103 protein-coding genes (1 of these 103 only partly in view) are annotated in these 115343 nt (G+C 58.7%); 72 read left to right on the forward strand and 31 right to left on the reverse strand.

Annotated features, from left to right (window positions below):
* Positions 1 to 449 precede the first annotated feature (449 nt).
* From ssnA to EDC14_RS05820, 7 genes are all read left to right on the forward strand, one after another.
* Positions 450 to 1778, forward strand: a complete 1329-nt coding sequence (ssnA, locus tag EDC14_RS05790; RefSeq protein ID WP_132013317.1) for a putative aminohydrolase SsnA — start codon at positions 450 to 452, stop codon at positions 1776 to 1778.
* A 74-nt stretch (positions 1779 to 1852) separates the two neighbouring features.
* A complete protein-coding gene (gene ygfK, locus EDC14_RS05795; protein ID WP_132013318.1) occupies positions 1853 to 4909 on the forward strand; it encodes a putative selenate reductase subunit YgfK in 3057 nt (1018 codons plus the stop codon).
* Positions 4910 to 4944: 35 nt separating this feature from the next.
* Positions 4945 to 5145 carry a sulfur carrier protein ThiS gene (thiS, locus tag EDC14_RS05800; RefSeq protein ID WP_132013319.1) on the forward strand — a complete coding sequence of 67 codons (201 nt, stop codon included), beginning with the start codon at positions 4945 to 4947 and terminating at the stop codon, positions 5143 to 5145.
* Between the two features lie 2 nt (positions 5146 to 5147).
* Positions 5148 to 5963 carry a HesA/MoeB/ThiF family protein gene (locus EDC14_RS05805; RefSeq protein ID WP_243662824.1) on the forward strand — a complete coding sequence of 272 codons (816 nt, stop codon included), beginning with the start codon at positions 5148 to 5150 and terminating at the stop codon, positions 5961 to 5963.
* Between the two features lie 231 nt (positions 5964 to 6194).
* On the forward strand, positions 6195 to 6989 hold the full coding sequence (locus EDC14_RS05810) for an FAD binding domain-containing protein (protein WP_132013320.1): 795 nt from the start codon (positions 6195 to 6197) through the stop codon (positions 6987 to 6989).
* Positions 6986 to 7438 carry a (2Fe-2S)-binding protein gene (locus EDC14_RS05815; protein WP_132013321.1) on the forward strand — a complete coding sequence of 151 codons (453 nt, stop codon included), beginning with the start codon at positions 6986 to 6988 and terminating at the stop codon, positions 7436 to 7438. The genes EDC14_RS05810 and EDC14_RS05815 overlap by 4 nt, the downstream gene beginning before the upstream one ends.
* Positions 7435 to 9747, forward strand: coding sequence for a xanthine dehydrogenase family protein molybdopterin-binding subunit (locus EDC14_RS05820; RefSeq protein WP_132013322.1), 2313 nt, complete (start codon positions 7435 to 7437; stop codon positions 9745 to 9747). The genes EDC14_RS05815 and EDC14_RS05820 overlap by 4 nt, the downstream gene beginning before the upstream one ends.
* Before the next feature lie 13 nt (positions 9748 to 9760).
* On the opposite strand, the gene EDC14_RS05825 is transcribed toward EDC14_RS05820, so the two are convergent.
* Positions 9761 to 10246, reverse strand: a complete 486-nt coding sequence (locus EDC14_RS05825; RefSeq protein WP_132013323.1) for a MogA/MoaB family molybdenum cofactor biosynthesis protein — start codon at positions 10244 to 10246, stop codon at positions 9761 to 9763.
* Between the two features lie 146 nt (positions 10247 to 10392).
* On the opposite strand from EDC14_RS05825, the gene moaA reads away from it, so the two are divergent.
* Genes moaA through EDC14_RS05840 form a run of 3 tightly spaced genes read left to right on the forward strand, consistent with a single transcriptional unit; the run spans position 10393 to position 12378 of the window.
* Entirely contained in the window at positions 10393 to 11364 is a 972-nt protein-coding gene (gene moaA / locus EDC14_RS05830) for a GTP 3',8-cyclase MoaA (RefSeq protein WP_132013324.1), read from the forward strand.
* A 2-nt stretch (positions 11365 to 11366) separates the two neighbouring features.
* Positions 11367 to 11885: a cyclic pyranopterin monophosphate synthase MoaC gene (moaC, locus tag EDC14_RS05835; protein ID WP_165907818.1), complete on the forward strand. Its 519-nt coding sequence runs from the start codon at positions 11367 to 11369 to the stop codon at positions 11883 to 11885.
* Positions 11878 to 12378: an MOSC domain-containing protein gene (locus EDC14_RS05840; RefSeq protein WP_132013326.1), complete on the forward strand. Its 501-nt coding sequence runs from the start codon at positions 11878 to 11880 to the stop codon at positions 12376 to 12378. The genes moaC and EDC14_RS05840 overlap by 8 nt, the downstream gene beginning before the upstream one ends.
* Here the strand turns inward: EDC14_RS05840 and EDC14_RS05845 are convergent.
* From EDC14_RS05845 to EDC14_RS05880, 8 genes are all read right to left on the reverse strand, one after another.
* Positions 12369 to 12758, reverse strand: coding sequence for a SoxR reducing system RseC family protein (locus tag EDC14_RS05845; RefSeq protein ID WP_132013327.1), 390 nt, complete (start codon positions 12756 to 12758; stop codon positions 12369 to 12371). The two genes, EDC14_RS05840 and EDC14_RS05845, sit on opposite strands and share 10 nt — an antisense overlap.
* Positions 12737 to 13540, reverse strand: coding sequence for an RnfABCDGE type electron transport complex subunit B (locus tag EDC14_RS05850; RefSeq protein WP_132013328.1), 804 nt, complete (start codon positions 13538 to 13540; stop codon positions 12737 to 12739). The genes EDC14_RS05845 and EDC14_RS05850 overlap by 22 nt, the downstream gene beginning before the upstream one ends.
* An 88-nt stretch (positions 13541 to 13628) precedes the next feature.
* Positions 13629 to 14204 carry an electron transport complex subunit RsxA gene (gene rsxA, locus EDC14_RS05855; RefSeq protein ID WP_132013329.1) on the reverse strand — a complete coding sequence of 192 codons (576 nt, stop codon included), beginning with the start codon at positions 14202 to 14204 and terminating at the stop codon, positions 13629 to 13631.
* A complete protein-coding gene (gene rsxE, locus EDC14_RS05860; protein WP_132013330.1) occupies positions 14201 to 14797 on the reverse strand; it encodes an electron transport complex subunit RsxE in 597 nt (198 codons plus the stop codon). The genes rsxA and rsxE overlap by 4 nt, the downstream gene beginning before the upstream one ends.
* The gene (locus EDC14_RS05865; RefSeq protein WP_132013331.1) at positions 14772 to 15290 is read right to left on the reverse strand and encodes an RnfABCDGE type electron transport complex subunit G; all 519 of its coding nucleotides are present in this window, start codon (positions 15288 to 15290) and stop codon (positions 14772 to 14774) included. The genes rsxE and EDC14_RS05865 overlap by 26 nt, the downstream gene beginning before the upstream one ends.
* Positions 15287 to 16198 carry an RnfABCDGE type electron transport complex subunit D gene (locus tag EDC14_RS05870; RefSeq protein WP_132013332.1) on the reverse strand — a complete coding sequence of 304 codons (912 nt, stop codon included), beginning with the start codon at positions 16196 to 16198 and terminating at the stop codon, positions 15287 to 15289. The genes EDC14_RS05865 and EDC14_RS05870 overlap by 4 nt, the downstream gene beginning before the upstream one ends.
* A 12-nt stretch (positions 16199 to 16210) precedes the next feature.
* Complete coding sequence (gene rsxC / locus EDC14_RS05875) at positions 16211 to 17518, reverse strand: electron transport complex subunit RsxC (protein WP_132013333.1); 1308 nt, start codon at positions 17516 to 17518, stop codon at positions 16211 to 16213.
* Complete coding sequence (locus EDC14_RS05880) at positions 17511 to 18488, reverse strand: FAD:protein FMN transferase (protein ID WP_132013334.1); 978 nt, start codon at positions 18486 to 18488, stop codon at positions 17511 to 17513. The genes rsxC and EDC14_RS05880 overlap by 8 nt, the downstream gene beginning before the upstream one ends.
* A gap of 844 nt (positions 18489 to 19332) precedes the next feature.
* Here EDC14_RS05880 and EDC14_RS05885 point away from each other — a divergent pair.
* Together EDC14_RS05885 and EDC14_RS05890 are read left to right on the forward strand one after the other, a co-directional pair.
* Complete coding sequence (locus tag EDC14_RS05885) at positions 19333 to 20904, forward strand: plasmid pRiA4b ORF-3 family protein (protein ID WP_132013335.1); 1572 nt, start codon at positions 19333 to 19335, stop codon at positions 20902 to 20904.
* A 1948-nt stretch (positions 20905 to 22852) separates the two neighbouring features.
* Complete coding sequence (locus tag EDC14_RS05890; protein WP_132013336.1) at positions 22853 to 23731, forward strand: hypothetical protein; 879 nt, start codon at positions 22853 to 22855, stop codon at positions 23729 to 23731.
* Positions 23732 to 23855: 124 nt separating this feature from the next.
* Here EDC14_RS05890 and EDC14_RS05895 read toward each other — a convergent pair whose 3' ends face one another.
* Positions 23856 to 24083: a hypothetical protein gene (locus EDC14_RS05895; RefSeq protein ID WP_132013337.1), complete on the reverse strand. Its 228-nt coding sequence runs from the start codon at positions 24081 to 24083 to the stop codon at positions 23856 to 23858.
* A 296-nt stretch (positions 24084 to 24379) separates the two neighbouring features.
* Here EDC14_RS05895 and EDC14_RS05900 point away from each other — a divergent pair, with 296 nt between their 5' ends.
* The 7 genes from EDC14_RS05900 to EDC14_RS05930 all read left to right on the forward strand — a co-directional run bounded on the left by EDC14_RS05900 (position 24380) and on the right by EDC14_RS05930 (position 34353).
* Complete coding sequence (locus EDC14_RS05900; RefSeq protein WP_165907819.1) at positions 24380 to 25237, forward strand: AraC family transcriptional regulator; 858 nt, start codon at positions 24380 to 24382, stop codon at positions 25235 to 25237.
* Positions 25238 to 25591: 354 nt separating this feature from the next.
* Entirely contained in the window at positions 25592 to 27499 is a 1908-nt protein-coding gene (locus EDC14_RS05905) for a GH39 family glycosyl hydrolase (RefSeq protein ID WP_165907820.1), read from the forward strand.
* Between the two features lie 63 nt (positions 27500 to 27562).
* Positions 27563 to 28507 (forward strand): ABC transporter permease, encoded by a 945-nt coding sequence (locus EDC14_RS05910; protein ID WP_132013340.1) that lies wholly within the window; start codon positions 27563 to 27565, stop codon positions 28505 to 28507.
* 1 nt (position 28508) lies between these two features.
* Positions 28509 to 29384, forward strand: coding sequence for a carbohydrate ABC transporter permease (locus tag EDC14_RS05915; protein ID WP_132013341.1), 876 nt, complete (start codon positions 28509 to 28511; stop codon positions 29382 to 29384).
* 162 nt (positions 29385 to 29546) lie between these two features.
* Complete coding sequence (locus EDC14_RS05920; RefSeq protein ID WP_132013342.1) at positions 29547 to 31052, forward strand: extracellular solute-binding protein; 1506 nt, start codon at positions 29547 to 29549, stop codon at positions 31050 to 31052.
* 78 nt (positions 31053 to 31130) lie between these two features.
* Positions 31131 to 32399 carry a nickel-dependent lactate racemase family protein gene (locus tag EDC14_RS05925; protein ID WP_165907821.1) on the forward strand — a complete coding sequence of 423 codons (1269 nt, stop codon included), beginning with the start codon at positions 31131 to 31133 and terminating at the stop codon, positions 32397 to 32399.
* A 232-nt stretch (positions 32400 to 32631) separates the two neighbouring features.
* Complete coding sequence (locus EDC14_RS05930) at positions 32632 to 34353, forward strand: methyl-accepting chemotaxis protein (protein ID WP_165907822.1); 1722 nt, start codon at positions 32632 to 32634, stop codon at positions 34351 to 34353.
* A gap of 94 nt (positions 34354 to 34447) precedes the next feature.
* Here EDC14_RS05930 and EDC14_RS05935 read toward each other — a convergent pair whose 3' ends face one another.
* On the reverse strand, positions 34448 to 35383 hold the full coding sequence (locus tag EDC14_RS05935; RefSeq protein ID WP_132013345.1) for a helix-turn-helix transcriptional regulator: 936 nt from the start codon (positions 35381 to 35383) through the stop codon (positions 34448 to 34450).
* 181 nt (positions 35384 to 35564) lie between these two features.
* On the opposite strand from EDC14_RS05935, the gene modA reads away from it, so the two are divergent.
* From modA to EDC14_RS05950, 3 genes are read left to right on the forward strand one after another with little or no spacing between them, the layout of a single operon-like run.
* Positions 35565 to 36332, forward strand: a complete 768-nt coding sequence (gene modA / locus EDC14_RS05940; protein WP_132013346.1) for a molybdate ABC transporter substrate-binding protein — start codon at positions 35565 to 35567, stop codon at positions 36330 to 36332.
* Positions 36333 to 36377: 45 nt separating this feature from the next.
* Entirely contained in the window at positions 36378 to 37130 is a 753-nt protein-coding gene (modB, locus tag EDC14_RS05945) for a molybdate ABC transporter permease subunit (protein ID WP_132013347.1), read from the forward strand.
* Entirely contained in the window at positions 37060 to 37710 is a 651-nt protein-coding gene (locus EDC14_RS05950; RefSeq protein WP_132013348.1) for an ATP-binding cassette domain-containing protein, read from the forward strand. Before modB ends, EDC14_RS05950 begins: the two co-directional genes overlap by 71 nt.
* 147 nt (positions 37711 to 37857) lie before the next feature.
* On the opposite strand, the gene EDC14_RS05955 is transcribed toward EDC14_RS05950, so the two are convergent.
* The 3 genes from EDC14_RS05955 to EDC14_RS05965 form a co-directional block, all read right to left on the reverse strand.
* Complete coding sequence (locus EDC14_RS05955) at positions 37858 to 38622, reverse strand: energy-coupling factor transporter transmembrane component T family protein (RefSeq protein WP_132013349.1); 765 nt, start codon at positions 38620 to 38622, stop codon at positions 37858 to 37860.
* On the reverse strand, positions 38610 to 39359 hold the full coding sequence (locus EDC14_RS05960) for an energy-coupling factor ABC transporter ATP-binding protein (protein WP_132013350.1): 750 nt from the start codon (positions 39357 to 39359) through the stop codon (positions 38610 to 38612). Before EDC14_RS05960 ends, EDC14_RS05955 begins: the two co-directional genes overlap by 13 nt.
* A 75-nt stretch (positions 39360 to 39434) precedes the next feature.
* Positions 39435 to 39983 carry a biotin transporter BioY gene (locus tag EDC14_RS05965; protein WP_132013351.1) on the reverse strand — a complete coding sequence of 183 codons (549 nt, stop codon included), beginning with the start codon at positions 39981 to 39983 and terminating at the stop codon, positions 39435 to 39437.
* Positions 39984 to 40253: 270 nt separating this feature from the next.
* Here EDC14_RS05965 and EDC14_RS05970 point away from each other — a divergent pair, with 270 nt between their 5' ends.
* Together EDC14_RS05970 and EDC14_RS05975 are read left to right on the forward strand one after the other, a co-directional pair.
* Positions 40254 to 40760, forward strand: coding sequence for a chemotaxis protein CheW (locus EDC14_RS05970; protein ID WP_165907823.1), 507 nt, complete (start codon positions 40254 to 40256; stop codon positions 40758 to 40760).
* 114 nt (positions 40761 to 40874) lie between these two features.
* Entirely contained in the window at positions 40875 to 44141 is a 3267-nt protein-coding gene (locus EDC14_RS05975; protein WP_165907824.1) for a methyl-accepting chemotaxis protein, read from the forward strand.
* A gap of 219 nt (positions 44142 to 44360) precedes the next feature.
* Here the strand turns inward: EDC14_RS05975 and gdhA are convergent, their stop codons facing one another.
* The 5 genes from gdhA to EDC14_RS06000 form a co-directional block, all read right to left on the reverse strand.
* Complete coding sequence (gdhA, locus tag EDC14_RS05980) at positions 44361 to 45665, reverse strand: NADP-specific glutamate dehydrogenase (protein WP_243662825.1); 1305 nt, start codon at positions 45663 to 45665, stop codon at positions 44361 to 44363.
* A 422-nt stretch (positions 45666 to 46087) separates the two neighbouring features.
* Positions 46088 to 46543 (reverse strand): GreA/GreB family elongation factor, encoded by a 456-nt coding sequence (locus tag EDC14_RS05985; RefSeq protein ID WP_165907825.1) that lies wholly within the window; start codon positions 46541 to 46543, stop codon positions 46088 to 46090.
* A gap of 501 nt (positions 46544 to 47044) precedes the next feature.
* A complete protein-coding gene (locus tag EDC14_RS05990; RefSeq protein WP_132013355.1) occupies positions 47045 to 48010 on the reverse strand; it encodes an acyl-CoA dehydratase activase in 966 nt (321 codons plus the stop codon).
* Positions 47985 to 49079 carry a hypothetical protein gene (locus tag EDC14_RS05995; protein WP_132013356.1) on the reverse strand — a complete coding sequence of 365 codons (1095 nt, stop codon included), beginning with the start codon at positions 49077 to 49079 and terminating at the stop codon, positions 47985 to 47987. The genes EDC14_RS05990 and EDC14_RS05995 overlap by 26 nt, the downstream gene beginning before the upstream one ends.
* Positions 49076 to 50032: an acyl-CoA dehydratase activase-related protein gene (locus tag EDC14_RS06000; RefSeq protein WP_132013357.1), complete on the reverse strand. Its 957-nt coding sequence runs from the start codon at positions 50030 to 50032 to the stop codon at positions 49076 to 49078. The genes EDC14_RS05995 and EDC14_RS06000 overlap by 4 nt, the downstream gene beginning before the upstream one ends.
* A 441-nt stretch (positions 50033 to 50473) precedes the next feature.
* Between EDC14_RS06000 and EDC14_RS06005 the strand changes: the two genes are divergently transcribed.
* The 3 genes from EDC14_RS06005 to EDC14_RS06015 all read left to right on the forward strand — a co-directional run bounded on the left by EDC14_RS06005 (position 50474) and on the right by EDC14_RS06015 (position 57318).
* Positions 50474 to 53752 (forward strand): methyl-accepting chemotaxis protein, encoded by a 3279-nt coding sequence (locus EDC14_RS06005; RefSeq protein WP_132013358.1) that lies wholly within the window; start codon positions 50474 to 50476, stop codon positions 53750 to 53752.
* Between the two features lie 1023 nt (positions 53753 to 54775).
* A complete protein-coding gene (locus EDC14_RS06010) occupies positions 54776 to 56653 on the forward strand; it encodes an ATP-binding protein (protein ID WP_132013359.1) in 1878 nt (625 codons plus the stop codon).
* Positions 56650 to 57318, forward strand: coding sequence for a response regulator (locus EDC14_RS06015; RefSeq protein ID WP_132013360.1), 669 nt, complete (start codon positions 56650 to 56652; stop codon positions 57316 to 57318). The genes EDC14_RS06010 and EDC14_RS06015 overlap by 4 nt, the downstream gene beginning before the upstream one ends.
* Here the strand turns inward: EDC14_RS06015 and EDC14_RS06020 are convergent.
* Positions 57297 to 58283 (reverse strand): TRAP transporter substrate-binding protein, encoded by a 987-nt coding sequence (locus tag EDC14_RS06020; RefSeq protein ID WP_165907826.1) that lies wholly within the window; start codon positions 58281 to 58283, stop codon positions 57297 to 57299. The two genes, EDC14_RS06015 and EDC14_RS06020, sit on opposite strands and share 22 nt — an antisense overlap.
* Positions 58284 to 58853: 570 nt before the next feature.
* Here EDC14_RS06020 and EDC14_RS06025 point away from each other — a divergent pair.
* From EDC14_RS06025 to EDC14_RS06120, 20 genes are all read left to right on the forward strand, one after another.
* Complete coding sequence (locus tag EDC14_RS06025; protein ID WP_165907827.1) at positions 58854 to 59414, forward strand: TRAP transporter small permease; 561 nt, start codon at positions 58854 to 58856, stop codon at positions 59412 to 59414.
* On the forward strand, positions 59404 to 60699 hold the full coding sequence (locus tag EDC14_RS06030; protein WP_132013363.1) for a TRAP transporter large permease: 1296 nt from the start codon (positions 59404 to 59406) through the stop codon (positions 60697 to 60699). The genes EDC14_RS06025 and EDC14_RS06030 overlap by 11 nt, the downstream gene beginning before the upstream one ends.
* A gap of 72 nt (positions 60700 to 60771) precedes the next feature.
* Entirely contained in the window at positions 60772 to 61758 is a 987-nt protein-coding gene (locus tag EDC14_RS06035) for a TRAP transporter substrate-binding protein (RefSeq protein WP_132013364.1), read from the forward strand.
* Between the two features lie 294 nt (positions 61759 to 62052).
* Positions 62053 to 63405: a putative glycoside hydrolase gene (locus EDC14_RS06040; RefSeq protein WP_132013365.1), complete on the forward strand. Its 1353-nt coding sequence runs from the start codon at positions 62053 to 62055 to the stop codon at positions 63403 to 63405.
* A 165-nt stretch (positions 63406 to 63570) separates the two neighbouring features.
* Positions 63571 to 64005 carry a 50S ribosomal protein L13 gene (gene rplM, locus EDC14_RS06045; protein ID WP_132013366.1) on the forward strand — a complete coding sequence of 145 codons (435 nt, stop codon included), beginning with the start codon at positions 63571 to 63573 and terminating at the stop codon, positions 64003 to 64005.
* A gap of 19 nt (positions 64006 to 64024) precedes the next feature.
* Positions 64025 to 64435 carry a 30S ribosomal protein S9 gene (rpsI, locus tag EDC14_RS06050; RefSeq protein WP_132013367.1) on the forward strand — a complete coding sequence of 137 codons (411 nt, stop codon included), beginning with the start codon at positions 64025 to 64027 and terminating at the stop codon, positions 64433 to 64435.
* Between the two features lie 167 nt (positions 64436 to 64602).
* The gene (locus EDC14_RS06055) at positions 64603 to 65256 is read left to right on the forward strand and encodes a thiamine diphosphokinase (RefSeq protein WP_132013368.1); all 654 of its coding nucleotides are present in this window, start codon (positions 64603 to 64605) and stop codon (positions 65254 to 65256) included.
* A 229-nt stretch (positions 65257 to 65485) separates the two neighbouring features.
* Complete coding sequence (locus EDC14_RS06060; protein WP_132013369.1) at positions 65486 to 65758, forward strand: CopG family ribbon-helix-helix protein; 273 nt, start codon at positions 65486 to 65488, stop codon at positions 65756 to 65758.
* 6 nt (positions 65759 to 65764) lie between these two features.
* On the forward strand, positions 65765 to 66115 hold the full coding sequence (locus EDC14_RS06065; RefSeq protein WP_132013370.1) for a type II toxin-antitoxin system PemK/MazF family toxin: 351 nt from the start codon (positions 65765 to 65767) through the stop codon (positions 66113 to 66115).
* 479 nt (positions 66116 to 66594) lie between these two features.
* A complete protein-coding gene (gene tsaE, locus EDC14_RS06070; protein WP_132013371.1) occupies positions 66595 to 67044 on the forward strand; it encodes a tRNA (adenosine(37)-N6)-threonylcarbamoyltransferase complex ATPase subunit type 1 TsaE in 450 nt (149 codons plus the stop codon).
* A complete protein-coding gene (gene tsaB, locus EDC14_RS06075; RefSeq protein ID WP_132013372.1) occupies positions 67045 to 67749 on the forward strand; it encodes a tRNA (adenosine(37)-N6)-threonylcarbamoyltransferase complex dimerization subunit type 1 TsaB in 705 nt (234 codons plus the stop codon). It begins immediately after the preceding gene.
* Positions 67733 to 68182, forward strand: a complete 450-nt coding sequence (gene rimI / locus EDC14_RS06080; protein ID WP_132013373.1) for a ribosomal protein S18-alanine N-acetyltransferase — start codon at positions 67733 to 67735, stop codon at positions 68180 to 68182. The genes tsaB and rimI overlap by 17 nt, the downstream gene beginning before the upstream one ends.
* A 222-nt stretch (positions 68183 to 68404) precedes the next feature.
* Positions 68405 to 69304, forward strand: a complete 900-nt coding sequence (locus EDC14_RS06085) for a DMT family transporter (RefSeq protein WP_165907828.1) — start codon at positions 68405 to 68407, stop codon at positions 69302 to 69304.
* A 79-nt stretch (positions 69305 to 69383) separates the two neighbouring features.
* The gene (gene phoU / locus EDC14_RS06090) at positions 69384 to 70034 is read left to right on the forward strand and encodes a phosphate signaling complex protein PhoU (protein WP_132013375.1); all 651 of its coding nucleotides are present in this window, start codon (positions 69384 to 69386) and stop codon (positions 70032 to 70034) included.
* Between the two features lie 436 nt (positions 70035 to 70470).
* Entirely contained in the window at positions 70471 to 71202 is a 732-nt protein-coding gene (locus EDC14_RS06095; RefSeq protein WP_132013376.1) for a L,D-transpeptidase family protein, read from the forward strand.
* 84 nt (positions 71203 to 71286) lie between these two features.
* Complete coding sequence (locus EDC14_RS06100; protein ID WP_165907829.1) at positions 71287 to 72585, forward strand: ABC transporter substrate-binding protein; 1299 nt, start codon at positions 71287 to 71289, stop codon at positions 72583 to 72585.
* A 252-nt stretch (positions 72586 to 72837) separates the two neighbouring features.
* Entirely contained in the window at positions 72838 to 73770 is a 933-nt protein-coding gene (locus EDC14_RS06105) for a diguanylate cyclase (protein ID WP_165907830.1), read from the forward strand.
* A 77-nt stretch (positions 73771 to 73847) separates the two neighbouring features.
* Positions 73848 to 74726 carry a 16S rRNA (adenine(1518)-N(6)/adenine(1519)-N(6))-dimethyltransferase RsmA gene (gene rsmA, locus EDC14_RS06110; protein WP_341540150.1) on the forward strand — a complete coding sequence of 293 codons (879 nt, stop codon included), beginning with the start codon at positions 73848 to 73850 and terminating at the stop codon, positions 74724 to 74726.
* A 197-nt stretch (positions 74727 to 74923) separates the two neighbouring features.
* Positions 74924 to 75394, forward strand: coding sequence for a ribonuclease H-like YkuK family protein (locus tag EDC14_RS06115; protein ID WP_132013379.1), 471 nt, complete (start codon positions 74924 to 74926; stop codon positions 75392 to 75394).
* A gap of 195 nt (positions 75395 to 75589) precedes the next feature.
* A complete protein-coding gene (locus EDC14_RS06120; RefSeq protein ID WP_341540151.1) occupies positions 75590 to 75865 on the forward strand; it encodes a Veg family protein in 276 nt (91 codons plus the stop codon).
* 704 nt (positions 75866 to 76569) lie between these two features.
* Here EDC14_RS06120 and splB read toward each other — a convergent pair.
* On the reverse strand, positions 76570 to 77592 hold the full coding sequence (gene splB, locus EDC14_RS06125) for a spore photoproduct lyase (RefSeq protein ID WP_132013380.1): 1023 nt from the start codon (positions 77590 to 77592) through the stop codon (positions 76570 to 76572).
* A gap of 241 nt (positions 77593 to 77833) precedes the next feature.
* On the opposite strand from splB, the gene murB reads away from it, so the two are divergent.
* From murB to EDC14_RS06140, 3 genes are all read left to right on the forward strand, one after another.
* Complete coding sequence (murB, locus tag EDC14_RS06130) at positions 77834 to 78742, forward strand: UDP-N-acetylmuramate dehydrogenase (RefSeq protein ID WP_132013381.1); 909 nt, start codon at positions 77834 to 77836, stop codon at positions 78740 to 78742.
* Positions 78743 to 78830: 88 nt separating this feature from the next.
* Complete coding sequence (locus EDC14_RS06135) at positions 78831 to 79895, forward strand: DPP IV N-terminal domain-containing protein (RefSeq protein WP_132013382.1); 1065 nt, start codon at positions 78831 to 78833, stop codon at positions 79893 to 79895.
* A 185-nt stretch (positions 79896 to 80080) separates the two neighbouring features.
* Positions 80081 to 80761 (forward strand): FadR/GntR family transcriptional regulator, encoded by a 681-nt coding sequence (locus tag EDC14_RS06140; RefSeq protein WP_132013383.1) that lies wholly within the window; start codon positions 80081 to 80083, stop codon positions 80759 to 80761.
* A gap of 57 nt (positions 80762 to 80818) precedes the next feature.
* On the opposite strand, the gene EDC14_RS06145 is transcribed toward EDC14_RS06140, so the two are convergent.
* On the reverse strand, positions 80819 to 82060 hold the full coding sequence (locus EDC14_RS06145; RefSeq protein ID WP_165907831.1) for a putative glycoside hydrolase: 1242 nt from the start codon (positions 82058 to 82060) through the stop codon (positions 80819 to 80821).
* A gap of 220 nt (positions 82061 to 82280) precedes the next feature.
* Here EDC14_RS06145 and EDC14_RS06150 point away from each other — a divergent pair, with 220 nt between their 5' ends.
* Together EDC14_RS06150 and EDC14_RS06155 are read left to right on the forward strand one after the other, a co-directional pair.
* Positions 82281 to 83426, forward strand: coding sequence for an MGDG synthase family glycosyltransferase (locus EDC14_RS06150; RefSeq protein ID WP_132013385.1), 1146 nt, complete (start codon positions 82281 to 82283; stop codon positions 83424 to 83426).
* A 32-nt stretch (positions 83427 to 83458) separates the two neighbouring features.
* Positions 83459 to 83701 (forward strand): DUF896 domain-containing protein, encoded by a 243-nt coding sequence (locus EDC14_RS06155; protein WP_132013386.1) that lies wholly within the window; start codon positions 83459 to 83461, stop codon positions 83699 to 83701.
* Between the two features lie 55 nt (positions 83702 to 83756).
* Here the strand turns inward: EDC14_RS06155 and EDC14_RS06160 are convergent, their stop codons facing one another.
* Together EDC14_RS06160 and EDC14_RS06165 are read right to left on the reverse strand one after the other, a co-directional pair.
* Positions 83757 to 84137 carry a DUF4363 family protein gene (locus tag EDC14_RS06160; protein WP_132013387.1) on the reverse strand — a complete coding sequence of 127 codons (381 nt, stop codon included), beginning with the start codon at positions 84135 to 84137 and terminating at the stop codon, positions 83757 to 83759.
* Positions 84134 to 84823 (reverse strand): YetF domain-containing protein, encoded by a 690-nt coding sequence (locus tag EDC14_RS06165; protein ID WP_132013388.1) that lies wholly within the window; start codon positions 84821 to 84823, stop codon positions 84134 to 84136. The genes EDC14_RS06160 and EDC14_RS06165 overlap by 4 nt, the downstream gene beginning before the upstream one ends.
* 311 nt (positions 84824 to 85134) lie before the next feature.
* Between EDC14_RS06165 and EDC14_RS06170 the strand changes: the two genes are divergently transcribed.
* The 17 genes from EDC14_RS06170 (at position 85135) to EDC14_RS06250 (ending at position 106970) form a co-directional block, all read left to right on the forward strand.
* Positions 85135 to 85503: a YlbF/YmcA family competence regulator gene (locus EDC14_RS06170; protein WP_132013389.1), complete on the forward strand. Its 369-nt coding sequence runs from the start codon at positions 85135 to 85137 to the stop codon at positions 85501 to 85503.
* Positions 85504 to 85848: 345 nt separating this feature from the next.
* Entirely contained in the window at positions 85849 to 86655 is an 807-nt protein-coding gene (locus EDC14_RS06175) for a hypothetical protein (protein ID WP_132013390.1), read from the forward strand.
* Positions 86652 to 87932: a M16 family metallopeptidase gene (locus EDC14_RS06180; RefSeq protein WP_132013391.1), complete on the forward strand. Its 1281-nt coding sequence runs from the start codon at positions 86652 to 86654 to the stop codon at positions 87930 to 87932. The genes EDC14_RS06175 and EDC14_RS06180 overlap by 4 nt, the downstream gene beginning before the upstream one ends.
* 21 nt (positions 87933 to 87953) lie before the next feature.
* Entirely contained in the window at positions 87954 to 89237 is a 1284-nt protein-coding gene (locus EDC14_RS06185; RefSeq protein ID WP_207930715.1) for a M16 family metallopeptidase, read from the forward strand.
* A gap of 199 nt (positions 89238 to 89436) precedes the next feature.
* A complete protein-coding gene (locus tag EDC14_RS06190) occupies positions 89437 to 89979 on the forward strand; it encodes a MarR family winged helix-turn-helix transcriptional regulator (protein WP_165907832.1) in 543 nt (180 codons plus the stop codon).
* A 189-nt stretch (positions 89980 to 90168) separates the two neighbouring features.
* Positions 90169 to 90543, forward strand: a complete 375-nt coding sequence (locus tag EDC14_RS06195) for a desulfoferrodoxin (protein ID WP_132013394.1) — start codon at positions 90169 to 90171, stop codon at positions 90541 to 90543.
* Positions 90544 to 90588: 45 nt separating this feature from the next.
* Positions 90589 to 91077: a ferritin gene (locus EDC14_RS06200; protein WP_132013395.1), complete on the forward strand. Its 489-nt coding sequence runs from the start codon at positions 90589 to 90591 to the stop codon at positions 91075 to 91077.
* A 219-nt stretch (positions 91078 to 91296) separates the two neighbouring features.
* Positions 91297 to 92163: a type I methionyl aminopeptidase gene (gene map, locus EDC14_RS06205; protein ID WP_132013396.1), complete on the forward strand. Its 867-nt coding sequence runs from the start codon at positions 91297 to 91299 to the stop codon at positions 92161 to 92163.
* A gap of 69 nt (positions 92164 to 92232) precedes the next feature.
* The gene (locus EDC14_RS06210; protein WP_132013397.1) at positions 92233 to 92730 is read left to right on the forward strand and encodes a hypothetical protein; all 498 of its coding nucleotides are present in this window, start codon (positions 92233 to 92235) and stop codon (positions 92728 to 92730) included.
* A 727-nt stretch (positions 92731 to 93457) separates the two neighbouring features.
* Positions 93458 to 94576 (forward strand): M20 family metallopeptidase, encoded by a 1119-nt coding sequence (locus EDC14_RS06215; RefSeq protein WP_132013398.1) that lies wholly within the window; start codon positions 93458 to 93460, stop codon positions 94574 to 94576.
* A gap of 39 nt (positions 94577 to 94615) precedes the next feature.
* Complete coding sequence (locus EDC14_RS06220; protein ID WP_132013399.1) at positions 94616 to 95287, forward strand: DUF554 domain-containing protein; 672 nt, start codon at positions 94616 to 94618, stop codon at positions 95285 to 95287.
* Positions 95288 to 96973: 1686 nt separating this feature from the next.
* Positions 96974 to 99127, forward strand: a complete 2154-nt coding sequence (locus EDC14_RS06225) for a sodium-translocating pyrophosphatase (RefSeq protein ID WP_132013400.1) — start codon at positions 96974 to 96976, stop codon at positions 99125 to 99127.
* A 341-nt stretch (positions 99128 to 99468) separates the two neighbouring features.
* Positions 99469 to 101043: a putative polysaccharide biosynthesis protein gene (locus EDC14_RS06230; RefSeq protein WP_132013401.1), complete on the forward strand. Its 1575-nt coding sequence runs from the start codon at positions 99469 to 99471 to the stop codon at positions 101041 to 101043.
* Positions 101044 to 101130: 87 nt separating this feature from the next.
* A complete protein-coding gene (gene mazG, locus EDC14_RS06235) occupies positions 101131 to 101949 on the forward strand; it encodes a nucleoside triphosphate pyrophosphohydrolase (protein WP_132013402.1) in 819 nt (272 codons plus the stop codon).
* Positions 101950 to 102219: 270 nt separating this feature from the next.
* Positions 102220 to 105528, forward strand: coding sequence for a PAS domain S-box protein (locus EDC14_RS06240; RefSeq protein ID WP_132013403.1), 3309 nt, complete (start codon positions 102220 to 102222; stop codon positions 105526 to 105528).
* Positions 105529 to 105659: 131 nt separating this feature from the next.
* On the forward strand, positions 105660 to 106130 hold the full coding sequence (locus EDC14_RS06245; protein ID WP_132013404.1) for a heme-degrading domain-containing protein: 471 nt from the start codon (positions 105660 to 105662) through the stop codon (positions 106128 to 106130).
* Positions 106131 to 106460: 330 nt separating this feature from the next.
* Entirely contained in the window at positions 106461 to 106970 is a 510-nt protein-coding gene (locus tag EDC14_RS06250; RefSeq protein WP_132013405.1) for a hypothetical protein, read from the forward strand.
* 149 nt (positions 106971 to 107119) lie between these two features.
* Here the strand turns inward: EDC14_RS06250 and nikR are convergent, their stop codons facing one another.
* Positions 107120 to 107536, reverse strand: a complete 417-nt coding sequence (nikR, locus tag EDC14_RS06255; RefSeq protein ID WP_132013406.1) for a nickel-responsive transcriptional regulator NikR — start codon at positions 107534 to 107536, stop codon at positions 107120 to 107122.
* 470 nt (positions 107537 to 108006) lie between these two features.
* Between nikR and EDC14_RS06260 the strand changes: the two genes are divergently transcribed.
* The gene (locus tag EDC14_RS06260; protein WP_243662826.1) at positions 108007 to 108687 is read left to right on the forward strand and encodes a CAP domain-containing protein; all 681 of its coding nucleotides are present in this window, start codon (positions 108007 to 108009) and stop codon (positions 108685 to 108687) included.
* A gap of 235 nt (positions 108688 to 108922) precedes the next feature.
* Here EDC14_RS06260 and EDC14_RS06265 read toward each other — a convergent pair whose 3' ends face one another.
* On the reverse strand, positions 108923 to 109576 hold the full coding sequence (locus EDC14_RS06265; RefSeq protein ID WP_132013408.1) for a Crp/Fnr family transcriptional regulator: 654 nt from the start codon (positions 109574 to 109576) through the stop codon (positions 108923 to 108925).
* A gap of 219 nt (positions 109577 to 109795) precedes the next feature.
* On the opposite strand from EDC14_RS06265, the gene EDC14_RS06270 reads away from it, so the two are divergent.
* The gene (locus EDC14_RS06270; RefSeq protein WP_132013409.1) at positions 109796 to 110575 is read left to right on the forward strand and encodes an MBL fold metallo-hydrolase; all 780 of its coding nucleotides are present in this window, start codon (positions 109796 to 109798) and stop codon (positions 110573 to 110575) included.
* A gap of 62 nt (positions 110576 to 110637) precedes the next feature.
* Here the strand turns inward: EDC14_RS06270 and yabQ are convergent, their stop codons facing one another.
* The 5 genes from yabQ to EDC14_RS06295 all read right to left on the reverse strand — a co-directional run bounded on the left by yabQ (position 110638) and on the right by EDC14_RS06295 (position 114337).
* On the reverse strand, positions 110638 to 111090 hold the full coding sequence (yabQ, locus tag EDC14_RS06275; RefSeq protein ID WP_132013410.1) for a spore cortex biosynthesis protein YabQ: 453 nt from the start codon (positions 111088 to 111090) through the stop codon (positions 110638 to 110640).
* Between the two features lie 218 nt (positions 111091 to 111308).
* Positions 111309 to 112160, reverse strand: a complete 852-nt coding sequence (locus EDC14_RS06280) for a lytic transglycosylase domain-containing protein (protein WP_132013411.1) — start codon at positions 112158 to 112160, stop codon at positions 111309 to 111311.
* A gap of 113 nt (positions 112161 to 112273) precedes the next feature.
* On the reverse strand, positions 112274 to 112561 hold the full coding sequence (gene yabP / locus EDC14_RS06285) for a sporulation protein YabP (RefSeq protein ID WP_243662827.1): 288 nt from the start codon (positions 112559 to 112561) through the stop codon (positions 112274 to 112276).
* Between the two features lie 135 nt (positions 112562 to 112696).
* Positions 112697 to 113653 carry a SpoIID/LytB domain-containing protein gene (locus tag EDC14_RS06290; RefSeq protein WP_165907833.1) on the reverse strand — a complete coding sequence of 319 codons (957 nt, stop codon included), beginning with the start codon at positions 113651 to 113653 and terminating at the stop codon, positions 112697 to 112699.
* 225 nt (positions 113654 to 113878) lie between these two features.
* Positions 113879 to 114337, reverse strand: a complete 459-nt coding sequence (locus EDC14_RS06295) for a hypothetical protein (protein WP_132013413.1) — start codon at positions 114335 to 114337, stop codon at positions 113879 to 113881.
* Between the two features lie 180 nt (positions 114338 to 114517).
* On the opposite strand from EDC14_RS06295, the gene EDC14_RS06300 reads away from it, so the two are divergent.
* A protein-coding gene (locus EDC14_RS06300) for an ABC1 kinase family protein (protein WP_165907834.1) crosses the window boundary here: on the forward strand, positions 114518 to 115343 show its start. The gene runs 848 nt beyond the window's last position; 826 of the gene's 1674 nt are visible here — the first part of the coding sequence; it begins with the start codon at positions 114518 to 114520; its stop codon lies beyond the right edge, outside the window.

Genomic DNA, 115343 nt, shown 5'->3' on the forward strand with positions numbered 1-115343 from the left:
GCCATCCGTGGCTGCTTGCCCTTAAGCCGTCCTGGCTTTGGGGCTGCGCTTTAGGCCATCCGTGGCTGCTTGCCCTTAAGCCGTCCTGGCTTTGGGGCTGCGCTTTAGGCCATCCGTGGCTGCTTGCCCTTAAGCCGTCCTGGCTTTGGGACTGCGCTTTAGGCCATCCGTGGCTGCTTGCCCTTAAGCCGTCCTGGCTTTGGGACTGCGGTAGGATGATAAGGGATAGACCCCTTGCCCCTTAAAGGGGTATCCACCATCCTTCGCTACCGAATGCTTTTAAAGGCAAGTGCAGCATGCCCAATGCTGCCGGGGGCGCGGGGGTGTCCCCCGCCAATCGCTTATCTCCCCTTCCTTGAGGAAGGGGGGCAGGGGGATGGTTGGCCCAAGGCAATGACGCCAATGCGATGATTCGGGCGTAATTTTAAATAGGATAGAGGAATGACGACATGCTACTTTTGGGGAACGGACTGTTAATTACCAGGGACCCCGCCAATCCGCTGATCGAGGATGGCTGCGTGGCGATCCGGGATCAGCTTATCGCCGAGGTGGGAACCACTGCGGCGCTGCGGCGCAAGTATCCGGAAGCCCGCTTCATGGATGCCCGGCGGAAATTGATCATGCCGGGGTTGATCAATACCCATATGCATTTTTACAGCACCTTTGCCCGGGGCATGTTCCTAGAGAGCGCTCCGCCGGCCAACTTCCGCGAGATTCTGGAGCGGCTCTGGTGGCGGCTGGATAAAGTCTTGACGCTGGAAGACGTTTATTACAGCGCCCTGATTCCGATCATCGACTGCATTAAAAACGGGGTCACCACCGTCTTTGACCATCACGCCAGCCCCAACTGCGCTCGCGGCAGCCTCTTCCGGATCGCCGAGGCCACGCAGGCGGCGGGACTCCGCGCCTGTCTCTGCTACGAGGTGTCGGACCGGGACGGCGCAACGATTGCCGAAGCCGGCATCCAGGAGAATCTCGAGTTTATCAAGCACTGCCACGAAGCGGCCGACCCGCTGCTGAAGGCGATGTTCGGCCTGCACGCTTCATTCACCTTATCCGATGCCACGTTGGAACGGTGCGTCGCTCAAAATGCCGGAACCGGAGCAGGATTTCACATTCATGCCGCCGAAGGAGTCGAGGATCGCGATGATGCCCGGGCCAAGTACGGCGTGGGCGTGATCGAACGGCTTCATTCCCGGGGGGTGTTGGGCCCCAAGAGCATCGCGGTGCATTGCGTGCATATCGCGGAACCGGAGATCGCGCTGCTCAAGGAGACCGGGACCAACGTGGTGCACAACCCCGAGTCCAACATGGGCAACGCGGTCGGCGTCGCGCCGGTGCTGGCGATGGTTAAGCAAGGGGTCCGGCTGGGCCTCGGCACCGACGGCTATACCAGCGATATGCTGGAATCCTTCAAGGCGGCCAACTGCCTGCACAAGCACGCCAGCCATCATCCCAGCGTCGCCTGGACGGAGATCCCGCAGCTGTTGTTCGAGAACAACCGGCAGATCGCCGCGGGCTACTTTGAGAAGCCGCTGGGCCGGCTGACGGCCGGGGCCTACGCCGACCTGATCGTGGTCGACTATCAGCCGCCGACCCCCTTGACGGCCGAGAACGTGAACAGCCACCTGCTGTTCGGAGTGAGCGGCCGGGCGGTGGATGCCACCATCATCAACGGCCGGGTGGTGATGGAGGACCGCCGGCTGACCACCTTGGACGAGGAAGCGATCTGCGCCAAGAGCCGGGAACTTGCTGAAAAGGTGTGGCGGCGGATTTAAACTGGGGTCGCCGTTTTATGAAATGTTTGTCGCGCAACGCCAAACGGCCTGCGCTCGAAATAGGGAGGCCAACGATGAGTGATCGCATGACAGGAATACCCTTTGCCCAACTGATGCGCTGGGCGTTCAAAGAGCGGGCCGCGGAGGATTCGATCTTCGGCGTTGCGAGCGCGAAGTTTTTCCGGAAATCCAACCAAAATACGCTGGCGCTGTTCGGCGCGGAGCTTGAGAATCCGCTGGGGCCGGCGGCCGGTCCCCACACCCAGCTGGCGCAGAATATCATCGCGGCTTATCTGGCCGGCGGCCGGTTCTTCGAGTTAAAGACGGTGCAGATTCTGGACGGCGCGGACCTGCCGGTCGCCAAGCCCTGCATCCTGGCCCAGGATGAGGGTTACAACGTGGAATGGTCGACGGAGCTGACGGTGCCCGACGCCTTTAATGAGTACGTCAAGGCCTGGTTCGTCCTGCATATTCTGGCCGAGGAACTGGGACTCGGCTCCAGCCGGGGCTTTCTCTTCAATATGAGCGTCGGCTATGATCTGGCCGGGATTCAATCGCCGAAGATCAACGCTTTCATCGAGGGCCTGAAGGACGCCTCCCGGACGCCGATCTGGCGCGAATGCCGGGAATTCCTGTTGGGCAACCTGGGAATGTTCGAGCGGGTCGACCGGGCTTTTATCGAGGCGATCCCGGCGCGGGTCTGTGATTCGATTACCCTGTCCACCCTGCATGGCTGTCCGCCCGAGGAGATCGAACGGATCGCCCGTTATCTTTTGACCGAAAAAGGGCTTCATACCTACGTGAAATGCAATCCGACGCTGCTTGGCTACGATTTCGCCCGGCGCACCCTGGACCAAATGGGCTATGACTATCTGGTCTTCGACGATCATCATTTCCAAAACGACCTGCAGTTTGCGGACGCGGTCCCGATGATCGGGCGGCTCAAGAATTTAGCGGCCGAACGCGGGTTGATCTTCGGCGTCAAGCTGAGCAATACCTTCCCGGTGCGGATCGCCAATCAAGAATTGCCCGGGGAAGAGATGTATATGTCGGGCCGCTCCCTCTATCCGCTCACCATTAACCTGGCCTACCGGCTGGCCGAAGCCTTCGCCGGCGATCTGCGGATCTCCTATTCGGGCGGGGCCGACAGTTTTAACATCGATCGGATCTACGCCGCCGGCATCTGGCCGATCACCCTGGCCACCACCATTCTGAAGCCTGGCGGCTACCTGCGCTTGCAGCAGCTGGCCGAACGGCTGGAAGCGGCTTATCATGGGCCGGAATTCAACGGAATCGACGTGGCCAGGTTACGCTCGCTGGCCGAAAGCGCGCTGACCGACTCCCACCACCTCAAGGAAAGCCGGGAGGTTGGAACCCGCAAGTTAGCCAAGGACGTGCCGTTGACCGATTGCTTCATCGCGCCGTGTACCGTGGGCTGTCCCATCGGCCAGGATGTGCCGGAGTATCTCCGGCTGGTGCAGGAAGGAAGATACCGGGAGGCTTTTGCGGTGATCGCCGCCAAGAATCCCTTGCCTTTCATCACTGGAACGCTCTGTAACCACCGCTGCATGACCAAGTGCACTCGGATCGATTACGAGACCCCGGTCGGAATCCGCGCCGCCAAACTGGTCGCGGCGGAGCGGGGCTTTGCGGAATATAGCGCCGGCCTGAAACGGCCGGTGATCGACAGCCCGTTCAAGGTGGCGGTGATCGGCGCCGGACCGGCGGGATTGGCGGCCGGCTATTTCCTGGGCCGCCAGGGGGTGGACGTGACCATCCTGGACCGCAAGGATAAGATCGGCGGTATTATCCAACATATCGCGCCCGGGTTCCGGATCTCCCAGGCTGCAATCGATCACGACCTGGAATTGGTTCGCAGCATGGGCGCGAAGTTCCGGCTGGGCGTGGACGGCAACTTTTCGCTTGCGGCGTTGCGGAATGAAGGATTTAAATACATCTTCCTCGCCATCGGCGCCTGGAAACCGGGCCGCTTGAAACTGGCGCCCTGTGACCGGGAGGTTATCAATGTCCTTGATTTCCTGGAGACCTTTAATAAAACGCCGCAAAACCTGGCGCTCGGAAAAAACGTGGCGGTGGTCGGCGCCGGCAACTCGGCGATGGACGCGGCGCGGGCGGCCAAACGGGTCGCCGGGGTCGAAAACGTCGATGTGGTTTACCGCCGGACCAGGCAGTATATGCCCGCCGACCGGGATGAACTGCGGCTGGCCCTGGCGGACGGGGTTCAATTCAAGGAACTGTTGGCGCCGCTGTCTTTCCAGAACGGCGTGTTGCGCTGTCAGCGGATGGAACTGGGGGCTCCGGATGGTTCGGGCCGCCGCAGCCCGGTGCCGGTTCCCGGCGCGTGGGACGATCTGGCGGTGGACAGCGTGATCGCCGCGGTCGGCGAAGGGATCGAAACGGAGCTGTTAACGGATAACGGGATTGGCCTCGATGCCGAGGGCCGGGTTCAAGCCGATCCGGAAACTCATGAAACCAGTCTCGCCAATGTCTTTATCGGCGGTGACGCCCTCCGGGGACCGGCCACCATCGTCGAGGGGATCGCCGACGGCGCCCGCTTCGCCCGGATCGTGCTGGAGCGGGAGAACCTTGGCGCTTTGGACCTGGCCGCGCCGGCCAGCTTCGATACAGAGCGGCAATTATCCGAGATCAAGCTCAAAAAAGGGCTCCTGCAGACTCCCGGGCAGCCGGAGAGCGAGGGTGGCCGCTGCCTCGAATGCGATACGGTCTGCAATCTTTGCACGGAAGTCTGTCCGAACCGGGCCAATATCGCAGTGCGAGTCCATCATGAGGCGTTGCACAACCGGAATCAGATCGTCCATCTGGACGCCATCTGCAACGAATGCGGCAATTGCGAGGCGTTTTGCCCCTACGACAGCGCGCCGTACCGGGATAAATTCACCCTCTATGCGAATCAGGCCGATTTCGAGGAGAGTCGAAACGCCGGCTTCCTGCTGCTGGATGAGGAGGCTCGCCGCTTCCGGGTACGGCTGGGCGAGCAGACCGCCGATGTAACCTTCGATTCAGCCGGCCGGTGCCACGGAGCCATCCCCGCCGCGATCGCCGCTTTGATCTGGGCGACCTATCAGGATTATCATTATCTATTGCGGTAGGAAGATAGAAACTGATTCAAAAGGAATGTTCAGTCATGAAGATTACTGTCAACGGCAAAACTGAGGAATTGGCCCAATCGATGTCGATCTCGGATTACCTCCGGTTCATCCAGATGGATACCATGCTGGTAGTCATCGAGTGGAACTTCACCACGCCGCCCCGCGAGCAATGGTCCCGGATCATGCTGGGCGAAGGCGACAATCTGGAGATCATCAAGATTGTGGGAGGCGGTTGAGCTTGGCTGAGGCGGGCATGGACCAAACGACGCTCCGTTACTCGCGGCAGCTGATTTTGGACGGGTTCGGGCCGGCGGGCCAGGAAAAATTGCGGCGGGCCAAAGTCCTGGTGATCGGGGCCGGCGGCCTGGGTTCCCCGGCGCTGTTGTATTTGGCCGCCGCCGGCGTCGGCAGGCTGGGGGTGGCCGATTGCGACGCGGTGACCTTTTCCAACTTGAACCGGCAGATCATCCATGACAGCACCGATATCGGCCGGCCCAAAACGGAGTCGGCCGCCGCCAAGATCGGCCGGCTCAATCCGGAAGTGGCGGTGATCCGGCACGATTTGCGGCTGAACATCGACAACGTGGAGGAGTTAATCAGGGATTACGACCTGGTGCTCGACGCCACCGATAATTTCACGGCCCGTTACCTGATCAGCGACTGCTGCTACTTGCTGGGCAAGCCGGTGATCGAGGGCGCGGCGGTCGGCTACGATGGCGTCCTGATGACGATCATTCCCGGCCAGACCCCGTGCTACCGCTGCCTATATCCGCAACCGCCGGCGGATGGCGTCCTGCCGACATGCAGTGATACGGGGATCCTGGGAATGGCCGCCGGGATCATCGGAACCACTCAAGCCCTGGAGGCGGTTAAGTTGATTCTGGGAACCGGTACGACGCTGGCGGGGCGCATCCTGACTTTTGACGCCTTGACAACCGGGTTTCGGCAAGTCCCCTGGCAGCGCCGGGCGGAATGTCCGCTCTGCGGCGAGAATCCCAGCATTACCGAGCTGGTCGAATATAAGATTCAATGCAGGACGAAAGAAGTATTGTGAAATTGGGAATGGGTTGTTGGTTGGTGAAGCGAATTCAAGGATGCCGTTTCAGGTTATTGGTTCTTAGTTCTTAGTTCTTAGTTCTTAGTTCTTGGTTCCTGGTTCTTGGTTCCTAGTTATTAGTAAAAAACCTGAATTAACATCCTGAATCAGCATCAACGACCAAGAACCTGAATCAACATCCTGAAACAGCGTCAACGACCAAGAACCTTTACAAGGAGCGGGTGAGAGATGGTAACCATTGACGAGTATGTAAAACCCGGGAGCGTCGCCGAAGCCTATACGCTCTTGACATCCAGTGAGAACGCGGCCGTGGTGGGCGGCGGAGTCTTCATGCGGCTGGCGTCCAGGAAGATTGGACTGGCCCTGGATCTGTCCCGGGCCGGACTGGATTACATCCGGGAGAGCGACGCGGCGATCGAGATCGGCGCGATGACCAGCTTCCGCACGCTGGAACGCAGCGCGGTGCTGCAAAGGAATCTTGACGGCCTGATTCCCAAGGCCATCGCCAATGTGCCCGGAGTGCAGCTGCGCAATATGGTCAGCGTCGGCGGCACCGTTTACGGCCGTTACGGCTTCTCGGAATTCATCACCTGCCTGTTGGCATTGGACTGCCGGGTGGTGTTGCACCGCCGGGGCGAGCTGAGTCTGGCCGACTTCCTGGCCTCACGGGGCAATGCCAAGGATATTTTGGAAAAGATCGTGCTGCGCAAAGAGACACTGCGCGGCGCTTACCAGATGTTCCGCAACTCTTTGGGAAGCCTGCCCATTCTGAGCGTCGCCGTAACCAAGCATGACGCCGGCTACCGGGTCGCGGTGGGAGCCAGGCCGGCCGTAGCGAAATTAGCCGGCGGGGCCATGAGTTACTTGAACGAGACCGCTCCCGGCGCGGCAGCGTCAGCGAAAGCCGGGGAATTGGCAGCGGCGGAACTGGAGTTTACCAACGACCGGCGGGCCTCGGCGGCTTACCGCCGGGAACTTTGCGGCGTATTGGTGAGGCGGGCGCTGCAGGAGGTGCAATCATGAAGATCAATGTCCAATTGAACGGTCTGGCGCTGGCGCTGGAGATCGCGCCCCACGAGTTCCTGCTGGATGTATTGCGGCGCTACGGCTGTCTCAGCGTCAAACGGGGGTGCGACACCAGCTCCTGCGGGGTATGCACGGTACTGATGGACGGAGTGCCGGTGCTTTCCTGTTCCTTATTTGCGGCCAAAGCCGACGGTCACAGCATCACGACAGTGGAGGGGCTGCAGCGGGAAGTGGCGGAATTGGCCGACTTCATGACGGCGGAAGGCGCCGACCAATGCGGCTATTGCAATCCCGGCTTTGCCCTGACCGTGCTGGCCATGAAACGGGAACTGGCCGCGCCGACCGAGGAGCAGATCCGGCATTACCTGGCCGGCAATCTCTGCCGCTGTACCGGATATGTCGGCCAGATGCGCGCGATCGCCAAATACCTGGGGGTGAAGGAATGAAGGAAGTCAATCAACCCAAACCGAAACTGGAAGGCAAAGGGCTGATGCTGGGCAGACCGGTCTATGCCGATGACCTGGCGCCCCAAAACGCGCTGATCGTGAAGGTATTGCGCAGCCCGTACGCTTTCGCCAGAATCAAAACGATCCGGACCGAAAAGGCGCTGCAGCTGCCGGGGGTCGCTTGCGTATTGACCTATAAGGATCTGCCCCGCAACATTATCACCCGGGCCGGGCAAGGGTATCCGGAGCCTTCACCGTATGATAAATTCGTCCTGGACGAAGTGGTCCGTTATTGCGGCGATGAGGTGGCGGTGGTGGCGGCGGTGTCGGAAGCGATCGCCGAAGCGGCATTGGAATTCATCGAAGTGGAATACGAGTTGTTGGAAGCGGTGCTCGATTTCGAGCAGGCGGAAGGAAACCGCTCGGTGCTTCACCCGGAACCGGAAGCCCATTCCAAATTCGATATCGGCATGGATGCCTCGCGGAACATCGCCGCCTCGTACCGGATGAATGTCGGCGACGTGGATGCGGTGCTGGAGCAGTGCGAGGTGGTGGTCCGGGACCGCTATTACACCCAGGCCCAGGCCCATGTGATGCTGGAGCCGCATGCCATCTCCTGTTACCTTGATATGCACGGCCGGCTGACGGTGGTCAGTTCGACCCAAACCCCGTTCCATGCGCGGCGGGTGATCGGCATGGCCTTTGATATTCCGCGCAAGGATATCCGGGTGATCAAGCCGCGGGTCGGCGGCGGATTCGGCGGCAAGCAGATGACCCACGGCGAGCCGCTGGTGGCCGCGGTCACGCTGAAGACCGGCCGGCCCGCCAAGCTGGTCTATACCCGGCGCGAGGTCTTCGAGTCGACTTTCAGCCGGCACCCGATGCGTTTCGATATCGCCTTGGGAGCGACCCGGGACGGGCGGATCAAGGCCATTGACATGAATGTGCTCTCCGACACCGGCGCTTACGGCGAACACGCCTTGACCGTGGTCATGGGGGCCGGCTCCAAACCGTTGCCACTCTATAACAAGGTCGACGCGGTCCGCTTCAACAGCGTGGTCGTGTATACCAACCATACTCCGGCCGGTGCTTACCGGGGTTATGGAGCCATCCAGGGCCTCTTCGCGCTGGAGTCGGCCATCGACCAGCTGGCGGAGAAGCTCGGGATCAGCCCGGCGGAATTGCGCCGCCAGAATATGATCGCCGAAGGCGAGACCTCGCCGATCTTTAAGATCATGGGGGAAGGCGGCGAAGGGGTCGCGATGACCATGGACAGCTGCAAGCTGGACTATTGCGTCCGGCGCGGCATGGAGCTGATCGGCTGGGACAGGAAGTTCCCCCGCCAGACCGTGGGGCCCAATAAGGTGCGCGGGGTCGGCATGGCCCTCGCCATGCAGGGCTCGGGCATCGCCAATATCGACATGGCCTCGGCGGTTCTGAAGCTGAATGACGACGGCTTCTTCAACCTGATGGTGGGCGCCACCGATATCGGCACCGGCAGCGACACCATTCTGGCCCAGATCGCCGCGGAAGCCCTGAACGTCAGTACCGACCAGATCATCGTCTATTCGTCGGATACCGACCTGACTCCCTTTGATAAAGGGGCCTATGCCTCCAGCACCACCTATGTCTCGGGCAACGCCGTCAAGAAAGCGGCCGAAAATATGAAACGGCTGATCGAAATCGAGGGCGCCCTTAAATTGCGGGTGGCCGAGGGCGAAGTGGAGTTCGACGGGACCACGCTCCGCCGCAAGGACGGCAAAGGGTCCATCTCGCTCAAGGATCTGGCGACCGGGTTGTACTATCACGCCAACCAGAAGCAACTGGTGGCCTCCGACTCCTATGTCGGCCAGAAATCGCCCCCGCCGTACATGGCCGGCTTCGCCGAGGTCGAGGTGGACCTGGAGACCGGCAAGATCGATCTCCTGCATTACGCGGCGGTGGTCGACTGCGGCACCACCATCAATCCCAATCTGGCCCGCATTCAGGTCGAGGGCGGCCTGGTGCAGGGGATCGGCATGGCCCTGTATGAAGAAGTCCGTTACACCGAGCAGGGCAGGCAGCTCAACAACAACATGCTCTTTTATAATATCCCGAACCGGCTCGATATCCACCATGTCACGGTGGAATTCGCCGAGAGCTACGAACCGTCCGGCCCGTACGGCGCCAAGTCGGTGGGCGAGATCGGCATCGACACGCCGCCGGCGGCCATTGCCAACGCGGTCTACAACGCCACCGGAGTCCGGATCAAGGATCTGCCGATTACGCCGGAAAAAGTGCTGATGGCCTTGAAGCAACGGCGGCAATAATCATGGAGCGGTTCTAGCGGGCGCACTCGCCGGTGGTTCCGGTCAGGATGGCGATGGCGTGGTCCAACACCGGCAGGACGACTTCCAGGCACTCCCGGACCGCCTTGGGGCTGCCGGGCAGGTTGATGATGAGAGTGCGGCCGCGGATGCCGGCCACCGCCCGGGAGAGCATGGCCCGGGGGGTGATCGCCAGGCTCCTGGCGCGCATCGCCTCGGGAATGCCGGGGACCTGCCGCTCGATCACATCCAATGTGGCCTCGGGGGTGACGTCGCGGGGCGAAAAACCGGTGCCGCCGGAGGTCAGGATCAAGTCGGCGCCGCGGTCGCACATTTGGATCAGGGTCGCCGCGATGAGCGGCCGCTCGTCCGGAACCAGCCGGGATTCGAGCAGTTCGGCGCCGGATTCCTTCAGGAGCGCGGCGATGGCCGGGCCGCTCCGGTCCTCGCGCTGGCCGGCGGAGCCTTGGTCGCTGGCGACCAGGATACTGAAACGGATCATGAATGATCATTCCTTTATCGGGGATTGTAGGATCATTCTAACATATTTGAATCCCTGGGAACAACTTCCCGGGATGAAGAGTTGTATAGAGTAAGAACAGGCATAGGATTTCCGTAAGGCTAAGGACAAAAACTTCGAGGTGCGACATGCGCGACAGCTGTGGCCGGAATATCGACTATCTACGAATTTCAGTGACGGACCGCTGCAATCTTCATTGCATGTATTGCTCCGCCGGGCTGGCGGAGGTCCTCCCGTCTGGGAGACCGTCCGATGATCCGCACTATCTCAGCGCGGCCGAGATCGGCCGGATTACTGAAGTTATGGCCGGTCTCGGCATTCGCAAAGTACGGATCACCGGCGGCGAACCGTTGCTCCGGCCGGATCTGGAGCAGATCATCGCCATGGTGGCCCGAGTCCCCGGCATCAGTGATATCGCGATGACCAGCAATGGGATCGGCCTGGCCGGGCGGGCGCGGCAGTTGAAGGACGCCGGACTGCAGCGGGTCAATATCAGCCTGGATTCCTTGGACAACGGCAAATTCGCCGCCATTACCGGCGGCGGCAATCTGGCCCCGGTGCTCAAGGGGATCAAAGCCGCCGTGGCGGCCGGCTTGGAGCCGGTCAAGATCAATGTGGTGCTGATGAAGGGGATCAATGACGATGAGATCGACCCGTTCATCGCGTTGACCCGGGAAAATCCGGTGGAGGTCCGGTTTATCGAATTGATGCCGATCGGCAGGTTCGGCGCCGATCATTCGGAACGGCTCCTGTCCAACACGGCGATTCTGGACGCCCGTCCCTGGCTGAAGGAACTGCCGGGCGCCCCCAACCAGACCGCGCGGCGGTATGCGGTCCCCGGCTACCGCGGCCGGATCGGCCTGATCAGCCCGATCAGCCAGCAGTTTTGCGCCGGGTGCAACCGGATTCGCTTGACCTGTGACGGAAAGCTGAAACCTTGCCTCGGGGACAATACCGAGCTGGATATCGCGGCGGCTTTGCGCCATGAGCCGGAGCGGCTGGCCGGGCTGATCCGCAAGGCCATTCTGGAGAAGCCGGCCGGGCACCATTTTGAACGCGGTTTCGCCTCGAAACGGTCGATGGCCGCCATCGGAGGATAATCATGGAACTGTCGCATCTTGATCAAAGCGGCCGGGCCCGGATGGTGGATGTCTCGGCCAAGGACGCCACCGCGCGGGAGGCGGTCGCCGCCGGTTTTGTCACGATGAACCCCGCGACCTTGAGGTTGCTCAGCGAAGGTTCGCCCAAGGGCGACGTGCTGGCCGCGGCCAGGATTGCCGGGATTATGGCCGCCAAGCGCACGTCTGAATTGATTCCGCTCTGCCACAATGTGCCGTTGGAGTCGGTCGGGGTCGAATTGACGGCCGATGCCGAACACTATGGCGTAGCCATCCGGGCGACGGCCCGTTGTTCGGGGAAGACGGGCGTGGAGATGGAGGCACTGACCGCCGTCACCGTGGCCGCATTGACCATTTATGACATGTGCAAAGCCGTGGATCGTTCGATGGTGATCGGAGAGGTCCGGCTGTTGCGAAAGAGTGGTGGCCGCAGCGGGGTGTATATCCATGAGGAAGCAAGTCCCGGCGGCACGACTGGGGAGGGTGGGGCGGCCGATGTCTGAAACCGGTACGGAAAATACTACACCGCGGGTGATTGCCGTCAATCTCAGCGCGGCCAAGGGTGTCCCCAAGCGGCCCATCGCCAGCGGCGAGTTTATAGCGGATTACGGATTGAAGGGCGACGCCCATGCCGGAAAGTGGCACCGTCAAGTCAGCCTGTTGGGACAGGAAAGCATCGACTGGATGAGCGCCTTGGGGGTGCAAGGGTTGACTCCCGGGCGGTTTGCCGAGAACATCACCACCGAAAATATCGAGCTTTATCGTCTCCATATCGGCGACCGGCTCTCCATCGGGGAAGTTCTCTTGGAGATTACCCAGATCGGCAAGGAATGTCACCAGGGCTGCGCCATCTTCCAGCAAGTCGGGAGCTGCGTGATGCCGACCGAGGGCGTTTTTGCCCGGGTATTGCATGGCGGAGTCATCGGGCCGGGCGAAGCGATTCGCATCGAAAGCAATAACGCTTCCCCAGGGGGAAGCGTCACGGATCATTCTTGAACTCGCTGAATGGCCACGATTTTTGGTTCCAGACCCCGGGAGAGATAACGGGTCAGCCCCAAAGCCCCCGCCAAAGCTCCCAGTCCTGCCAGGAAGCCGCCGGTTTCCGACTTCAACCATACGATGCCGCCGATCAGGCCGGTGACGAAGCATAATAACGGGATCCCGTATAGCGTCGCCGCATTGCCTAAGGTGGAGAATTTTTGGCGGATCAGGACTTGGTCGCCGATTCTCGCCCCGACCGTATTCGCGAGTTCCAACCCAATATGCTGCAGGTTACATCCGGTGCAAGCGCCGCATTCCCGGCAGAGGTTTTCCTGGATTATTTCTAGCCGGGCCGTCCCGCCCTCGATAGCCACTACTTTTCCGATTTGGTCCATTGGATACACCCCGTGGGACAGACTTTTTGGATCTCCTCCCCATTATCCAGATCGAGTCTTTCGACTGCCCGGGCAAGATTCTCTTCCATCCGGAACGCATCCGGATGTTTTTTCACGCATAGTCCACAGGCGATACAACCTTTCTCACAGACGCTCCGTACCGCTTTGCCTTTATCATGGGAGGCGCAGGCGACGTAATGGGGCTGAGCGGCGGGGAGCAGTTGAATGAGATTACGGGGACAGGATGCGACGCAGAGGCCGCAGCCCACGCATTTCTGCGGATCGATCGCCGGCGGGCGTTCGGCCCGGGACGTGATGGCGCCAAAGGGACAGGTCCGCTCGCAATCGCCGAAACCGAGACAGCCGTATGCGCAGAGTACTGTGCCGCCGGATACCGCTGCCGCGGCCGAACATAGCGGAACTCCGTCATAACGGCCGCGTTGCCACGGTTCGGCGAGACTGCCGTTGCAATGAATCTTGGCGACCATTGGCATGCTGGAAGCAGGGCTCACTCCCAGAATACCGGCGATCTTTTCGGCCACCGCCATTCCCCCGGCCGGACAGAGATTGGTTTTGGCGCCGGTGTCGACGATGGCGCGCGCGTAATTGGCGCAACCGGGGAATCCGCAGGCGCCGCAGTTCGCTCCGGGCAAGACGGAGGCGATCTGCTCGATGCGCGAATCGACATTGACGGAGAACTTTTTTGAGGCGAAACCGAGACCGATCCCTAATAACGCGCCGAAGATTCCCAGAACTATCAAGGGGGTTAAGAGGAATTCCATGGATGAACCTCCATTACATCTTCTCAAAGAGCTGTGATTCAAGACGCTTGAATTCTTCTTGCAAGGCAATTTCTGGCTGAAAAGATTTTTACAGGAGCCCGGTAAATCCGATGAAAGCGATGGCGATCAGCCCCGCCACGATAAAAGCCAACGGCTCGCCTTTTAAGAACTTGGGCACATTGGCCAATTCCAGCCGTTCGCGGATGGACGCCATCAGGACCAAGGCCATCATGAAACCGGCCCCGGCGCCGAGGGAAAAGACCACCGTCTTCAGCAGATTATGCTGCTCCCGGACATTGAGGATGGCGACCGCCAGGATGATGCAATTGGTGGTGATCAGGGGAAGGTAAATCCCCAGCGCCTGGTAGAGGGCGGGAGCGGTCTTCATCAGCGCCATTTCCACCAGTTGCACCAGGGTGGCGATGACCAGGATAAAGACGATGGTCTGCAGATACTCCAGGTGCAACGGTTGAAGCAGGTAGAACTGAATACACCAGGAAAAAACCGCCGCCAGCAGGAGTACGAAGATCACGGCCAGCCCCATGCCGACGGAGTCGCCGATCTTTTTGGATACCCCGATATAGGGACAGAGCCCCAAAAAGCGGGAGAAGACGAAGTTGTTGACGAAAATGGTTCCCAAAAACAATAATACCAGTTCATTCATGCTTTATCACTCCTTGCGCGAACCAAGGCCATCAAAAGTCCGATGGTGATGAACGCCCCCGGCGGCAGCAGCATAATCAAGATCGGCTCAAAGTGCCCGAATAAAGGGATTCCGAAGAAGGTGCCGTTGCTCAGCACTTCCCGGATGGTGGCGATGAGCGTCAAGACCAGCGTGTAGCCGCAACCCATGCCCAGCGCGTCGACCATGGAGGAGAAGATCCCGTTCTTGGAGGCGAACGCCTCGGCCCGGCCGATAATGATGCAGTTCACCACGATCAGGGGAATGAAAATCCCCAGTTTCTGATGGAGATCGGGCAGATAGGCATTCATCAGCAGATCGACGATGGTGGTGAACGAGGCGATCACCACGATGAAGACCGGCAGCCGGATTTTGGCCGGGATCGAGCGGCGCAGGAGCGAAATCAAGATATTCGCGCCCAGCAGGACGAAGGTCATGGCCGCGCCCATCCCGACCGCATTGGCGACCTCGGTCGACACGGCCAGCGCCGAGCAGAGACCGAGCATCAGGCCAAGGATGGGGTTTTCTTTCAATAAACCCTTGGTGAACTCAGGGATGATTTTGTTGGAATTCATGGATTCGCTCCCGGATGGCATCGGTGATGGCCCGCGAGGAGATCGTCGCCGCGGTGATGCCGTCAATCGTTCCGCCATCCTTTTTTAGTTTAATTTGATCGGCCGGTTTTTGCGCGAATTGGCCCAGGAAGCCCGGGCCGGTGATCTTCGCGCCCAGGCCGGGGGTTTCATTTTGCACCAGCACCTTGACGCCGGTGACCCGATATTGGGGATCGATACCGACCAGCGCCTCGATCTGGCTCGAGTATCCCGCGGCGGATACCTGGAGCACATAGCCGACGAGCTGGCGTTTGGCGTCCAACCCCTGCTGGTAATCATCTTTCGGCTGAAACTCGACCGCCCCGGGCAGGACTTCTTCCAAGGCCGCCTTGGCCGCGGCGGTCTGGCCGGCCCGGATCTGGGCGGCGGTGAAATGATGGGTCAGCGCCAGCGCCACTCCGGCCACGGCCGCCACAATCATTAAATAAATGCCCAATTTTACTGTTTCTCTCATTTTGCCGCTCCAAAAGACCGTGGTTTCGTATACTTATCGATCAGCGGGGTCAGCATGTTCATAATCAGGATGGAATAACAGACCCCTTCGGGAAAAGCCCCCCGGTTGCGGATGAGCACCGTCAGCAGGCCGCAGCCGATGGCGAAGATCAGCTTGCCCTTGCGGAAAAGAGGGCTGGTGACATAGTCGGTCGCCATGAAAAACGCGCCCAGGAACAGCCCGCCCGCTAGGATCTGATACAGCGGATCCTGGCCGAAGAGCGGGGAAACCAGGAACACCGTGGCGATGTATCCCACGGGGATCTCCCACGAGATGATCCCCCGGTATAACAGAAAGAGCGCGCCGAGGAGCAACAGCAGCTTGGAGACCTCGCCCAGCGACCCCGGGACGTTCCCCAGGAACAGATCCAGATAGGAAGGGGGGGTCTCCGCCAGTTTCTCCTTTAAGAGGCCCAAAGGGCTGGCCATGGTCACGCCGTCAATCTGCCAGCGGGTCATGGCCACCGGAAACGAAGCCAGCAGTACCGCCCGTCCGATCAGCGCCGGATTGAAGATATTGAAGCCGATGCCCCCGAAACACTCCTTGGTGATGAAGATGGCCGCGAACGCTCCGATCGGTACTTGCCATAGGGGAATGCCCGGCGGCAGGCAGTAGGCGAGCAAGAGCCCGGTCACGGCGGCGCTGCCGTCCCCAGTGCGAGGGGCGGTCTTAAAGACGAAGCGCTGGGCCAAATATTCGATGGCCAGGCAACTGCCGACCGCGACGAGGATCACCCAGGCGGCCCGGATTCCGAAACGCCAAACGCTCCAGAGCCCCGCCGGCGTCAAGGACAGGAAGACCGTACGCATGATCGAAGCCGTGCTTTCGGGTGATTTGAGATGAGGTGACGGTGCAAGCGTGAATTTCATGGAAAAACCCCTCTAATTCTTGTTTTTGCGCAGCATGGCCTTGGCCAGTTTCAATTGCTGGAGCAACGGAAGCTTGGCCGGACAGAGATAGGCGCAGCAGCCGCATTCCAGGCAATCCAGCGGATGATAATCTTTCAGCTCTTCCACCATTTCCTTGTCCACCAGGCGGGAGATCTGGGTCGGGATCAGTCCCATGACGCAGGCGTTGACACACTTCCCGCAGCGGATGCAATGAGTGGTCGGCTGGGTCCGGGCGTCCTCCGCCGCCAGGACGAGCACGCCCGAGGTGCCCTTGACCACCGGCACTTCCAGCGTCCATTGAGCGATACCCATCATCGGGCCGCCGGCGATTACTTTTTGGACCGTCTCGGAACTGAAGCCGCCGCAGTGCTCGATGACTGCCGCCAGCGGCGTGCCCAGCCGGACCCGGAGATTGGCGGGGCGGTTGACCCGGCCGGTCACGGTGAGGACCCTTTCATAGAGGGGTTTACCGAGGCGGACCGCGTCGTCGATGGCTTTCAGCGTCTGGACGTTCTGGACCACGCAGCCGACATCCAGCGGCAATTTGCCCGAGGGCACCGTCCGGCGGGTCAGCGCCTGGATCAACTGTTTCTCGGAGCCTTGCGGATATTTGGTGCGCAATCCGACGAGCTTGATCCGGGATTGGCCGGCCAGCAGCTGTTGCCAATGGGCGATGGCGTCCGGCTTGTTGTCCTCGATTCCGATATAGGCGGTCTCCGCCCGGAGCAGCCGCATGGCGATCCGTACGCCGCCGAGCACGGCCGCGCTCTCCTCGAGCAACACCCGGTGGTCGCAGGTCAGATAGGGTTCGCATTCGCAGGCATTGACGATCAGCGTGTCGACCCTTTGTTCCTGCGGGGGAGCCAGTTTGACGTGCGTCGGAAAGGCCGCGCCGCCCAGACCGACGATCCCGGCCTGCTGAATGAGTTCCAGCAACTCGGCGTCGGAGAGCTCATCCGGCTGGTGCGGGGTGAAAGGAACCGGGTCGTCCGGATCCTCCGCGGCGATCACGATCGCCGGCGCATTCTGCCCGTTGGGATGGGGACGCGCTTCGAGGGCGATGACCTTGCCGGTGACCGAGGCATGAATGTTGGCCGAAACCCGGCCGGCGGCCTCGGCAATCAGCTGTCCGGTACGGACCCGGTCGCCCGGGGCCACCAGCGGCCGGGCCGGCGCTCCCAGATGCTGGCTGAGGGGCAAAACCACCGTGCCGCCGGGCGGCAGGTTTTCGATGGCTGCTCCGGGGGTATTTTTATGCTCGGGCGGATGGATGCCGCCCCGAAAATGATGTTTATTCATAGTGACCCAATCCTTTAGAACGATGTATTTTTCGTTGCGCGTCGATCACCAGGCACTCGGCCTTTGGATAACGTTCCATCATGGCCAGGGCTTTCTCCGGTCCCAGCACGAAAGCGGCGGTCGCCAGCGCGTCGGCGTCAGTGGCGTTTTCCGTGACGATGGTGGCGCTGATGGACAGCTCGGCGGGGTAGCCGGTCCGGGGATTGAGGATATGGGAGATCTTCTGGTGATCGACGATGAAATAGCGTTCGTAATCGCCGGAAGTGGTCACGGCCCTATTCCGCACCTTCAGAATGGTGATGAAGTCATTGGGGTCGCGGGGATTTTGAAGCGCGATCCGCCATTCCCGGGAGCCGAAACAGCGCAGGTCGCCTCCGGCGTTGACCATGCCGGTACGGATGCCTTCTTTTTTGAGGATCGACACCGCCTGGTCCACCGCGTAACCTTTGACGATTCCGCCGAAATCGAGCTTCATGCCGGGTTTGGCGAAGGCGATCCGTTTCTGGGCGGCCTGGACCTGGATGTTCTGCCAGCCGATGACCTTCAGCCGCTCGGCGATCTCCGCCGCTTCCGGCAGTTTATCGTTCTTTTTGGCCTGTCGCCACAGCTCGATCATGGGCAGCACCGAGATGTCGAACGCTCCGCCGGAGAGCTCGCTGAAATGCCTGGCGCGCTGGACCATGGCGATGACCTCGGGCGAGACAGTCCCCGAGCCGTTCTTATTCAACAGCGAGATCTCGGAGTTGGGATTATAGACGGAGAAAATTGCCTCCAGGCGGGCGATCTCCGCAAATGCTCCAGCCACGGCTTTCTGGGCGGCGGTTTTATGATCCGCTTCGACCTTGATCTCCACGGTCGTGCCCATGAGCAAACGCGTTTCCGCGTATTCGTCGGGGGTAGCGGCGGCTGATACGGGGAGCAGCAGGGAGAGAAAGCATACGAGGAGAGTGACCAATCGTATCTGTTTCAAGAGTAATTGCCTCCCAACCGTGTTGTGAGTGGAAACCCGGATTCGGCAAATCACTGATGGAATCAACGTTCAAGCCACTGCCGAATCGATCTTGACAAGGGACCCGGCCTATCTCATGAGTCCGTGATGAAAAAAGCCCAACCCATTAGGGCGGCGCGTTGATTTCATCCGGTTTGTTGATGTTTATCCGTCGCGAAGAAGAGGTTAAATAGAGATGCTCCGCTGTTTGCAGCGGTCTTTTTTCGAAGATAATTGGTTTGGTTGACTTTCCGGACTCGCTGCAACCCCGGGTTGCGTTGAACTATCTCGAAAATCAATCTCTATAAGATGAAATAAATAATCCGAACCAGCTTTTCCAGCCTTAAAGCATGGCTGGAAAAGGGTAAAGAATGGAATTTATTTCATCTTATCCAGCAAGGAAAATATGTCGCCAAGTTTTTGTTCGGAATATTTAGTGCGACATATGTAGGTCGGCGGGTATTCTGAATCTGTCTAAGACTGATTAATAATTTCGATTCCAAGTCGCCCGATTCCTGCAGGGAAATATGATTTCGTGCAAAAAAATCACTTTAGCAAAATTTGTATAACATTTTTGGGATTTCTTTACAGCAAACGAAAAGGCGAGAAAAATTTTTGCCTATTCATTTTATTATTGCTAAAATAAATTTATGAAGGATGCCCCAATATTGTCCGGCCTTTTTTCGCCTTTTCCAATAGGTTTGGAAGGAGCGGGCGCGAAGTTTGGGGGCGGTTTTCCGCTGCGCCGGCCCGGCGCAGCGAGGCGACATAGACGGCCGGGAGGAGCTTCTCCCGGAAGCATCAATCGAGCGGAGTGTGAATCGACATGAAAAAAAAGAGCGACTCCGAGGCCTATCAAAGGCTGTGGGGAGCTTTGGAAGCCGCCCGGCTCCATGAGGCGGAACTGCGGCTGAGACGGGAACGGAAACACTGGCGGGAACTGGATCCGGCCGCTTCCTACGCCGAATTGCTGGCCGGATTGTCCACCGACGAACTGGCGGCGATCCAGCGCAACCTGGACTGGCAGGGCCGCAGCGGCTTGAAAAAGGCCGAGCGCATTGCGGAACTGGTCTTCGTCCTGGTGGAACGGTGCGCCAAGTTGTTCGACCTTTTCGACCGGGATCAGTACCAACTGGTGCGGCGGGTCATTGCCGCCGGCGGTTATACCGGCCAATTCGACCTTCAGCCGGAACAGCTCGAGTATTTCCGGGAACGCGGCCTGATTTTCTCCGGCACCCTGGGCGGCGAAAGGGTGCTGCGGATCCCGGACGAGCTGGCGGCGTTGTTTGCGCAGCATGACGATGTGGCCTACCAACGCCGGGTGCGGCGGAACAGCGCCTGGATCCGCCGGAGTCAAGGCTTGCTGTATTACTACGGGACCGTCTCCTTCGCCCGGCTGGCCAAGATCCTGGCGGAGGCCGAGGCTCTTCCGGCATTGGATCGGATGGAGATGATCGCCGTGCTGACCAGCGCGGCCGATTACTATCAGGTCATGCGGCGGGTTGATTTCGGAATGGCGCACCGGCGGGCTTTAGACTGGCGCAAGATCGAGGCGAAGCAGGCGGCCCGCCCGGAGCTGCCCTTTTACGGAGCGGAACCGGCAGCATGGGACCGCGCCGGAGAGCCGGGTTTTTACGAGAAGAGCCCGGCTCTGCAGGAGTTGGTGCGGTTTCTGGCCTCCCATTTCCACATCGCTAGGGATGTCGCCGCAAAGACGGTGGTTGAATGGGAATATGCCATCAAAAACGGCGTGAGTCCGGAGGTGCTGCTGGGACTGGCGCAGCAGCGGTTCTCTCTCGCGGACCGGGAGCTCCTGGGGCAGTGTTCCGGCCTGCTGGACGCTTTTTACGGCGCCACCCGGCAGTGGTTCCTGAAAGGCCATTCCCTGGCGGAGCTCGCCGTCGTGGAGCGGGCCGGGGCGGATCCGGCCGAAACCGGCGGCACGGCGGCGCCAAGCCGGGTGGCGTCTCCCGGGGCGGAACGGCCGGCCGGCTTCGCGCCGGGGAATTATCTTTTCAAAGTCGCCCTGGCGGCGTCGCTGTGGCGCCAGATTAAACTCGCGGCCGGCCACACCCTGCTGGACCTGCACCGGGCGATCCAAGAAGCCTACGGTTTTGACGACGCGCACCGCTATGCGTTCTTTATGGACGGCCGGCCGTATTCGCGGCAGCGTTACGAGGCGCCGGGGGAGGGCCGGGGCCCGTTCGTCGACCAGGCCCGCCTCGGCGAGCTGGGTCTGGCGGTGGGGCGGCAATTCCTGTACCTGTTCGACTTCGGCGACGAGTGGCGCTTCCGGGTCACGCTGGAGGCGATCCTGCCGGACGAACCCCTGGTCCTCCGGCCGGAACTGGTGAGGGGCAAGGGACGGTCGCCGGAGCAGTATCCGGATTATTCGTGAACGCACTCCCGGTGGCGGCCGACAACGCCGCCGAATCGATGAAAGGGACTTTTTTGAAAATTCTCGACTTAAAACCGGGATGTTCATCCGATTGGGGCAAAGTAAATATCAATTCGGGGCAAGGTTGGAGTATACATAAAAAATGCCGCCTTTTTTCATCTTACGGGGATCTTTCACAAAACGATCTCGGTTGAATTCAATTTCCATCCGGAACATCACGGCGCTTGCCGTTGAAATGGCTGAAATGAATTCCGCCTCGATCTCATTTGCATTCGGCTTTACGATGGAAATGACTTGTAAATCGTTGCGTTAGGAATGCAAATCTTGCTTAAGAATTGATTTCATCCGAATATATCAAAAATGCCCGGGATTGCAGAAAGAGGTTGAAAAGCCTTCGATTGCGTGTTTTATGTATAAAAGCGTTCAAAGCACGAACCTTTGTGAAAAAGATGCATAAACTATCATGGCCAGCGATTGTTGGCAACCGCGCGCCTTTTCAGCGGAAAGGGCGCCGCGGAACGCGAAGCAGCCGACGACCAGCGGGCGGCCGACCCGCCGCCGGGGGCCCGCCGTTCACGGAGAAGCGGGGTTCCCGTTCCGGCAGGGCGTCCGCTGCGAAAAGTTTCAAGCCGTTGGTGTTACTCACCCCCCACCCCTCCCCCGAACGAATGGGCCCGGCCGGCGTCGGATGACGCCGGCCGGGCCTTCAGCTATATTTAGGAAATAAATTTCTTTGGCGATTATCAAATTCGCTCCGCTCACTCACGAAGGGATTGAAGGATAAGTCATGGCGTCTGGAAGAGCTGTGAAAAAGCTCTATAATGCCGTTGCAGGTCAATGCCCTCACCCATTGGGTCTTTTCGAAGCGGCCTGCCCTTCCGGCGTACTCCACCATGGACGCCGGAACTTAAGCCTTCCTGACTTTGGTCCCCCATGACGCTATCAAAAAACGATAGCTATGGGGCAATGTCGTCAAGCGATGATTCCATATCTTGGAATTTGATTTCAACGGTGCCTACGATGTAGACGATATGCGGGCCAACCGGGGCATGAATGCCCCGGCTACAAGATGGAAGCCTTCCGTGGCTAATTTTCAGCAAAATATTTTATCCCGTTTTTTAGGGCCTTTCAAGGTCCTTTCGTCTTGTAGCCGGGTGATTTATCGCCCGGTTGGCGTTCAATTTCGTCAGCTAAATTTTTCCACGATAGCTTGACGACATTGAGCTATGGGGGAGGGACTACAATGCCCAAGTTCAATCACGTCAAGTACTTAGGCCTATTCCTCCCTCCCCCATAGCGAGGGTACTTCGAGCGTTATGGGGGAGGGCAGACGACTATGAATCTGCCCCGGGGGTGAGGGCATTGACCCCAACGCCGACCGAAATCCATGACTTTATCACATGGCTTGTAGTAGCGTCGTTTGGCGGATACGTGGCCGGGTTGAGGAGCTGAAAGAGCACGTTTTGGGAATCACGGATCGCCTTGGGTGACTGAAAGAGCTCGTTCAGTCGCTCAGCAAGCTCGTTTTGTGAATAAGTGAGCTCGCTCAGTCGCTCGGTAAGCTCTTTTTGTGGATAAGCGAGCTTGTTTTGTGAATGAGAGAGCTTGCTCAGTCGTTCAGCGAGCTCTTTTTGTGGATAAGCGAGCTTGTTTTGTGAATAAGAGAGCTTGCTCAGTCGTTCGGCAAGCTCTTTTTGTGGATAAGCGACCTATTTTTGTGGATAAATGGATCCGTTTAATGTGGTTAACATTTTTGGCTGTGGATAAGTCGGGCGAGTGCGGCGAAAACCGGGTACAGCGGGAGGGCGAGCGGAGGCTTTTTGGAAAAACTTTGGAATGACAGGACTTCGCCGGCAGGAAGGAGGGCCGCCGGAGCGAATCATTGGGGGTGGCAATGGCTCCGGGTCGGGGCGAACCCTCGCTCCCGGGCGGGAAAGGATGAGGAAACATGCTGCGATCCTGGTTGAAATGGGTCTGGAAAATCGGCGTTGCCGCGACAGTCTATACGGCCGCCACCCTGGTGGGCGGAGGGCTTCTGGCCGGACTGGGCGCCCCATTCCCGGAGATGAAAGGGGATCCCAACCGCCTTTTGCTATTCGTGTTTCTTTCCGGCCTGCTCATTGCGGCCGTGGCCGGGCCCGCCGTCGCCAAGACGGGGTTCTCGCGAATCCGGGTCTGCTTCGCCGTCTGCGGCATGTTATTTTTGAATTCCGTCGCGCAAATGCTCGAAGCGATCTATTTCGCTCCCGGCATGATCTCGCGGAACACGGCTTGCACCTTGCTGGCCCAGCAGCTGCTGGTCGCCTTCCTGACCGGCATGGCCATGGCTTGTTTATTCGGCGGCGGTCCCCGCAGCACCCGCTGGGAAACGAAAAGAGGCCGGCCCTGGTATGACTGGCTGTGGCGGTTTGCGGCCGGATCCGGCAGTTATGTGGTCTTTTATTACCTCTTCGGCGCGCTCAGTTTCGCGCTGTTCACCGGCGTCTATTACCGCGGCCGCGGCAATGGCCTGCACGTGCCGGGTCCCTTGGAGATCCTGGCCGTCGAGCCGGTCCGGGCGCTGCTGCTGGTCGCCTCGGTCTCGCCCCTCATCCTGCGGCTGCAATACCCCCTGCGGCGGCGGGCGGGCACCGTGGGCCTGCTCTTGTTTACCGTCGGCGGACTCGTCCCGATGCTGCTGGCGAGCGGCAGCTTGCCGCCGGGAATCCTGATCCCCGGCACGGTGGAGATGTTTTTTCAGAATTTTCTGACCGGCGTCACAGCCACACTATTCATGGCCGGCGGCGGACGGAAAGTCCGGATCCGGCCCCTCCATTCCGGGCTGTGACTGGCCGGAGACATGACCGCGTCAAGTCTTTATGCCCGGCCGCGTTCCCCTTCCGGGGTCGCCTGAACGAAGCCTTCAGTCTGGCCGGGAGGGAATGCAGCCGGATGGGAAACTTCAACCGGCTTCAATAAAGCCGTCTCTGCCGCGGTCCGCAGCTGGGGAAGGGCGTGATATTCTGGATCTCCTGAAAGGAATAGTGTTTGGTGGCGTATTGGGTCTGGTACAAGTATTCCATCAGGTAAATCTGGTCGTCGACGACGTCGCAGAGCACGCCGGAGACCCCTTGGCCGCTGGTGAGCGAGACGCCCACCGGCCGGTTCATTAAATAAGGCAGATCGGACTGCCAGGGCATTGAGAATCACCTCCGTCCTAATCTATGCCGGAGGCGCTCCCGCTGGTGCCGGGCCGGAGGAACGATGATGGCCGGCCCGCGGGTCCGGCGCCTTTGGAATGAATTGCAGCGCCGCCATTTCCGAGCCGCTCGGCAAGAGGAAGCGTTTTGCGCCGGACTTTGAAACTCCCGGCTGGCGAGCGCTGCTTTTTTCGCCGCGATGCGCGGGAATTTCCAGAGGAAAGTCCGGTTGTCGGAGAGAATCCTTGATCATCAGGATCAGACGCGTTCAATCCCGTGCCGGAGGGGTGAAGATCATGTTCGGTTCCGAAGTCGAGGTACTCTGGATCGCTTTATACTATTATCAGCCGGGCGACCGGCTCGGCGAGCATCATCATGACTGCTATCAAATCTTTTACATTATCGCTGGGCGAGGCGAATTTAACGCGGCGGGCCGCCGGGTCTCCCTCGGACAGGACATGCTCTTGCTGGTACGCTCCAACCAAATACACAGCATGATCAATCAGGGGAAAGAGACCTTGAAGACCCTGGATATCAAGTTCAACATCATCGACCCCGCACTCCAGGCCAGGCTGGACGCCTTGCCGGAGTGCGTCTTCTCCGGCTTGACCGAGGTGCGGACGGCGCTGGAGAGCGTGCGCGAGGAAGGCCGGTCCAAGGAGCCGTTTTATAAGGAATTGAGCGCGGTCCATCTGATGAAAATACTCCTCTTGCTGCTGCGCCAGGCGGAGCGGGCGGCGACCGCCCGGAATCATTCCGCCAATTATCTGGCCTTGAGCGAGCAGGACCCGGTCTGCGAGAAGGTCATCCATTACCTGCAGGAACATTACGCGGAAGCGATCGTCCTGAAGGACCTCGCCAAAAGCCTCGGCTATACCCAGAGCTATGTCTGCCAGTGTTTCCGCAGGGAATTGCATTGTTCGCCCCTGGAGTACCTGCACCAGTACAGAATCGAAAAGGCCAAGGAGTATATTCTGTACTCCGATTACAGCATCAAACAGATCGCCGAAATGATCGGGATCAGCAACATCCATCATTTTACGCGGCTGTTCCGGCGGATGGTGGGGCTCGCCCCGGGGCGCTGGCGGGAACGGGAACGGGAGGGCATCCGCAAAAACATCTATATCAGCGACACCTTTGTCAATCCGGTCTGATGCCGCCTGAGGGACGGCCCGGCTAAAAAATCAACCATCGGAGACCCGGCATAAGCGGCGCAACCGGCGCCCAAATGATGGGGAAACTGAGAATTGCATAATTCATAAAATAATCTTTTGTCTACAATATATTGATAGGTATATCCAGGCATTGCACTATATATTGTGGCCACAGGTTCGTTAAGGTAATTATGCAATTCTCTGAACTCTGAGCTGTTCCAAAAAATGCTTGATTTCAAGCATTTTTTTTATCTCAAAAATAGCACAAAACGTTGCAATTTTATTCAAAGATTCTTAACCAAAAGAATATTAAAATGTAACCAGCAATCAAACTTACCTAAGGGAGCTGCGGAAATGGATCAAATCACACTAGCGGTGGACTTTCGGAAGGAACGCAAACCGTTCCGGCATTTCTTCGGCGCGGTGGGATACGCCAACGCCGATTACACCTATACCGAGGCGTCGCAAAAAATGTACGACTACCTCTCCTCGTATCACAATCACTTCCGGTATATGCGCCTTCATAACATCTTGACCCTGCACGGCAAGGGGGATTTCCACTTTTTGCAGGGCCACGATTACGGCAACGCCAGCCAGGATTGTCACAGCTTCGACGATGACGCGGTCGTATCCCTGGATGATGCGGGACGGCTGGTTTATGACTGGACCTGGGTGGACCGGGTGTATGACATTATGCTGGAGCACCAGATCCGGCCGATCGTGGAGACTGTCTATCTGCCGAGCTGCATCCAGAAAAGCCGGGAGTTGGGCTTCATTCCCAAGGATTTCAAGCTGTGGCGGCAGCTGCTGGAGGACTTTGTCAGGCACCTGGAGGAACGGTACGGCCGGGCAGAGGTCGAGCAGTGGTACTTTGAGGTCTGGAACGAGCCCGACAACCACGGGCCCTGGGTGGAGGAGCCGGCCAGCTTCTTTGCGCTCTACGACTACATGGAGGCGGCCATCCACGCGGTGAATCCCCGGATCAAGGTGGGGGGGCCCGCCGTCAAGCAGGGGGAGGAAGCCTTCAAAATCTTCCGGCTGTTTCTGGAGCATTGCGCCCGGGGCGTCAATTACGTCACGGGATGCTTCGGCACGCGGATCGATTTCATCTCGGTCCATTGCAAAGGGGGTTTCCCCAATGGCTATAACCCGTCGTCGGAAGTGCTGTTCGACGCGCTCGGGCGCTTCCTGGAATGCCTGAAAGAATATCCGGAGTTTGACGGGGTCGAGTTTTTCAATGACGAGTCCGATATTGTCTGGCACGGCAATCTGGGAATCTGGAAGGAGAGCTGGCTGAACTTTCGGAACACTCATTATCCGGCGGGTTTTGTCTGCAAGATGATCACCAACTACTGCGCAGTCGTTGAAGATCAGCATCAGGTCAATTTGAGCATCGTCGACAGCGACAACTGCCATATTCAATGGGAGAGGTTCCTGTTCAGCGGGAACCGTTCCCAGCTGACGCCGCTGACGAAGTATCCGTCCACCGATCTGCTGAAAAAAGCAATCTTCAACGCCTATGTCCTGCTCAGCCGGCTGGGCGATGAACGCTTGGCCGCCAGCTGCGCTACGGAGGGATTCGGCCGCAAATTCGGGATCCTCCCCACCCGGCGGGACGACGCTTTGGCCATCATGGTCTGGAACTTTGAGGACGGCGTGGAGGATGACGTCAACCGCCGCCGCTTCCGGCTGGAGGTCAGCAATCTCCCGTTCACTGGCGCGTACCGGCTGGTGCATTACCGTATCGACCGCGAGCACAGCAATGCGCACGCGGTATGGAAGAGTCTCGGCGCTCCCGGCCAGCCCTCGGCCGAGCAGATCCAGTCGCTCCGGGAGCGGGAAGGGCTGGAACTGTACGAGCCGGTCCGGCCCATCGTTCTGGACGGCCCATTCCGGGCGGACCTGGATCTGCCGATGCACGCAGTCTCCTTGCTGCTGTTGGTGCCCGAGAACCGGGAGCGGCCGGCCCGGCTGGAGTTCATTAAGGCCGTGGCCGAGACGGGCTGCAACGGCAACCGCCAGGTCTTCCTGAAATGGCGGCCTTGCCCGGACCGGGACTTCCTATACTACCGGGTCTGGCGGCGCGGCGACGACGAGGCCGAGTTCCGGGTGATCAGCGACGCGCCCTCCCTGAATACCGCCACTTACACCGATATGGCGGTAAGCCCGGGGCGGACCTATGAGTACCGGATCCAGTCCCTCAACGCTTCGCTGCTGGAGAGCGACTGTTCCGAGGCGTCCCGCGTCGCGCTGGCGCCATGAAACGCCGCGGCGGCGGGTTGGCGCACCGGGAAAGATGAAATCGGAAGGATGGAGTGATGGCGGATGCCGAAGGCTGAGAATTTGGCGTCGCGGGACCGGCGGAGCGTCTGGCAGCAGGTCTGGCGAATGCGGGTGCTGTATCTGATGGCGTTGCCGGGCTTGCTGTGGTTCGCGATCTTTAAGTACGGCCCGATGTGGGGGGTGATGACCGCCTTTCAGGATTACAGTCCCTTCCTGGGGATGCTCGGCAGTCCGTGGGTCGGCTGGAAACACTTTCAGGAGCTGTTCGCCCGGCCCGATTTCTGGATTTTGCTGAAAAACACGCTGATCCTGGGGGTACTGAGCCTGGTGATCTATTTCCCCTTCACTATTGTGTTGGCCCTGCTCCTCAACGAACTGCGCAACCGGGTTTTCAGGGAAGCGCTCCAGACGGTGTTTTACGCGCCGTACTTCGTCTCCTGGGTGGTCATCGCCGGGATCACCATCCTCACCTTCTCATCGGCCCAGGGGATCTTCAGCCGGCTGTTGGCCTCGGACGCGGGCCAGCCGTTTATGCTCCTGAATAAACCGGAGTATTTCCGGATCACGGTGATCCTGCAGCAGATCTGGAAAGATGCCGGCTGGGGCAGCGTAATCTTCTTGGCGGCGCTCTCCGGCATCGATCAGCAGCTGTATGAGGCGGCGGTGATTGACGGCGCCAGCCGCTGGAAGCAGTTGTGGCACATCACCCTGGTCGGGCTGCGGCCGACCATCGTCATCATCCTGATCATGCGGTTGGGCTCCTTCCTGGATGTGGGGTTTGAACAGATTTACACCCTGATCAACAATAACCCGTTGCTGTACCGGGTGGGGGACGTCTTTGACACCTTTGCCTTCCGCAAGGGCATTCAGGAAGGGATGTTCAGCTACGCCACGACGGTCAGTTTGTTCAAGTCGGTCATCGCCTTCGTGCTGGTGCTCGGGGCCAACTGGCTGGCCAAAAAAACGGGCGAGGAGGGACTCTTTTAAGATGGTACGTGACAATTCCTGGTCCAGCCGCTTGTTTGATTTTTGCAATTACGTTTTATTGTCGGGTTTGGCGCTGGTTACGGCATTCCCTTTTGTCTACTGCGTGTTGCGTTCCTTCGAAGGAAGCTGGCTGCCGGCGGTGGGGGTGGAGATTCTCCCCAAGCAATGGTCGTTGACCGCATATACAACGCTGTTGCAAGGGGCGGTTTTCCCCCGGGCCCTTTTGATCTCAGTGATCATTACGGTACTGGGCACCCTGCTGAGCCTGGTCCTGACTACGATGCTGGCCTATGCGCTGTCGAAAAAGCAATTGATCGGGCGGCGGTTTTTAACCGGCGGCATTCTCTTCACCTTTCTCTTTAACGGCGGCATGATTCCCACCTATCTCATCGTGCGCGGCCTGGGGATGCTCGATAGCTTGGCCGCGTTGATCTTTCCGGGGGCGATGGGCGCTTATACCTTCTTTATCATGCGCCAGTCCTTCGCGGGCGTCCCGGCCAGCCTGGAAGAGTCGGCGCGGATCGACGGCGCGGGCGAATTCCTGATCTACTACCGGGTCTATCTGCCGTTGGTCAAGCCGATGCTGGCCGCGGTCGGACTGCTCTATGTGGTCAGACAGTGGAACCTCTTCTTCGACGGGATTCTGTACATCAGCACCCCGGAGAAGTGGCCCCTGCAGGTGCTGGTCCGGCAGGCCATCGCCACGGCCAGCAGCTTGGGCACGGGCGAAGCGCTGTCCGCGAGCCAGATGGTGGTCAGCCCGGAAGCGCTCCAAATGGCGTCGATCATCCTGTCGGCCCTGCCCATGCTGATGCTGTACCCGTTCTTCCAGCGCAGTTTCATCAAGGGCTTGACCTTGGGAGCCATCAAGGAATAGCCCGTTCCGGACCGCCCGTTTGCAACGAAAGCTCGTCTGGCGGGGTCGATGAGCTGCTCCGGCAAATGAAACGGCTCGTTGCGCGGCGGAAGATAATCGCTCTATGACAGAAGAGGCTTTGATGGATGATTCGATTCATCGAATTTAAAGGAGGAGGAAAAAATGAAAAAGTTCGTTCGACTGATGGTATGGGTGGCTCTGCTCGGAGTATTGGCCACCGGGCTCTTCGCCAACTCGGGAGCTTTGGCCGCGAATGAGGCGGTACCGCTGCGGATCATGACTGACTGGTGGGTGGCCACGATTCCCAGTCCCGACTGGCCGGAGTGGAAAGCGGTCGAAAAAAGGCTCGGCATCAAGCTGCAGATGGAGTTCAATATGAACTTCTCCATCGAGCGGCTTTCCACCATGATTGCCTCAGGCAATATTCCCGACGCCACGTTGATCAACTTGCAGACCACTCCGGCGGGCTATGATTGGATCAACCAGGGCGCCTTTCAACCGGTGGAAAAGAGCTTGCGCAAGTACGCGCCGCATCTCTGGAAAGCGCTGGCTCCCGGAGCGATTCAATTGGGTTCGGTCAACGGCGTGCTGTACGGCGTGCCCCGGCCGCGCGCCACCGCCCGCGAGTGCTTCGCCATCCGCAAGGATTGGCTGGACAAACTGAAGCTGCCGGTGCCGAAGACCATGGATGATCTGGAGAAGGTGTTAAAAGCTTTCGTGACCCGCGATCCGGACGGCAACGGCAGGAACGACACCTTTGGCTTTGGCGGGGAGAACTTTAACACCTTCATGGTGCCCTTCTTCGCGGTGGGCAATCCGTACCAATTCGCTTATGACTCCAAAGGCCAGGTTCAATACAACGGCATCAGCCCCGACGCCAAGGAAGGGCTGGCAACCTTGCAGCGCTGGTATAAAGAGGGCCTGATCGACCCCGACATGCCCACCCAGCCCGGGCTGTATTCGGCCAAGGTCGCCGCGGCCAAGACGGGAGTGATTACGCCCTGGCTCGATCAGTTGCGGCCCAGCGAGTTCAATCCGGTGCCGCAAAACTGGCAGCAAATGCGGGCCAACGATCCCAAAGCGCAGTGGGTGATGGTGCCGATCCTGTCCTCGAGCCGGCATAAGACGCCGAAGCATTATCAGAACGCCGGAACTTCCAGCCATTTCTTTGTGAGTTCCCGGCTGAGGGACGGTAAGAAGCTGGAGAAGCTCTTTCAATGGTGGGATTTCTGGGCTTCCAAGGCGGGTTACGAGTTCGGCAGCTGGGGTCTGAAGGGACTGGACTACGAGGTCGACGCCAAAGGGAATAAAAGCCTGACGGAGGAGGGGAAAAAGCGTATCTACGCTTTGCAATGCTTCCGCCAGACCCATCTTTGGGAGGCCCAGATGCAGATCGCGGCCGACAAGCCAGAGAACAATGCGATCATGGCCAAGATGCTCAAAGATCTGTCCAAACAGAGCGTGCCGTATCCTTTCATCGATGTGGCGGCGCGGAGCAAAGCCTATGTCAATCACTGGCCGGAACTCTTCCGGATGCAGCAGGAAGCCTATACCCAGATCATTATCGGCTTAAAACCGGTGGATTCCTTTGACGCCTTCGCCAGACAATGGCGGCAGGCCGGCGGCGATGAGCTGCTGCGGGAGATGAACGGGATTTACAAGAAGTAATCCCTGTGGAAAGTGAGGCGGGCGGAAACGTCCGCCTTTGCAATGACTTCAGACCATGATTATGAAAGGAACATTGCCATGCACTATAATTTTCCGTATCCCAACCTTCCGGGGCTGGAGATCGACGAACGGAACGAGACCAAGATCTATGAAGTCAAAGCCGAATTTCAACCGGAGGATCCGCTGCGCCTGATCGAGCAGAGCCTGGCCCGGCCCATCGGCATGGAACGGTTCAGCCGGATCCTCCATCCCGGCAGCAAGATCCTGATCATCATCGATGACATCTCCCGCCCCACTCCGGTACGGCTGATCCTGCCGCCGCTCCTGGCGGAGTTGGGCCGGGCCGGGGTGCAAGCCGCCAATATCCGGTTCCTCATCGCCCTGGGCACGCACCGTCCGATGACCGCGGCGGAGATCGAGCAGAAGGTTGGCCCGGAGATCGCCCGGAACTATTTGGTCCTGAACCACGAATGGGAGAATCCCGCCGCGTTGCATGATTACGGCCGCCTGGACGACGGGACTCCGGTGATCCTCAACCGGCAGATGGCCCTGGCCGATTTCGTGATTGGCGTGGGCTCGATTGCGCCCCATCCGGCGGCCGGCTTCTCCGGCGGGGGCAAGATTATCGCCCCGGGCGTGGCCACCGAAGCGGCGGTGGGCGAGTTTCACTGGAAGAGCGTACAATTCCCCGAGCGGGAAGTATTGGGGGTCCGCGACAATCCGATGCGGCGGATCATCGACGCCATCGCCGCCAAGGCCGGCTTGTCGGCGATCGTCAACGTCATTGCCGACGGCCGGCAGCGCGTCGTCAAGGTGGTAACCGGCGCTTCGGTGCAGGCGCACCGCCTCGGCTGCGAATACGCGCTGGGCCTCTTCGGCGCCAGGATCGACCCCGCCTGGCGGGCGGATATCTACATCGCCGATTCCCATCCGATGGATCAGGAGATGTGGCAGGCGGTGAAGGGAATGTGCGCGCTGGACGTGGTGGCGCCGGACGGCGCGGTGGTCATCCTGGTGACTCCCTGCCCCGAGGGAGTGAGCCAGATGCATCCCGAAATCCTGAAATACGGCTATGTCAGCCTGGCGGAGGCCGACCGCCTGATCCGGGAAGAAAACCTCTCCAAGGTGGCGGCCCATAATATGGTGCAGGGCGGCCGGCTGGTCCGCCGGACCACCGCCTTCCTGGTATCGCCGGGAGTGGGCCCGGCCGAAGCGGAGCGGCTCGGTTTTCGTTCCTTCGCTACTCCCCAGAGCGCCTTGGACGCGGCCCTGCGGCTCAAAGGCGACCGGGCCAGAATCGCCATTCTGAGGATGGGCGGTGATCTCTGCCCGATCGTTTCGGGTTGATTCGGAAACGGGACTTATAGAGGGAAAGGCTGCTTCAGGACTTTTCCGACCGGACCGGACATGATTGATGTCCGGTCCTGTTATTTTGATGTCAGCTTCGATGAATGATATGTTAAATTTCCGGCCGATCTATCCACCATCTCCCGGCGCTTGCCGAAACAAACAGCAAGCAAAGCGAAGGAAAGAGAAGATGAAAAGAGAAATAGAAGCGCTTGCGGAGGGGGTTATTCGAATGAAACGGGGTATCGGACCGTGGGAGAAGTTCCGGCGGAATTTCACCAAACTCAAAGTATTCCAGCAGATTTGGCTGGTCATCGGGTTCGTGTCAGTTTTCTTGCTGATCCAGGGCGGGCTTTGCATTTATATTGTCCGGACCATGCACCGGATCTCCGATCAAGTCTTTAACGACAGCACCAAGGCTTTGACCCACATCAGCGCCACCGAAGTGGATCTGCAGAAGGTCCGCGGCAATTATTTGGGCCGGCTGTTGAACAAGTCGATGTTCGGCATCTCCATGACCATGCTCGGCAATATGCGGAACCGGATCCAGGAGATCGGCGCGGACCGCCGGGAGCCGGTGGAAATGATCCTGAAAGAACTGAAGGAGATGGAGGAGATCGTGATCGAGCCAATCAGCGTGGCCAATTACGAGCGGCTCGACGTGGTCCTGAATACGCTGGACAACGACCTGAACCGGCTGGCCGGGAAGATCCGGGATGCAGCGGCCTCGACCATCCGCGAGGGCACCAGCTACGCTACAAACGCCCAACTCATTACCCTCGCCATCCTGGTGATCGGCGTGGGACTTTCGCTGCTGTTGGGGTTGGTGGTGGCGGCGGCGATAGCCCGGCCGCTGCAGGCGATGCTTTCGGCCATCAAGGCGCTGTCCCGCGGCGATCTGACGCGGGATGTGGCGGAGACGGGCTGCGCCGAAACCGCCGGAATGGCGCTGGGTCTGAATCATGCCTTCGGGAGCCTGCGCGAGCTGGTGGCGGGGATTACCGACCAGTCCCAGGCGCTCTATGCGGCCAGCACTGAGCTGAAACACGCCGCGGCCGGGACCGGCGCAGCCGCGGGCCAGGTGGCCTCGGCCATGGGCGAATTGGCGCGGGCCTCGGTCGAGGAAGCCGAACAAACCAGCCGGGCGGTCGCGGCCATTGACCAGCTTTCCGCCTTGATTGGCTCGGTCACCGCCGACACGGCCCGGATCGATGAAGCCTCGCTCCAAGTGGCCCAATTGGCCAAGGCGGGACATCGAGCCGCCGACAATATTGTCCAGGAGGTGGACGAGATTTACGGGACCACCCAGGAGGTGGCCGGGATCGTCAATCAACTGAACCAGAACTCCAGCGAGATCGGGCAGATCACCGCGGTCATCCAGGGCATCGCCGAACAGACGTCCTTATTGGCGTTGAATGCGGCCATCGAGGCGGCCCGCGCCGGGGAGCACGGCAAAGGCTTCGAAGTGGTGGCCCAGGAGACCGGCAAGCTGGCCGAGCAGTCCAAACAGGCGGCCAAGCTCATCGCCGGTCAGGCGCAGGAGATGATGCGGCGGATCGAGACCGCGGTGGGAGCGATGCAGCAAGAGCTGACCAAGGTCGAGACCGGCCGGGAACTGGCGGCGGACGCCAAAGCCATCTTCCATCAGATCTTCGAGGCCCTGACCCGGAACCTGACCCAGGTGGCGGCAGTGGCCGAATCGGCCCGGCAAATGACGGAGAGCAATGCGGCGGTGATCGCGGTGATCGACACCATCGCCGGCATCAGCCAGGCCGGCGTGGCCAATACCGAGGAGGTCTCGGCCACCGCCGAACAGCAGAGCGCGGCCGCGCAGGAAGTAACGGCGCTCGCCGAGAACCTGGCGCTGATCGCCGACAACCTGAAACAGTCGGTGACCGTCTTCGCGCTGGCCGGGGCTGAAACGTCCGGAACGGAGCCGGTTCGGACGGCCTGAGACGGCATTCTATCGCTGCGACAAGCGGGGCGGACCCATGGGTCCGCCCCGCCTGCGTTTTGCCCCGCGGGAAGTGAACGGCGGCTAGAACCGGCTAGACCTCGGCGATCTTCTGCCCCATCATGCTCAGATCGTAGCCCCCCATGCCCGTGACCTCGTCCCGGTACCCCTTGGAACGCAGGATCTCCAGGACCGCCTGGAAATGGGGCAACCCCAAATCCTCCTTGCGGAAGATTAGATCGTACCGCTCCTTGTGCAAAGGAATGAAATCCACCCCGGCCACCTGCGAGGCGGCCTTCTCGATCCCCAGGCCGAAATCGGCCTCGCCCCGCGCCACCCGGCTGGCCACGGCGATGTGGCTGGTCTCTTCCTGATCATACCCGGCTATCCGGGCCGGTTCCAGCTGGAGCCGGCGCAACATCTCATCGAGCAGCACCCGGGCGCCGGAACCGCATTCGCGGTTGACAAAGCGCAGCCCGGGCCGGACCAGATCGGGCCAGGCTTGAATGGCTTTGGGATTGCCTTTGGCCACGTAGAAGCCTTCCATCCGGTGGACGAGGTTATAAATGACGGTCTTATGGCCGGGCAACATCCGCCGGACGTAGGGCAGGTTGTATTCGCCGGAGTCACCGTCCCAGAGGTGGGCGGTGACCAGGTTGGCCGCGCCGTGATAGAGCGCGGAGAGCCCGTCCATACTCCCGATATGGCGGCGGAGGAAGCGCAGCTGCGGCAGGAGCTTCTCCAGGTGCTGGGAGAGAGTGTCCAGGATCAGGTCCTGGCCGCAGATGATCAAGCCGGCTTGAGTATCGCCGCCGGGATCCGGGGCCTGGACCATCGATCGGGTAAGGTTGGGCACGCAGGACTTGGTGTTCTGGATGTACTGGTCGATATCCGCCTGCTCCACCCGGACCTTGCGGCCGATGCGGTAGGCGGCCAGATCGCCGCGCTTGATCAGCTCGTAAACGGTGAAACGGGAGATCTTCAGGATCCGGGCCACCTCTTCAGGCGTGTAGGAGATGTTGTCGGGCATGGCTGGCACCTCAATCGTCCGTCCCTTGTCAGAGACTTGTAACTTTTGTGTAAGTATTTCTAACATGCTCTTGCTTTTTAGTATAACATAAAATACAATAAAGTCATAATTGGGTTATGTTGGTTTATGTTGGTCATGGTTTGGGGGAACGATACGATTCGCGATTCAAAGGAGGAAAAACATGATGAAACATCGGGGTCTTGTGCTGATCGGTATGTTGGTTTTGCTGCTGGGCGCGACGGCGGGCTGGGCCGCGCCCAAGGCCGACTTGTATGTTTCGGCCGCCGCGAGCCTGAAGGATGCCTTGCTGGAAATGGAAAAGCCCTATGAGGCCAAGCATGACGTGCGGCTGATCTTCAACTTCAATTCCTCGGGAGCGCTGCAGACCCAGATCGAGCAGGGCGCGCCGGCCGATGTCTTCGTTTCCGCCGCGCTGAAGCAGATGGACAATTTGGAGAAGAAGGATCTGATCAAGAAGGGCACCCGCCGCAACCTGCTGGAGAATGAGATCGTGATGGTCGTCCCCAGGGACGCCAACATTAATCTGAAGGACTTTAAAGACCTGGCGCTGGCCAGCGTGAAAAGGATCGGCATCGGCGCTCCGGCCTCGGTGCCGGCCGGCCAATACGCCCTGGAGGCCTTCAAAAAGCTGGGCCTGTGGGATAAGATTCAGGACAAAGCGGTTTACGGCACCAATGTCCGGGCGGTCCTGAGCTACGTGGAGACGGGCAACGTCGACGCGGGCATCGTTTACCGGACCGACGCGGCCATCAGCGACAAAGTCAAGGTGGCGGCGGCGGCGCCGGCCGGCTCGACCGAACCGGTGATCTATCCCGCGGCGGTGCTGGCCGGCACCAAGCAGCCCAAGGAAGCCGCCGAATATCTGGCTTTTCTGAGCGGGCCCGAGGCCAAGCTAATCTTCGAGAAATATGGTTTTGTCGTCAAATAACAAGGCGGTCGGCAGTGACGGATGACCGAGGGAACAGGTGATGATATGATGGATTGGCAACCCGTGCTCCTATCGTTGAAGATTGCAGCCATGTCGCTGGCAGGGGTGGCCGTCGCCGGGATCGGCGCGGCCTATCTGCTGACGCGGCGCGATTTTCCGGGCAAAAATCTCTGCGAAACCTTGCTGACCTTGCCTCTGGTGCTGCCGCCGATCGTCACCGGGTTCCTGCTCTTGGTCCTAGTGGGCAGGCAGGGCCCCATCGGCAAGCTCCTGAATCAGCTGGGCGGATTCCAGATCGTCTTCACGCCGTTCGCCGCGGTGCTGGCCGCGGCGGCGGTGGCCTTTCCCCTGATGTACCAGAGCGCCAAGGCCGCGCTGCAGGGAGTGAACCACCACCTGGAAGACGCCGCCCGGACGCTGGGGGCCGGGGAATGGAAGGTCTTTCGCACCGTGACCCTTCCCTTGGCCCGGCAGGGGATCTATTCCGGCATGGTGCTGGCGTTCTCGCGGGCTTTGGGCGAGTTCGGGGCCACGGCGATGGTGGCCGGGAATATTCCGGGCCGGACCCAGACCATTCCGGTGGCCATCTATTTCGCGTCGGAAAGCAACGACCTGACCACCGCCGGTCTTTATGTGCTGATCATCAGCGTCCTGACCTTCGGGATGGTCTATGGGGTGAATCATTGGTTGAACAAGAGCTTTGGCAAGTGGGCGAGGAGGCGTTGGCGTGTTAGAAGTGGCCATTGGGAAGGAATTGCCGGAGTATCAGCTTCAAGTGGAGTTCAAAGCGGCAAATAATATCGTGGTGCTGTTCGGGCCGTCGGGTTGCGGCAAGACCACCATCCTGCGGAGCATTGCCGGGCTGTTGAGGCCGGATGCCGGACGAATCGCCCTGGGCGACCGGGTGCTTTTCGATGCGGATGCCCGGGTGGCGCTGCCGCCCAGGGATCGCGGCGTAGGCCTGGTCTTTCAGGACTATGCGCTTTTTCCCCATATGACGGTGCGCCGCAATATCACTTACAGCGTCAAGACCTTCACCGCCGCGGTCCGCGAAACCTTCGCCAACCTGCTGAAGCAGCTGCGCATCGAGTCCCTGGCGGAACGATACCCCGAGGAACTCTCCGGCGGCGAGAAACAGCGGGTGGCCCTGGCCCGGGCCCTGATGGCCGAGCCCCGGCTCCTGCTCCTGGACGAACCCCTCTCGGCGCTGGACAGCGACACCCGGAGCGAGCTCCAGGACGAGCTGCTGCGGTTGCAGGAATTGTGGCGGATCCCGTTCGTCCTGGTCACCCACGACGCGGCCGAGGCCGAAAAGCTGGGCGACGTCATCCTCTATATGGAACGGGGCCGGATCCGGGAGCGTTCCGGCGTGAGCTGAGGGACGGGAACGGGATTACGGCGGCGGATAAAGTTGTTGCGGCGGCGACCGCCACAGCCTCTTTGGGGAAGCGAGAGACTGCGGCACTGGCCGCCGCAGTTTTTTTGAGACCTGGCGCGGCTGTTTTCGGGAGAGAAACCGGCCGGGTCAGACTCCGAGCATCCGGCAGGCGGCCACCAGGACCATCAGGGCCAGCATCAGGCCCAGGCTGAGCCGGTCCGCGGCGGCGCTCCGGAAGACCGGGCGGCTGCGCTGTTCGGTATAGCAGCGCGCCTCCATCGCCAGGATCAATTCGTCGGCCCGCAGGAAGGTCTCGCGCAGCACCGGCCAGGCCAGACTGGTCAGCCGGCGCAAAGGGTTTTTGACCGATTCGATGCTCCGGGCGATCTGGGCTTCCCGGACCGCCTCGGCCTGTTCGAAGAGCAGCGGGACCAGGGCGAAGGTCAGGCTGAACATCGTCCCGATTCGCGCCGCCGGCAGCCAGGGCAGGGGGTGCAGGAACCATAGCAGCCCGTTGCGGAGCTCCGTCAGCGGCGTGGTGGCGGCCAGCAGCAACGCGGCGGCCAGGACCGCCATGAGCCGCCAGTCGAAGAGCAATCCCGCCGCGAAACCGGCGCGGGAGAACCCCCAAAACCCCGCCTCGCCCTCCGGATGCCCAAAAGAGCGCGCCGCGAGGATGAAGGCGAATAACCAGACGAAGCGGCGCAGCTCCCGGAGCAAGGTAGTCCGGGGCAGGCGGGAACGCCGGAAGGTCCAAGCCAGAAAAAGCGTGACCAGAGCGACGCCGCTCCAGCCGTCGGCTAGCCCCGCGGTCAGGCTGATCAGGATCAGGCCGGCCAGTTTGAAACGGGGGTCCATCCGGTGCAAGGCCGAGTCACCCGGGGTGAAACGAAACAGATTCAGCTCAGCCATGTCATGGTCGCCACCGGGCGCTCCTCTCCGTACGGCCGCTTGATGCCGTACTCCTCCAGGAGCCCCAGCAGAGCGCCGGGCGCTCCCGACGCCACCAACCGGCCGGCGGACAGGACGGCCATCCGGTCGGCGTGGGCCAGGATCTTCTCCAGTTCGTGGGTGACGATGATCAGGGAGTGGCCCTGCTCCCGCAGCCGCAGCAGCTGGCGGAGGATCTGGACCACGCCCGGATAATCCAGCCCGGTGAAGGGCTCATCCAACACGATCAGCTTCGGCCGCATCGCCAGGACCCCGGCGATGGCCAGCTTCCGCTTTTGCCCGCCGGAGAGCAGCTGCGGCCGGGCTTCGGCCAGGGCCGCCAGGTCCACCTGGGCCAGGGCCTCGGCCACCCGCTCCCGGACCTCGGCCGGGGGCAGCCCCAGATTCTCCGGACCGAAGGCCACGTCGGCGGCGACCGTCTCCCCCACGATCTGATTGTCGGAATTCTGAAAGACCAATCCCACCTGGCGCCGGACCTCGGGCAGCCGCCCCGCGATGGGCGCCCCCTCCAGCAACACCTCGCCCGAGGTGGGCAGCAAGAGGCCGTTGAGATGCCGTGCCAACACGGTCTTGCCGGAACCGTTGGTTCCGGCGAGGACCAGCAGCTCGCCCCGGTCCACCGCCAGATGGACGTCCGTGAGGGCGACCGTGCCGCCGGCGAAGATTTTGGTCAGATGTCGGATTTCGAGTAAGCTCATAGGGATCATCCTGTTGCAATGAATTTTGGAACCGCGCGGCGGAGGACGCCCCCGCGGGGCGTACCTGGCGGACCGCTATTGCCCGGAAAGCCTGGCCAAGAGCGAGCGGAGCGGCCGGATCAACAGTATGAGGGCGATGGCCTTGATGACGGTGCCGGGAATGAAGGGTAGCAGCCCGGCGGCCAGCGTCTTGGGCCAGTCCAGTTTCAATGAGAAATGAAGCCAGAGGACGCCCAGGACGAAGAGGACCGTGAATCCGGCCACCACTGCCGTCAGGTCTTTCCAGAGGCAAGGCCGGCCGCGCCGGGCGATGAAACCGGCCAATACCGCTTCGGCCAGATAGCCGAGGAGGAAGCCGCCGGTCGGCCCGAAAAACACCGGCAGTCCGGCCGCGCCGCCCGCCAGGACCGGCAGGCCGATGAGGCCCAGCAGCAGGAAGAAACCGACGCTCACCCCGCCCCAGGCGGCCCCGAGCGCCAGACCGGACAGCAACACGAAGAAATCGGCCAGCACCACCGGGACCGGACTGAAAGGCAACGGGAAGCTTAAGTAACCGCCGACGATGATCAGCGCGGTAAAAAGAGAGGCGAAAACGGTCGGGCGTAACGATGAATTGGAATCCATGGCGAAGCTCCTTTGCTGATTTTCACAAGCTTTCATTCGGATTTATTGTAAGGGATCGTTCGACGAATGTCAACTTCGAATAAATACCGAAGTTGACATTCGCAATCCGTTGCAAGAGCGCGGGATTTTCGGGTGAAATACCGGATTTACCGGGTAGTTTTCTTTTGGGAATCGCGTATCATGGTAAATATATAAAAAGGATGAAACGGGGAGTTTCCCATGGCCATCCCGGGGCCGACTCCCCCCAATCGCCTGGAGGTTCAGAAAACTTTGAAATGCACAGAATGGGAAGATGAAGCGCGACCCGGCGCCGCCGCATCCGAGAATATTTTTGCAACGTTCTCCGTCGGCGACGAGGCCTATGGGATTCCCATCCGCAAGGTGGCCGAGATTTTGCAACATCAGACCATCACCCGGCTTCCCGAATTGCCGGCCTACCTGATGGGCGTCATGAACCACCGGGGGAGGAGCGTTCCCGTGCTGGACATGCGCTTGCTCTTGCAACGGCGCTGGACGGAGGATCAGGCGCCTGCCTGTATCCTGGTGGTGGAGATCAACGGCTTGACTGTGGGAGTGGTGGTGGACCGGTTTCTTGCCATGATGGAGCTTTCCGAGCGGCAGCTCTCCGCCTTTCCTGAGGAGGATGACGAGCCGGGGTTCCGGTCGGTTCCCGCTTCCGGAAGGGAGGGCGAAGAGGTCAAACTGTTAGGGTGGGAAAAACTGCTGGAGAAGGAATGGCCCGTTTTGGCGGCGGTTTATGAGTTGACGCGCGCGTAGAACGGGAAGAATCGCAAATCGTCCCGGGGCGGGCGTATCCTGGCAATTGGCATGGCCCGGCCTTGGCAGAGTGTCAAAAATCGATCGGGGAATTTGCAAAGGGAGTTGCAGATCATGAAATGGTTCAATAATGCGCCGATTGGCCTGAAAATCTTTCTCAGCGTCGCGGCGATCATGGTGATCGCCTTCGGAACCATCGGTTCCTTGAGTTATGCGCGGGTTTCCGCTTTGTTGCAGCACGATATTCAAACATCCTACCGCAATACCGCCAATAACAGCGCCAACCTGGTGGCGTCGCAGATCGACAAGCTCAAGGCGACCATCGAGGCGATCGCGGAGCGCCCCGATATCCGGTCGATGAATTTCGCCGTGCAACAACCGGCGCTGCTGAGAGAGGCGCAACGCATCGGCTGCCTGCGGTTCTCCATCGTTGACTTGCAAGGCAACCTGCTCACCACCGATCGGAAGAAGGGAGCGAACATCGCCGACAAGCCCTATTTCCTACGGGCCAAGCAGGGCGAGACCGCGGTCGGCGGCCCGTCCCTCGCCAAGGTGGATGGAAAATTGATTCTGGTGGTGACGACCCCGATCCGCGACGCCGGCAACCGGGTAGCCGCCGTCCTAAACGCGGTGTTCGACGGGAAGATCCTCACCGACATCCTGCGGCAGATCCGGGTCGCCGACGGCAAGGGATCCGTCTATATGGTGGACCGGGAAGGAACCCTCATCGCCAATCCGCAGCATTATGAGCTGGTGCTCAAACAGGATAACAGCCTGAAAAACGCGGCCAGGGATCCCCGGTTGGGGGCCATGGCCGGATATACGCGGAAGATGATCGCCGGCGGGACGGGCTTCGGATCGTACTTTTTCAACGGCATCACCAAATTTATCGCCTACAATCCGGTTCCCGGCATGGACTGGTTTCTGGCGGTCACCGTCCCGCGCGATCACATATTCAAACCGATCGACGATTTGACATGGCAGCTTCCGGCCATGTTCCTGATCGCGCTGGGCTTCATTCTGGCCGTTATTTACGTCGTGACCCGCTCCTATGTGAGCAGGCCCATCGCCGGCTTGATGGCTGCCGCTGAAAAGCTGGCCCTCGGCAATGTGAATGTCGATCTCCAAGCCGGTTCGGGCGATGAGATCGGTCGCCTGATTCAAGCTTTCAACAAAATGATCGCGAACATCCGCGAAGGGGCCCAAGCCGCCCGGGGGATCGCCGCCGGCGATCTGGCGGTGACGATCCGCCCCAAGTCCGACGATGATCTTCAGGCTTTGAGCATGCAACAGATGATCGATTCCTTGCGGGAACTGATCGACGAGACCCAAAGGCTTACCGGAGCCGCCGCCGCCGGGGAGTTGGCGGTCCGCGGCGATAACGCCAAGTTTCAAGGGGCTTTTGGCGAGATCGTGCTCGGGATCAACCGGATGTTGGATGCGATGGTCGGCCCGTTGAACACCGCCGCCGATTACGTCGAACGGATCGGGCAGGGCGAGATCCCGCCGCCGCTCACCGGGGAGTACCAGGGCGAGTATAATCAGTTGAAGATCAGTATTAACGCCTGTATCAAGGGTTTGGGCGCTTTAACCGAAAGCAACGCCGTGCTGCAACAGATGACGCTGAATGATTACACCCGGCAGATTGCAGGGGATTATCACGGAGTCTATGGCGAGATTGCCCAGGCGGTCAACAAGGTCCTGGCCAAGCTGATCGGGATTCAACAGACTGCCGCCCATATGGCGCAGGGCGATTTCGGCGACTTGGAAGCGCTGCAAAAGGTAGGGCGCCTTTCGGAGCATGATGAGCTGACCCCGTCTTTGACTCGAATGATGGGAACTATCCTGGCCATGGTCCACGAATCGGTGCGCCTCTCAGAAGCGGCCGCCGCCGGAGAGTTGAATGTCCGGGGCGACATCGGAAAGTTTGGGGGCGAATACCGCCGGGTGATCGAAGGTTTCAACGCTACCCTGGACGCGGTGGTGGGCCCCCTCACCGAGGCCGGAGCGGTCCTCGCCAAAATCGCGGTCAACGATTATACGCAGGAGATGAAGGGCGAGTATCAAGGGGTTTTACGGGAGTTCGCCGCGCAGATTAACACGACCCGGGCCCGTTTGCTCAGCGTCCAGGATGTCTTTGTCCGGCTGGCCCAGGGCGATATCAGCCGGTTGGAAGAGTTCCGCGCGGTCGGCCGGCGTTCGGAGAATGACCGGATGATGCCGTCGGCCACTGCGATGATGGAAGCGATCGACGCCTTGATCCAGGAGAGCAATATGCTGGCCGGGGCCGCCGCCAGGGGCGAATTAAAGGTCCGGGGCGATGCGGCCAAATTCAGCGGCAAGTATCAGGAGATCGTCATCGGCCTGAATGGCGCGCTCGACGCGATGGCGCTTCCGATCACCGAAGCCTCGGCGGTGCTGGACGAGATGGCCCGAGGGAGTCTGGAGTCGGTCATGGCCGGGGAATACCAAGGGGAATACGCCCGGATCAAGGAGTCCCTGAACGGCGCCCTCGCTGCTTTCAATCAGGTACTCGGGGAGATCAACAGCGCCGCCGGCCAGGTGGCGGCCGCCTCCCGCCATGTCTCGGCGGGGAGTCAAGCTTTGTCACAAGGCGCCACCGAGCAGGCGGCCACTGTCGAGGAGCTGTCGGCCTCGGTCGCCGAGATCGCCGCCCAGACCAAACAGAACTCCCTGCGGGCGGGCCAGGCCAATGAATTGGCCAATCTGACCAAAAACGACGCCATCCAGGGCAATGCCCAGATGGAGGAGATGCTTGCGGCGATGCAGGGCATCAACGAGGCCGGCACCAATATTTCCAAGATCATCAAGGTGATCGACGAGATCGCCTTCCAGACCAATATCCTGGCCCTGAACGCCGCGGTGGAAGCGGCCCGCGCCGGCCAGCACGGCAAAGGCTTCGCGGTGGTGGCCGAAGAAGTCCGCAACCTGGCCGGACGGAGCGCCAAGGCGGCCAAAGAGACTACCGAACTGATCGAGGGGTCGTTGCGTAAAGCCGCCGATGGCACGCGAATTGCAAGTCGTACCGCGGAATCGCTGGATAAGATCGTGACCGCCGTCACCCGGGCCGCTGATTTGGTACAGGAGATCGCGACCGCCTCCAACGAACAGGCCACCGGCATCGCCCAGATCAATCAGGGTATCAACCAGGTCGCCCAAGTGACCCAGACCAACACCGCCACCTCGGAGGAGAGCGCCTCCGCCAGCGAGGAACTGTCCAGCCAGGCCGAACACTTGAAAGAGATGGTCGGACGGTTCAAGCTGAAGCGCCAAGCGGTGGAGGCGGCGCAGGATCGGGAAGCAACGGACCGCATAACCGTTCCGGACCGCATGGGGAGCATTGGATTCGGAAAGTACTGAACGGCAAAAAAGGAGCCAGGCGGCGGGAGGAAGAACAATTCGGACGAATGCCGTCGGGTATTTTGCAGGGAAAAGCCTTGGCCGTGTTGGCGATAAAAGCGCGAGCGCGCAGCCGGAAGAAGAACGGGAAGTCCAATCAGTAGGTAGTAACAAAGCACCAACGCCTCAGCGTTGGTGCTTTATATTACTTGAACCGGAATTCGAAAAGGACACGCTGTCTCAAACGACGCCTTGTTCGTACATTGCCCGGGCGACCTTCAAGAAGCCGGCGATATTGGAACCGCTCACCAGGTTACCGGGGGAGCCGTATTCCTGAGCCGCCCGGCTGGCGTCCCGATAGATGCCGGTCATGATCGCTTTCAGCTTGGCGTCGACTTCCTCGAAGCTCCAGGAATAGCGCAGGCTGTTCTGGGACATTTCCAGGGCGGAGGTGGCCACGCCGCCGGCATTGGCGGCCTTGGCCGGACCGAAAAGCACCCCGTGCGCCAGGAATTGCTGGACGGCTCCGGGGGTCGACGGCATATTCGCTCCTTCGGCTACCGCCCAACATCCGTTACGAATGAGAGTCTTGGCCGACTCCTCGCTGATTTCATTCTGGGTAGCGCACGGCAAGGCGATATCGCAGGGCAGGGTCCAGATGCCGGAGCAGCCTTCGGTATAGACCGCCGCTGGATGGGCGAGCGCATATTCGCGAATCCGTTTCCGCTCCACTTCCTTCAGGCGCTTCACGGTTTCCAGCTTGATCCCCTCGGGGTCGTGAATATAGCCGTCGGAGTCACTCAGGGCGATGACGGTTCCGCCCAGTTGCTGAACTTTCTGCGTGGCATAGATGGCGACATTGCCCGAGCCCGAGATGACCACTTTGGCGCCTTGGAACGATCGGCCCCGCGCTTGAATCATTTCGGACACGAAATACCCCAAACCATAGCCGGTGGCCTCGGTCCGGACCAGGCTGCCGCCCCAATTCAAGCCCTTGCCGGTCAGGACGCCGGAATAGGACTGGGTGATCCGCTTATATTGGCCGTACAAATAACCGATCTCCCGGCCGCCGACACCGGTGTCGCCCGCCGGCACGTCGACGTCGGCTCCGATGTGGCGGTACAGCTCGGTCATGAAGCTTTGGCAGAAGCGCATGACCTCCCCTTCGGACTTGCCCTTGGGATCGAAGTCGCTGCCGCCCTTGCCGCCGCCGATCGGCAAACCGGTGAGCGCGTTTTTGAAGGTCTGTTCAAACCCTAAAAACTTAATGATCCCCAAATTGACCGAGGGATGAAAGCGCAAGCCGCCTTTGTAGGGGCCGATGGCGCTGTTGAACTGGACCCGGAAGCCCCGGTTCACCCGGACCTGGCCGCTATCGTCCACCCAAGGGACACGAAAGATGATCTGCCGTTCCGGCTCGACGATCCGCTCCAGAATGCCGGCTTTGCGATATTGGGGATACCGTTCCAGCACCGGCTCAAGGGAACCCAATACTTCATGGACCGCTTGATGAAACTCGGGCTCGTGGGGATTTCTCTGAATCACTTGCTACAATAATGGTTGTAATTGCATTCGCGAAACACGCCCTTCATAGAATACTCCAAATGGAAAAAGATAGCTATCTTTTTCATATTGTGAAAATATTTTCAATTTTATTTTATAAACGGTTGATGAATTCGTCAAGTATATAATGGAATCGGGCGATTGTAGTTTTCAAATAATTTTTATAAAGTGAAAATATTAGCCGCATATTAAAAGCGTTGTGATAAACCCTGTCCGAAGGCCAGGGTGAACACAAAAGCTCAGAAAAGCAAGTGATAAAGTCGTTTTTTAGTCCATTGAAAGGATGACTTCCGAATTAGAGGACTTTATCACATGGCTTTTAATGCACTCATTCCAAAACTTCCGTCGGCGCATCATTCACCGGGATTTACGGAGCATGCCGTAGCGACGGCGTGGCGTAGCGCTCAATCGCCAGCCGGGAGCGTGATGGCGACGATCCGATAGCGGAAACGGCCGCCCGGGGCGGCAATTACCACGTCGTCGTGGATCTTTTTCAACCATAGCGCTTCACCAAGCGGCGACAGGATCGAGATGTCCCCGGGCGCGATATTTTTTTCAAAGGGCGCGATCAGGCGGTATTCGGAAACCATCTGGTTATCCAGGTCCTGGATGGTGATTAACGCTCCCAGCACTGCACAGGGAAAAAGCCCCCCGGCCTGGGAATCGTCGACCACCACGTGCGGCAACAATTGGTCAAAAAGCTGCAGATAGCTCTGGAATGACGCTTTAAATTCCTGTTGCTTTTGAGAATCGCCGGGGAGATACTCATAAATTAGTTTGGGCAGATTCTCTTCAAAGTCGATATTGGTTCGCAAAAGTCTTTGAAATTGTTTTTTCGAGACAAAAATTTTTTGATTCATGATATATCTCCTTTCGTCTGAAAATCGGCGGTATGCTGAATCGGTTAAACGCCGCCTGAATATCGGGAATGGAATGGCGAACTCCCTTATAAGACTCGGCGCGGCGGCAGAGCCGTTCTTTGAGCGGATCGTGGGTTTTGAAGGAAAAGGAATAAAAAGCCAATTCATGGAAAAACCCTAAAAAAAGCGGATGGGCATTGCCGTGTAGACAATGCCCATGAATTGGAGTGGCTCGGATGTTCAATTGGGTTCATCATATCATTAAATACAATGGATGTAAATACAGGAATCATCTGGAATTAAATTGAAAAATACCAATTTAATAGCTAAAGCGCCGTTAAATACCGTGAACGCTTGTTCCCCGTAAGTGTCAGGCCGAAGCTCGGTTATCCGTGTAACGGAACGGTTCATCCGGACAGAGTCATTGCGGAAAGTGGCGGAGCAAGGAGCGAGTTGCTCCGCCGGGGCCAGGGCAGCGTTCATTCTGACTTCGCGGCGGCGTCAGGCCGGAACCCCGTTGGTATATTTGCCGCATTTGTCCCCCCAAATGGCGATCACGCGCTGCTCCTGCTTTACCTCGATGATCTCGCAGCGGTTGCTGCAACCGGAACATTCGAAGGTGGCGGGGGTGAATTGCAGGAACAGTTTTTCGAAGCCCCGGAAACGGGAGCTTGCGCCGGTCTTTTGCAGCTGCTTCTTGCCGAGCAGCGCCGCGCCGATGGCCCCCATCACCGCAAAGTGGGGCGGGATCAGGACCGGCGCCTGAAGCGCCCTTTCAAAGGCGGCCTTGATGCCTTGGTTGGCGGCCACTCCGCCTTGGAAGAGGATGAGTTCGGCGATGGCTTTGTCCCGGGCCAGATTGGCCAGGTAGTTGCGGACCAGCGCCTCGCAGAGGCCGTTGATGATGTCCGGTTTGGAGAAACCGAATTGCTGTTTGGCGATCATGTCCGATTCGGCGAATACGGTGCACCGGCCGGCGATCTTCACCGGATGGGTCGCGGTCAGGGCCAGGGCGCCGAACTCCTCGATGGGGATCTTTAACCGTTCGGCCTGATGGTCCAGGAACGAACCCGTACCCGCGGCGCAGACGGTATTCATCGCGAAATCCGCCACCACGCCGTCCCGAACCAGAATGATCTTGGAGTCCTGGCCGCCGATCTCCAGGATGGTGCGGACCGCGGGATAGGCGTGGACCGCGGCGGCGGCGTGGGCGGTAATCTCGTTTTTCACAATGTCCGCTCCCACCATTGCCGCAGCCAGATGCCGGCCGCTGCCGGTCACACCCACCGCGTCGACGGCGGACTCCGGAAGCGCCGCCCGCAGCCGTTGCAAGCCGTCCTGGATCACCTGGAGCGGTTGGCCGTCGTTGCGCAAATAACATTCGAAAACGACCTGATCTTGTGAGTCCAGCCCGACGATGTTGGTACTGACCGAGCCGACGTCAACTCCCAAAAATACGCTGTCCATCATGACCTTCCTTTGCCAATTCTTTGCGGTTGCGCAATAGTTCAATGAAGGCTTCCAGCCGGACCTGGCTGTTGACCCACCCCGCCTGTTCGTCCAGGGATAGCGAGAGGATCGGCAGATCCAGCTCCTCGCTCAGGGTGGGAATGATGGTCTGGGTGACCAGTTCCGGCATGCAGCCGAAAGGCATCACATGAATGATTCCGTCGAAGCCCTGTTCCTTATAGGCGACGATCTGCCCGATGTTCTCCCTTTCATGCCCGCCGATGCTGTATTTCAGGTAGCGATCGGCCTTGCGAAAGATGGAACGGGGCGGGAAAAGGCAATGCTTTAGCCAACTGGAGATATAGCGGTAACGGACCGCTTCCGCCCCCAGCGCCGCCAAGCGGGTTTCCAGCTCATGATTCATGGAGCCTTCCATGACCAAATAGATCTCTCCGACCAATCCCACTTTGAGAATGTCGGACCGGGGCTCCCGATCGATGGCGGCGATGAGCGCGTCGGCCTGCTTCATGCGCAGCCATAACTCCCGCAGGTTGTCGCTGCCGCCGATGAGCCTTTGGATCTCCCGCCAGCTTTGATTGCAGGCGCCGGGGATCATTTCGTAGGGCCGGACCCTGTTGAGCCGTTTTTCATATTTATCCAAAGCCCAGACCATGTGGATCGTCAGTTGCAGCGCGCTCAGGAAACGCGGCAGCGAACGCTGATTGGTCAGGGTTTGCAATTGGCGGTAAAAGCCGGGAAAATCCTCGAAAATGCTGTCGAAGACCAGCACCCGCACATCATACCCCAGGTTGCGCAGGATCTTCTCGCTCAAGGCGCCGAAATAGCCGGCCCGGCAGGCTCCGACGCCGCCGCTGGTCACGATGAGCTCGGCTCCCTGGGCGACGGCCTCCAGGTAGCTGCCGAGAATGATTTTGAAGGGGAAACAGATGAATTCCGGACTGTGTTTGACCCCCAGTGCGACGGTGTGCGCGGTGGGGCGGGGCGGCATGATCACTTCGTGGCCCAGCTTCTCAAAGAGCTTGCCATAGGCGAGCACCGGTCCCATGTGGGGAAAGGTCACTTTCAAACGGCGTGTTCCTCCTTTTTGGCGCTCAGCATATCGCAGAACGCCTCCAGACGGGTCTGCAAATGGCTGTCTTCGGCATGTTCGTCCAAGGAGAGGGAGAGGAACGGCTTTTGCCGCTCGGCCGCCTCCAGGCTCAACCATTTCAGAACCACCGAGTCGGGGCCGCAGCCGAAGGTGCTGACGTAAACGATCCCGTCCAACTCCGGGGCGGCCAGAAAATGAAGCCCCGTCCCAAGCAAGGTGCGGCCGAAGTTCCAGTAGACCGGCCGCCGCAAGGCCCGCAGTCCGCGCTCGATCCGGTCGGTCGGGAGCATCTCCCAGGTGAGGACGGACGCTCCCAGACCGGTCAATTTGGCGGGGATGCCCTTGCTGATCCAGGGGTCGTATAAGTTGTAGGCATATCCCAAGAGGCCGATCCGGAGTTGCGCCGCGCCGGGGGCCGGCCGCGACTCCCGGCAGGCTTCGGGCAGGATCAGCCGCTCCCGGCGGCAACGGGCCAACAGTTGCTCCCAAGCGGCATTGGCCCGCTGCTCGGCCCGGCGCATCCAGCCGGGCGGGGCCAGCGGCTGCCCCGGCAGTTGCAGCATTCGGATGTGGGAACCGTTGCAACTGACCTCGGGGATGAGTAACCGGCCATCGGTCTCACGGATCGCGTATTTGACGATCTCCGGCAAACCGATGAATTTCGGGCAGAAAAAATTGTCTTTGACCCGGCTGTTCATTCTGGGCACCAGGATCAGGTCCACTCCTTGCTCGAGCAGGCTCAGGATGTGGCCCATGAAGATTTTGACGGGAATGCAAAATTCGGGCGGGATCAGCTTACCGCCCCGATCGGCCATGGCGGACTCGCTCGGGGGCGAAAGGACCACCTCCGCGCCGCATTCCATGAGAAAATGCCGCCAGTACGGCAGGTGATAGGCTGCGAATAACGTGTTGGGAATGCCGATACGCACGGGAGTTCATCTCTTTTCTGGCAGAGTGGAATCTTAGGGCCGCCGTTCCGCCGGCGGTCTGAATCGGTGTTTTGTTGGTTATTGTGTAGAAAAAGCCCCAGAAAAATACATCCTTGCGGGAAATCTCCGGCGGGCCGTCATTCTCCTTCCAGCTATGGACAACGCCCGCCGGATCGGCCGGGGTTTATCACAACGCTTTTAAAAAAAGCTAATTAATTTTTCATCCGATTCCGAAAAAGATGGTGTAGGGTATCTCCCGGTTTGAATAAAGGAGTCGGCACAATCCACAAACGACAGTATCCGAAAGGTAATATTGGTTCGCGCCGATATTACCTTTTTTTGCGATAAGCGGTTTGGGAAGGGAAGGTTTGAGGAAATCGCGGACCCAGGGCGTTTGAAAACCGGAACGGATTCAAAAGAAAAACAAGGAGGTTTCGAGAAATGTTGCCCAAGAAGATCGCAAGTTCCTTATTTTTAAAGACCATGCTGCTGTTGAATGCCTTCGTCATCATTCCGGCGCTGGTCATCTTCGTCTTTGTCAATCTCATCGTCACCTCGTCCATCAAGGAAGAGATCCAAAAGAATCTGGCGATGGTCACCAGCGAGAAACAGAGCAAACTGAACTACCAGTTGACCAACATGGAAAACCTCGCCCAGACTCTGGCCAACGACCCCTTTGCCAAGGAGTATTTTCTGGCGCTGAAGCAAGGCAGGGCAGATGCGGCCAAACGGCGGCAGCTTGCCACCTTTTTAGAGGGGGAGGTTCAGAAAGGCCAGGGCCTCTACGAAAATATGCTCTATTATTACGATGGCAAAGCCGCCGTGGACGGCATCGGCGGAAAGTCTGACAACAAAACGACGGATCAAAAGACGACCCAGTTTGGCGTGGTGCGCGTCTCCCCCACCACCGGGCGGCCGGTGATGGTCAATTACATCGCGGTCAGCGGCAATGATTTTCAGACGCTCTACGTGTTCACCATGGCGATCGAGCTCGGGAAAGTCGCCGAACAAATTATCGCGAATGGCCAGGAGCAGACGGTCAAGACCATGATCGTCAACGGCCAGGGCCTGATCATCGCCTCCGAAACGGCGGATCAGATCATGAAGCTCAACCTGAATGAAGCCGGCGCCGAGACCGCGCGCTTCTTCCGCAACATGTCGATCCGGGACTCGGGCGTGGACTTCTTGACCATGGACGGCCGGAAATACCTGGCCGCCTATGCCAAAGACGCGGCCCGCGACTTATACCTGATCTCTTATACCCCCATCTCTCAGTACACGCAAAAGAGCAACCAGCTGGCGCTGGGATTTCTAATCCTGCTGGGCATCAGCGTGGTGGCCGGTCTGCTCATCTCCTATTTCGCGACGCGGCGCATGCTCATCCAGCCGCTGCAGCGCCTCACCGCCGCCACCGAGCGGATGGCCCTGGGCGATTGCGACATTCAGCTCGATATCCGGAGCAAGGATGAGATCGGGGTGCTGGCCAACTCCTTCACCGTCATGGTCGACAACATCCGCGAGGGGGCCCGGGCCGCCGAACGGATCGCCGCCGGAGACCTCGGCCTGCAGCTGGAGGTGAGATCGGACCGGGATCTGCTCAATACCAATCTCAACGAGATGATCCGCAATATCCAATCGGTCATCGCCGACATCAACATGCTGTCGGAAGCGGCCATCGCCGGGCAATTGTCGGTGCGGGCCGACGCCGAGAAGCATCAAGGCGATTTCCAAACGATCGTGGCGGGAATCAACCAGACGCTGGACGCGGTGATCGATCCGCTGCACGTGGCGGCCGATTATATCGAGCGGATCGGCCGGGGCGAGATCCCGGAGCAACTGGAAGCGGAATACCAGGGCGATTTCAATAATCTCAAAAACAGCATCAACGCCTGCATCGAGGGCCTGGGCGCCTTGACCGAGAGCAATGCCGTGCTGCAGCGGATGGCCCAAAACGATTACACTCAGAAGATCGAAGGCAATTATCAAGGCGTATACGACGAGATTGCCCAGGCGACCAACGGCGTCATCGACCGGCTGAACAACCTGCAACGGGTCACCGCCAACATGGCCGACGGCGACTTCGGCGACCTGGAGGAGCTGCGGCAGGTCGGCCGCCGCAGCGAAAACGACCGGCTGATGCCTTCCCTAATCCACCTGATGGAGACGGTCCTGGAGATGGTCCAGGAGTCGGTGCGGCTCTCCGAGGCCGCTACCGCCGGGCAGTTGGACAGCAGGGGCGATATCCGGAAGTTTGCCGGCGAATACCGCCGGGTGATCGAAGGCTTCAATGCCACCCTGGACGCGGTGGTGGCCCCCCTCACCGAAGCCGAAGCGGTCCTCGGCAAAATCGCGGTCAACGACTATACCCAGGAGATGAAGGGCGAGTATCAAGGGGTCCTGCGGGAGTTCGCCGCGCAGATCAACACGACCCGGACCCGTTTGCTCAGTGTCCAGGATGTCTTTGTCCGGCTGGCCCAGGGCGACATCAGCCGCTTGGAGGAGTTCCGCAGGGTCGGCCGGCGCTCGGAGAATGACCGGATGATGCCGTCGGCCACCGCGATGATGGAAGCCATCGACGCGCTCATCGGGGAGACCAATATGCTGGCCGGGGCCGCCGCCAGCGGCGAATTAAAGGCCCGGGGCGACGCGGCCAAATTCAGCGGCAAGTACCAGGAGATCGTCATCGGCTTGAACAGCGCGCTCGACGCGATGGCGCACCCCATCGCCGAAGCCTCGGCGGTGCTGGACGAGATGGCCCGGGGGAGCCTGGAGTCGCTCATGGCCGGAGAGTATCAAGGAGAATACGCCCGGATCAAGGAATCCCTGAACCGCGCCATCGACTCCTTCAACCAGGTCCTGGGCGAGATTCACATCGCCGCCAATCAGGTGGCGGCCGCTTCCCGCCAGGTCTCCTCCGGCAGCCAGTCTATGTCGCAGGGCGCCACCGAGCAGGCGGCCACCGTCGAGGAGCTGTCGGCCTCGATCGCCGAGATCGCCGCCCAGACCAAGCAGAACGCCCTGCGGGCGGGCCAGGCCAATGAATTGGCCAATCTGACCAAGGACAACGCCATCCAGGGCAATGCCCAGATGGAGCAGATGGTGGCGGCGATGACCGGCATCAATGAGGCCAGCACCAATATATCCAAGATCATCAAGGTGATCGACGAGATCGCCTTCCAGACCAATATCCTGGCCCTGAACGCCGCGGTGGAAGCGGCCCGCGCCGGCCAGCACGGCAAAGGCTTTGCAGTGGTGGCCGAAGAAGTCCGCAACCTGGCGGGGCGAAGCGCCAAGGCAGCCAAAGAGACCACCGAACTGATCGAGGGTTCGCTGCGCAAGGTGGCGGAGGGTACCCAGATCGCCGGCAATACCGCCGAATCGCTGGACAAGATCGTGACCGCCGTCACCCAGGCCGCCGACCTGGTGAGCGAGATCGCGGTCGCCTCCAACGAACAGGCCACCGGCATCGCCCAGATCAATCAGGGCATCAACCAGGTCTCCCAAGTGACCCAGACCAACACCGCCACTTCGGAAGAGAGCGCCTCGGCCAGCGAGGAACTGTCCAGCCAGGCCGAACACTTGAAAGAGATGGTCGGACGGTTCCGCTTGAAAGGCGGCGCCCGGACGGAGCAGGCGGCCGAGTCGGACAGCCGGCCGGCCCCAAAAGCCCGATCCAAAAAGCCGGACCTCGCCGGTTCGAGCGAATTCGGCAAATATTGAACGGAAAGCCCGGGAGCCTCTCCCGGGTTTTTTTAATACCGGAACCGGCGGATGAATGTCAGGGATGGAAGCCGGGGATGCTTCCTCAAGGTTCGGGGAAGCATCCCCAAAGCTTGTCGATGCTTCCCGAAGCCTCCGTCCTCTTTCCCGGAGGTTTGGGGAAGCATCCCGAAGCTTTGGTCCTTTATCCCGGACTCCTCGGGATGGTTCCCGAAGGCTTCGGGATGCTAGGATGATCCTCGGGGAAACAAGGATCGAAGGATCCTCTGAAAGGATCATGGGATCCCTTACAAGGATGAAGACCATACCTTACACGGATCATGGCATCCCTTACAAGGATCGCAGGATCCTTTGAAAGGATCGAAGCATCCCTTACAAGGATGGCTTTCATCCTAACAAGGATGGAGAAGATCCGAGTTGGACGGAAGACCATACCTTACATGAGGGAAGCCCAACTGATATATTAGGGGGCACAATATCCCCGGTCCCGCCCCAATGTTGTCAAGCTATCGTGGGATAAAATGGAAGTGTATTTTATGACAAGCTACGAACTCCAAAAGCGACCTCTCTCCCGGCCTCTCCCCGGCGATGCTGATTTCGAAGAAGATATTCGACGGGGAGAGGTGAATCGCCCAAAACTCGGGCCTATCTTTTAGGCCATCGCTGAGACTTCCAAGAGGCCCAAATTTCAAGCTCCGTCATCCCTCTCCGCTGAATCCGCTTCTTTGAATCACATCGTCGGAGAGGGCCGGGGTGAGGTCGTTTTTAGGCATCTCAGATTTTTCTCGTATTCATCCTCGTGTACTGGGCGGACAATGTTTCATCCCATAATATGTAATTATCGCTTGACAACATTGACCCTCGCCATTCCCCAATGGAAATGTGGATAAGCCGCAGCGAGGGAATGGTGTTTTTTCCGCCAATCCTTCCATCATCTGGTCCCGATGAATGAAAAAGGAAAATTGTCAAATGTCGCGAAAGATCTAAGGGCTTGCGCGGTGATGATTTTTTGAAGGTGATGCCATGCGACTGATCACCAAGATCACCATTTTTTTCGGGATCATCGTCGTCATCCTGATGACCTCGGTTTTCCTCTTCACGCAATACTTCTTCCAAAAAGAGCTGGAGGCGCAGGTCGAAAACTCGCTCCGGGTTACCTACGAGAGTTTTAAACTGACCCTGGCCAATATTATCCGGGAGCAGCAGAGCAAGTCATCCACCCAGACCAAGCGGGACATCATCTCGCTGGCCACCAAAGACCGCTTGGAAGCCATCCTCCATTATTATCTGATGCTGGCCGCCAATGACTATAACCTGGATCTGATCGAGGTGGCCGATCCGGGCGGCCGGTTGTTGGCGGATAATCACCGTTCCTATGAAACCATGGGGGTGCGGATCCCCATTCTCAAATCCGCCGCCGCTTCCGGCCGTTCTTATCTTACCCGGCGCGGGGAGCGGATTTATCTGATCACTACCACACCGGTGGTCTTCGACCAGCAGCGGGCGGGTTATCTCAACGTCGGGACGCAGTTGGATCAGGATCTGGTGAACGATTTCTCCTCCGTGCTCCACGTGCGCTTGCTGTTCTTCGCCGATTCCCGGTATTTGATCGGCAACATTGCGCCGCTGGACCTGCCGCCCCCGGCCCGCGACCGCTTGGGCCGCCATCCCGGCCGGACCGTGTTCCTGCCCGGCAGCAAACTGCGGACCACCCAAGCCGACTACATCTTCGCCGGTCTCCGGACCGACGGGAGCTTTGACGGAGCGGTGGCTCTGGTCAAGGACCGGAGCGAAGTGCGGGCCGCGTTGCTCCGGATGAACCTGTCGCTCTGGCTGATCGTCGGTTTCGGCTTGGTCTTCGGCTTCATCGGTGCCAACCAGCTGGCCCGGAATATCAAAAAATCCATCTTCGGCATGGAACCGTACGAGATAGCCGCGCTGCTCGATCAGCGAACGACCATCCTCCAATCGACCTTTGAGGGGATTATCGCCCTCGACCAGCGCGGAACGATCACCTTGGTCAACCAGGAGGCCGAGCGCTTGTTGGCCCCCACCTCCGACATTGTCGGCCGGCCGGTGCAGAACTACTTCCGGGAATTGGACACCCAGGAGTTATTCTCCTCCGGACAGTCCATTTATAACAAATACCAAGTCATCGGCGAAACGGTGCTGGTCTATAACATCATCCCCATTCAGCGGAAGAACGCCATTCTCGGAGCGGTGATCACCATGCGCGACCTGACCGAGTTCCAAAAGGTCGCCGAGGAACTGATGGAAGTCAAGAATTACACCCAAGCCTTGCGGGCCCAATCCCATGAATTCATGAATAAAATGCAGTCGGTCTCCGGCCTGATCCAACTGGGCAAGTACGAAACCGCCCTGACACTGCTGCATGAGGCCACCGAATCACATCAGGATCTGATCTCGTTTTTGGCCAAAGCCTTCGCCGCCTCGGCCGTCTCCGGGATCCTGCTGGGCAAGTTCAACCGGGCCAAGGAATTAAACATTCAGTTCGGGATCAAACGAAGCAGCTACATTCCGAAGCATATTGTCCTGCCCGACCACGAGCTGGTGTGCATCGTCGGCAATCTGGTCGAAAACGCCTTCGAAGCGCTCCAGGAGAGCGCCCAAGCGCGCAAGGAAGTGACGATCAAGATTCATCCCAGCGCTAGGTTCCTGCGAATCATCGTCTGCGATAACGGCCCGGGCATCCCCGCCGCGATCCGGCGGCGTATCTTTGAACGGGGTTTTACGACCAAAAAGGGGTTGAATAAGGGGAATGGACTCAGCCTGGTCCGGCAGTCGGTGGAGAACCTCAAAGGGACCATCGGGTTGCGCTGCTGCGGCGCAACAGTCTTTATGGTGAAGATCCCCTTGAAGGATGGAGGTCAACCGGTTTGAGAAAGATCAGCGTGTTAATCGTCGAGGATGACCCGATGGTCATCGAGATTACCCGGGAGTTTCTCAAGGAGGAAGCGGATTTCGTCGCGGTCGGCTCGGCCCGTTCCGGCCAGGAGGCGGTCCGCCTGACCCGGGAACTCGCCCCGGAACTGATCCTGCTCGATAACTTCCTGCCCGATTTCAACGGCACCGCGGTCATCGAACAGATTCGAACCTTCAATAAAACCGTCGATTTCATCATGATCACCGCCGCCAAGGAAGTCCCGCTGGTTCAAGAATGCTTCCGGCTGGGGATCCGCGACTATCTGATCAAACCGTATCTGAAACAACGGTTTTTAGAATCCCTGCAACAGTATAAACAGTTTTTGACCGCACTCAACCAGTCGGAGGTCTCCCAATCGGATCTGGACCGGATCGGCGCCCGGCAACGCCGCGCCGTCGCCCCCAAAGGATTCAGCCCGTTGACGGAGGAAAAAATCCACGCGATTTTAAAAGCCCAAAAGAACGGGATTACCGCCGAAGAACTGGCAACCGCCGTCGGGATTACCACGGTCTCGGCCCGGCGCTATCTCAAACTGCTTCAAGAACAGAACAAGGTCGAATACGACCTCATTTACGGGAAACAAGGCCGCCCGACTTATCTTTACCGGAGCGCTGAAGAATAGTTCCGGATCTCTTCCACCAGCCGGTTCCGCCGGGCATATCCGTCGAGAATCGGCCGCAAGGCCTTTTGAAACGCCGCGCCGTCCACCTCGTTGAAGCGGCAGCCTTCCCGTTCCAATTGGCGGAGGCATTTCGCCTCGAAACCGGGCCATAAGCCACGTTGGAAGGAGACCGACTCCCGGGCCGCCTCTCGCAATATCGTCTGCTCGGCCGGGGTGAGCTTGGCCAAGGAGCGCTTCGAGAATATCACGACCTCCGGGATGGAACTGTGTCGGTCCAAGGAATAGTAGCGGGCGGCCTGCGAGTGGCCGGACGTCGCGTAACTCGGGATATTATTCTCGGCGCCGTCAATCACCCCGGCCATCAAGGCATCCTGAACCTCGGTATAATCAATGGGGACCGCCACCGCCCCCAGATATTCGACCATCTTGATCATGGCCTGACTGGGTTGGACCCGGATCTTTAAACCCCGCAAATCTTCCGGCCGGTAAATCGGCCGCTGGCGATTGTAAAAACTACGGTACCCCGCCTCCTGAAAACACAAACCGATCAAACCGTGGCGGGAGAGTCCCTCCAACAGCTCGGTCCCGATCGTTCCCTCCAACACCTGCCATTTATGACGGTTATCCAGGAACAGGTAAGGCAGCATCAAGATCTCCAGTTCGGGCGCAGTCTCGGCCACCTGGGAGACGCTGACCCGGGCCATGTCCAGCGCCCCCAGCTGGACCATTTCAACGGCTGACTTTTCCGTCCCTAATCTGCCTTGCGGATAAATCACGATCTCCACCCGGCCTTTGGTCCGTTCCTTCAAGCGTTGGGCCATATATAAAACGCCTTGAATGGTCGGATAGTCAATCCTGTGAACATCGGCACAGCGCAGCAAGACCCCGGATGGGGCCGCGGTCAATCCCCAATCGTTGCAGCAGAGGAAAAACATGATCAGAATCATCCGGAAGCGATGCTTCAAGGTCCCCTCCCCCATGGTTTCCATTGGTTTTTTATGACGATTTAGTGGTCCTCTCAGGCATGAGCCGAAGGTCGCATGTCAAGAGTCGAAGGTCGCATGTCGAAAGTCAAAAGTCAAAGGGCAAAGAGCTTAAAAGTTGAAATGCCAATCAAGTTTGAGGATTTCTCATAGATATGAGTGTTTTTTGACCTCGGATTTCGGACTTTAGACTTTAGACTTCGGACTTTGGACCTTGGACCTTGGACTTTAGACTTTGGACTGAATCGTTACGTTTTTTTTATGTTTTTTAGTGTTCTTATTTTTGAAACCAGGCTTCGATGGAGATTTCGTTAATAAATTATTAACGGTTTGTTTATCCGATGGATACTTTCATTCTACCATAAAATGTCGGTCCCACCAACTTTCGGAACGTTGAAAAAAGTTTTGGCGTAAAGCATTCGTGGTAGCGCGGCTGCAGATGACTTAGCTGACGGAAATGATTGGATTTTTGTCATCTGGAAAGATGTCGCAATGAGTTCGAAGCGCACTAAAAAACGGATTACCATAGCGATAGCAAGGGAGGAATTCAATTTGCAGACTTCAAGCTCGGCCCCGGTCCGTTCCCCGGAAACCGCCAGGAGCTCCCCGCTCGGGCAATTCCTGCTGTTCATCCTCAACGGGCTGATGACCGTCACGGAGACGGTCGGCGCCATCCTGCTGGCGATCATGACCCTGATCATCACCTGGCAGGTGATTGCCCGCTTTCGGATCATTCACATCAACTCTCCCTGGACCGAGGAGGTCGCTCTGATGATGCTGGTCTGGTTCGGCATGACCGGCGCGGCCATTGGAATTCGCACGCATAGTCATATCGGAGTGGAGTTCGTCACCAATCTGTTTCCGGTCAAGGTCCAACGGCTCTTGGCCATCCTGGTGGGCCTGCTGATCATGACCTTCTCCATCTTTCTGTTCATTGAAGGCATCGCCCTGGCGCAAGGGTGCTGGAACGATCGGATGTCGGCCACGCTCTTGCCGCGCGGCGTCTTTGTTTATCTGGCGGTTCCGGCGGCCGCTTTTTTGATGACCCTGTACTCAGCTGAATCCGTCGTAAGGCTGATTTTCTCCATGGGAGGTAATCAAGATGAACTTTGACCCCATTGCCATCACGATTTTGCTCGGGACGTTCGCATTGCTGATCATGATTCGGACCCCGATCGCCTTTGCGCTGGGGATCGCCGCGGTGGCGGCAGCGCTTTACCTGGAATTGCCGCTGCTCATCGTCGCCCAGCGGATGGTCTCCGGCCTCGAATCGATCTCCTTGATCGCCATCCCCTTTTTCATCCTGGCCGGGCAGATCATGAGCGAGGGCCGGATCGCCGAGCGCCTGGTCAACCTGGCCAGCCTGTTCGTTGGCAGGATCCGCGGCGGCCTGGCGATGATCAACTGCGTTGACAGCATGTTTTTCGGCGGCATTTCCGGATCGGCGGTGGCCGACGTCTCCAGCCTGGGTTCGGTGATGATCCCGGCCATGCAGCGGAAAGGCTATACTAAGGACTTTGCCATCGCGCTCACCGTAACCACCGCGGTTCAGGCGGTCCTGATCCCGCCCAGCCATAATATGATCATCTATTCCCTGGTCTCGGGCGGCGTCTCCGTCGGCAAGCTGTTCTTAGCCGGTGCTCTCCCCGGTTTTCTGCTCGGCCTGGCATTGATGGTCGCCAGCTACATTCTGGCGGTGAAGTATAATTTCCCGCGCGAGGAGTGGGTCGGTTTCCGGAAAGCGGTCAAGATCTTCCTGGACGGCCTGCTTTCGGTGGGCGTGGCCATCCTGATCATGGGCGGCATCATTTCCGGCTTTTTCACCGCCTCCGAGTCGGCGGCGATCGCGGTCCTCTATGCGTTCGTTCTTACCTTCTTCGTCTATCGCGACATTCCGCTGCGGCGTTTCGGTAAGATCCTCAAGGACTCGGTCAACACGGTGGCCATGGTCTTCCTACTGATCGGGACGTCCAGCGCCTTCGGCTGGATGATGACCTACCTCGGCGTGCCGGGCGCGATCGCCAACTGGATGCTCTCCTTATCGAACAATAAATATGTCATTCTGACCCTGATCAACCTGTTTCTGCTGTTCATCGGGATGATCATGGATATGGCCCCGGCCATCGTCATCTGCACCCCGATCCTGCTGCCCATTGCCAACCAGCTCGGGGTCGATCCGGTGCATTTCGGGGTGATTCTCATGTTCAACCTGGGCATCGGCCTCTGCACTCCGCCGGTGGGGAATGCGCTCTTCGTGGGGTGCGCCGTGGGCAAGGCCAAGATGGAAGAGGTCTTCAAACCGTTAATGGTCTGCTATCTTCCGATGATCGTCATTCTTTTCGTGATCACCTTTTTCCCGGATATCGCGATGTTATTGCCGAGACTATTCATGAAATAAAGGGGGTGTGCCGCGAAAGCCTGCGGTTGTTCTGTCGGTCTGCCTAAAAAATCATTTGAGGAGGTAGGAAAGTTGAAACGGAACAAACTTGTCATCCTTTTCCTGGTCGGTCTGTTGCTCGTCACCACCTGCGCCAGTTTGCAGTTGAACGCGGCCGCGCCGCGGACCCTGAAACTGGCCGAGGTCCATCCCCAGGGCTACCCCACCGAGTTGGGGGATGAGAAATTCGCCGAGCTGGTAGCGGCCAAATCGAAAGGGAGGCTTAAGATCCAGGTCTATTTCGGCGGGCAGCTCGGTTCGGAGAATGATGTGGTGGAACAGGCCAAACTGGGCGTCATCGAGTTCGTCCGGGTCTCCACTTCGCCGGTGATCTCGGTGTATAAACCGATCGGCGTCTTCTCGATGCCGTTCCTTTTCCGGTCGCAGGAGCATCAGTGGAAGGTCCTCAAAGGCGAGGTCGGCCAGACGTTCCTCAAAGGGATGGAGAGCGTCGGATTGGTGGGGCTGACCTATTTTGACGGCGGCGCCCGCAATTTCTACGCCACCAAAGAGCTGAAAAGCGTCAACGACTTGAAGGGCCTGAAGATCAGGGTCCAACCGAGCCCGATCATGGTCAGCATGATTAAGCTGTTGAATGCGACCGCAACGCCGATCGCTTACGGCGAAGTGTACAGCGCCCTTCAGACCGGCGTGGTCGACGGCGCCGAGAATAATGTGCCGAGCTGGGTATCGGCCAACCATTACGAGGTCGCCAAATATTTCATTAAGGACGGGCATCTGCGACTGCCGGAGCTGCTGATGGTCAGCAAGAAATTTTATGACGGCCTGAGCAAGCGGGATCAGAAGATCCTCCGGGACGCGGCTAGGGAAGCCACCGAGTTCCAGATCAAAGCCTGGAATGAGAGCGAATCCAAATACCTCGAACAAGCCAAGGCCAAAGGCTGCGTCATTCACGAAGCCAATGTCGCCGAATTCCAGGCGGCGGTCGCCCCGATGTACGATATGCCGGAGTATAAAGAGTACAAAGTCTGGGTCGACAAAATCAAAGCGGTGAAGTGAAGGCAGTCGGGGTTGAAGTCCAAACCCGGAGGGGAGACATTCGCCCGGCGAGGGCGAACCTTGCCTGCTAGCCTGAATTAGTCTCAAGGGACGCCGGACCGGCCTTCGTGGCCGCTCCGGCGTTCTGGTGTGCGGATCCGGGTGGAAAGCGGGATTTCGATCGCGCCAGGCCGGAAAAAACAGCCAAAAAAAGAGGTTTTACCAGCCGCCCTCCTGAAATATATTTTAGATGCACCGATCGTCAACCGGGTTGTCGTTCGGCATCATCCCAAAATGGGCGCGCTGGAGGAACCGATGGCCAGGATTACGAAGCTTTTGGTGGTGGCGATCAGCCTTTTTTTAATGGTAATGGTGGGAACGGGCAGCAAAGCGCAGCCCGATGGCCCGGGCAAGCTGGTCCGGGCCGATGCTTCAAAAGAGGTGCGGGCCTGGCTGAACCGTTGGGCGATTCAATTCCCGGGCTATGGAACAGCCTTGGCCGCGGCGGCGCCTTTGCCGGAACCGGCGGCCGCGCCTTCGCCAGGACCGGCACCCGGGCCGGCGGAACCACCCGCCGCGATGCCGGAGCCGAGTCCGGCGATTCCGCTCCCGACGCTGCCGCCGACTCCTGGGCCGGCGCCGGAACCGGCGATTCCACCGGAGGCGACGACCAGGACGCCTGTGAAAGGGATTTATCTGACGGCCTGGATGACCGGGAGTTCCCGCTTTTTGGACCGGATCGTGCAATTCACGCGACAGACCGAGATCAACGCCGTGGTCATCGACGTCAAGGATGACAGCGGGACACTCAGCTACCCCAGCCGGGTGCAGCTGGCCCGGGAGACCGGCGCCGACTGGCGGAAATACGATCCCCGTAAAGTACTGCAGCGATTGAAGGAGCATGGGATTTATCCCATTGCCCGCATTGTAACCTTCAAAGACCCGTATCTGGCGAAACGCCGGACCGAATTGGCCGTCCGGAGCAGCCAGGGCGGGCTATGGCATGATTTTAAAGGCCTCAATTGGGTGGATCCCTACAATAAGACGGTCTGGGATTATAACGTGGCGGTCGCCCGGGAAGCCGCGGAATACGGCTTCAAGGAGATTCAATTCGACTATGTCCGGTTCACCAGCGACGGCCCGATCAAGGATTGCCGCTACCCCAGCGGTGACGGTCGGGCCAAGGCCGACGTGATCCGGGATTTTCTCAAATACGCCCGCCGTCAATTGAGCCCGCTGGGGGTCAAGGTCTCGGCCGATGTCTTTGGGTTGACTTGCTCCGCCCGGGACGATCTGGGCATCGGCCAAGTGCTGGAGAAAGTGGCCGAAGCGGTCGACGTGATCTGCCCGATGGTCTATCCCTCCCACTATCGCAAAGGCGAGTATAACTTGCCCGATCCGGACCGTGCCCCTTATCAGACGATCTATCAAAGCCTCACGGACGCCCGGCGGAAGCTGGCCGGGCAAAACCCGGAACGGCCGGTCATTCTCCGGCCTTGGCTGCAGGATTTTTCGTTGCGCAGCCGTTATGGCCGGGCGGAATTGCTGGCGCAGATCAAGGCGGTTGAGGACGCCGGATTCCGGGAGTATATCTTTTGGAATCCATCCAACACTTATGATGTGAATAAATACCGGCACCCTTCCGGGACCGAAGCCCCGCCCCGGTAAGGGGTCCGGTGGCCGCCGCGGCCGGTTCGATGATTCGAAAGGTTTTCGTTGCTTTCAAAAGAATCTTTTGGTATAATAGAAAAGCCCGTAAAATACGGCCCTTTTTCTCTGAACAGCGGCCCTGATCAGGGAATCAGCAGCATTCATGCAGGGGGAGAGATGAATATGAAAACTTACTTGGCTAAGCCCGAGGAGGTTCAGCGCAAATGGTATGTCATTGACGCTGAAGGCAAAACCTTGGGACGTTTGGCAACCGCGGTGGCAACCATCCTGCGCGGCAAACACAAACCTACGTTTACTCCGAATGTGGACTGCGGCGACCATGTCGTCATCATCAACGCCGAAAAGGTTGTCTTAACCGGCAACAAGGCGGAGGACAAGGTCCGTTACACCCACTCCCAGTATCCCGGCGGATTGAAAGCCGCCAAATACGGCGATTTGTTAAAGACCAAACCGGAATATGCGCTCACCAAGACCATCTGGGGAATGCTTCCTCACAATCGCTTAGGCCGGCAAATGATCAAGAAATTGCGAGTTTACCGGGGCAGTGAGCATCCACATGCCGCACAACAACCGGAAGCGCTCGAAATTAAGGCCTGAGAAAAGGAGGAGAAGATAAATGCCACGCACCAAAAAAACTGCTAAAACCGTTTATTATGGAACCGGTCGGAGAAAATGTTCGGTCGCCAAAGTACGTTTGGTTTCCGGGCAAGGAAACGTCATCGTCAACGGCAAACCGATCGGCGATTATTTTGGCCGGAAGATGCTGGAATTGGTCGTCAAACAACCGCTGGAGATCACCAATACCGAATCCAAGTACGATGTGCTGGTCTCGGTTCACGGCGGCGGAGTCAGCGGCCAAGCCGGCGCGGTCCGTCACGGCATTGCCCGGGCGCTCTTGAAGGTGGAGGATGAGTTCCGTTCGCCTTTGAAGAAAGCCGGTTTCCTGACCCGCGACCCGCGGATGAAAGAACGCCGTAAGTACGGTCTGAAGAAAGCCCGTAAGGCGCCGCAATTCTCCAAACGTTAACCGGAATGCGGCAGATTCGACAGCTTTTGCAGGTCGCCATTTTCTGAAGGTGAGTTTGGACTTCGAAATGCTGGTTTCGAAGGGAACGGATTCCTTTCTGAATTTGTGGCTCATTGGTTTGACTCAAACACGGCTTCCAAAGTCGTGTTTTTGCTTTAGGGGGAATCATGAAGCGGGCGTTGATTGTCGGCGGCGGGCCGGTGGATCCCCGGCAGCTCCGCGAGGAATTGGCGCGAAAGCCGGAACTGATCATTGCCGCCGATCGCGGCGGCCATGCCTTGCTTGGGGTGGGCCGGCATCCCCACCTGGCGGTGGGCGATTTTGATTCGCTGCCTGAGGCCGACCGGTCCGCCCTGGCTGCCGCCGGAGTCCGGATGCTTTCGTTTCCGGCCGCCAAGGACGAGACCGATCTGGAGCTGGCGTTGGATTCGGCGGTGGCGGAAGGAGCGGAGGATATTCGCATTCTGGGCGGACTGGGCCGCCGGATCGATCATACGCTGGGCAATATCGGGCTGCTGCTGCGTGCGGCCGAACTGGGCAGCGCGGCGCGGCTGCTCGACCCGGACCATGAGTTGTTGCTGGCCGGTCGCGCCCTCACCTTGCCGGCGCGGCCGGGCTGGGCGCTGTCGTTGATCCCCTTGACTCCCAAGGTATGCGGAGTCCGAACCGGCGGACTGGCTTTTCCCTTATGTGGCGAAGAGCTGTACTTGGCGCGCCCGCGCGGGATTCATAACGAGTTTTGCGCCGCCACGGCAACCATTGAAGTGGCCGAAGGAATCCTGCTGGTCGTCTTGTTTCGGGAGTCGCCCGTCCCGGGATGAAAGGGTGGAATGACGGCCCTGTCAATGTGTTTCGTCAAATTCAAACAAGCCATCCCATTTGACTGAAATTGGCGATTCTGTATATAATAATGGAGGAAGCGCGCCTTATAGCATTTTGATAAAGCGTAAACGGTTTTGTTCGTGAAAAGCGCGGTGAGGCGTTCGCGCTTTTCACTCCAAACCCGTCAACGCTTTGGCAAAATGCTGTATCAATACTGGGGGTGGATCGATGCAGGCGAAGCGAATCGCGGTCAGTATGCCCGAGAGCCTCCTCCAAGAGGTGGACGGGATCGTCCGCCGGGAAACGGGAAATCGTAGCGCCTTCGTCCGCGAGGCGGTGTTGCTGCTGATTGAGGAACGCCGTCAGCGAGAGCGGTTCGAAAAGTACCGGATCGCTTATCAAAAGATGGGCAAGCTCAACCTGCTGCTCGCGGAGGACGGAATGGAAGCTGTTTCTCAAGAACTGGAAAGCTACGAAAACTATCTGGCGAAAAGGGAATAGTGGTTCATGGTCCGTCGCGGAGAGATCTATTATGCCAATTTAAACCCGGTCCTCGGTTCGGAACAGGGCGGTCTCAGACCGGTCCTGATCATTCAGAACGACATCGGCAATACCTATAGCCCGACCACCATCATTGCCGCCATTACTTCGAGGATTAAACGCGCCAAATTACCCACGCATATCGAGATCAGCGCCGACCGGTGTCATTTGGAAAAAGACTCGGTCATCCTCCTGGAGCAGTTGCGCACCATTGATAAACAGCGGTTGAAAGAGCGGATTACGCATCTCGACGAAGAGACGATGGGGATTGTCAATCAAGCGTTGGAGATTAGTTTGGGACTACGCCAATTGAACTAAGCTTTTCATAAAACTGGCAAATCTTGCTGGTTTTATTTTTTTATAGATTTTCGGGACAAAACCCCATCTCGAACCAGCCAGCCTTTTGCCTCCTCTTTCATAGAAAGGGAATGCAATGGACCCGAATATATATCATGGGTGCGCATCAGATAGCATTTCTTTTTCATGAAATCATAGTGGAATGGCTCCCGGTTATGAGTCGGGACATAAGACGTTTTTTATAGTCCTCCCGGACGCTGCGGCGGGGAGGATTTGCTTTCGATCCGCCGGGTTACAATCAAACCGCGGCTTCATCCCCCCCGGTTGCATTCTAACGGAAGAAATGGCGGCTCGGCTATGGGGATTGGATAATTCGGCTCAATTATCGAAGAATATAGAAGAGAGGACGGAGCGGGAGAAAACTTGACCCGGCTATCCAATCATGTTAAGCTAATGATAACGTAACCGGAAATTAAGGGTTTCGATTGAGGGAATTGGCTATGAAAACCTGGAATATCGATTCGGAACGAGCGATGCTGGATTTGGGGGAGCGTCTGGGTGAGCGTTTGCAACCCGGAGATCTCCTTTTTTTATCGGGCGATTTGGGAGCGGGCAAGACTACTTTGACGAAGGGGATCGCTCAAGGCCTTGAGGTAACCGCCGCAGTAACCAGTCCGACCTTTCAATTACGGAAGGGTTACGCCGGACGGATTCGTCTGAATCATCTCGATCTCTACCGGTTGGAGAAGCCGAGTGAGCTTGCCATGCTTGAACCGGACGAATTGTTTGAGGAAGGGGTCACCGTAGTGGAATGGGGCGATCTGCTCAAAGCGAATTTTCCCCATGATCATTTGGATGTGGCCATCGAATACGGGCCGGCGGAGGGAGAACGCCGGGTGACGCTCCGGCCGGCGGGTCAACGCTTTGATGATTTGATAAAGGAGTTATAAATGCTGATTCTGGGGATTGAGACCGCCACTCCGTGGGGGAGCGTCGCGCTCTTGGATGACGACCAAGTCGTACTGGAAGTATCGCTCAAGGCGGGTAAGGGCGGCGGCGAATATCTGTTGGCCCTTTTGGACCGTTTAATCCGTAAAGCCGGGGCGAGCTTGGCGGAGGTAAGGCTGATCGCCGTGGGGAACGGGCCGGGATCCTATACCGGAATCCGGGTCGGATTGGCTGCGGTGCAAGGTCTGGCCGCTGCGTTGCAGATCCCGGTGGCGCAATTTTCCACGCTGCGGATCATGGCGGAGAACGGCCGTGCCGCGGCCGAATGGGTCGCATCCCTGATCGACGCCAGGCGCGGCGATGTTTACGCGGCGCTCTATCAACGCACTCCCGAGGGGCTGCGGGAGATCATCGCTCCCGAGGCGGTAGCCGCGGCGGAGTTTCGGCAAAAGCTGGCCGCTTTGCCGGAAGTGCTGCTCTGTGGCGACGGCGGCAAGAGCTATGCGGAACTGTGGCGTGAGCACGGCAACCTGCGGATCGGGCCGCCGATCTGGGATCGGCCGTTGGCCAGCCAGGCCGGTTTGTTGGGTCTGGCCGCTTGGCGGTCCGGCGAGACCTTGCCGCCGGACCGGTTAGGCCCTTCCTATTTGCGGCGGGTAGAAGCCGAAGTTCGCCTGGAGGAACGGATTCATGGCCATCAGAGTTGAGCCAATGCGCCTGGAAGACCTGGAAGAAGTCATTCAAATCGAGGAAGTCTCCTTTCCCACGCCATGGTCGCGCGAGTCGTTCCGTTATGAGTTGCTGGAGAACCAGCGGGCCATCTATTTGGCGGCCAAGAACGATTATGGCCGGGTCGCCGGTTATGTCGGGATGTGGGTGGTCTTCGACGAGGGGCATATCACGAATTTAGCGACGCATCCGGTCTATCGCCGTCAAGGGGTGGGCCGGGCGCTGCTCGAAAGGCTGTTCGAGGTAGCCCGGGAGAATGGCGTCAAGTATTTGACCTTGGAAGTCCGGCGTTCCAATCTGAATGCTCAGGAACTCTATCAGAAGCTGGGCTTCGTCCACATGGGAGTCCGCCGCAAATACTATCTCGACAATAATGAGGACGCCTTTATCATGTGGAAGGGTCCCATCTGAGAAGCCGGCCGCGGTCGCCCGGACACCCGGTTGCGAAAAAAGTGCTTTTTTCCGCGGGCGGCGTAAACTAAAAGAGCTGTGATTAACCCGGCTAAAAAGCCGGAAGGGTCACAGCGATTGCCTGAAGCAAGTGATAAAGTCGTTTTAAACCTTTTTTACAGGCTGATTTTCGTTTTGAGAGACTTTATCACATGGCTTCTAAAGGGGACAGGATGTGACGGAGTGGCGAAACCATCGATCATTGGGCCGGTAGCGGCCGGGATAGCGATTGCCCTGATCTTCGGCCTTTCCTTCCTGTTCACCAAGGACGCGCTGGCGGTGTTAAACCCTTTTGAACTGTTGGCGCACAGGTTTTCGCTGGCTGCGGTTTTTTTAGGAATCCTCATCGGGTTGCGGGTGATCAAAGTCCGGTTTTCCCGGAGCTTGCTCTGGGACCTGTTGCCGCTGGCGTTGTTCCAGCCGATCCTCTATTTCATCGGCGAGACCTATGGCGTCCAACTTACCTCAGCCTCGGAAGCCGGCCTGTTGATCGGGCTGATTCCGGTGGGCGTATGCATTCTCGCCCCGAAACTGCTCGGCGAAAAAACCGACGCCCGGAACTGGTTTTATGTCTGGCTCTCCGTGGCGGGGGTGGGGATGATCGTCTGCGCCGGTCCGGACGCGCGATTCGGCGCGCGTCTGACGGGCATCGCCGCTTTATCCCTGGCTGTAGTCAGCGCCGCATTATACAACATCTGGTCACGGCGGCTTTCCTGCAAATACGCTCCGGTCGAGATCACCGCGGTGATGATGAGCGTGGGCGCGCTTTTCTTCAACGGCTATTACGGGATGGTGGTGCGGCCCGGCGCCGCTTCGTATTTCAATGCCTTCAGCCATCCCGCGGCGCTGATCGCCCTGTTGTACCTGGGGCTCTTATCCTCGGTCGGCGCTTTTTTTCTGGTAAACTACAGGCTCCATCACCGCTTCCTTTTTGAATCTGACAACCGTGGTATCCGTCGCTGCGGGAGCGCTCTGGCGCGGCGAAAGTTTCAGCTGGCTCCACTTGGTGGGAGGCTGTTGCATTGTGGCCGGAGTATGGAAAGTGAATCGGATTCGGTCATCCGGATTGTAAAAATTTTTTAAAGAAACGGAGGAATGAAACCGGCTCGTGTACAATTAAATATATTAAGATTTCTTTAAAATCTGAAGATGAGGTGACACGATGATCACAACCGGCAACAACTTGGAGCAAGTGCAACGGGATTTGTTAAAGATGGGAAGCCTGGTTGAGGAGACTATGAAAATGGCCATCCAGGCGCTTCGGGAGCAAGACGCCGAACTCGCGCGCAACGTCATCGAACGGGATGATGCGGTTGATAATCTGCAGATCGTGATCGAGGAGGAGATCGAGCGGGCCGTTTCCGCCGCGCCGCCGCTGGGATTCGATCTCAAGCGGGATTTCGCCATGATCAAGATTGTCAACGATCTGGAACGAATCGGCGATTATGCCACCAACATCGCCGAGGTGGTGCTGGAGCTAAAGCAGCAGCACTATCTGAAACCCTTGGTCCATATTCCGCAATTGGCGGCAGTTTCCATGAATATGGTCTCCACCGTTTTGAAGGCGTTTGTCGAAAAGGACATCGATCTGGCCGAAGCGGTCTGCAAAAAGGATGAAGAGGCCGATAACCTGTATGACGAAATCTGTGACGAATTGGTGCGACTGACGGGCCAGGATATGAACCCGCAGCAGGCCTACCAGATCTCCCGTTTCCTCCTGATCGCCGAATGGCTGGAACGGGCGGCCGATCATGCCACCAATATCGGAGAAGAAACCATTTACATCCTGACCGGAAAACGGGTCAAGTATTAAAAGCGTTGTGATAAACCCTGTCCGAAGGCCAGGGTGAACACAAAAGCTCAGAAAAGCAAGTGATAAAGTCGTTTTTTAGGCCATTGAAAGGATGATTTCCGAATTTGAGGACTTTATCACATGGCTTTTAACCCTCCCCCATACCGGTTGATACGACTCCTCCGCGGCAACGCCTGCGGAGGTTTTTTTGTCCAGGCCCGCGCGACATTTGGAAAATTCTCCGAATTTCCCGGGTCCTCCTCAGTCGTATTCCGGCGAATCCCGACATAAGCTTGTAATGATAAATCCATGCCCAGTCCGTTCCGTTCCAATCCCGGTTCTACTCTGCCTTGGTAACCACTTCGATACCATTTGGCGGTCTTTTGTGGGCCGGTTGAGTGAGTAGTTACCGGATGGGCGACGAAGGAAGCCCGGCATCGGAAAAGGGGGAGTTTATTTGCGGCGGAGGTATCTCCTGGCCTTCATTCCTATCCTCGTCCTGGGATGGCTCATGGTCCGTCCGGCGCCGGCGGCGGAGAACCGCTCCATCACCTGCGAGGACGGAGAGGAATTCACCCTGGAGGAGCAGATCCCGGCCGATTCTTCGAATACCCCGGTCGCGACCACGGATAAGATCGTGGTGGATACGAGGCGGTTGCGGCTCGAATTTTACCGCGACAATGTCCTGGTGCGATCCTATCCGGTGGCGATCGGCACGGCCGACACTCCCACCCCGGTCGGCGAATGGCGGGTTATTCACAAAGGGGGGAATTGGGGGGACGGGTTTGGCGCGCGTTGGATCGGAATCAATGTTCCGTGGGGGATTTATGGGATTCACGGCACCAATAAGCCGTATTCCATCGGTTCCAGGGCCAGCCATGGGTGCATCAGGATGCTCAATCCCCATGTGATCGAGCTCTACTCCATGGTGAAAGTGGGTACTCCCGTTTATATCAACGGCACTCTACCGAAAGTCAGTCCCCGGGTCCAGATGAGCAAGAAGAATACCGGCCGGGATATATTGGTGATGCAATACCGCCTGCGCCAATTGGGCTTCGATCCCGGCTGGGCCGACGCCCGGTTCGGAGAACAGATGGAACAGGCGGTCAAACGGATGCAGTACTTCTTCGGACTGACCCCGACCGGGCGAATCACCATGGTGGAGCAGTATTTCCTGGGGATGCGCTAAAGGGAGCGTTTCGGTCTCCGGGCAAGAATGCGGTGCACTCCGGGTGAGTCTAGGCATAACCGGAAGGCAAGGAGTGAAGGGAACATGTTGAGAATCGGTCGCGGCTATCGGGTGGGCCTGATGCTGGTCATCCTCTTTCTGGCCGGATTCGGGCTGGGAAGGCTCTTGTATCAGCCGCACTTTCAGTTGGGGGACCGCAGTATCCGGTTGGACCCCCGGGCCAGAATCCATCCCAAAAAGACATACCATTTAACGGTCTGGGACTATGACCTGCCACTGCAGCGCCAGGAGTACCAGGATTATCTGCGCCGGGCGATCCGCCGCTTTCAGGAGAGCTACCCCAATATCCGGGTCGAACTGAAGCTGCTGGACCTGCTGGATGGGGAGAAGCAACTGGCCCAAGCCCTGCGGACCGGCGATCTGCCCGATGTCTACTGCTCCTTGTACCAGGTTCCGTCGTTCGACTATCGCTGGCAGATTCCGGTGGCGCCGTTTCTGACCCAAGCGGAGTTACGGGTCTTCGATCCGACCCTGGTGAAGATGATGTCCGTGGCCGGATTGCAGTGTTACTTTCCGCGCTGGACTGCTCCGGTGGTATGGATCGGCAACCGTTCCGCGCTGGAGAAGGCCGGAATCGCGGTCGATGCCATCCAGCAGACCGGCTGGACTTGGGAGGATCTGCTGCAGGCTTACGAAAGAAAGCCGGGCGGCTATCGTTTTGCCGCCATCGGCGGCGACAGCGGGTTTCTCGGCCAATGGGTCATGGAGAACCGGCGCCAGTCGGGGAAGGCTGCCATGGCGGCCGGCCTGGAATTGCTGGAGCGTCTGGTCCGCGCCAGAGCGCTGCCGTTGGACTATGCCAGCAATGCCGTCGGCCGTTTCTTGAATGGCAATACCCTGGTGTTGGCCGGCGCCCGGCCCTGGCTATACCAATTTTTAAAGGCGAAGGCTCCGGCCGCTGCGGCGGCGCCCCGGGTGGAACCGGTACTGCTTCCGGGGCCGTACCGCCGCGGCGGCGCGGCATGGCTGCCGGTGGAGAACGGGGTCGTCACGGTATACCGGAACCGGCGCACCCGGGGCGAGGACCAGATCGCCGCCGCCGTCCGGCTGGGCTACTTTTTGAGCACCTATGCCGACAGCCGGCCCTGGCAGGAACTGATGGTCTACCCGGCCGCTGCGGAACCCCGCCGGGATTGGGAGCGCTCCGCCGGACGGGAGTACCCTTTGGGACCGCTCCTAAGCCGGACCGCGCTCGTCAATCAAAACCGGCCGACCGGCGAGAGCCCGGCGGCGCAATCGCTCGACGACTACCTGACCGGCAAAAAGAGCCGGGAAGAGCTGCTGGGGCAATTGGAGGGCGAGTTGCAGGCCGGCAGCTTCTAAAAGCCGCGCCGCGGCAATTGTCCGAAATCAAAATAACGACCAGCGGGCCGGAAGAAATTCCGGCTTTTTGCGTCGGGATGAGGACCCGGCGCGGGAGCCGATTTCGATTCTGCCTGGACCGATGCCAAGGGAGGGGGGCGCGGGCCGCCGCGACCGGCAAGCAATTTGCGCCGCCGGAAGGATAAGGATGCCAATTGTCGAAATATATGGATGAGAAGCTTATCCGGGGTTAACGTGGGAGGCGATTGGCGGATGGAAGCGGCCAAGGTCCTGATTGTCGATTCCGATAAACGAATGGTGGAACTGGCGGTGATCAAGCTTTCCAACGCGGGATACTGGGTGATGACCGCCGCCAGCGGCGCGGAGGGACTGAATAAGCTGCGCGGCACCCCGCCCGACCTGCTGCTGGTCAATCCCGCCCTCGCCGCCGGCGACGGCTACGAGCTGATCCGGGAGGCCCGCTCCCTGCCCGAACTTCGCGGCCTCCCCGTCATCCTGCTGGCCGACCCGCACTTTGACGAAGAGCGGTTCCGGAATGCCGCGGTCAAGGTCGAGGAGATGCTGGTCAAGCCCTTTGCCCCCAAGACCCTGCTGCACCGGGTGAATGCCCAGATTCTCCAGTCCCGGCTGCTGCGGCAGCTGAACCCCTTGACCGTGCTGCCCGGGAAGGTCCACCTCCAAGAGCGCCTGCGCAATATCAACCGCGATGGGGAACGTTTTGACATCATCTTTATCGATCTCAAGGATTTTAAGGTATATAATAAATATTACGGGTTCGAACAAGGCGACCGGGTGATCCGCTTCCTGGCGGACCTGCTCCGGGAGGAGTCGGACCGCCGGCGGGCGGCCGATCCGGAGCTGTATCACCTGGGCGGCGATGATTTCTGCGTCGTCCTGGCACCGGGAGCGGCCGAGGCGTTTTGCGAAGCGGTGAAAGAGCGGTTCGACGAAGGAATCCCCCAGTATTACCTGGAAGAGGATCGAAACCGTGGCGGGCTGGTCGTTTCCAATCGGCAAGGTTTTATCGAGCAGTGGCCGGTGATGTCCATCGCCTGCGGCATCGTCGGCAACGGGCAGCGCGTCGTCCAGGACTGGCTGGAAGCCGAGGCCATCGGGAGCGAGCTCCTGCATTACGTGAAGACCATTCCGGGCAGTAATTACCTGCGGGACCGGCGCCGTTCATAAGTGGGGGCGCTTCCGCCCAGACTATATCCGGATGAAATCCCTTCGCTTTTTCATCATGACCAACCACAGAACGGAAGGTGCTTACGATTACTCAATTTACCTCACCGAAGCTTATCCGCGAAATCCTGGCCCAACGGAATTTTGCGCCCCGCAAAAGCTTGGGCCAGAATTTTTTGGTTGACGGCAATATTCTCGACAAGATTGCGAACGCCGCCGAGCTGGACCCGTCCGACCGGGTCCTGGAGATCGGCCCGGGCCTGGGGGCGCTCACCGCCAAACTACTGGAGCGGGCCGGCCTGGTGGTGGCGGTCGAGTACGACCGCGGCCTATACTCGATCCTGCAGGAGCAGTTCGGGGAGGCCGCCAACTTGCGCCTGAACCATCAGGACTTCATGGAGTTCGACCTGGGCCGGCTGTCCGGGGCGGCGACGGCGAGCGGAACCGGCCGGTGGAAAGTTGTGGCCAATTTGCCGTATTATATTACGACGCCGGCCATCTTTAAGCTGGTGGAGTCGGAGATCGCCTGGGCGGCCATGGTTTTTTTGGTCCAAAAGGAAGTGGCCCTGCGGATGACGGCCGAGCCGGGCGGGAAGGATTACGGCGCGCTGACGGTGATGCTGAATTATTACGGCCGGGTCGAACGGGTGGCGCCCGTCCCCAAGACGGTCTTTTACCCCGCGCCGCAAGTGGATTCGGCCATCGTGCGGATCCGGCCGGTGGCCGATCCGGAACACCGCCGGCTCTATCCCTATCTGCACCGGGTGGTGCAGGCCGCCTTCGGCCAGCGCCGCAAGACGGTGCTCAACGCCTTGCAGAGCGTCGCCGGAGACAAGGAAGCCGGCGGCGCCATCCTGGAAAGCCTGGGTATTGATCCGGGCCGCCGCGGAGAAACTCTGGATGGGGAGGAGTTCGCCGCCTTGGCCAGGGCCCTCCGGGAACGGGATTCCCGTCCCTAGCGGAAGGGATCCGCAGAGAACGGGCGGGAGGAAGCGGCGCGGAATTTTAACCAAATCATCACGGAAATCGGCCGCAATCGGGCTCAAGGATTCGCCGCGGATTGCGATATATAGATCAGAGGGACTGAATCAAGCGAGATATGCCGCCAGGGATGGATTTCCAAGCCACGGGACGGCATGTTTGGAAGGTGTTAAGGATGCATTTTATCAACCCGACCAAGGGCAGGCTCAGTTTCGAACAGGTTTTCCGGGAAATCGCTGCGTATATTCAAGAGGATGCCGAAAGCCGCTACAAGTTGATCGTGGGAACCGATTCGATGCTGCGGGAAGAGGTCTGTTATGTCACGGCCATTATCATCCTGAGAGAAGGCAAAGGCGGCCGGTTTTTTTATGCCAAGGAGAAGGAACGGGCCACCCTCAGCCTCAAACAGCGGATCTTCTACGAGACCTCCAAAAGCCTGGGCATCGCCGCCAAACTGGCTGAAAAGCTGACCTCCCGGGGCATGCACGATCTGGACATCGAGATTCACCTGGACGTCGGCGAGCAGGGCAAAACCAAGGAGATCATCCGCGAAGTGGTGGGCATGGTCACGGGAAGCGGTTTTGACGCGATCATCAAGCCGGACTCCTACGGCGCCTCCAAGGTCGCCGACAAGTATACCAAGTGACCGCCGCCCGGACGCCGTAACCAATTTTTAATCTCCCGCCGGCTGATGCCCGCGACTCCGACCGGACTTCTTTTCGATTGTATACCTGAGGAAATCTTTCAAAATGGTTGACAAACCCCACTTTATCCAGTATAATAATTAGCTTGACATTTTTGGACAACCGTGGTATACTGGCAATGGGATAAATGAAGGAAGGTGAACCATTTGGAGGAGGTCGGTGTTCTCGATCGCATTCGGGAAGACTTAGGCGGATTCGTTGGTGAAGCGATCCGAATCCGGGCCAACCGCGGCCGGAAGAAGATCTTTGAAGTGGAAGGAGTACTCGAGCAGACTTATCCGAAGGTTTTCGTCGTACGCTTCAAAGAACGTCAAATCGAGCGGAGAGTTTCGTACAGTTACGCGGACCTGTTGACTCAGGCAGTCGAGTTGACGGTCGGCGAGAACCGCATCGGAACCTCGCCCCAACCATAGAGAAGCAGAAGCCCGTCTCCGACGGGCTGTTTCTTTGCCCCTGAAAATCTCCGTTGGCGCCCCCATGGCTGCCGCGCTCTGACATATGACCGCACTGAAACGATGGCATTTCCGGCAACCGTTTTTTATTTTTTGACGCAACTCCCGGCCCGCGGTTATCCGCCAAGCGGCGTTGTCACTCTCCCCCAACAGGAAAATCCATTCTTTACGGACCCCGTCCGCCTGCGTCCCAGAGGTAGCATACTCCAAAAGTTCGAGTTTATGCGCGCCAGTCGCTGTCTTATTCCCGGCGGGAGCGGTGGCGGCCGTCGCCCGTGTTGCCTGATTCACCGAAGGAGTTGCTGCATCTCCAAAAGGAGCATCTTGATTCACCCAAGGAACGACGGCAATCGCTGCCACAGTTGCTTGGTTCACAGCGGCAATTGCTTGATCCACAAAAGGAGCAACTTGATCCACAAAAGAAGCAACTTGATTCACAAAAGGAGCAGCGGCGAGCGCCGCCCTAGTTGCTTGAGTCACCGCAGCAACTGCTTGAACCACTCAAGGAGTGACTTGATCGACCCAAGGAACAACGGCAGCCGCCGCCACAGTCGCCCGGTTCCCGGAAGCAATTGCTTCCTCTCCAAAAGGGGCGGCGCCTTGGACCGCGGGAAATGATTCGGCCGCGGCGGCGGCATCCTGCCTCGTGACGGGAACGGTCGCCTTCAGGTGAAGTATTCAATCCGGGCCGCCGGGAAGAACCGGGCCAGCAGGCCCTGGATCGTCTCTTTCAATTGGGCGTACTCGGCCTCGGGGTAGATGTACTTGACCAGCCCGTATTGACCGTATTTGCGGCGGCGGCGGGTCTCGTCCAGGTCCAGGCCGGTGCCGGGGAAGCGTTCCAGGATCACCCGCTTGGCGCTGGCCGTGAAACGGTGGGTGATCAGCTCGAAGGAGAGATCAGGCGGGATCGGATCCAGCGTCCGGGCCAATTCGCGGAACAGCTCGCGATAGCCGGCTTGGTAGCCGGGGTAGATGAAGAGCGGCGCGATGATGAAGCCCAAAGGATAACCGGCCCGGGCGATCCGGCCGGCGGCGGCGATGCGTTGGGCGGCGCTGGCGGTATTGTGCTCGAAACGCCGGATGATCTCCGCCGCGTTGAGGCTGAAGCGGAAGCGGGTGTGGCCGCGGTGCTCCAGCTCCAGCAGGGAGTCGACGGCCGCGAATTTGGTGACCACCCGCATCCGGGCGAATTCGGCCGCGCCGAAGAAGCGGATCGCCTGGGCCAGGGAGCCGGTGAGGTGCTCCACCGCCAGGGGATCGGAGGTGCTGGCCGCCTCGAAGGTGGTGATCCGCGGCGCGTTGGCCGCGGTGATCTCGGCCACCTTCTCCAGGATCGCCTCGGTATTGACGTACACCCGGATATAGGGTTTCTTTCCCAAGTGGGTCTGGAGGTAGCAGTACTCGCAGCCCCCCGGACAGCTGGTGCCCAGGGCGAATTCAAAGTCGGCCGAAGGCTTGCAGGTATCCAGCCGCAGATCGCGCTTGACCCCCACTACCAGCGTCCGCTTGCTCTCGCTATAGCTTTGCTGCGGATTCGCGCCGGGAATGCCGGTCACCCGGTTGTGGGAGCCCGTCATCCGCACCGGAACCCCCTCCGCCTTCATCCGCTCCAGGAGCGCGGCTCCCAAGGGGTATTCGAGGGCGTCCTCCTCAAAAAAGACCCGTTGCGGTTGGAAAAGTTTCATCCTTCACCTGACCATATTTTTTAACGATTCCGATCCGAACCGGTTGCGGCACCGATAGTTTCTCCGGCGGCGGAAAAACTATGAGCGGACCGGTGCGGGCTTCGCCCGTATTGTAAGAATTGCGCCGGGCCGGTATAATAACAATGGGCTCCGCGCGGGGAGCCGGCCCCGGAACCGGACGGGACCGGGCCGGGCTGCGCGCCCGCGGGACCAATCCACAAGCGAATAATGGAGGCGGCACATGAGTGACTGGCGCAGCCTTGCCGCGGAGCGGCTGGGCGGGATCGAAACGATCCGGGACTTTCCGATGTCCCGGTTGACGACTTTTCAGATCGGCGGGCCCATCGACCTGCTGGTTCAACCGCAACATACCGGGGAGCTCCAACGGGTGCTCCAGTTTTGCGCGGCGGAAGGGGTGCCCTGGATGGTGTTGGGCCTGGGTTCCAACCTGCTGGTCCGCGATAAAGGGATCCGGGGGATCGGGATCAAGCTGGCGGGGGAGTTTTTGGAATGGCGGATGGATGGCCCGACGGCCCGCGCCGGCGCCGGCCTGGCGCTGGGCGATCTCTCCCGGGAGACCGCCTGTCTCGGCTGGTCGGGGTTGGAGTTCGCCTGCGGCATCCCGGGGACGGTCGGCGGCGCGGTCTTTATGAACGCCGGCGCCTATGACGGGGAGATCGGCCAGGTTCTGACGGCGGTCGAGGCCTGCTATCCCGATGGCGGCTACGTCCGGCTGAACGCGTCCGATCTGGAGCTGGGCTACCGCTTCAGCCGGTTCCAGCGGGAAAAGGCGGTGATCACCCGGGCCGATTTCGGGCTGCGGCCGGCGGCCAAAGCCGACGCCGAGGCCCGGATCACCGAGCTGACCTGCCAGCGCCAGAGCAAACAGCCGCTGGAGATGCCGAGCGCCGGCAGCGTATTTCGCCGGCCGGCCGGCTACTATGTCGGTCCCCTGATCGAACAGGCCGGGCTGAAGGGCTTCCGGATCGGCGGAGCCCAGGTCTCGCCGAAACATGCCGGGTTTATCGTGAATGCCGGAGGGGCGACCGCGGCCGACGTCCTGGCTTTGATCGAGCACATCCGCAGGGAGATCCGGGAAAGGTCCGGCGTCGAGCTGGTGCCGGAGGTCAGGGTGATCGGCGAGGAATAGATTTCGACTCAAATTTACGGAGGGCGGAGGATCCGGCCCGGCGGCGTCGAAATAAACGGAAGGAAACCCAAGGTAAGGAAGGATCCTCATGAAAAAACGCCTCGCTATCCTGGCTGGATTCCTATGGGTGGCCGTCGCCGGCGCGATTCCGGCCGCGTCCGCTCCGGCGGCTCCGGCCCCGGTTCCGCCTTATGCCGCCGGTCTGGCCGGCACGGAGACCCGCCTGTTGCCGGGCAACTATGATATCTGGTCTTGCGACTGGTCCCCCGACGCCAAACGAATGGCCTTCGCAGCCAAGATGCAGGGCGAGGAGAGCGGCCGCATGCGCACCTGGCTGTGGAGCCTGGATCCCGTCGCCAATCCGGCCGCGATTACCGGCAACGATCCCTACCTCGACTTTACGCCGCGCTGGTCGCCCGATGGCGCCCGCCTGGCCATCGTCCGGCGGAGCACCGCCAGGTCGAATACGGGAACCACCGCCGCCATCTGGCTCCGGGATATGGCGACCGGAACCGCCCACCCCCTGACCCAAGGGGGGAACGACCGCGATCCTTCCTGGTCCCCCGACGGCTCGCAGATCGTCTTCAGCCGGGCCATCGGACCCTTCCGGGCCCAACTGATGATCGTCAATGTGGCCGACGGCGCCACCCGGGTCCTGGCCGGCGGCGACAATGAGATCCTGACCAATCCGTGGTGGGGCCGGGATGGCCGGATTTACTTCACGCGCATCCGGCCGGTCACCAAGAAGGTCAGCATCAACAATCAGCATTATCAAGTGCAGGATTTCGGCAAGGGCAGCATCTGGTCGCTCGCTCCCGAAGAGCGGACCGCCCAGCCGGTCCTGGTCGATGATTATGATAACCGCTCTCCGGCACTGGCGCCGGACGGGCAGTGGCTGGCCTTTGTCTCCAACCGGATCGTCGTCAAGGACGGTAACGGCAAATTCGATCGGGGCGGCCTCTATGTGAAGAACATCGCCAGTGGCGCGGTTTATTTCATCACCAACAAAGTGGCCCTGATCGGAGGGTCGCTGGCCTGGAGCCCGGACGGCCGCAAGCTCGCCTTCTTTACCTATCGCAGCATCCGGCCGGCCATCTGGGTCATCGCCCTGCCGGCGCAAGTCCCGCCGCAGCCGGCCGCCGGCAAGAAATAAGCCCACCCCGTCGCCGCGGGGTGTCTTTTTGGCCGGGGGAGCATGAAAAAGCCCGGCCGGAGGAGAATAATAGCGGGCAGCGAAGGGATACCCGGATTTTTCACCGGGACCCGTTCTGGAATAGCCATCCGCAGGGTACCGGCTTTGGGGATGGGAATACGTGAAATATTAATCGGGGTGGTTCATTGTTTCAGCCGATTCATTCAAGCACCGTGGTGCAACAGATCATTGAGAAGATTACCCAGTCCTTGATCCGGGGCGAACTAAAGCCGGGCGACCGTTTGCCGCCCGAACCGGAGCTGGCGGTGCAGTTGGGCGTCAGCCGGACCTCGTTGCGGGAAGCCCTCAAGACCTTGGGCGGCCTCGGCGTGCTGGTGGCCAAGAAACGGGGCGGTACCTTCATTGCCACGGCGGCCTCGCAAGCCATGTTCGATCCGCTGATCTTCAACCTGATCATCGAGAAAGGCTCCAAGGACGAACTCTTCGAGCTGCGGGTGCTGCTGGAAGTGGATGCGGTCGAGCTGGCTATGAATAAAGCGACCCCGGCCGATTTTGCGTTGCTGGACGGGGATCTCAAACGCTTCGAGGAGAGTCTCCCCGGGGGCGACCTGGAGCTCCTGGCCGAGCTGGATCTGCGGTTTCATCTCAGGATCCTGGAAATGTCCAAGAATCAATCGTTCATCCGCATCAGCAACGTGGTGATGCAATTGTTCGCCTCGCCGATAGAGAAGACCATCAAGCAGATCGGCCCGGAACAGGTTCTCATCAATCACCGGGCGCTCTTTCAGGCGATGCGCGACAAAGATCTGCTCCGCGCCAAGGAGCATATCATCCGTTCCTTCGAAAGTTCCCGCCAGTTCATGTAGTCATCAAAAAAGCCGCCCTTGCCGGGCGGCTTTCGTTTTGAAAACAAGTTATCTGCGTCAGCGGTACTTATCCAATTGATAGCGGCAACTGGGATTCCAGAAGATCCATTCCGTGGCCCCGGCGTCCCGGACCGCCTGAATCTGCTTTTGAACCTCATTCCGGCCGTAGTGCGCCCCCAGGTTGAAATCCTGCAGCCAGGGCCGGAGCGACGTCGTGGTGTTGCCGGCCTTCTCCAAACGTTTCCGGGCGTCGCTGACGGCGCGGAGAACTGTTTCGTAAGGATGAAGGTTGGGATTGCCCAGGCCGAAACTGCCCGGCGCGTAATGCGAAGGGTAAACCATGGGCGAAACCACGTCGACATTGGCGATGACCTTCTCATACAGCTGGCCGATTCCCTGGTCATCGGGGACGCTGGTGGTAAGGCCGAAGATATCGGCGGAGACGGGGATGCCGGAGAGTTGCAGCTGTTCGCGGGCATACTGTAAAAAGTCGCGAATCACATCCTGTTTGAGCTTGCCGTCGCTGAACGGATAGACGCAACGCTCAATCGGGCCGTCGCTGGTAAAACGGACGTAATCAAACTGGATCTCCTGAAAGCCCAGGGAAATGGCTTCCCGGGCGATGGCGATGATGTAGTCCCAGTAAGCTTTGTTGTAGGGATCGACCCAATGCAGGCCTTTCCGGTCCACCCAGAGTCCGCCCGAACTGTCTCTAACGGCCCATTCCGGTTTGCGTTTGGCGAGAAAGGGGTCTTTGAAAACGACGATCCGGGCGATGGGGAAGATCTGATGCTGCCGCAGCGTTTCCAGGACCTTGACCGGATCGCCAATCTTCTTTTCCCAGGAACCGATGGCGTCCGCCAATGGCACCCGGGATTCGTAACTGATGGTCCCGGTATCGTCCTTGACGTCGACTACCAGCGTATTGAGCTCGGTCTGGTCGATGAGGTCGCAGATCCGGGCCAGTGATTTATTGGACCCGGCCACCCAGGCGGTGGCGTAAATCCCCTTCACGGCCGCAGGTTTCGGCCAGGGTGTCGGTGCCGGTGCGGCAAGCGGCGGCGCGGCTGAGGGCGTGGGAACCGGCGCGGGAGTGGCCGGAACGGGGGTGGCTTCGGGAAGCGTCGCTACGGATTGTTCCCGGGCTGGTTGTTTGGGGGCCGGTTGCTCCTGGACCGTCGCCGGCCCAATCTTTGTGGGCACGGCCCGCTGGGGAGTGGCGGGCTTGAGCCAGGCGGTCAGGAAGATCAGGAACAGAATGGGGAAGACGGGTAAGATGATCCAAAGTTTGTTGCGCACGGAATCCACCCTTATGGCTGTTTTTTTTGGAAGAATTCGCTGCCTGTCCCAGTTATACCTCTAAGAAATTGCAGGTAAATTAAAAGTCGGCGGATGAAGGCCGGAGGGCGTGCCGGGGCGGCGGGAGCCGGCTTTGGCAGAGGTTTTAGTGGGACCGAACTCCGGTTTGACGTGCGGTCGACGAGGCTTTATAATGAGAAGAGATATCTTTTAATTTGGGGTGAATGACCAACTGAAAAAGATCATGATTATCTACGCCGACAGCGGCGCCGGTCACCGCCGGGCCGCCGAGGCGCTGTATCAGGTGGTGACCGCCGATTACCCGGCGGCACAGGTCCAGTTGTTCGATGCCTTGCAATATACCACGGCGGTCTTCCGCCAGAGCTATCCCCGGACCTATCTGTATATGGTGAATCACTGCCCCTGGCTCTGGGGATCCTTCTATCATATGCTGGATAACGGCCGGGTGGATCGGTTCGCCCGCGCCTTCCGGCGCCAGACCAATGCCCAGCATTGCCGGAAACTTGAAAAGTATCTGCTGCAGGAGCAGCCTGATCTGGTGCTCACGACGCATTTTCTGCCGAATGAGATCATCACCCATCTCAAACGCAGGCACGGGTTCCGGACCTTCCTGGCTACCTGCATCACTGACTATTACCCGCATATCTTCTGGCGCGATCGCGGCGTGGATCTGTATTTCACGCCGCACGAGGAACTGACTCCCTGCCTGATCCGGATGGGGATTCCGGCCGAACGCATCCGGACGCTGGGGATTCCGATCGTTCCGGCCTTCAGCCGGCCGGCCGATCGCAATGCGCTGCGCCGCAAGTTCCATCTGGCGGATGACCGCTTGACGGTCTTGATCGCCAGCGGCGGTTTTGGGGTCGGACCCGTGGAAGACTTGGTCGTGGAGTTGGACCGGGTGGAAAAGCCCTTGCAGGTCCTGGTGATCTGCGGTAAAAACCCCAGGTTGCAGGAGGAACTGACCCGCCTGACCCAGGGGGCGCGGCAGCAGTTTCAAATCTACGGCTTTGTCGACAACATGCATGAATTGATGGAAGCCAGCGACCTGATGATCTCCAAATCCGGCGGGCTGACAGTGACCGAGGCGATGGCCAAGGGCCTGCCGCTGCTGGTCCTCAACCCCATCCCCGGCCAGGAGACGGGAAATTGCCAATTCCTGCTGCGCCACGGCGCGGGTTTGCGGGTCAAAGATCCGGCCCAGGCCCGGGAGGTTCTCGAAAGCTTGCTCGACCATCCGGAGCAATTGGCCGGGATGCGGGAGAACATGCGGAAACTGGGCCGGCCCGACGCCGCCCGGGAGATCCTGTCCGCCATCGCAACGGAGTTCCCGAAGGAACGCTGACGAGAACTGATAAAGCAGGAGGAACGCACCCCATGCCGGATCTGAAAACATTGACGGCCCGTTTGAATGCCTTGTATCACAAATCGCAAAAAGAAGGATTGACTCCAGAGGAGCTGGCGGAACGGGACCAGTTGCGCCGCCAGTACCTGGGGATGATTCGCAATCAGGTCCAATCGTCCCTGGAGCGGATTCGAGTCGTCGATGCGCCGGAAGAACACGAGGAGACCTGTGACCATCAGCACTGCGACTGCCATCACCCGGGTCACCGCCACTAAAAAAGGAGCGCTCCATGCGCTCCATTCTTTCCCGCCCCTTCCACGCCCGGCTCCGTCAGAAAATATTCACCCAATCCAACCGTTCCCGTTGCGGGACATGTTTAAGAAAATACCGCAATGAACCCAGTTCGATGGCGGCGTCGGTGTAACTGCGTCCGTCGACCGCTTTTTTGCTGCGGGTCAGGGACTGCTCGATGGCGTCGATCTCCTTGTGGTTGAGCAGCAAGGCCCAGATAAACTTGGCGCGTTCCCAGCCATTGGCCAGCTTCTCCAGGCTCCGTTGCGTCTTCGGCCAATCCCGGGCCTGCAACGCCTTTTCGACCACGGTCAGCTCCCGCCCGAAATGGCGGGTGGTCTTCTCCAGATTGGACTGGACCATCGCCGCCGCAATGATGAAACAGACCATGCCGGCCAGGCATAATAACCATGCTTTCATGAAGCGCGCCCCGGTTTCGTTTTCGGCTGGATGTACAATTGACCGGCCGTATCGAGGCTGGCCAGGAAGACGTCTTGAAACCCGGTCAAGCCGGCCTTTTGCACCTGCCGCAACAGCCAATCCTCGTTGAGGTTGGCCTTGGCCAGGTGTCTTTTGTTGACGGCGCCGTCCTCAATCAGTGTGGTCGGCAACCCTTCATACGGGGTGGCGATCTGCAGGTCGGCCGGGGTAACCGGCCGCTTTTGCGATTTGGGGATGATCGACAGTTTGCCGCTGGTCTCCAGAATGGCGTATTCGACATCGGCGATATTCGGGACGTCCTTCAAACGGAGCTGTTCCAGCAGATCCGTCAGGTTATAACGAAGCCGGGACAACTCCCGTTCCACAATTTTACCGTTCTCAATGAGCACGCTCGGCCCGCCGCAGATCACCAGTCGGGCGGCCGCGCTTTTCAGCGAGATAAACGACAGGGTGACCTGGATGAGCAGCAGGGTCAGGATGGGAATGATCCCATTGATCAGCGGAATATCGGTATCTTGCATCGGAACCGCCGCCAGTTCGGAGATGAGAATCGTGATGACCAGTTCATAGGGCTGAAGCTGGCCGATCTGATGTTTGCCCATGATCCGGATGATCAGGACCACCAGCAGATACAGGATGGCGGCGCGAATCGGTAGTATCAGCATCGTATCACCTGGGATTGACAATGATGGCGGGGGCCGGGTCTTTTGGATCCGGCTCCGACAGCTTCATTGTGCGCCATCGGGCCATCCTTTATACCGCGCCGCCGCCATTCCCGGCGAGCAGTAAGTGGAAGCCGTGGCAGGAATTCCTGGCCTGAAACACGAATTGGGGAGGAAAGACTTTTCGGAACTAAGTGAAGCTGGATACGTTGGTAATCGTAAGCGGGAATGGCAAGTTTTAAGCTGAAGAAGCATATTCATTGGCAGAACGCGGTCTTTCAAAGACGGGAACCAAATAGAAGGAGGCATGGGCAATGCGCGTAATCGAATTCGCCAAACAACTGGGAAAGGCGCTGGCCGAGAGCGACGAGTTCCAGAAGTATCAACAAGCAAAGCAAGTCTTGGACCAGCACGAAGCGGCCCGGGTCATGCTGGATGATTTCCGGAAAAAACAAATGGAGTACGAGCGGAAGAAACTAAACGGCGATCAGCTGCTCCAACCCTACGAAGAAGAGCTGCGCAAGCTGTCGGCGGTCATCGGTCTAAATCCTTATATCCGCGAATATCTCATGGCGGAGTTCCAATTCTCCAGCCTCATGATGGAAGTGCAGAAGATCATCGGGAAAGCGGTCGGACTGGAAATGCCGGAGCTGGAGAATGGGGCGGGAATGAACGCTCCCTAAAGGCGCGGCAATTCTTTCCGGTCAACCGCCGGCTGGAATTCCCGCGGGGAGATTGCCGGACGGTCCGGAATTATACGGAGAAGATTCAAAAAGCCGGATGATCACAGCGATTGTTTCAAGCGAGTGATAAAGTGGTATTGAAAACTCCTTGGCAAGCCGAATGGATTGGAAAAGAGACTTTATCACATGGCTTTTCAAAGAGCTGTGATAAACCCGGCTGAAAGCCGAGGAGAGTCACAGCGATTGCTCAAAGCAAGTGATAAAGTCGCTTAAAGCCTTTGGCAGGTCGAATCGATCGGAAGCGACTTTATCACATGGCTTTCACAAAGGAGGAAAAAGCTCCGGATGAAAAAGATGTATCTTTTGACGTTGGCGCTGGCCGCCGCGTTGCTCTTGCCGGGCGGGGCTTCGGCGGCGCGGCAGTCGTTGGGCGAGATCCGGCCCGGCGCCTATCCGCTGGTCCCCATCACCAACCATCTGCCGTGGGGCTATAAAGATATTCAGGCCTATCAGAATTCCTTGCAAAAGGTGGAGCTGGTCAGCGGCGGCCTGGAAGGTTTCAAGGATCTGCCGCAACTGGGCATGAAAGGACCCTATACCGGACTGATTTCGCTGGGCGACGCCGGCCAGAAGTTCGGGGTCATCATCGATATTGTGGGCGAGGAGAAACGGCTCTATATCGACCGCGACGGCGACGGGAGCTTCGCCGGCGAAAGCTGGAAACCGCTCCTCAACGAATGGTACGGCCTGCAAGTTTACGGGGTGTACGGCCCAGAGCCGATCCAGCTGCAAGTGACCTACCGGAACGGCCAGACCCGGCCGATTCAGATCCAAGTGAACGGTTTGCTGAATCAACCTAGCGCCATGGTGAAAGAAAAACCGTACTTGCTGGTAGGCGTGGAAACCTGGTTTCTGGCCCGGCTGGTCGAGGATGGCGCCGCCAAGCTCGCGGCGGTGGTGGATCGCAACCATAACGGCTGTTATCATGATCCGGAAGACCTGTTATTCATCGATTACAACGACGATGGCGGTTTCGACGTGGCGGAGGCCAAGCCCCGCAAACGCGGCGTCACCTTACCCGGCAAGCAGCGGCTGAAGGCCGATTGGACGGCTTACCCCGACAGTCTGGAGATCGGAGGAAAAAGCAAATGATCAAACGGATCAAACTACGGCTGCTGCTTTTCCTGGCATTGTTGGCGTTCGCCTTCGGTGCGCCGCTGGCCGCCGCGGCGCCGGCCTCCGACTTTAAAACCGAGAAGCTGCCCAATGGGTTGACCTTGATTTACAAAGTGATGAAGGACCAACCCCAAGTCTCGATCAATGCCATTTTCCCAATCGGGTTTTTTGAGGAAAAACATCAGGGCATGCCCCACCTCATGGAGCATTTGGCCTTCCGGGGCGGTTCCGGTTATCACTACGACGATATCGTGGCGGTGACCAACCGGCAGGGCGGTCTCTTCAACGGGGCCACCAATTTCTATAGTACGTCCTACAACTACGTGGTCCCCAAGGAACAGTTGGATAGGGCCTTGAAAGTGTTCAACGGTTCGTTGTGGAAGACGGACTTTTCCGAAGCCAATGTGCATTTCGAGCGGCGGATCATCCGGCACGAACTGGATATGGATTACGGATTCCGCTACCCTTATTACGCGGTGCTACGGTACTTTTATCCCGAAATGCAGGATGACCGTCAGAAGGTCGACTTTACGCCGAGCCAGGTCCGGGAGTTTCATATGACGTATTACCAGCCGGAGAACGCCACCTACGTGATGGCCGGCGATTTCGATCCCCGGGCGGTCATCTCCCAATTATCCCAACTCTCCAACGGCTACGGCCGGATAGCCACTCCCCCGGCCAAGATAGAGGGTTTCCGCTTGCCCCGGGGGGAGATCGTGGAGCAGCGCAATATTTATCCCTATCAATTCCAGCTGCTGATGGCCTACGAATTTACCGGGCTCTCCGCCAAGGAGCGGATGCTCTTGAATCTGTTGGCCTTTTCGTACGGGGCGGATTATAAGACCGATTACGAACGGAATCAGTTCAAGGAATACAATGTCGTCAGCCGCAGTATCGCCGGGAGCGATTATTTCGGCATTTACTATCTGGAACGGACCCGGCCTTACAGCGCGGAGGCGCTCGCTGCCGAAAAAGCCAACCTCCGCCAGTACGTCCGGCAGTTCCGCAAGATGGATTTCAAACAACGCTTGCAGGATTTCTGCAACGCCATCGTGATGGAACAGACCCAAAGCCGGGAGTCGGCGGTGGACGCCGCCGCGCTCGCCTGTCAACGGCTGATGGATCCGTCGAGCATCACTGCAGACGACCTGGCGCTGATTAAAAAATTGTCGGTCAAGGATTTGGAACGGTTCATCGACAGTTATCTGTCCAAACCTCCCACCACTTGGGTTTTGGTCAAGACGACCCAATAAAGGGAGGAAGGGGGAAACATGATGTTCAAAAAAAATTGGCTTGTGCTCGCCTTCCTGCTCGTTCTGGCCATTTTGCCGGTGGGGGCGGCTGCCGCCGAGTCGCAGATTGAGCGGACCACCGTCAGCGGAATGACGATCTTACTAGAGCAGACGCCGTCCGAGGTGGTGGAGATCGCCCTGCTCCTCAAGTCGGGGAGCGGACTCGACCCGGCGGGCCGGAAAGGCGCCGCCCAGATCATGAATAACCTGGTGATGTTGCGCCTGAACTACGGTGGTAGCGGAAAAGGCCTGGGCGATGTCGCGGTGGAGACGCAGCCGGATTATACTCTGATCCGGATCCGCACCACGGCGGCCAAGGCCGGCGACGCCTTGAACGAGATTAAAGCGCTGCTCAGCTATCCGCTGTACAGCTATGACGTGATCGCCGATCTGAAAAAACTCTACGCCGTGGACCTCAAGGCGCTGCCGGCGCTGACCAAGAGCTATTACGAGTTTAACCGCGAGTTTTACGGGGCGGATCATGCGTATAACAACGAGCTGGTCCCCGAGGCCCTGGCCAAGGTGAGCGGCACCGACGTCTATCAGTGGTACCGCCGCACCTATCAACCGGGCAACGCTTTGCTCTCGATCTCCGGCGGCTATGACAAGAGCCTGGCCGAAGTGGAGAAACTCTTCGCCAATCTGCGGACCGAACCGGTGGATCACCGCCTCTTCATCGATCCGGTGGTGATCCCGAAGACCCGCCGGCTGGACCGGGTCGACCCGAATGGCCGGGTGACCTCCGTCACCATCGGCTTTTCAGGCCCCCGGCTGCAGGATCCCGAGTTTCCGGCCTTCCGGATCATCGCGTATTACCTGGAGGAGTATCAGCACTATTTCCAGGAGCTGCGAGTCAAGCAAGCCCTGTTCTATACCAGCCAGGTGATGTACGATTACTTGGAAAAACCCAAAGCGCCGGCCATCGTTTTTGTGACCATGACGGACCGGGAATCCTTGCCGAAGGTGGAAGCGGAGACGTTGCGGATCATCAGGGAATTGGCCACGGAGGGGATCCCCCAGGCGGAGATCGGCAAGGTGGTGGCGGCGATTCGGGCGGAGATGGAAGCCCGGCGCAAAGACGGCAAAGGGCTGGCCCTGCGCAATCTGCTCAGTTTTTACCTGGAAAGCCGGCTGGTCTACGATGATCAGCTCCTGCCCAGGCTGGAACGGGTGACGACCGCGGAGATCCAAAAGGCGGCGGCCAAGTACTTGCAAAACTATATCCGGGTGGCTTACATTCCGGAACAGCCGGCCGAGAATTTCTAAACCAATCGTTCTCCAACGCTATCGAGGGGGCGGCCCATGGGGCCGCCCCCTCGATGTTTTCCCGTACGGTAAGGTATTGCCGTGTCGCTGCCGGAGAATCCGATGGAGGGGAAGAATCGTTAACCTTAAAAAATGTGGTTGACAAGATAATATTAACCATGTTAATATTTACTCAAGTTCCAATAAAGGAGTGGATCAATTGAAGAGCAGTAATTTGGAGCGGGTATCCAAACTGTTCTGTCAGGCCATCAGTTTTCGCATACTCCGGCCTTCATTGGAGAAGCTGGCCAAGGACGAGCTCACCGAGGTGCAACTTTCCTGCCTGCGTTTTGCGCACCTGCATCCGGAACCATCGGTGGGGGAGATTGCCGAGGGCCTCGGCATCAGCAACGCGGCCAGCGCCAAATTGATCGATCGCCTGGTGAAAAAGTTCCTCCTGACCCGGGAGGAAGATCCGGTGGACCGCCGGGTGCTCAAGATCAAACTGACTCCGGAAAGCCGTCGGCTATTGGAGGAAATCTACCGGATCGAGCACGAACAATTCGAAACCCTCTTCGGAGCGATGCCGGAAGCCGACCGCAAGGCGTTGGAACAAGGATTGAGCAGCTTTCTGCGGGCGGCAATCCAAGCGCCCGAGCAGCTCGAAGCGATCTGCCTGCGCTGCGGCTGGACCCATGACCTGGAATGCCATGGCAACCAAATCTTCCGCGCGTTGACGGGACACGATAAAGAGAAGGTGTGATTTCCGTTCGCGGTTTATTCAATGTGGTTCATTATTATCTTGGTTTACGATTAGGCGAACGGCCGAACGGCAGGGTTGGATTTGCCGGTTCGGAGGTTTCCGCGACATATTCGGAATGACGGGGACGTAAATTGGGGAAGGATCAATTTTTGACTATCCATTAAATCAATACGAAAGGGGACATTCAAAATGGCGAAACGGTTGGAGATTTACAAGTGCGAGGTCTGTGGAAACATGGTCGAGGTGGTTCACGCCGGGGACGGACAGCTGGTCTGCTGTAATCAGCCCATGAAGCTGATCGTCGAAAACACGGTGGATGCGGCCAAGGAAAAGCATGTGCCGGTCATTGAGAAGGTCGAGGGCGGTTACTTGGTGAAGGTCGGCAGCGTTACCCATCCGATGGAGGAGAAACACTATATCGAATGGATCGAATTGATCGCCGACGGCAGGGCCTACCGGAAGTTCCTAAAACCGGGCGAGGCTCCCGAAGCCTTCTTCGCGGTCGACGCGGCCGATGTCACCGCCAGAGAGTATTGTAATATCCACGGTTTATGGAAAGCCTAACTTCATCCGCGCAATGATAAACCTTAGAACAGGCAGGTGATTGGGATGGTATCGACGAAACTATTGGAGGCGCTCAACGGACAGATCCGGCTGGAGATGGAGTCTTCCCAACTGTATTTGGCCATGGCCGCTTACTTTCATGACCGGAATTTGGACGGAATGGCGCAATGGATGCGGGCGCAGTCCAGCGAGGAATATGGCCACGCCATGCGGATCTTCGACCACTTGCGGGACCGCGGCAGCCGGATCCGGCTGGAAGGCCTGAGCCAGCCCAAAGGGGAATGGACTTCGCCGCTCGAAGCCTTTGAGGAGGCCTACCGCCATGAACAGTTCATCACCGGCAAAATCAACGACCTGGTGAAACTGGCCGCCGCCGAGTCCGATTATCCGGCCGGGATCATGCTGCAGTGGTTCGTCTCCGAACAGGTGGAGGAGGAGAGTTCCGTCTCCAAAGTCGTCCAGCAGTTGAAGCTGATCGGCAACTCCGGTTCCGGGCTGGTCATGCTCGACCGGCAGTTGGGGAAACGTTCCTAGCGCTTCGAAGGCTTCGAACGGGCGATTCTCCGTACCAAAGACCGCCTCAAGCTTATAAGCGGCGGTCTTTTATTTTTGCGCCGCCGCCGGGGGGCCGGCATATCATAAAGAGGATGAAACGATCAGCGTTCGAGCTTTCTTCGGGGCTGGGAAACCGGGTGGTGGAAAATACCAGCGTCCAAACAGAACATATCGACATGGGGCGAAAGGAGTGGCGGCATGAACACGGCCAACGAAGGGGAAGCCTGCTGGTGCGGGAGCGGCCTGGCTTACGCCGAATGCCATCGGGAGATCGAACGGAAAGCGGAGGAGTACCGCAAGAAAGGCTGGCTGATCCCGGGGCGGGGGATGATCAAGACTCCGGCGCAGCTGGCCGGGATCCGGGAGAGCGGCCGGTTGACCCGGCGGATCCTGGACCTGGTGGGAGCGGAGATCCGGCCGGGAGTTACCACCGCCGCGCTCGACCGCTGGGTCCACCGGTACACGCTGGAGCAGGGAGCCTATCCGGCGCCACTGGGCTACCGGGGTTTCCCCAAAAGCGTTTGCATCTCGGTGAACGAGGTCATCTGCCACGGGATTCCCGACGAGCGACAGGTTTTGCGCGAAGGGGACATCGTGAATATCGACGTCACCACGATTTTGAATGGCTTTTACGCCGATGCCAGCCGGATGTACTCGGTCGGCGCGGTGAGTCCCGCCGCCGCGCGGCTGGTGCGGGTGGCCAAGGAAGCGATGGAGAGGGGGATCGCTCAAGTCAAACCGTTCCAGCCTTTGGACGGCATCGGTAACGCCATCGAGCCGTTCGTCCGTTCCCACGGCTACTCGGTGGTCCGCGATCTGGGAGGACACGGCGTGGGGCTAGCCTTTCATGAAGCACTGCATGTCGACCACTTCGCCAAACGGAGCTCCGGTTATCTCCTCCTGCCGGGGATGGTCTTCACCGTTGAGCCGATGATCAATGCCGGAGGCCCCGACTGCCGCTATCTGGATGACGGTTGGACGGTGCTCACCCGCGACGGCGCGCTCTCGGCCCAATGGGAACATACGGTGGCGGTGACCCGCGACGGGGTGGAGATCCTGACCTGAGCCGGCCGCGGCCAATGAATGGGATCCAGCCGGTCCGGGCATGCTATCGGGGTCAGGGGGAGTGCGCCGATGTTGCCGGGAATCCCTTTACCCTACTATTATCCGGCTTTCGCACTGATGATGGTGGCCATCACCGTGATCTTTGTCCCCAGGGAAGAGTATGGCCGGCTGTTCTGGGTCAGCTTGGTCTGGGGTTATCTCGGGAGCCTGGTCTTCGCGTATGTCTGCGTCGAACGGCTGCGGCTGTTCGAATGGCGGTACATTGAAGAGCTGAAGGCGTTTGGCCACCCCCATTGGCTGGCGCTGTCCTGGCTGTTGGCGGTGATGCTGTTTCTGCAGTTTCTGCCGACGCGCAAGGAGATTTATGTATTTCCGTTGTACCTGTTGACTTTCTCCGTGGCCAGCGGCGCGCTGGACGCCAATTTTCACCAGCTGGGACTCCTGGAATATCACCATTGGCATCCGTTCTTCCGTTTCTTGATCGCATTGGGCTGGTTTTACGGAGCAGCCCGCCACCAGTGGCGCCTGGACCGGCGACCGACCCGCGATCGCCTGGAGCCGCTTTGAAAACAGGCGGACGCCTGAAACCGTTTTTAAAAAAACCGCTCACGGGAGCGGTTTTTTTGCGGGCGCCGGCGGGCGGGGCGGACCATTGCGGGGAGCGCATGCGCTCCGGCGTTGCATAAAAATGAAGGAAAACAGCGCAGGGTCTCGAATAGACCAACAGTTGTCTCGGATCGCCCGAGCGGCGTGGATAGGATGTTATAGGCCATCTAACGAACGAAATTGAGTTCATTTTGCGTAAAATATTTAAAAGTGATCTTGTAAACTCATGCGTAACAAGGTTATACAGAGACGTTTTTAGAATCAAACTGATCCTTGCCGCGCTGATTGTCTAAAAACTGACCTCTCCCCCTGTCCCCTCCCCGGCGGTATTTCATCCGTGAACCGCCGGACTCTATCCTTCCTGGACATGGCCCGGCGAAGTTATTTCTGATGGTAGACTCGACGGGGAGGGGTGGATTGCCACAAATTATTGCGCCCATTTTGGGGTTTTATCTTTGGCCTATTTCCGTTTGATTCACGTAAAAACTTACCTTGTTGCATAAACATTGGCCCTCGTTTCAAGCGATTGACCCCTCCCCGTCGAAATGTCTATCTGAATTCGCTTCGCCGGGGAGGGGACCGGGGAGAGGTCGCTTTTGGACTTGCTTTATCTCTCTATTGATCTCCAAAAACCTTTTTGGTTCCGGCTTCGCCGGGATAGGATCTTATAGGGAAAGGCGGAGACCGGATGGTAAAGAAAGAATTGGCGCTCCTGGCCGAACTGGTCAATATCGATTCGGGGACCGGAGACCGCGAAGGCTTGCAACGGGTCGCGGCGGTTCTGGAACGGGAAGTTTCGGATCTCGGCCTTTCCTGGGAGACGCTTGAGGCCGGGAACGGTTCCCTGCATTATGTGGCGCGGCGCGGTCACGGCGCGCCGCTGTTGCTCATCGCCCACCTGGATACGGTGTTCGCCAGGGGCACGGCCGCCGCGCGGAGCTTCCGCAGCGCCGGGGAACGGGCCCTGGGGCCGGGCGTGGCGGATTGCAAAGCGGGCGTGGTGACGATCCTCGGCGCCTTGGCCAAGTTGGCGGAGGTTGGCTGGCCGGACCGGGAATTGATCTGCCTTTTCAATTCGGATGAGGAGATCGGATCGCCGGGATCGCGGGAGATCATTGAGCGGTTGGCCCGGGGGGCCGTTGCGGCGCTGGTGGTGGAGCCGGCCGACGGCGAGAGCTTGATCGTGGCCCGCAAGGGAATCGGCCGGTTTGTGCTGCGGGTGACCGGCAAGGCGGCCCACTCCGGCGCCAATTATTCCGAAGGCTGCAACGCAGTACTCGAGCTGGCCCATAAGATCATCGATATTCAGAGCCTGACCGACCTGGCGGCCGGCGTCACCCTTAACGTGGGGGTGGTCCAGGGCGGGCAACGCCCCAACATCGTACCGGATCTGGCGGTGGCCGAGATCGATCTCCGGACGGTCCGGCCCGGCCAGGAGACGCGGGTCATGGCGGAGTTGCGGCGGATCGCCCGGGAATGCCGGGTGCCCGGCACCCGGGCCACCTTGAGCGGCGGGATCACCCGGCCGCCCATGCCCGCCAGTCCCGCCGGCCGGCGGTTGTTTGAGGAATTTCAAAAGGCCGCCCGGGGATTGGGGTTCGAATTGACCGCCTGCGAATCGGGCGGGGGCTCCGACGCCAATCTGGTGGCGGCGCTGGGAATCCCGGTCATCGACGGCGTCGGTCCGAGCGGCGGCGGCTATCACTCTGAGACGGAATACCTGGAGATCCCCAGCCTTTTCCGGCGGATCGACCTGCTGGCGGAGGTCCTGGGGCGCCCCGGGGCGTTTCCGGCCGCCCCGCTTTGATGGGAACCGGGTAACATTGACGACGCACAAGGAGTTTTCATGGGTACGATTATCAACGTGATTGCAATTCTGATCGGCGGCGCGGTGGGGCTGCTCTTCCGGGAGAAATTCCCGGAGCGGGTGACGCAGACGGCGTTGCAAGTGATGGGACTCTTCACGATGCTGGTCGGCATCAGCATGGCCCTGCAGGGCAAGGAGCTGATCCTGGTCCTGGTGAGCCTGGCGGTCGGGGCGATGCTGGGCGAGTGGATCAATATCGAGGCGCGGCTGGAGCAGTTGGGCGCCTGGATCGACGCCAGGCTGCCAGTGGCCGAGGGGAGTCCGGCGAAGGGCTTTATCTATGCCAGCCTGGTTTTTTGCGTGGGGTCGATGGCGATCGTCGGCAGCATCACCGACGGGGTGAAGGGCGATCATTCGATCCTGGTCACCAAAGCGATGATGGACGGGATCATCTCTATTCCCTTCGCCGCCGGCATGGGCGTCGGGGTCCTAGGCTCGGCGCTGTCGATCCTGATCTATCAGGGCGGACTGACGCTGCTCGCCTGGCAACTGCAGTCGCTGTTCACCGCCACCATGATTCGCGAATTGACGGCGGTCGGCGGAATCATCGTGATGGGGATCGGCGTCAACATCCTGGGTCTTCAGAAAGTGCGGGTCGGCAACTTCCTCCCGGCTTTATTGATTATCATTCTCATTTGTTATTTCCGGTAAGTTAGTAATCCGGTGGTTAAAGGTGTGAATTACCATTTGGGAAAACGCGTTAAAGCATCGCAAACCACCGGAGCAGGTATGCAACGACACGATCTTGAATACGATTTGCGAAAAAACGGTGAGGCGTTCGTTATTTTTGCAATCTGAGTATCAAGTTAGCTCCGCAAGAAAATACGAAGGCCTGATAGGGGTTTGGACCTAACCCTCGCCCTTCCCTAGAGAAGTTGTTCAGGGAAGCCGATTCGACGGGAAAGGTAACCCATAGCCGCTGATCTCTAAATGCCTTTAATAGCGAAAGCATCGGTTTTTGCTTGAAAAAAATCATAAGACGTTGAAGGCTTTAGCTCTTAGAGTTCGAAGCCCAAGGTTACCCTTCCCCTTGAATCATCTTCTTTCATAGGCTGCTCCGGGGAAGGGCGAGGGTTAGGTCCATCGGCGTCAATGACTTATCCTTGAATTCCTTTTTTCAAAGTGACAAATAGGGCTCTCCCTACTTGGTGGTATAGAACAATATGGTGTTTGTGGTGTAAACTTGATACTCAGATTTCGTAAATCATAACCATGAAGGATTCATGACGTTGCATATAGGCAGGCGTCGAATGCTCCGTTGCATAACGGGATTCTTTCATCCGGCGCGGGCGGATGAGATGACTTTTTTGAGGGGAACGGCCCGGTCCGGATGGCTAACCATGCGGACCGGGCCGTTTGATTGTGGGACGGACTTTGTCCCGGTGAGGCGGGACGATGAAGCGGGATGCACGGAGAGAAGGCGGGGATGTTTCCCGGAACCCTGGGGAAGCTTCCCGAAGCTTCATGGATGCTTCCCGGAGGATTCGTCCTCTTTCCCGGAGGCTTGGGGAAGCATCCCGAAGCTTTGGTCCTTTATCCCGGAACCTCGGGGATAGTTCCCGAAGGCTCCGGGATGCTAGGATGATCTTTCGGGAAGAAAGGATCCCATGATCCTCTGAAAGGATCATGGGATCCCTTACAAGGATGAAGACCATCCCTTACACGGATCATGGCATCCCTTACAAGGATCACAGGATCCTTTGAAAGGATCGAGGCATCCCTTACAAGGATGGCTTTCATCCTAACAAGGATGAAGAATATCCTAGTTGGACGGAAGACCATACCTTACACGAGGAGGGGATCGACTGATATATTAGGTGGCCGGGATGGGGGACGGAGAGCCGGGAATGAAGGACGGAATGGGAGGCCGGACGGTTCCGGGCCGGGGAACGAATCGTCCGGAGCGAACCCATGATGAACATTGGGTTAACATTGAAAGGGAATGCTCCTTGGCACCCGGCCGGAAAAAGCCGAAACGCCGGCCGCCCCGGAACGGCCGGAGGCCTCGTCTCGCCTTGCTGCCGCCGCTAGCAGCGGGGATGGAACGAGGAAGGATTCTAAAAAATTTTTTCGATCGGGCAGAGATGTTTTGCAATTGTATTATCCATATGTTAATATTAGATTGGCGAGAATTGGTTTTGAAATACATATCCTCTCTGAACGGTGAAATGGCACGTGCCTACATCATGAAGCGCGGGGAATGAACGGATGCAGCCAAGCCCTGCCTCCCCCGCGAAGTTATAAGGAGGTGTGGTTGGAAAATCTATTTCGCTCTGCAACGCTCCGTTTTTCCATGTGTTCAAGCAAAGCTTAACCATTATAAGGAGGATCTACGGAATGTCTAATCAAGCTGTGGAGTTCTTATTCTATCTGGTTCCGCTCGGCTCGTTGTTGGCGCTCTTTTACGCGTTGTATCTGTACACCTTCGTCAGTAAACAGGAAGCTGGCACCGATAAGATGAAAGAGATCTCGGCGGCGGTTCGCGAAGGCGCCGTTGCTTATTTGAAACGCCAGTATTCCGGCGTGGCCCTTTTCTTTGTCATTATGTTTGTCATTTTGACGATCATCTCTTTCATGGGCTATCTGCCGAAGGTCGTGCCGTTCGCCTTCTTGACCGGCGGTTTCTTCTCCGGTCTGGCCGGCTTCTTCGGGATGATGACCGCCACCAAGTCCAACGCCCGGACGGCTTGGGCCGCCAGCAAGAGCTTGAACAGCGGCCTCCAGGTCGCTTTCAAAAGCGGCGCTGTCATGGGGCTGGTCGTCGTCGGCCTGGGCCTGTTGGACCTGGCCATCTGGTTTATGGTGCTGAAATACGCTTTCGGCGCTTCGATTGAAGTGATCACCGCCACGATGCTCAACTTCGGCATGGGCGCCAGCTCGATGGCTCTCTTCGCCAGGGTGGGCGGCGGTATCTTTACCAAAGCCGCCGATGTCGGCGCGGATCTCGTGGGCAAAGTCGAAGCCGGCATCCCGGAGGACGACCCCAGAAATCCGGCGGTCATCGCCGATAACGTCGGCGACAACGTCGGCGACGTCGCCGGCATGGGCGCCGACCTCTACGAATCCTATGTCGGTTCGATCGTCGCCACCTCGGCCCTGGCGGTCGCCGCGGGCCTGGGCCTGCGCGGCGTGATGATCCCGATGATCATGGCCGTCATCGGCGTGCTGGCCTCGATCATCGGCACCTGGTTCGTCCGTTCCGAAGAGAAGGCCGAGCAGAAGACGCTGCTGGCCGCGCTCCGCAAAGGGACCATCTCCAGTTCGTTGATTATCGCGATCGTTTCCTATCCCTTGATCGGCCTGGTGCTCGGCTGGAACCGGATCGGCGTTTACGGCGCGGTCCTGGCCGGCTTGATCGGCGGGGTCATCATCGGCCTGCTCACCGAGTATTATACCTCCGGTACTTATAAACCGACCCAAAACGTCGCCAATACCGCCATCACCGGTCCGGCCACCGTCATCATCAGCGGCCTCTCCGTGGGCATGCTCTCTACCTTCCTGCCGGTACTGGTGGTTTGCGTTGCGATCCTCATCAGTTATTTCGCCGCGGGCCACGGCGATTTTAACATGGGCCTTTACGGCATCGCCATCTCCGCGGTGGGCATGCTCTCCACGCTGGGAATCACCCTGGCCACCGACGCCTACGGTCCGGTCGCCGACAATGCCGGCGGCATCGCCGAAATGTCCGGCCTGGGCAAAGAGGTCCGTCAACGCACCGACGCCCTGGATTCGCTGGGTAACACCACCGCCGCCACGGGCAAAGGTTTTGCCATCGGTTCCGCGGCTCTGACCGCCTTGGCCCTGATCGCCTCCTTCACCGAGAAGGTTGGCGTGGAAGCCACTCACAAGATGGAAGAGATCGTCAAAGCCGGCGGCACGGCGCCGCAATGGCTGGAACAGGCGAAACATATCAATCAATTCCTGGACATCACCAATCCGCAAGTGTTGATCGGTTTGTTAATCGGCGGCATGCTGCCGTTCCTGTTCTGCTCCATGACGATGCAGGCGGTCGGCCGCGCGGCCCAGAGTATCGTCATCGAAGTGCGCCGCCAGTTCAAGGAGATTACGGGCTTGATGGAAGGCAAAGCCAAACCGGATTACGCCCGTTGCGTCGACATCTGCACCCGCGCTGCCCAGAAAGAGATGATCCTGCCGGCGATCTCGGCCATCATCGCTCCGGTCATCGTGGGACTCCTGGTGGGTATTAAAGGTGTGGCCGGTCTGTTGGCCGGTTCGACCGTCACCGGTTTCGTCCTGGCCGTCATGATGGCCAATGCCGGCGGCTCGTGGGATAACGCCAAGAAGTACATCGAAGAAGGCAATCACGGCGGCAAGGGCTCCGACGCTCACAAAGCCGCGGTCGTCGGCGACACCGTCGGTGATCCGTTCAAGGACACCTCGGGTCCGTCGCTGAACATCCTGATCAAGCTGACCTCGATGGTCTCGGTGGTCTTCGCTTCCTTCATCCTGACCAACGCGCTTTTCAAATAATCACCGAATCCCCATGTAAACCTTACCGGAATGCCTCGCGCAGAGGCGTCCGGGAGACAACCGTTACAATGCCAATAGCCACCCCTCCTGGGGTGGTTATTTTTTTCGCCGGAAGATTTTCCGGCCTTCGCCCGTGCGATCCGGAAACCGGCGCCCCATCGGATCCGGCGGCCGGTCGCGGGGAGCGTTTGCCGCGCGATACCCGGTCTTTGGATAAAGAAGCATGAAAACCAGCCGGCCAGCGTATCATTTTATGGCGAATCATTGCCTTCACGCGCGATCGGACGGAAAAACCGGCCATTGCGCCGGGAGATGCGGAAAATCTTACGTTAGGTGGTTCGATGGGAACAAACGCTTCCATTGTCAAAGGAACCGCGCTACTGGCCGGAGCGGGGCTGGTGGCCAAGGCATTCGGCGCGCTGTACCGGATCTTTCTGGCTCGGACCATCGGTAATGAGGGGATCGGCCTCTATCAGATGGCCTATCCGATTTACCTGATCTTTCTCTCGCTTTCCACCGCCGGACTGCCGATCGCCATCTCCCGGATGGTGGCGGCCCGGGTTGCCGCGGGCGACCGCGGGGGAGCGAACCGGGTGCTGTCGGCGGCCTTGATCCTGTTAGCCGGTTTGGGGGTGGTTTCTACCCTGGCGATGGCGCTGTCCGCCCGCTGGCTGGCGGGGACAGTGGTCGCCGACAGCCGGGCCGTCTACGCCATCTGGGCGTTGGCTCCGGCCATCGCCTTCATGAGCCTGATCGCCGGGTTTCGAGGCTTCTTTCAGGGATGGCAGCAGATGATCCCGAGCGCCGTTTCCCAGATCATTGAACAGATGGTGCGGGTGGCGGTGGCATTGATCCTAGCGGTGCTGTTATTGCCCTACGGGGTGGAGCACGCCGCGGCCGGGGCGGCCTTTGGAGCGACCATGGGCGGCATGGCCGGGCTGGTCTATCTGATTTGGACCTTCTACCGGAGACGCCGGCAACGGGAAGGCAGCCCCGTTGCCGGCCCGGGGATGGGAGGACGGACAGCCGAGCCTTTCCACCGGACCATCGCCAAACTGCTCCGCTTTACCCTGCCGATCGCGCTGGCCACGGTTTTGACCCCGCTTTTGCAAGCCATCGATTCGATGATTGTCCCCGCCCGGCTGCAAAGCATCGGTTATGCTACCGGCCAGGCCACCGCGCTCCTGGGGATCCTCGGCAACTCCTGGGCGGTCGTCTACTTGCCCCTGATTGTCACCGCGGCGATGGCCTCCAATCTGGTCCCGGCCCTCTCCGGCCTGCTCACCCAGGAGAAACACCGGCAGCTGCAGACCAGGATCGGCGAGGGGCTGCGCTTGGGCATGCTGTATCTGGTTCCGGCCTCCGCCATGCTGCTGGTATTCGGCGGAACGATCTACCGCCTCCTCTACGGCGGAGCCCAGGGCATGATCCTCTGCTGGTTTGCCCCAGCCGTCCTGCTATTGGGGCTGGAGCAAGTCTCCGCCGGAACGTTGCAGGGTTTGGGCAGGCCCAGCCTGCCGCTGGTCCATTTTGTTTGCGGCGCGGCGGTAAAAGTCGGCGTGACGCTGACTGCCACCGGCTGGCCGGGCTTGAATCTGGCCGGCGCGGCCCTGGGAACCGCGGCGGGGGCCGGAGTCACCGCCGTCTTGAATTTGTGGGCCATTCAACGTTTGACCGGAGCCGCTCTGCCATCCAACCTGGCCGCCTTGTGCGGCGGGGGCGGAATGATCGCGGTCTCTTGGTATCTGTCGCGCCACTTGAACTGCCATTATATCCTGGAGTTTTTGATCAGCGGGTTTTTCGGGGTCACCGCTTATTTGGCCTTATTATGGATCCTGGGAGGGATCGGGAGGCAGGATCTAGAAATTATATCCGACCTGGTCGGTCATACGATGTCGCGTTCCAAGCAATATTAATAACGATCGGCGTTATCGGTGCGGAACGTAACCCGGGGATGCCAGGCGGAAAGCGAATGGGACAAGGAGAAGGAGGCTTTTAACGATATGAGTCTGCAGGTGAAAAAGAAACCCGAGTGCAACCTCGCCCAATTGGTGGAGGTCATGGCCAAGCTGCGGGGCGAAGGCGGCTGCCCCTGGGATCGGGAGCAAACCCAGGAGTCCTTAAAACCCTATGTGATCGAAGAGGCATTTGAGGTTTTGGAGGCAGTGGAGTCCGGCCGGCCGGACAAGCTCTGCGAGGAACTGGGCGATCTGTTATTGCAAGTGATCTTCCACGCCGAGATCGCCGCCGAGACCGGCCAGTTCGATATCGATGATGTCATTGGAGGGATCGTGGCCAAGCTGATCCGGCGCCATCCCCACGTCTTCGGCACCGTCGCGGTGGACGGAGTGGCCGGGGTCCTGGATAATTGGGAGAAGATCAAGCAGAGTGAGAAACCCGGCGAACGCCCGTCGGCGCTGGACGGGATCCCCAAAGATTTTCCCGCTTTGATGAAGGCCGAGAAGATTCAAGGGAAGGCGGCCCGGGTCGGTTTCGATTGGGGAAACCTTGAGGGACCGTTGGCCAAGGTCAAGGAGGAGTTCGGGGAGTTTGAAGCGGTGTTGGATCCCGCCGCGCTCCCGGAAGAGGGCAGCCCGGCCTGGAGCCGTTTGGAGGATGAATTGGGCGACATTCTGTTCGCCATGGTCAATGTGGCCCGGGTTTTGAAGATTCACCCCGAACTGGCGTTGCGCCGCACTATCGCCAAGTTTGACAAGCGTTTCCGGTATATCGAAGCGGCGGCCGCCGCGGCCGGGAAAAGCCTTCCCGAAATGACACTGGCTGAAATGGACAGATACTGGGAGGAGGCCAAAACCAAATAGACGTTTGGACCGATAATGAGGGCGCACAGTCGCCCTCATTTTTGTAACAGCGGATGATAATTTTCCCAATCCTTTTTCCGGAGTTCTCGGGACGTTTTCCTCCATGTGATTCCATTACTTCCTCCTCTGGAAAAAAGCAATTTCATCGTGATTTGAAAAAATTGTAATTTTATTTAAGGAATTTCCAAGAAAATGGCGAATTAATATAGTCCACTAATTTTTCCGGAAAGCAGCGAGCCAAGAACAGGGAATGGGGGTACGCTACGGTTGATGAAACAGTCATTGATGCAGCGGATTCAGCGCAACCAGCTGTTGCTGATCATAACCTTTGGCTGGTTGACCCTGCTCGCCCTGTTCATCCTGGTCTGGAACCAGACCGTCGGGTTGAATCAACAACGTTTACTGACCTTGGCGAAAGTCCTTGACCGGACGATTCAACGGCACCCCTCTTTATTCTTGAACTCCGCCGTCCCGGCGGGGCGGGTCAGAGCGGTTCTGGAGTCGGAGGTCGATCCGATTATCCGGAGTTTCCGGCCGGGCTACGCGGTGGGCTTTTACCCAAGTGGCCGCCAAAGACCGGTCATCCTGATCGATAACGGCGGGATCGCAGTCCATAAGGTAGAGGAGTGGCCGGCGGATGCAGTCCGGCGACCGCGGACAGACTCCAAACCCGAGTACGTACTGAGCTGGTCCGGGCCGCATCGGACCTGGCTCTATCAATGCGCTGAGCCGGTGCTCCGCAACCGCCGGATCGAGGGGTATGCCCTGGCCGCGGTCAGCTTGACGAGCATGATGGCATTTGGCGTGCAACTGGCACTTTGCGTTTCACTGATCACGCTCGGCGCCGGTCTGGTATCGGTCATGGCCAGCCAGCGCTTGAATGCGGCGATTCGACTGAATCTGCAGCAGTTATTGTTGATGGATCATCCGGCGCCCAAACCGGAATTTCAAATTGAAGAGTTCGACCGGATCGCCCGCTTCAATCAGAAGGTTTTTCAGGATCTCAAGAACGCTGAGCAGCAAAGGGTGGCTATCCTGGAGAGTATCAGCGACGCTTTTTTCGCTCTGAATCATCAATGGCAGTTCACTTATTTGAATCGCCAGATGGAGCGGATCTCCGGCTGGAAACGGGAACGGCTCCTGGGCGCATCCATTTTTCAGTTTTTCCCCCGCGCCAAACTGGAACCTTATATCCCAGCCGTGGAAGGGGCCTGTCACCAAGGGAAACCTCACCAACTGGAGCTGGAATGGGAACACGGCGTCTGGTATGAGCTTCATATCTATCCCGCTCCCACGGGAATCTCCGTCTATTTTCAGGATATCTCCGCCCGCAAAAACGCCGAAATCCAATTACGTGAGTCACAGCAGCGGTTGGCGCAGCTCCTGGAGAGCATCCACCATGCCTTTTTCACCTTGGACAGCAAGCAGCGGTTTACCTATCTGAATCAAGCGGCGGAACGCCTTTTCCAAATCCGCGGCGCGGAATGGCTTGGCAAGGTCGGATGGGATTTCTTTCACGCCTATATGGAGCCCGGCTTCAGCCGGGAATTGGCGCGGGTCTGGCGCGAGCAGACCGTGAGCCGGTTTGAAACCTTTTCCCAACGGCTCGGAGTCTGGATTGAGGTGCACGCCTATCCCTCGGCGGAGAGTTTATTCATTTATGTACTGGACAGCACCGCGCGGAAACGCTCCGAAGAGACCCGCCTACGGCTGGCCGCCATCGTCGAGTCCTCCGAAGACGCGATCCTCAGCACCGATCTGGACGGCACTGTTACCAGTTGGAATAAAGGCGCGGAAGCGATGTACGGCTATCCGGCAGAGCAGGCCGTCGGTCAACCGGTGGGGCGTCTGTTGAAAGCCCCGGAAGGCGAGTCATCCATCACGGCGATCTTTCATCGCTGGAAAGAAGCGGGGATGAAGGGGACGACCGAGGCTGTGATGCTGCACCAGAACGGCGCTCCGGTCCATGTGGCGATCAAACTGGCGGCATTGTCGGGCATGAACGGCCAGACCATCGGGTACTCCGGCATTCACCGGGACATCTCCAAGGAAGTGATCTTCAAAAAGGAACTGCTCGCGGAGAGAGAACGGCTCTCCGTCACCTTGCGATCCATCGGTGAGGGCGTAATCGCTACGGATCGCCTGGGGCGGATCGTGTCGATGAATCGCGAAGCCGAGAGCTTAACCGGATACTCTCAGTACGAAGTCTTGGGGCAGCCGCTGGAGACGGTCTTTACCGTGATCGATCAACTGACCAGAGGGAAATACGAGGGGATCGTCAATGCCGTCCTGAACTCGGAAGAAATCATTCACCTCCACAATTTGTTCCTCCTCCACCAACATGAGCGGGAAATTCCGGTCAGCGTCAGTCTGGCGCCGATCAAGTCGGGCCGGGGCGAATGCTTCGGCGTGGTGCTGGTGTTTCAGGATATCACCGAGAAACAGCGCATCGAGCAAGAGCTGCTCAAAGCCGAAAAAATCGAATCGCTGGCGATTCTCGCCGGCGGGATCGCCCACGATTTTAATAATTTCCTCTCCGCCATCCTGGCCAATCTGCAACTGGCCCTCGCCAAGCTGAAGCGGGGCGATGATATCAGCCGTTACCTTGAGGAATCGGCCGATGCCACCCGCAAGGCCAGCGACCTCACCAAGCAGTTGCAGACCTTCTCCCGGGGCGAGGCTCCGGTTAAAAAAGCCGCCGCCATCGGCGATCTAATCCGCGATACCGTCCGTTTTGTGCTGCGGGGTTCCAAAGTAAAGGTCGAGTTCGAGCTGCCGGAGGATCTTTGGCCGGTCGAGATCGACAGCGGCCAGATCAGCCAGGTTCTCCATAATTTGACCCTGAACGCCAAACAAGCCATGCCTGGCGGCGGAACTTTGAGAATCCTGGGGCGGAACATCCGGATCCGGCCCGGTTCCCGCTATCTGCCCGGCGGCTATGTCGAATTGGCTGTCCAGGATGAAGGCGACGGAATCCCCCCGGAAAACTTGGGCCGGATCTTTGATCCCTTCTTTACAACCAAGGAGGAAGGGACCGGCCTGGGACTGGCCACCTCCTATTCCATTATCAAAAAACACAATGGCTATCTCGAAGTGGAGTCCGTTCCCCTGGTGGGAACCACCTTTACCATTTTATTGCCTGCTACGAATGCCCGGCCCGCCGTGGAGGAAGAAAGCCCGGAAGTGGCCGCGACCCGGGAAGCCGCCCTTTTATTGATGGACGACGAGGCAACGATCCGCGATAGTGTCGGCGAAATGTTGCGGGATGCCGGCTACCGCGTCGTGCTGGCCCGGGATGGCCGGGAAGTCTTGGAGGATTACCGGCGGGCCATGGAGGAGGGGGCTCCTTTTGATCTGGTGATCATGGACCTGACAGTCCCCGGAGGGCTCGGCGGCCAGGAGACCATCGCCGAGCTCAAAACGGTGGACCCCGCGGTAAGAGCCATCGTCTCCAGCGGTTACGCCAATGATCCGATCATCGCCGAGTACCAAAAATACGGTTTTTGCGGCGTAGCCGCCAAACCTTATAAGTTTGCCGAGTTGAAACGGATCATCGACCGGGCGTTGGTTGGCTCATGAGCCGGAGATTCTTAGGCGGCGCGGCAGGAAAAAAACGGCGCCGGAACGAATCAAGATCATGGGGATCCATCCGCCAAGCATTGGACCAAAAGGCTTGGGGCGGCAGGTACCATGGAAGGAGAAAAATCGGGATGAATATCGATCAAGAACTTCAAGAACGGGTCCGGGAGGAACAGGAATTACAATTTGAAGCGTTTACCAACCGGACGGCGCTGGAGATCGGGTTGAAACTGGCGGAGCGGGCTCAAAAAGAAAGGAAAGCCATCACCATCGACATCACCCGTTCCGGTCAACAGCTCTTTCATTATGCGTGCGAAGGAACGACGCCCGACAACGACCAATGGATTATTCGCAAGTGCCGGGTAGTGAACCGTTTCCATAAGAGTTCGCTCCGGGTGGGACAGCAATTGGTGAAATCGGGCACCACCATCGATCAGCGGTATTATGTGAATCCGCTGGAATACTCGGCCCATGGCGGCGCTTTCCCCATTCTGATTCGGAATGTCGGCGTGGTTGGCACTATCGCCGTCTCCGGCCTGGCCCAGGAGGAAGACCATGCCATGGTGGTCGAAGCCATTCGCCAGTATTTAAAAGCGTTGTGATAAACCCTGTCCGAAGGCAGGGTGACACAAAAGCTCAGAAAAGCAAGTGATAAAGTCGTTTTTTAGTCCATTGAAAGGATGATTTCCGAATTTGAGGACTTTATCACATGGCTTTTAAAAGCGTTGTGATAAACCCTGTCCGAAGGCAGGGTGAACATAAAAGCTCAGAAAAGCAAGTGATGAAGTCGTTTCAAACTCTCTCAGCGGGAGCGTCGATTGTTTAAAAAATTTGTAAATCTCCTATTTCAATAGAGGGAAAACCCGCCGGAGATTGAAGAATAGAAACGAAAGTTGCATGTATCGCAAATCTGGGTGATCGAGGTCCATACTGTGCAAAAAAGCGTAAAGTTGGTTGTCATCGGAATCGTCGTATTGCTGGCCATGCTATTGTCGACCGGCGTGTTGTTATCGGCAGTGAATAACGCGCGGCTCAAACCGGCGGCGCCGGTCGTGTTTCGGAGCACTAATAAAAACAAAACTGCGCTCGACCTGACTTCGCCCGAAACCACGCTGCAGAGCTATTACAAATGTATGCAAGCCGGGGATTGGGACGGAGTGGTCCAATGCTACGATCTGAAAACCTTCGCCCTCGCGAAGCCGGTTCCGATCAAAAACTTTCAGATTGTGAAAAAGATCGTTTACGAGGGTACCGAGACCACGACCTGGAATATCAAAGGTAGTCCCGGCCCGGCCCAACCGGGCGATGTGGAGCTCCAGGTGAAACTGAGCTATCAAGGGGGGCCCATCCCGGTCCAGGATGACCAGAGCGGCAGCTATGCATATCTATTGCGGAAATTCGACGACAAGTGGATGATCATAGCCCATCAGGTACGCAGATGACCGGCGCGGTAGGCCGTTCGGAGCGAAAAAGCCATTTGAACCGAATATTGAATACGATCGCAAAACCGGCGGAAGCCGGTTTTTTCTTTCCCCTCAACCAAGATAAGCGAACCCGATAACTTGTAGCGGCGCCGGCGCAAATGGCCGGCCTAAATATTTCCACCGGCGGTCGTCACCAGCTTGCAATGCTGTACTCCTTTGACGCTGCTCAAACGGCCGGCGATGGTCTGAATCGCCGTGGTATCGCCCCGCACCACCAGAACCTCCAGGCAATGATGGGCATCCAGATGGACATGAAGCACGGAGACGATCTTGTCGTGGTAATCGTGCTGAATATCATTGAGTCGGTCCGAGAGTTCCCGGAGATGGTGGTTGTAGACTAAAGTGATCGTGCCGACGGCCTGGGCGGTCCCGGTCCGCCAGCGCTCCTCGATCAGGTAATCGCGGATCAGGTCGCGGATAGCCTCCGAGCGGTTGGTATACCCTTTTTTGGCGATCAACTCGTCGAATTCCTCTAATAACGTGTTGTCGATGGAAACGCCGAATCGCTGTAAATTGGTTTCCATGGTTCCTCCTCTGTCACAATCAGCGTAAATTCCTCATCTATGCAACGACATTAATCCTTGGGTATATGTGTTTGCGAAAATAACGAACGCTTCACCGTTTTTTCGCAAATCATATGATTCAAATCATGTCGTTGCATATTGCATAATTCGAAACGACTGGAGGGATTCCTCCAATGGACCGCCGGCGAAAATTGGTTCGGGCTTAAAAGCGTTGTGACAAACCCTGTCCGAAGGCCAGGGTGAACCCAAAAGCTCGGGCCGGTTTACTATACTCTACTTTCAAATCGGCTAATTTAGGTGAAATAAAAGGGTTTTGAACCGAATATGTTAATTTTACCTCGATTGGCCATAGTTTCCTAAAGGTTTTACATTTTTGCTAACGAATTCTATTCATGTCAAATCGTTGTCATAACGGTAAAACGGGGCATGGTTTCCAAATCCAAGGGTTTAACATGAAAGGAGAGATAGCTATGAACAGATTCAGCAAGTTTTTGGCAGGCACAATGACTGTGATCGCGCTGATTTCCTTCAGTGTCGTCCCTGCTTTGGCGGGAACCAATTATTATTATTCGACGGGGAAGAGCACTTACTCCTCTGGTTACAGTCTCTATATCCCGGGATCCTACAGCACTCGTTATGGAGCGATTCCCATTTATCGGCCGGCGCCGTCCAAACCCACGACGCCGACGACGCCGACGACGCCCACGACTCCTACAACGCCGACCACTCCCACCACTCCCACGACGCCGAATACGCCGTCCACCGGTTTAGCCGCCGAGGAAACCAAGATGGTCAACCTGGTGAATCAGGAACGGACCAGCCGCGGAATCGCCGCCTTATCGGTCAATTCCACTCTGGTCACCCTCGCCCGGCTCAAGAGCGCCGACATGGTGAAGAACAATTATTTCGGACATACATCCCCGACTTACGGCTCGCCCTTTGATATGATGAAGAGCTACGGCGTGACCTACAAGACCGCCGGCGAAAATATCGCCGGGAACTCTTCCACCGAAGCCGCGCATCAGGCATTAATGAACAGTGAGGGTCATCGCGCCAATATTTTGAACACCAGCTATACCCAGATTGGTATCGGCATTGCCTCCGGCTCGGTTTACGGCAACATTTACACCCAGATGTTTATCGGCAAGTAAAGTGGAAGCATTCCCTATCCATTTTCCAAGTGTCCCCTGAATCGGAAGCCGCGCTCACCACGACGGCGGGTTCAGATTCAGCCGCCACAACCTGGATACATTGGTTGGTTGTAGTCGAAACGGTTTGACAAATCGGAACCCGGATCCATTCAAAAGAGAGGCCGCCGCGGAAAGCGGGCCTCTCTTTGCGGTCCGTTGGACCGGGCGAGCGCTGCCCCCATACGGGTAGAGATTTTCAAGAGAGCCATAATTCTTTATTCAAGCCATCGACCGACAGCACCCTGATCTCGGCGTCGCGACATTCGATGAGCTCCTTGGCCGTCAGATCGGCAATGATCCGCTCGATACTGGGCGGCGTCGATCCCAGGGTCTCGACCAGCAATTCCTTTTGCACCGGCATGCCCGCGCCGTTTTCGCCATGCAGATAGATCAGGAGGTTCAGCAAGCGGTACTTCAGGGGATACAAGCCGTCCTCGGCGCTCTTCTTGACCAGGCTGTAAAATTTCCGGCACAACACCTTATAAACATACAGGCTAAAGTTGACGTCCTGACGCAACCATTCTTCGTAGACCGCGTGCGGGATGACCAGCAAGGTCGAGTCGCGGATCGCCTCCAGCGTGCCGCAATAGGGCAAGCTTTCCAGGCCCTCAACCTCGCCCAGGATCTCGCCGGGGTAGAGAATGGCGATGAAGTATTTCGCGCCCAAGGGGTTGCAATGGTAGGACTTGAAGTTGCCCTCTAAAAGAATATACGTAAAGCGCGGCGTCTCGCCCTGGAAAAAAAGAATCTCGCCGGTCCCGACGTGTTTGATCTCCAACTGACGGTAGATTTCCGGAGGGCAGCGCTTGATCAGGCCTTGCAGCTCCGCGTTATCCATCAAAGCGTTCATCGTTTCGTTCCTCCTACAACCATTATAAAGGAAAATGGAGTTTTGAAAAGGATAAAATTGTAACGGAAAGCGGAGGAGCGTCAAAACGGAGAGGAGATCGACGGCAAGAGGCGAAAGTATTCAGCATAGAATAGAACCAGCCGTTCCGGCACGGACGGGATTCTCCCGAAAAGAGCGGGGTTTGCCCGGGACAGGCGGGGGTTTGAAGGGGGTTCTCGGATGGAACTGCAATTGATTCGAAATGCGACGATCCGGATGAGCTATCACGGACAGAACCTGTTGGTTGATCCCTATTTTGCGGAGCCGTTCAGCCTGCCTTCGTATACGGGCCGCTCGCGGAATCCTCTGACAGAGCTGCCCCTCGCTCCGGCGGAGATCCTGGCCGGCGTCGATCTGGTGATGGTCTCGCACCGGCACTCCGATCATTTTGACGCGGCCGCTCAAGCGGTGTTGGCGCGGGATATGCCATTGTTGTGTCAACCGGAGGACGAGGCGGCCCTGCGGGAGCTGGGATTTACCGCGGCCTATCCCGTCGGTCCGAGTTGGGAGGGCCGGGGAATCCGGATCGCGCGGGTCCCGGGACGGCACGGCAGCGGGGCGGTGCTGGCGGAGATGGGTCCGGCCTCGGGCTTTTTCTTCGAGGCGGAGCAGGAACCCAGTGTATACTGGGCGGGCGACACGATCCTCTGCGAAGAGGTCGGGGATATTTTGCTGCGCCGCCGGCCCCAGGTGGTCATCGTTCATGCCTGCGGCGCCGAATGGGGTCCGGCGGAAAAGATCGTGATGGATGAGTTTCAGACCGTGGCGGTCTGCAAGATGCTGCCGGAGAGCATCGTCGTGGCCACCCACATGGAAGCGCTGGATCATGCCACGGTTTCGCGGCAGATGTTGCGGGAATACGCCCGCAAGAACCAGGTTCCGGACGAACAGTTGCGAATCCCGGCCGACGGCGAGCTACTCCGCCTGGATCTGGGGATATTGCCGGTCCGGAAGCCGTAGCCGCCAAGGAAAGGTCCGGCGCCGAAGAACGCGCGCTTCCGGGAGCGACCGGCACACCGAATTCATTTCCTGGGCTTCGGCGCGGGCTCCGGAGCGTCCTCCGGCTTCCTCCCGGGCATTTTCCCCCGTTGGGTCAGCCATTTCAGTTTCCGCGCCATGATCGTGGCCTGCCAGGCCCCTTTGGCGAACTGTCGGGGCAGCCAGCCGACGCCTTGCCAGAAACGAAGGAAGATCGGGATCAGCGCCGCACTGAAGCAGCAGAAATAAAAAGCCACTCCCAGCAGGAGCGTCAACCAGACGTAAGCCCGCAATTCCAGCCAGGTGCTCCAATAGATCAAGCAGCCGCTGATCGCCAGCGCCAAGAGCCAAAAGAGCAGATCCCCCAGGAAATCGACGAGAAAACCGGTGCGGATCCGGCACCGGAAGACCCGGTACAGATCGAAAAATCCGCCCAAAAACAGGCCGGTGGCGAAGAGAATCAGAAATGAGCTGACTTGCAGTTGCAGATATTCCATCCAGGCTCCTCCCGTTAGAGCTTATGCCCGGTCTGGAACTTCTATGCCGGCTTTGGAAGCCATGGGATAAAGTCTCTTTCCAATCGGTTCAGCCTGAAAAGGTTTAAATATCGACTTTATCCCTTGCTTCTCGGAGCTTTTGTGTTCACCCTGACCTTTCGGACGGGGTTTATCACAACGCTTTTAAAGGAACCCGGCCGCAGGGTCGGGCGCGGAATTCAGTCGCGGAACAGCTTGCGGTTGGCCCACCAGAAAAGGATCAGCCAGCAGAGGAAGGAGAGTCCGAATAAGACTTTCAGCCCGGCCTGCATCGACAGGGAGAGCCGCAGCTGTCCGGCCAGGCTCACCCGGCGCAGTTCCCGCCAGGCGGCGAGGATCTTCTGGACATAGGAGCGCGTCTCGGCGAATTTGGGGGCAAATCCCGGCTGCACGTTGGTCAGCCCGGCGTTGTAGGCCTCCAGAGCCAAATCGGCCCGGCCGTTATAGCGGTCGAGCAGCACCCGAAAATAACGGGTGCCCACCCGGATATTGGCCTCGGGATTGAAGATGCAGTTCCGGGGATCGGCGCAAGGGTCGCCGTAGGCATGCTCGCCGTCGCAGGAAGAGTGGCTGTATTGCCGCCAGACCTCGGGCATGATCTGCATCAGGCCGCGGGCCCCCGCCCGGGAGACCGCTCCCGCCTTGAAATTGCTCTCGGCCTTGATGATCGAGTAGACCAGGTTGGGATCGAGTTGGTTCTGGAGCGAATAGCGGTTGATGGCGGTGATCACCGGTTGGAATGCGCCGGCCAGCACTTCCTCGTTGCGGGAGGGATCGGCCAGCATCTGCAGGGTTTTTCCGGTCGGCCGGTCAACGACCAAAAGACCGACCCCGGTCATCAGCATCAAAAGCGAGGTCAGTAAAAAAAAAGAAAACAGCCAGCCCCGATCGAGATTCTTTTTGGCCTGGAACGAGTCGAGAAAAAGGACGAAGGGACTGATGATAAACCTGACAACGATCAGGAAGAATCGGATGAAGCCTCCCCGGGCGCGTCGCTTACGGCGCCGGGCGGCTGTAGAAACGGCTGGCATGGTCTCACCTCAAGCAGAAGTATTCGCTGCCAGAGTGGGAAACTCCTGCCGCCGGCCTTGTTAACGATCGGCTATTTCCAAGATGGGCCGCAACATCCTCCGCTCCGGCCCGTTTACTTCATTAAATTGCTGAAAAAACCCTTGCTCTTTTTGGATAATTCCTCGCCCACGTAGGCCAGGGAATGAAATTCCCCGTCCAGCAGCACCTTGCCCTGATCGAGATTCAACTGTTGCACATGGAGCCGCTCGCCCTTGATCTCCAGTACCCCTTTGCTGGTCTCCAGGATGATCTTTTCCTCGTCAAAACTGCCCAGGTTGGTGACTCCGTCCACTCCCAGCAGGTTGCGGTTGCTCAATGTCAACTGATGCGGTATCTCCGGCGTTCTTTTCTTCTCTTCCACGGCGATCCCTCCTACCCCACATCCATATTCAAAATACCGGGCGGTTATACCGGGTAGGGCCGGGGGCACCGGAAATAAAAAAGCTCTCCTCCGGAAAGGGGAGAGCGGGTTTCGGGCGTTTTTCCGCGAGCATCGTTACCAGATCTTATCCACGTGCGCTTTGGGATAGAAATGCTTTACAATGTCTTCGGGGGATTTATTCTCGCGGGCCAGCGCATGGGCGCCCCATTGGCTGAGTCCGACGCCGTGGCCGAAGCCCCGGCCTTTCAGCGTGACCTTGCCGCCCGTGGTGGAGATGTCGGTGAGCCAGATCGAACGCATCTTTTCCGGCCCGATATTGATGCGCAGGTCGGCGCCGTGTACCTGGGCCGTCCCCTTATCGCCGACGATCCGGATGCCTACCGCTCGGTAGTGTCCTCTTTTGACCACCTCGAAACGGCGCACCATGCCGACCTCCCCTTGGTTTAATTTCTTGAGAGCCTGGTTGATCTCATCGCTGGTGAAGGTGGCCTGCCAGAGCAGCTCCGATTTGGGGATGACCTTTTCTTCGGGACTCTTCACCGACTGAACGTAGGGAGGCTCGGCCTCCTTGTAGGCCAGCCCTTCTTTGGCGAGGGCGGTCACCCCGCCGGAACTGGCCGAGTACCAGCCCTTGATGTAACGGTTGTTATAGGTCAGGACCAAACCCTTGGTCATCTGGACCGCCTTCCGGATGGTGGGGGTGATGTTTTTGGCGTTATAAGCCTGAGCTTCTTTTTCATCGGTCGAGATGTCGGTGCCGTGGAGCGCGCGGGTGCCTCCCCGCGAGAGGAATTCCATGGTGAAGGTGCGGGCGATGATGGCTTGAGCGGCGTAAGCATTCAACGGCCAGCCCGGCTTCATCTCTCCGGCGACCACTCCGACCAGGTATTCATCGATATCCATTTTCACTTTTTTGCCGGAGTCTTTCATATATACCGAGATCACCGGCGGTTTTCCGAACCGGGTGACGATGTTTTTGATCAGGGTTCCTTCCTTGCCGGGACAACCGGCGGCGAAAAGCACCGTTCCTATCAAAAAGCATACTAAGAGCCGAACCTGCTTGCTACCCATGGAATCTCCTCCCCGTACCATATTTCGATCTATGCAACGACATGAATCCTTGAAGGATATGATTTGCGAAAATAACGAACGCTTCACCGTTTTTTCGCAAATCATGGGATTCCAATCATGTCGTTGCTTCTAGCATCTCTTCTTCGGGGGATTTTATACCTTGAGGTTCCTGCGGGCACGGAGTGCGGAAGGAGGGGTTATTCGGGCGCGGCGGGGCCGCTGGTTTTATTCCCGGATGATCGCCAGTCGCTTCAGGACCCGGGCCACCACCCACCCGTAGAGATTGTAGCCGAGCAAAATGACGAACAGGTCGAAAGTCCGGCGGTGGATCTCGCGACTGTAATGGAAGGGTTCGTCCAGGAAGCCGAGATGGAAAAAGAAAATGCAGGAGCTGATGAAGATGATCTTCCATCCATAATGGCGGCCGGTGAGGAACTTGGTGAACAGAAAGGCGATGATCACGCCCCAGAAAGCGCCGGCCAGGATGGTGATGAAGAAAGCCAGCAGGTTCGACGGCAGCGTATTGTGGTAGGTAAAGACGGTCTCGCCGGACAAATAGGCGAAGCTGTAGCGGGTCAACCCCAGCCAGTGAAGGGTTTCGGTGCAGAGAAACATGACCGTGGAGCCGATGATGCCGGCCGTAGCGCCTTTGATGAATTCCTGCTCTTTTTCGAAATGGTCCATGCTCTTCCCCCGCTTTCCCTTATTATTTGAAATGCCGGACGGAATATGCCGGGACTCTCCCGGATGAGGGAAAGATGGTCCGCCGCGCCCCTTCCGGTAGGGTTCCGGCCCCAACCTTCCCGGATAAGCGGGGCTTTGCGAAGAATAATAAGCGGGGAGAAATTTGCCGTAGGTGATGCCGTGAATCCGCTCCATCCCATCAAACATTTGGGCCGTTACCGCCAGATCGGCATGGTCTTTGTGAAGCACGGCTTCGGCGGAGTCCTGGATCAGCTGGGGATCCTCAAATACCTGCAGTTGCCGCGCAGGGCCCCGGAAACGGCCCATGCCAGGCTCTCATGGGGGGAACGGCTCCGGCTGGCCCTGGAAGAGTTGGGGCCGGCCTTCATCAAGCTCGGCCAGATAGCCAGCACCCGACCGGAGCTGCTGCCGGCCGACGTCATCCTGGAGCTGGAGAAACTCCGCGATGAAGTGCCGGCCATTCCGGGCGAGGCGATTCGCCGGGTGATCGAGCAGGAATTGGGGGCCGGCGTGGCTGCGCTGTTCGCCGAATTTTGCGAAGAGCCGCTGGCCGCGGCCTCTATCGCCCAGGTCCACCGGGCTCGCCTGCGGGATGGCGCGGCGGTGGTAGTCAAGGTGCAGCGGCCCGGGATCGAGCGGATCATCGAACACGACCTGAACATTCTGGAGGATCTGGCGGGCTTCCTGGACCACCGGACCAAATGGGGCCGGATTTATGATTTCGGCGGGATGGTGGCGGAGTTCGGCCGGGCGCTCCGCAACGAGCTGGATTTCCGGGTCGAAGCCGCCAATGCCGACCGCCTCCGGGAGAATCTCCGCCGGGAGTCCTGGGTGCGGGTGCCGGCGATTCACTGGAACCTGACCGCCCGGCGGGTCCTGACCATGGAATTCATCGTCGGCGTGCCGCTTAGCCCCGCGGCGCTGCGGGCCCAGGGGCTGGACCGGACGCTGCTGGCGCGGCGGCTGGCCGCCACCTGGCTCAACC

The organism is Hydrogenispora ethanolica (assembly GCF_004340685.1).
GTDB lineage: Bacteria > Bacillota > UBA4882 > UBA8346 > UBA8346 > Hydrogenispora > Hydrogenispora ethanolica.

Coding starts and splice junctions, on each gene's coding strand:
- ssnA (WP_132013317.1), top strand. CDS start 450: ATGCTACTTTTGGGGAACGGACTGTTAATTACCAGGGACCCCGCCAAT.
- ygfK (WP_132013318.1), top strand. CDS start 1,853: ATGAGTGATCGCATGACAGGAATACCCTTTGCCCAACTGATGCGCTGG.
- thiS (WP_132013319.1), top strand. CDS start 4,945: ATGAAGATTACTGTCAACGGCAAAACTGAGGAATTGGCCCAATCGATG.
- EDC14_RS05810 (WP_132013320.1), top strand. CDS start 6,195: ATGGTAACCATTGACGAGTATGTAAAACCCGGGAGCGTCGCCGAAGCC.
- EDC14_RS05815 (WP_132013321.1), top strand. CDS start 6,986: ATGAAGATCAATGTCCAATTGAACGGTCTGGCGCTGGCGCTGGAGATC.
- EDC14_RS05820 (WP_132013322.1), top strand. CDS start 7,435: ATGAAGGAAGTCAATCAACCCAAACCGAAACTGGAAGGCAAAGGGCTG.
- EDC14_RS05825 (WP_132013323.1), bottom strand. CDS start 10,246: ATGATCCGTTTCAGTATCCTGGTCGCCAGCGACCAAGGCTCCGCCGGC.
- moaA (WP_132013324.1), top strand. CDS start 10,393: ATGCGCGACAGCTGTGGCCGGAATATCGACTATCTACGAATTTCAGTG.
- moaC (WP_165907818.1), top strand. CDS start 11,367: ATGGAACTGTCGCATCTTGATCAAAGCGGCCGGGCCCGGATGGTGGAT.
- EDC14_RS05840 (WP_132013326.1), top strand. CDS start 11,878: ATGTCTGAAACCGGTACGGAAAATACTACACCGCGGGTGATTGCCGTC.
- EDC14_RS05845 (WP_132013327.1), bottom strand. CDS start 12,758: ATGGACCAAATCGGAAAAGTAGTGGCTATCGAGGGCGGGACGGCCCGG.
- EDC14_RS05850 (WP_132013328.1), bottom strand. CDS start 13,540: ATGGAATTCCTCTTAACCCCCTTGATAGTTCTGGGAATCTTCGGCGCG.
- rsxA (WP_132013329.1), bottom strand. CDS start 14,204: ATGAATGAACTGGTATTATTGTTTTTGGGAACCATTTTCGTCAACAAC.
- rsxE (WP_132013330.1), bottom strand. CDS start 14,797: ATGAATTCCAACAAAATCATCCCTGAGTTCACCAAGGGTTTATTGAAA.
- EDC14_RS05865 (WP_132013331.1), bottom strand. CDS start 15,290: ATGAGAGAAACAGTAAAATTGGGCATTTATTTAATGATTGTGGCGGCC.
- EDC14_RS05870 (WP_132013332.1), bottom strand. CDS start 16,198: ATGAAATTCACGCTTGCACCGTCACCTCATCTCAAATCACCCGAAAGC.
- rsxC (WP_132013333.1), bottom strand. CDS start 17,518: ATGAATAAACATCATTTTCGGGGCGGCATCCATCCGCCCGAGCATAAA.
- EDC14_RS05885 (WP_132013335.1), top strand. CDS start 19,333: ATGAAAAAAAAGAGCGACTCCGAGGCCTATCAAAGGCTGTGGGGAGCT.
- EDC14_RS05890 (WP_132013336.1), top strand. CDS start 22,853: ATGCTGCGATCCTGGTTGAAATGGGTCTGGAAAATCGGCGTTGCCGCG.
- EDC14_RS05895 (WP_132013337.1), bottom strand. CDS start 24,083: ATGCCCTGGCAGTCCGATCTGCCTTATTTAATGAACCGGCCGGTGGGC.
- EDC14_RS05900 (WP_165907819.1), top strand. CDS start 24,380: ATGTTCGGTTCCGAAGTCGAGGTACTCTGGATCGCTTTATACTATTAT.
- EDC14_RS05905 (WP_165907820.1), top strand. CDS start 25,592: ATGGATCAAATCACACTAGCGGTGGACTTTCGGAAGGAACGCAAACCG.
- EDC14_RS05910 (WP_132013340.1), top strand. CDS start 27,563: ATGCCGAAGGCTGAGAATTTGGCGTCGCGGGACCGGCGGAGCGTCTGG.
- EDC14_RS05915 (WP_132013341.1), top strand. CDS start 28,509: ATGGTACGTGACAATTCCTGGTCCAGCCGCTTGTTTGATTTTTGCAAT.
- EDC14_RS05920 (WP_132013342.1), top strand. CDS start 29,547: ATGAAAAAGTTCGTTCGACTGATGGTATGGGTGGCTCTGCTCGGAGTA.
- EDC14_RS05925 (WP_165907821.1), top strand. CDS start 31,131: ATGCACTATAATTTTCCGTATCCCAACCTTCCGGGGCTGGAGATCGAC.
- EDC14_RS05930 (WP_165907822.1), top strand. CDS start 32,632: ATGAAACGGGGTATCGGACCGTGGGAGAAGTTCCGGCGGAATTTCACC.
- EDC14_RS05935 (WP_132013345.1), bottom strand. CDS start 35,383: ATGCCCGACAACATCTCCTACACGCCTGAAGAGGTGGCCCGGATCCTG.
- modA (WP_132013346.1), top strand. CDS start 35,565: ATGATGAAACATCGGGGTCTTGTGCTGATCGGTATGTTGGTTTTGCTG.
- modB (WP_132013347.1), top strand. CDS start 36,378: ATGATGGATTGGCAACCCGTGCTCCTATCGTTGAAGATTGCAGCCATG.
- EDC14_RS05955 (WP_132013349.1), bottom strand. CDS start 38,622: ATGGCTGAGCTGAATCTGTTTCGTTTCACCCCGGGTGACTCGGCCTTG.
- EDC14_RS05960 (WP_132013350.1), bottom strand. CDS start 39,359: ATGAGCTTACTCGAAATCCGACATCTGACCAAAATCTTCGCCGGCGGC.
- EDC14_RS05965 (WP_132013351.1), bottom strand. CDS start 39,983: ATGGATTCCAATTCATCGTTACGCCCGACCGTTTTCGCCTCTCTTTTT.
- EDC14_RS05975 (WP_165907824.1), top strand. CDS start 40,875: ATGAAATGGTTCAATAATGCGCCGATTGGCCTGAAAATCTTTCTCAGC.
- EDC14_RS05985 (WP_165907825.1), bottom strand. CDS start 46,543: ATGAATCAAAAAATTTTTGTCTCGAAAAAACAATTTCAAAGACTTTTG.
- EDC14_RS05990 (WP_132013355.1), bottom strand. CDS start 48,010: ATGGACAGCGTATTTTTGGGAGTTGACGTCGGCTCGGTCAGTACCAAC.
- EDC14_RS06005 (WP_132013358.1), top strand. CDS start 50,474: ATGTTGCCCAAGAAGATCGCAAGTTCCTTATTTTTAAAGACCATGCTG.
- EDC14_RS06010 (WP_132013359.1), top strand. CDS start 54,776: ATGCGACTGATCACCAAGATCACCATTTTTTTCGGGATCATCGTCGTC.
- EDC14_RS06030 (WP_132013363.1), top strand. CDS start 59,404: ATGAACTTTGACCCCATTGCCATCACGATTTTGCTCGGGACGTTCGCA.
- EDC14_RS06040 (WP_132013365.1), top strand. CDS start 62,053: ATGGCCAGGATTACGAAGCTTTTGGTGGTGGCGATCAGCCTTTTTTTA.
- rplM (WP_132013366.1), top strand. CDS start 63,571: ATGAAAACTTACTTGGCTAAGCCCGAGGAGGTTCAGCGCAAATGGTAT.
- rpsI (WP_132013367.1), top strand. CDS start 64,025: ATGCCACGCACCAAAAAAACTGCTAAAACCGTTTATTATGGAACCGGT.
- EDC14_RS06055 (WP_132013368.1), top strand. CDS start 64,603: ATGAAGCGGGCGTTGATTGTCGGCGGCGGGCCGGTGGATCCCCGGCAG.
- EDC14_RS06060 (WP_132013369.1), top strand. CDS start 65,486: ATGCAGGCGAAGCGAATCGCGGTCAGTATGCCCGAGAGCCTCCTCCAA.
- EDC14_RS06065 (WP_132013370.1), top strand. CDS start 65,765: ATGGTCCGTCGCGGAGAGATCTATTATGCCAATTTAAACCCGGTCCTC.
- tsaE (WP_132013371.1), top strand. CDS start 66,595: ATGAAAACCTGGAATATCGATTCGGAACGAGCGATGCTGGATTTGGGG.
- tsaB (WP_132013372.1), top strand. CDS start 67,045: ATGCTGATTCTGGGGATTGAGACCGCCACTCCGTGGGGGAGCGTCGCG.
- rimI (WP_132013373.1), top strand. CDS start 67,733: ATGGCCATCAGAGTTGAGCCAATGCGCCTGGAAGACCTGGAAGAAGTC.
- phoU (WP_132013375.1), top strand. CDS start 69,384: ATGATCACAACCGGCAACAACTTGGAGCAAGTGCAACGGGATTTGTTA.
- EDC14_RS06100 (WP_165907829.1), top strand. CDS start 71,287: ATGTTGAGAATCGGTCGCGGCTATCGGGTGGGCCTGATGCTGGTCATC.
- EDC14_RS06105 (WP_165907830.1), top strand. CDS start 72,838: ATGGAAGCGGCCAAGGTCCTGATTGTCGATTCCGATAAACGAATGGTG.
- EDC14_RS06115 (WP_132013379.1), top strand. CDS start 74,924: ATGCATTTTATCAACCCGACCAAGGGCAGGCTCAGTTTCGAACAGGTT.
- splB (WP_132013380.1), bottom strand. CDS start 77,592: ATGAAACTTTTCCAACCGCAACGGGTCTTTTTTGAGGAGGACGCCCTC.
- murB (WP_132013381.1), top strand. CDS start 77,834: ATGAGTGACTGGCGCAGCCTTGCCGCGGAGCGGCTGGGCGGGATCGAA.
- EDC14_RS06135 (WP_132013382.1), top strand. CDS start 78,831: ATGAAAAAACGCCTCGCTATCCTGGCTGGATTCCTATGGGTGGCCGTC.
- EDC14_RS06155 (WP_132013386.1), top strand. CDS start 83,459: ATGCCGGATCTGAAAACATTGACGGCCCGTTTGAATGCCTTGTATCAC.
- EDC14_RS06160 (WP_132013387.1), bottom strand. CDS start 84,137: ATGAAAGCATGGTTATTATGCCTGGCCGGCATGGTCTGTTTCATCATT.
- EDC14_RS06165 (WP_132013388.1), bottom strand. CDS start 84,823: ATGCTGATACTACCGATTCGCGCCGCCATCCTGTATCTGCTGGTGGTC.
- EDC14_RS06170 (WP_132013389.1), top strand. CDS start 85,135: ATGCGCGTAATCGAATTCGCCAAACAACTGGGAAAGGCGCTGGCCGAG.
- EDC14_RS06175 (WP_132013390.1), top strand. CDS start 85,849: ATGAAAAAGATGTATCTTTTGACGTTGGCGCTGGCCGCCGCGTTGCTC.
- EDC14_RS06180 (WP_132013391.1), top strand. CDS start 86,652: ATGATCAAACGGATCAAACTACGGCTGCTGCTTTTCCTGGCATTGTTG.
- EDC14_RS06185 (WP_207930715.1), top strand. CDS start 87,954: ATGTTCAAAAAAAATTGGCTTGTGCTCGCCTTCCTGCTCGTTCTGGCC.
- EDC14_RS06195 (WP_132013394.1), top strand. CDS start 90,169: ATGGCGAAACGGTTGGAGATTTACAAGTGCGAGGTCTGTGGAAACATG.
- EDC14_RS06200 (WP_132013395.1), top strand. CDS start 90,589: ATGGTATCGACGAAACTATTGGAGGCGCTCAACGGACAGATCCGGCTG.
- map (WP_132013396.1), top strand. CDS start 91,297: ATGAACACGGCCAACGAAGGGGAAGCCTGCTGGTGCGGGAGCGGCCTG.
- EDC14_RS06210 (WP_132013397.1), top strand. CDS start 92,233: ATGTTGCCGGGAATCCCTTTACCCTACTATTATCCGGCTTTCGCACTG.
- EDC14_RS06215 (WP_132013398.1), top strand. CDS start 93,458: ATGGTAAAGAAAGAATTGGCGCTCCTGGCCGAACTGGTCAATATCGAT.
- EDC14_RS06220 (WP_132013399.1), top strand. CDS start 94,616: ATGGGTACGATTATCAACGTGATTGCAATTCTGATCGGCGGCGCGGTG.
- EDC14_RS06225 (WP_132013400.1), top strand. CDS start 96,974: ATGTCTAATCAAGCTGTGGAGTTCTTATTCTATCTGGTTCCGCTCGGC.
- EDC14_RS06230 (WP_132013401.1), top strand. CDS start 99,469: ATGGGAACAAACGCTTCCATTGTCAAAGGAACCGCGCTACTGGCCGGA.
- mazG (WP_132013402.1), top strand. CDS start 101,131: ATGAGTCTGCAGGTGAAAAAGAAACCCGAGTGCAACCTCGCCCAATTG.
- EDC14_RS06240 (WP_132013403.1), top strand. CDS start 102,220: ATGAAACAGTCATTGATGCAGCGGATTCAGCGCAACCAGCTGTTGCTG.
- EDC14_RS06245 (WP_132013404.1), top strand. CDS start 105,660: ATGAATATCGATCAAGAACTTCAAGAACGGGTCCGGGAGGAACAGGAA.
- nikR (WP_132013406.1), bottom strand. CDS start 107,536: ATGGAAACCAATTTACAGCGATTCGGCGTTTCCATCGACAACACGTTA.
- EDC14_RS06260 (WP_243662826.1), top strand. CDS start 108,007: ATGAACAGATTCAGCAAGTTTTTGGCAGGCACAATGACTGTGATCGCG.
- EDC14_RS06265 (WP_132013408.1), bottom strand. CDS start 109,576: ATGAACGCTTTGATGGATAACGCGGAGCTGCAAGGCCTGATCAAGCGC.
- EDC14_RS06270 (WP_132013409.1), top strand. CDS start 109,796: ATGGAACTGCAATTGATTCGAAATGCGACGATCCGGATGAGCTATCAC.
- yabQ (WP_132013410.1), bottom strand. CDS start 111,090: ATGGAATATCTGCAACTGCAAGTCAGCTCATTTCTGATTCTCTTCGCC.
- EDC14_RS06280 (WP_132013411.1), bottom strand. CDS start 112,160: ATGCCAGCCGTTTCTACAGCCGCCCGGCGCCGTAAGCGACGCGCCCGG.
- EDC14_RS06290 (WP_165907833.1), bottom strand. CDS start 113,653: ATGGGTAGCAAGCAGGTTCGGCTCTTAGTATGCTTTTTGATAGGAACG.
- EDC14_RS06295 (WP_132013413.1), bottom strand. CDS start 114,337: ATGGACCATTTCGAAAAAGAGCAGGAATTCATCAAAGGCGCTACGGCC.